The sequence below is a fragment of the Delftia sp. GW456-R20 genome, from assembly GCF_001622915.1.
GTDB lineage: Bacteria > Pseudomonadota > Gammaproteobacteria > Burkholderiales > Burkholderiaceae_C > Comamonas > Comamonas acidovorans.
This window is the reverse complement of the sequence record NZ_LWCN01000004.1, coordinates 3145604-3258592: the sequence shown is the minus strand read 5'-3', so window position 1 is coordinate 3258592 and position 112989 is coordinate 3145604. Positions and strand designations below refer to the sequence as shown.

The following is a 112989-nucleotide window of genomic DNA, read 5'->3' as shown; positions in this document are numbered from 1 at the left end:
TGATGTGGGTGAAGGCGGCGGGCACCAGCAGCAGGTCGGCGCCCTGCTCGGCAAGGCGGCGGTACAGCTCGGGAAAACGCAGGTCGTAGCACACGCTCAGACCCAGGCGCCAGGTCTCGCCCTCGCGCGAGGTGATGTCGCAGGTCACGGGCGTGTGGCCCGCCTGGACCACGGCGGCTTCCGTGTAGCGCTCGCGTCCGTTGTCGTAGTGGAACAGGTGGATCTTGTCGTAGCGCGCCACGCATTCGCCCTGGGGCGAGAACACCAGCGAGCTGTTGAGTACGTGGGCGTCGTCATCGGCCACCAGGGGCAGGGTGCCGCCGACGATCCACAGCTGCAGCTCGCGCGCGGCGCGGCGCAGGAAGTCCTGGATGGGGCCTACGCCCAAGCTCTCGCGGTAGGCCAGCTTGTCGGTGTCGCGCAGGCCCATGGCGCAGAAATACTCGGGCAGGGCCGCAAGCTCGGCCCCCTGGTCGCGCGCCTGGCGCAGCAGTGCCAGCGCCTGGTCGAGGTTGGCGCGCACATCGGGTTCCGACACCATTTGCAGGGCTGCGATTTTCATGGGTTCTCTCCTGAAGAAGCGGGCTCGGTGGCGCTGGAGGGCGTGCTGGCGGGGCTGTTGGCGGCAGGATCGGAGGGTGTCGTGGCCCGGCGCCGCGGCAGGGCCGTGACCTGGGGCTCGTCCCAGCTGCCGTCGATGCGGAATTCCTTGGTGGCCGCCGCGATCAGCGGGCCGCGCAGCAGCACCTGCGCCAGGAAGCTGCCCAGGCCGACCACGGGGTTGATGGCCGTGGCCACCAGGGAGGCCGTCATGGCATTGATCTCGGGCACCACCACCACATGCAGATTCTGCGTCTCCTGGACCAGGTCGGCCGTGCCCTCCATCAGCACGGCGGCGTTGACGCCTTTCATCTGCATGTTGTTGGTGCGCGCCACGCCGTCGGTGATCTGCACGTCGCCGCGCATGAAGTCGAAGGCGAAGCCGTTGCTGAATACATCGCGGAAATCCAGGGTCAGCCGGCGGGGCAGCGCCTGCAGGCTGAGCACGCTCAGCAGCTTGGCCAGGCCCGGTTCGGCCTTGAGGAACTGGCCGGTCTGCACATCCAGGTGCATGGAGCCAGAGAGGCTGCGGAAGTCGGGCGTGATGGGCGAGCCCGTCCAGCCCGCCGATCCCTGCAGCACGCCCTTGCCGTTGCCCACCACGCCGGGCATATCGAAGCGCGTGAGCAGCTTGCCCACGTCGCGCAGGTCCAGCTGGAACTGCAACTGGCTGCGCCCCGGGTGCTCGGACTGGCCCTGGGGCAGGCGCCACTGGCCGCTGGCCGTCAGCGTGGCCTCGGGCGTGGCGATGTTGAAGCGCGACAACTGCCATTCGCGCGCCGCCGCATCGCCGGGAACGGGGCGGTTGCGGGCCTCCACTTCCAGGCGGCCCAGGGCGTGGCCTGACAGGTGCATGTCGTCCACCACGATCTGCAGGGCCGGCAGCTGGCGCGGCCCCTCGCTGAACAGGGCGTCCACACGGTCGGATTTGGCCTCGGGCACCGTCAGGCGTGACAGCCGGGCCACCAGCTGCCCTTCGGGCTGGGCATCCGTGCCTTCGCGAAAGCCCACATAGCCGTCAAGCTCCTGGGAGGCGAGGTTGCTGTGCCACGAGCCGCCATCGCGCGATATCCCCGCCACCACGTCGTGCAGCTGCCGCCCCTTGGCCTGCAGCTGCTTGACGCGCAGGGTCAGCCGGTCGGGGAGGTATTCGCGCGCAGGGTCCGCGGCATCGGCGGGCTCCGGCTTGGCGCCGCTGGACTGCGGCGCCAGTGCCAGCCAGTCGTCGAGATTGAACAGCGGCAGCTGCACATGGGCCTGCACGCCCTGGCCCGAAGTGGAAGCCGTGCCCGCTTCCTGGCCGATAAGGATGCTGCCGTGCAGCACACGGCTGTGCTTGCCGCTGATGTCGCGCTCATAGAACACCGAGCCCGTATCGCCCAGTTGCACGCTGATCTGGTCGCGCAGCGGGGCATCGGGCGAGGTGAAGCTGGCGGGTGCGAGCTGGTGGCTCACGTTCAATGGCTGGATGGACTCCGACGCCTTGCCCAGCGGGGCGGGCAGGTTGATGCGCATGCCTTGCAGGCTGGACTGGACCTGGATTTCGGGTGTTCCGCGCCGCACCTTCAGCAGCAGGGAATAGGGCGACTGGCCTTCGGCATGGCGGGCCAGGTCGGCCACCCAGCCCAGCTCCCTGGCTTCGCGCAGCCCCTGTGCCGTTGCCGTGCCTTGCACGCGCACCTTGACGGAGGATTCGGTGGCCGGCGCATTGCGCGCCAGCGCCTGCATGCCGCCATCGGCGCGCAGCTCACCGCCCAGCGCGCGCGCCTGCAGGCCGGCCAGCGAGAAGCCGGTTTCGGAGAACTTGACGGCCCCGCGCAGCTGGCTCAGATGGGGCGTCTGATCATCGAGCTGCAGTGAGTTGCCCGCCAGCGTGACCTGTCCAGACACCTTGCTGCGGTCCAGATGGTCGATGGGCAATTGCAGCTGCAGGGCCAGTTGCGCGGCGCCCGTGGCCTCGCTGCCGTCCAGCACGTGCCCGGTCAGCGCCGACAGGGCCGAGGTCTTGACCACGCCCAGCATGTCGGCCAGCGGGCCCTGGCCCTTGGCGGTGACGGCCACCTCGGTGTGGCCCAGGTTGGGAATGCTGGCCTGGATGTCGCGCATCTGCAGCTGCGGGTAGCCCGCGAACTCGCCGCGTGCATTGCGCACGGCCATCGATGAACGGTCGAAGACCAGCTCACCCGACAGATCGACCAGGGCCGGCCAGGGCGCCTCGCCATGCGTGAGCAGATGGGGCGGCACATATTCATAGTGCACGTCATGCAGCTTGGCAGCGATATGGAACTCGCCCTGGCTGGGCTTTTCTGCCGGCACGTGGTCCAGGTGGCCGCGCACCTTGAAGTTCACCGTGCTTGCGCGCCCGGCGTGGATGGCCTCTCGCACGTAGTGGCGCGCATCGGCGGGGATTTCCAGCGGCAGGTAGCGGTGCACGCGCGTGCCGTCTGCGTTGCGCAACTGGCCCTGCAGGTCCAGCACGCCCGGAAAGCGCGGGTGCTTGTCGCTGCCGTCGCCGGTGTGCCATTGCGCACGGGCCTCGCCCTCGGTGTCATCGTTGGCAAAGCGCAGGTTGGGCACCTGCACGCTGATGGCCTGGCCGCGCAACTGCCAGCGCAGGCTGGCCTGCAGGCGGTGCAGCGGGATCTCGGGTTCCTCGAAGACGCCAGGAAAGGACAGCGCGGCCGGCTGCTGCCCCGTGCCCTCCATCTCCAGCTGCGCCTGTCCGCCGTCCTGGTCCAGCGAGAAGCGCGCGTTCAGGCCCTTGACGCCGGGCATGCCCGGCTTCGTGGGGCCTTCGGACGATGCCACTCCGTCGATCGACAGCTGCTGCAGTTCGCCGCTGGCCTTGTACTGCTGCACAGCCTGCAGCGGGCCGCGCCAGCTTCCCTGGAACTGGCGCAGCTGGCCGGCCGGGGCCATGTCGGCCAGATGGCGCTGCAGCTGTTCGGGCAGCGGCAGGCGCTGGCCCAACTGGGCGAGGATGGCCAGGTCAATGCCATCGGCCTGGAACTCGCCCTGCTCGCCCAGGGCCCCCTGCGTGCTGGCGCCCGCAGGGTTGTAGCGCGCGCGCAGGTTGCCGGCAGGCCAGTGCAGGCCGTCACCCGTGGAGAACTCCAGGTTCTGCGCAGCGAAGCGCCAGCCGTCCTGGTGTTGGACGCTCAGCCGGCCCGTCAGCGCCTGCAGTTGCAGCGGCTCCAGGTTTTCGCGCCACTGCAGTTGCAGGGCATTCACCGCCACATCGGCCATGGCACCCACGGGCTGGCCCTGGCGCAGGTCGATCCAGGCGCGCAGTGCGCCCCGGCCCTGCTGCAGGCGCAGGTCGGCCGTATCCATGTACTGCCCGAGCCGGGACAGGTCGATCTGCGTGAACATCGCATGGGCCTGTCCGCTCCAGCGCTGCCAGTTGCCCTCGTGCGTGGACAGCAGCGGCTCGCGGAACAGGCCGGCGAGCATGAAGCGCTCGCCCCAGCCTTCGGGCGGCGTGGCATCCAGGCGCATTCCGTGGCTCCAGCCCTTGTTGCGCAGCACCAGGTCCACATCGCGCAAGGCCAGCGGCGGTGCCTGGCGCAGTTCGTCCACCCACAGCAGGCTGCCGCCGCGCAGGGCCAGCTCGGTCTGGGAAAACAGCCAGTCGGCGGCGGCATTGTCCCCGCCCGATGAAGGGCTGATCTCGATGCCGGCCACGAAGACACGGCCATCGGCCGCGCGGCGGACCACGAGTTCGGGGCGGTCGATATAGATCTGCTCCACGCCCAGGCGCATCAGCGAGCGGGCCGAAACGGCTACCACCACGCTGGGCAGGCGCAGGGCGTCCGCGGTGTGTTCTGGGTCTTCGACCACCACGTCGCCCAGCTCGAACCGGGGGACCAGTCCCTCGCTGCGGGCCGTGATGCTGCCTATGCGCACGGGTAGGCCCAGCGTGCGTGAGGCCAGGGATTCCAGCTGAGGACGCCATTCGCCGATTCGCGGCACAATCCAGCCATGGAGCACCCCCCACACGGAGCCCAGGACCAGCCAGAAGGCCAGGACCAGCCCCAGTGACCACCGCGCAAGGCCGGCCATCCAACGGGTCAGGCGTGTGGGGTGCGGTTTCGGTTCGATCATCGGCGGCATCAGCTATGACGGGAATTATGACCGGCACCCTCAGGGGCCGGACGGTAACCAAGGGTTGCTGCGATCCCTCTGCGCGTGAGTGGCCGCTTCTTTCGCGTTCCGTATGCAATCCTCAGAGCACGCAATGGCAGACACGGCCTTGAATGTCCCCGCACAGGCCGCCTATTCCCGTTTCCACCAACGGCTGCATCGTCGCTATGGCGACGAGTTGAGCCTGTTGCCGCCGGGCCCGCCCGAGCGCGCCTCCATGGAGCAGGCCCTGGCGGCGCTGCTGGAGCGCGGGCTGGACCTGTCGGCCGCGCTGCGCGTGCTGCGCCAGCTGGTCATGGAGCGCACCATGGTGCTCGACTGCGAGCAGCAGGCGCCGCTGGCCGTGGTCACGCGGGCCGTGACCGAGCTGGCCGAGCTGGCGCTGGAGCGCGCCTGCATCCAGGTGCGCGCCGAACTCGATGCGCGCCATGGCGCACCGCAAGGCCCCGAGGGCCGGCCCGTGCAGCTGTGGATCATCGGCATGGGCAAGCTGGGCGCGCGCGAGCTCAATGTCTCCAGCGACATCGACCTGATCTACGTCTACGAGCAGGACGGCGACACGGCCGGCCTGCCTGACGGGCGCGGCGTTCTCTCCAACCATGAGTACTTCGCGCGCGTTGTCAAAGGCATCTATGGCCTGATCGGCGACACCACCGAGCACGGATTCGTGTTCCGCGTGGACCTGGCGCTGCGGCCCAACGGCAACTCGGGGCCGTCGGCTGTCTCGCTGGCCTCGCTGGAAGAGTATCTGCAGACCCATGGCCGCGAATGGGAGCGCTTCGCCTGGCTCAAGAGCCGGGTGGTGGCGCCCATGGACAGCGTGCGCTCCACGCAGGTGCAGGCGCTGCGCGCCGTGGTCCTGCCTTTCGTCTTTCGCCGCTATCTGGATTACGCGGTCTTCGATGCGCTGCGTTCGCTGCACCGCCAGATCCGCGAGCATGCGGCGCGGCGCAGCGCGGGCCATCCCGGCCGCTCCAATGACGTCAAGCTCTCGCGCGGCGGCATCCGCGAGATCGAATTCACCGTGCAATTGCTGCAGGTGGTGCGTGGCGGCCAGTTCCCCGAGCTGCGCTGCCGCCCCACGCTGGAGGCGCTGGGGCGCCTGGCGCGCGCCGGCCTCATGAGCCAGGAAGTGGCCGACGCTCTGGGCGCGGCCTATACCTTTTTGCGCCGTGTCGAGCACCGCATCCAGTACCTGGACGACCAGCAGACCCATGTGCTGCCCACACGCGATGACGACCTCGAATGGATTGCGCGCACCATGGGCTTTGCCGATACCTGCGCCTTCCTGCACCAGTTCGACGCCCACCGCGAAAAGGTTGCCGAGGAGTTCGACACCCTGCTCGGCGGCTCGGCCCCGCCGCAATGCAGCGCGGGCCGCTGCAACGGCGCCCGCAGCCCTGCCCAGGGAGGAACGCCGCGCGAGATCGATGGACTCATGGAGCAGTTGCCGCCCGCCCTGGCCGCCCACGTGGCCGACTGGCGCGGCAACGCCCGCATCGCCAACCTGCGCGACGAGGCGCGCAGCCGGCTGTTCCGCCTTGTGCAGCGCACGGCGCAATGGGTGGCCGAGCGCAGCGTGCCCGAAGACGCCGCAGTGCGCTTTCTGAACTGGCTGGAGCCGCTGCTGCGCCGCGAAAGCTATCTGGCCCTGCTGCTGGAGCGCCCTGCCGTGCACGAGCGGCTGCTGGACCTGCTGGGCGCGGCGCGCTGGCCCGCGCGCTACCTGCAGCAGCATCCGGGCGTGATCGACGAGCTGGCCAACGACGCCATGCTGGGCGAGCGCTTCTCTCCCATGGATTTCGAGCATGAGCTGGCCCTGCGCCTGGCCGCGCTGCAGACCACGGGCGAGGACGACGACGAAACCCTGCTGAACCTGCTGCGCCGCGCCCACCATGCCGAGGTCTTCCGCACGCTGGCGCGTGATATCGAGGGCCGCATCACGGTCGAGCAGGTGGCGGACGACCTCAGTGCGCTGGCCGACTGCGTGCTGCGCGTGACGGCCAGCTGGTGCTGGAGCCGGCTCAAGAACCGCCACCGCGAGTCGCCGCAGTTCGCCATCATTGGCTACGGCAAGCTCGGCGGCAAGGAACTGGGCTACGGCAGCGACCTGGACATCGTCTTCGTCTTCGATGACGACGACGAGCACGCCTCCGAGATCTATGCCGCCTTTGTGCGCAAGCTCATCAACTGGCTGGCCGTCAAGACGGGCGAGGGCGATCTGTTCGAGATCGACACCGCGCTGCGCCCCAACGGCAACTCCGGCCTGCTGGTAACCAGCTTTGCCTCCTATGCCAACTACCAGCAGCAGCGCGGCAGCAACACGGCATGGACCTGGGAGCACCAGGCCATGACGCGGGCGCGCTTCGTGCTGGGCAGCGACGATCTGCAGGCCCGCTTCGACGCCGTGCGCGAGGCCGTGATCACCGCGCCGCGCGACGCTGCGGCCCTGCGCGACGAGATCGTGGCCATGCGCGAACGCGTGCGCAGCGCGCATCCGGTGCGCGGCGGCCTCTTCGACGTCAAGCACAGCCCCGGCGGCATGGTCGATGTGGAGTTCGCCGTCCAGTACCTGGTTCTCTCGCAATCTGCCCTGCATCCGGGGCTGATGGCCAATCTGGGCAACATCGCGCTGCTGCAGCGTGCGGAAGAGGCGGGCCTGCTGCCTGCAGGCGTGGGCCAGCAGGCCGCCCGGGCCTACCGTGAACTGCGCCGCCTGCAGCACGTGGCGCGGCTGGACGAGCGGACGGCCCAATTGGTGCCGGGCCAGGCCGAACCGCTCAGTGCGCCGGTCAAGGCCCTGTGGGAAGCGGTTTTCACTGGGGCTGCTCTGGTGTGAGGATGCGGGGAGGGAAGGTGGTGGGCCCTGGCCGACGCCATCCCGTCAGCATCCATCGAACACGGCCTACAGCAGAATGACGCTCCTCGTCAAAATGTTACATTTTTCCCGCCCCCGACCCCTGGAACTTCTGCAAAAGTAGCTCATCTATTGGACAGGTTGACGAGAGAGGGTATCCAGACCGAATTTCACGTTGCGAAGCCTCTGGGGCCACAGTCCTGAACTGTTCCGCCCGAAGCGCTTCTCCTCCCTCCCTCTCTTTATTCGTTTCGGGATGCTTCGCAACTTTTTTATGCCAGCAAAAAGGCCACCCATCGGGTGGCCTTTTTTTGTTGCCGCGGCAGCTGCAGTTGTCGTTGCGGGGGTGACCCGTTTTCAGGGCTGGGGCGGGCGTGTGCCCGCAAAGCTGGCGCGTTCCGCCAGCTTGGCCTGCAAGGTGGCCAGATTGGGGTGGTCGGCGCGCCAGTCCAGTTCGGGAAAGCGAAAGTCCAACCAGCCCAGGGCACAGCCCACGCACACGTCGGCCAGGGTGAAGTGGATGCCGCAGCAATAGGGCTTGTCGCCCAGGCCCTGGGACATCACGTTCAGTGCGGCGCGCACCTTGGCCAGCTGGCGGTCTATCCAGGCCTGGCAACGCTGCTCTTCGCTGCGGCCATCCCAGGTGGCTTCGAGGCGGGCCAGGGCTCCGGCGTCCAGCACGCCATCGGCCAGGGCTTCCCAGGTCTTGATCTCGGCACGCTCGCGGCCTGTGCCGGGGATCAGCTTGCCTACCGGGGAAAGTGTGTCCAGATATTCGACGATCACGCGCGAGTCGAACATGGCATCGCTGCCGTCCATGACCAGGCGCGGCACCTTGCCCAGCGGGTTGCCGGTGCCCGGCGACAGCTCGCGGCTCCAGGGGTTTTCCTCGACGAACTGATAGTCGAGCCTTTTCTCGGCCAGTACGACGCGTACCTTGCGTACGTAGGCGCTGGTGGAGGAACCTATCAGTTTCATGGCTGTTTTCCGTGGCGAAGAGGCGGCCCATGGGCGGGCAGCCGATTCTATGCGCTGCCCGGCGATCTCCCCCTACAGCCCCCGTTTTTGCCGCGCGCACCTACAATCACGGCCCATGAATCTGCCGCACATCTCCGCCCTGTCCCCGCTCGACGGCCGCTACGCCGCCAAACTGTCTCCTCTGCGCCCGATCATGAGCGAGATGGGATACATGCACCGCCGCGTGCAGGTGGAGGTGACCTGGTTCATCGCCCTGTCGGACGCCGGCTTTGCCGAGTTCAAGCCCCTGACCGAAGGCGCCCGCGTCTATCTGCAGGATCTGGTGAAGAACTTCTCCGAGGCCGATGCCGTGGCCATCAAGGACATCGAAAAGACCACCAACCACGACGTCAAGGCCGTGGAGTACTGGATCAAGGGCAAGTTCGACGGCCGTCCCGAGCTGCTCAAGGCCGCTGAATTCGTGCATTTCGCCTGCACCAGCGAAGACATCAACAACACCAGCCATGCGCTGCAACTGCGCGCCGGTCGTGACAGCGTGCTGCTGCCGGCCTTGACGGGCATCACCGCCAAGCTGCGCGAGATGGCCCACGCCTACGCGGCCGTGCCCATGCTCAGCCGCACGCACGGCCAGACCGCCAGCCCCACCACCGTGGGCAAGGAAATCGCCAACGTGCTGGTGCGCCTGGAAAAGGCCTCTGCCCGCATCGCCGAGGTCAAGCTCCTGGCCAAGATGAATGGCGCCGTCGGCAACTACAACGCCCATCTGTCGGCCTGGCCCGAGTTCGACTGGGAAGCCTTCAGCAAGAAGGTGATCGAGTCGCCCGAGCCCCAGGGCCTGGGCCTGAGCTTCCAGCCCTACTCGATCCAGATCGAGCCGCATGACTACATGGCCGAGCTGTTCGACGCCATCGCGCGCGCCAACACCATCCTCATCGACTTCTCGCGCGATGTCTGGGGCTATGTATCCCTGGGCTACTTCAAGCAGCGCCTGAAGGCCGGCGAGATCGGCTCGTCCACCATGCCGCACAAGGTCAACCCCATCGACTTCGAGAATGCCGAAGGCAACCTGGGCCTGGCCAACGCCCTGCTCAAGCACCTGGCCGAAAAGCTGCCCATCTCGCGCTGGCAGCGCGACCTGACCGACTCCACCGTGCTGCGCAACATTGGCGTGGCCATGGGCTATGCCACGCTGGCCTACAGCTCGCTGATGACGGGACTGAACAAGCTCGAACTCAACGAAGAGCGCCTGCAGGAAGACCTGGACCACGCCTGGGAAGTCCTGGCCGAGCCCATCCAGACCGTCATGCGCCGCTACGGCGTGCAGGGCGCCTACGAAAAGCTCAAGGAAGTCACGCGCGGCAAGACCGTGCAGGCCGAAGACCTGCACCGCCTGATCAACGGCCTGGAAATCCCCCAGGCCGACAAGGACCGCCTGCTGGCCATGACGCCTGCCTCCTATGTGGGCAAGGCGGCCGAGCTGGCCCGCCGCGTCTGAGTTGATGCAGGTGATCCCAGGGTCCGAAACTGCCCTGCGCTCCAACAATTTCGATGCCTTCAGGCTGCTGGCAGCCCTGCTGGTCATTTGGAGCCACCAGTTCGCGGTCCTTGGGCGGCCTATACCGAAGCTGCTTTACGACGAGCCCGGAGCAGTCGGCGTTGTCGTTTTTTTTGCCATCAGCGGCTATCTGGTGATGCTGTCCTGGCTGGCAGATCCACACTTGGGCCGATTCGCGATGCGCAGGGTGCTGCGCATATGGCCGGGCTTGACTGCTGCCGTGGTCTTGTGTGCGCTGGCACTGGGGCCGCTGGTGAGTTCGCTGTCCTTGGATGCGTATTTCGCGCATCCGCTGACCTGGAGCTATTTCAGCAATCTCTGGCTGCAGACGCGATATGAGCTGCCTGGCGTATTTGAGACGAATGTGCTGCGCACAGCAGTCAACGGCCCGCTGTGGACCATTCCTCTGGAGGTCGGCTGCTATGTGGCGCTGGCCGCGGCGGGCGCTCTGGGCCTGCTGCGTTGGCGTCATACCGCACCCTTGATCTTTGTGGCATTGATGGTGGCACTATGGCGGCGCTACAGCATCGCTCCCGGTGAGCCCATGCCTGAATGGTCGTTCGCGCTGCAGTATGCGATGGTGTTCTCGCTCGGCGCCACGCTGGCATGCTGGCGCCATCTCTGGATCTCCCGGCGGATGCTGGCCCTTGCCTTATTGCTGGCCGGCTGCGTGCTGCTGCATGCCAAAGGACCTCTGATCCTGGTGCTGCAAGCGCCTTTGCTGGCAATGGCCGTGCTCGCGGTGATGCTGGGCTCCGCCAGCACACCCCTGCTGCGACAAGCTGGTCGCTTTGGTGATTTGTCTTACGGCCTGTACATTTACGCCTTTCCCGTTCAACAGACAGTGGTCTGGTACTTTTCAGGCCGGATCGGTTTTGGTGCGGCGCTGGCCTGCAGTCTTGTGGGGGCTGGCCTATTGGCGATGCTGTCCTGGCACCTTGTTGAAAAGAAGGCGCTGGCCTTCAAGCCACGCAAGCCGACTGTCTCCTCCTCCCTCGATACTCCTGCGCATCTGTCCTCCTGATGGCCATGCGCTGTCCCTGGTTTTCTCATGGCCCTCAAATCCACCATCTTCAAGGCGAACCTGTCCATCGCCGACATCGACCACGGCTACTACGCCGACCATGCGCTGACCCTGGCGCGCCATCCCAGCGAGACGGACGAACGCATGATGGTGCGCCTGGTGGCCCTGGCCCTCAATGCACACCAGCTCAATGACATGTGCAAGGGTGACGGCACGCTGGCGTTTGGCGCAGGCCTGTCCGATCCCGAAGACCCCGATGTCTCGCTGACCGACTTCACGGGCGCCAAGCGCCTGTGGATCGAGGTTGGCCAGCCCGAGGAAAAGCCCATCGCCAAGGCCTGCAACAAGTCCGATGCGGTGGTGCTCTACGCCTTCCACCATGCGGCCGAGGTCTGGTGGAAAGGCCTGGAGGGCAAGCTGGCGCGGCTGAACAAGCTGCAGGTCTGGCGCATTCCCTCCGAAACATCCCAATCCCTGGCGGAGCTGGCCGAGCGCAGCATGCAGCTTCAGGCTACCATCCAGGAAGGCGCGTTGACGCTCAGCAGCAACCTGGGCACGGTCTTCATCGAGCCGCTGCGCTGGAAGTAAACGGGCTCCCGCTCAAGGTCCCCGTTTCAACCCGGCAACTGCATCCGGACGGCCTGGGCGAAGGACTCCACCGTCCAGCCCGCGCCCAGCAGCATGCGGCGCGTGGACAGGCGGTCCATGACATCGTCCGGCACGTTGCGGCCCAGATGGATGAGCGACTTGCTGTCCGCAATGCCCACATATTGGCCGTCATAGCTTCGCGCCAGATGGTTCCACAGGCCGTGGGCGCCCGGCGACTGGCGTGCGCCGCTGACCAGGCAGGTGCCTTTGTCCAGCACGCTGCGATACACGGCGCTGGCAATGCCGCGCCGCTGGTAGTCCGGAGCAAAGCGCGAATGCGGCGAGCGCACGCGGCGGTCGGTGCGCTTGTCCACCTCGACCAGGCGATTGAACACCGTGTAGCCGGCCAGGCAGCGCCGCTCCATGTCTTCCACGTAGGCAAACCATTCGCCGTCGGCTTCACGCCAGTGCAGCTGGAACTGCGGGTCGTGCAACGGGCGGCGCTCCAGGCCATGGAGCTTGTTGCCGGGCTGGTACAGGCGCTCGTGAATGGCTTCGAGCTCGCCCTCCACCAGCGGCTGCATCACGTCGATGCGCAGCTCGGTGACGTGGCGTGGCGCGCAGCGGGGCAGGGCGCGATGCGCCACGGTATCGCTCAGATGGCGCAGATGGCGCAAGAGCGTGGAAAAAGAGGGGGCGGCAAAAGAGGGCCCGGCTGGGGCAAGGGCTAGACAGGTCACGGCAGGGCTCGCTTCGTCGGCTGGCCGTCGGCTGGCCTTGAGGCCGGGCAGACGCGTGAAAATCCAACCGCCTTCAGGCTTCAGGATGAAGGCGGCGCAAGAAGAGCGGATTCAGTGAAGCGACGCTGCCCGGTTCCGCGCAGGGCAGCGCATCAAGACCGTGCGGCCTGTCGGGGGCCGATGTTCAGCCGTGCCGCATCACGCTCGCGCAGGCGCGCGGCCGTGGCGGGCCAGGCCTTGCCGGCCGGCACGCGCGTCTCGCCCGCATCACGTGCCGTGAGGCGCAAGCAAAGGCGGAGGTGGCTGTGGCGGTAAGCGGCGGTCTGCAGCATGGCGGCCGATGTTAGGCCGTCTGCAACATCGCACTGGTCCGGTGCGGTATCCGGCAGATCAGCCGGCAATCAACCAGAGTCACGCGATGTGTCCGTGCGCTCGGCCGCACGTTCTGCATAGCGGGTGAAACGCCAGGAGTCGCCCTCTGCCGTGATCCTGCGCCAGACCATCCGCTTTTGTGCCGGCTCCATCGCGGTCCACAGCTGCACTTCGTCAAAGCTGCGGCCGCAGCCCTTGCATCTTTCGTCGCCCTGGCTGGTGGAGCAGATGGCGATGCAGGGCGTATCGGGCGTGGTGTCGTACCAGGCCAGCCAGGCCGCCATGGCGTGCGAGGGAAAGCCCTCAACCTGTACTTCGCTCTCATGCCAGAAGATCATCAGCGCGTACACCTCGGCCAGGGCCCGTACTTCGGGCTGCAGCAGCACGCCGTCCGGGGACGGATGGCGCTCACGCCAGTAGTTGATGGCGGCTTCGATATCGGTGATGTGCAGTGCGGTCATGGACGGTCAGGGGGAAGGGACAGCGATGATAAGACGCCTGCCCGCGCGTGGCCGGGCATGGCTGCAACACTCCGTTGGTTCAAGGGTTGCTATGGATAGTGAAGCATTTGAGGTAGGCAGATAAATGGTCTGGGGGATGCGCGACTTGTGCTTTCCGTGGAAATGAAGGGTTTTTTCACTTGCGTGCCGTGGCGGCTTTGTGTTGCAATCCACAGGTTCGAAGGGGAGTAGCTCTCTGCCGGCGGGGGTGGTTTTTGCAAAGCCACCGTGCCGGCATCGGAATGGTCGTCAATACGAAGCGCAAGCTTCCGGCCTTCCGGGTTGCGGTGCATACCGCAGCCGAGCAAGACCTTTGATGGACCTGATGACGGTCGATCAATGTGTTCTCCCCTGAGCCAGGCATGTCCTTGCCCGGGTAGGCGCTGCGGCGTTGCATCGGTCTTTCTGTGCCGGTGGGTGTTTCTCCAGGAGGGAGGAGTTCTCGCCGGCCTTACTCAACAGCGAGGACCTTATGGACTTGGACTTTCTGACTCACGCCCCGTTCTGGGTGGCCCTGGGCCAAATCATCATCATCGACATCCTGCTGGGCGGCGACAACGCGGTCGTGATCGCGCTGGCCTGCCGCAAGCTGCCGCCCGAGCAACGCAAGAAGGGCATCATCTGGGGCACGGCGGGTGCCATCATCCTGCGCGTCATCCTGATCGCCTTCGCGATGACATTGCTGGCGCTGCCCTTCCTGAAGTTCGTCGGCGCACTGCTGCTGGTGTGGATCGGCATCAAGCTGATTGCTCCTGATGAAGACGGCCACGACAACATCCAGGGCAGCGACAAGCTGCTGGCCGCCATCAAGACCATCATCGTTGCCGACCTGGTGATGAGCGTGGACAACGTGATCGCCATCGCCGGCGCTGCCCAGAGCTCGGGCGAGCACCAGATGCTGCTGGTCGTGCTGGGCCTGTTGATCTCCATCCCCATCATCGTCTGGGGCTCGCAGCTCGTGATCAAGCTGATGGAGCGCTTCCCCATCATCATCGTGGCCGGCGGCATGCTGCTGGGCTGGATTGCCGGCGGCATGCTGGTCACCGACCCCGTCTTCGCCAATACGGAGAAGTGGGACTGGATGGTCAAGCTGCCCCAGACCGACATGCTCAAGTACGGTGCCAGCGTGTTCGGAGCCCTGCTGGTGCTGGCCCTGGGCAAGTACATCGCTTCGCGCCGTCCTGCTCCCAAGGCCGGTGCCCACGGAGCCTGATCCGCTGAAAAGTTGAGGTGGGCGCCGGGTTGGCCCGATGGGCCGCCCGCGCCGATTCGCGACAATCCATGGCAAGGGCGGCCCCGGCCGCCTGCCTCTCCCACTCCCGCAAACCCAGTTCGACAAGGACTTGCTTTGAACCCCATCATCGTCTACGTGGATGACGCTTCCTACGCTCTGCCTCTGGTACAGGCCCTGGCCGCCTCGCCGCAGGCCCAGGCTTCGCACTGGCTGCTGGTGGCCTGCGCGCCGCGCATTACCCACCGGGTCAGCAAATGGGTGAGCCACAGCGCGCGCGAAAGCTGGCGCGGCAAGTGGGCGGACAAGCTGTTCGCCCAATTGCTGCCGGTGTTCGGTGACAGCGCTGGCAGGATCACGCCGGTGCTGGCCAAGGGCCCGCTGGCCGAACTGGTGGCCCAGCTACAGCAGGAGCACGGCACGGCCCAGATCGTCGATGCACGCCGCCCCAAGCAGGAAGCCACGGCTCCCGCCGTGGCGCCTGCCGCCCCGTTGGGCCGGCGCTGGAATCTTCCGGGAACGCTGGCGGCCATCGGCGCGCTGATGGGCCTGGTGTTCGAGGAAGCGATGATCTAGCGGCTGGCATCTGCCTGGCCGCTCTGGTCAGGCGATCGCTTTCAGGACGCGGCATCCCGGAAACCGGGATGCCGTTTTTCATGGGGTTCTCCGCTCCACGGTTTCCAGTGCGCCGCCTCAACCTGGATCTGCCGGCTGCTGCTATGCTGCCCGCATGAAAATCCTGATCAAATGGCTGCTCAGCGCCGGTGCCCTGCTGGTCGTGGCCTATCTTTACGGTGGCGTGCAGGTCAACAGCTTCAGCTCGGCCATGATCGCGGCGCTGGTCATCGGCCTGCTCAATGCGGTGCTGCGCCCCATCCTCGTGGTGCTGACGCTGCCCGTGACCATCGTGACGGTCGGGCTGTTTCTCTTCGTGGTCAACGGACTGATGTTCTGGGCAGCCTCGGGCCTGCTCAGCGGCTTTCACGTCGCGGGCTTCTGGGCGGCCATGCTGGGCGCGCTCATCTACTCGCTGCTGGGCCTGGCCATCGAATCACTTCTCGCGCGCCTGTTCCCTTAGCAGCTCCTCCACGGCACGCAGCCGCGTGTCCACGATGGAGGCTTCGATGAAATCCACCTTGGGCCCGCCCTTGCGGGCCAGGTCCTGCGCGGCCTTGAAACGGTCCACTGCCGCCGCGTAGTCGTAGTGCGCGACCTGGGCCTCGGCCTCGGCACGCAGCGCGCGCAACTCCTGGCCCTGGGCGCGCTGCACCTGGGCCAGCAACTGCCAGGCGCTGGCATCACGCGGGTGGTCCGTCACCCAGGTCTGCAGCGGGCCCGCCATGCTGGCGGCGCCTTGCTCGCGCAGCAGGATCTGTGTGCGCATCAGCAATTCCGGCCTGCGCACGGCGCGGTTTTCGACCACATTGACGGTGGCCAGGCTGGGGCCGCTCTCCGTTGTCTTGGCGGGGATGGATTCCGTGGGATTGGCCTGGGCAGGCGCAGCTGCCGGCAGGTAGAGCGGTGGCAACGCCTGCAACGCGGCGCCGGGCTTGCCGGCCGTCAGCTCCAGTTCGGCCTGCAGCAGCCTGGCCTGCCGCTGGGCGCCGGCATCTGCGGCGGTTGCCACTTGAAGCCGCCCGGACATTTCCCGCGCTTCGGCCCAATCACGCAATTGCACGGCGCTCAGCGTGGCGGCATATAGCTGCGCCACCTGCTGGGTTTGGGTTTGGCTGCCAAAGCTGGTGGAGCGCGGCTGCTCGGCCCACTGGCGCAGCACATCCACGCCGGGGCGCGACAGCACGCGGGCCCGTGCGGCCATCATCACGTGCTCCAGGGATGGCGCAGGCGCAGGCGCAACGCCACGCGGCAGGCGCGAATGCATGTCGGCCATGCGTTCCGTGGTCAGCGGATGGCTGCGCAGATAGGGCCAGCTGCCGTTGTCATTCAGGCGGTTCGCCTGCTGCAGCTTGTCGAACATGGTCACAAAGCCCTGCGGCGCGAACCCTGCAGGCGCCATCAGCCCGTAGCCCATGCGGTCGGCCTCGCGCTCCATGTCGCGCGAAAAATTCAACTGGTTCTGCACGGCCAGCGCCTGGCCGCCCATCATCATGGCCATGGCGGCATCGGGGCTGCGGCTGGCGGCCAGGGCGCCCAGAATCATCGAGCCGATCATCAACGGCGTCTGCTTGCCCTGCTGCGCAATGAGTCGCGCGATATGGCGCTGGGTGACGTGACTCAGCTCGTGTGCCAGCACCGATGCCAGCTCGTCGCGTGTGCTCACCACGCCGATCAGGCCAAGGTGCACCCCCAGATAGCCGCCGGGCAGCGCAAAAGCATTGACCGATCGGTCGCGCCCCAGCAGGATCTCCCAGGCAAAGCGCTCTTCCAGCTCATCCGAAAGCTCGCCGCGCGTGCGTGCCGCATCGACCAGATGCTGCCAGATGCCTTCCACATATTCCTGCAGCACCGCATCGTCGATGTAGTCCGGATCGCGGTACAGCGAGCGGATGATGCGGTCACCCAACCGCCGCTCGTCACTGGTCGTCGTGGCCGCGCCGTCGCCCAGCGTGGGCAGGCGCAACTGGGCCTGTGCGGGGGCATGCGTTGCGATGGTGAGAGAGGCCGCCAGCAACTGCAGGCCGACGGCGATACGTGTCTTCAGGCGTGATGGGCGCATGGGCAGGTAAGAACCAAGGGGCCGGGCCCGTGCATCGGCACGGGGCGGTGAAACACCCCACTATGATGCCTCGGTTCGCCGAACGTTCACGGCAGGACTGACCAGTGTGTCAGGACTGCCGTAGACCGGCCCGTGCATTTTTTGGAGTTGCCATGTCTTCCCTCACCCATTTCGACGCGCAGGGCCAGGCCCACATGGTCGACGTCGGCGCCAAGCCGGCAACCCACCGCATCGCGGTCGCCGAAGGCCGCATCACCATGCAGCCCGCCACCCTGGCCATCATCCAGAGCGGCACCGCCAAGAAGGGTGACGTACTGGGCATTGCGCGCATCGCCGGCATCATGGCTGCCAAGAAGACCAGTGACCTCATTCCTCTGTGCCATCCGCTGGCGTTGACGCGGGTGGCAGTGGATTTCGAACTGTTGCCCGAAACGTCGTCCGTCCGCTGCCTTGCCACCGTCGAGACCGTTGGTCCGACCGGGGTGGAGATGGAGGCGCTTACAGCCGTGCAGGTGGCCTTGCTCACGGTCTATGACATGTGCAAGGCGGTGGACAAGGGCATGGTGATGGAGGGAATCAGGGTGCTGGAGAAGCACGGAGGCAAGACGGGGAGCTTTATTGCATACGCCCCTGATCAGTGAACAGCTTTGAAACCTCAACCCAGCAATTTCTTTACAGCAATTGCAATGACTATCCCGACCAGGATGCCCGCTGAAATCTCTAGCCGCGTGTGACCCATACGCTCCCGCAGGGGCCTGTGGGAGGCATCTTTTGCAGCAAGTCTGTTGATAGTCTGCGCATGATTGCCAACCTGGCGGCGCAAACTGTTGGCATCCAGAACGACAATGCAAGCAAGCGTGAAGGCTACGCCGAAAGCTGGGTGATCAAGGCCTTCCTTCAGGGCGATCAGGGCCGCCATGCTGCTCACGATGGCGCTATGGTTGCTAGGAAGCCCACCGTAACCGATGAGACTGAACGCGAGTCGCCGAGCCTTGATGCTGTTGATCATGAACTTCATGGAACCGGCCACCAGCCAGGCGAGAAATGGGGTTAGCACGTAGGCGTAGTTCATGACAGGCCGGCCGTAGGCCAAAGGGCCCATCCACACGCAAAGACCCATACCAAGACAGTCAGCAGCAGTTGCCAGTCAACCAGCAGTGCATCGGTGGGAGACTCGCCCCCGTTCAGCGCCTCCACCACAAACCAGTAACGGAACAGTCCAAACAGCACGAGCGGGATGGTGATCACGAGCTCAGGTCTCTCTGACATGACAAACATGCTGTAGAACAGTAGTGCCCCAGTGGCTGACATCTCTGCGTAGCGGTCGACCAGGGCAACAGAGTACTTCTCCAGAACCTGCCGGCCCTTGCTGCCGCTGTGGCTCAATTCCTGCCGCCGTTTGACGGCAGCCAGGTAGAGGGCCAAGCACAGGGTCGTGATGAACATCCAGGAAGATACAGGTACGTCGAGTGCCATGGCTCCTGCATACACCCTTAGCACGAAACCGATGGCAATGGTGAAGATGTCTACTACCGGCTGATGCTTGAGAGCGAAGGTGTAGGCCAGATTGAGAATCAAGTACGAAGCGATGACCAAGCCAACTTTCGGTACAACGATCAGGCCATAGAGCAGCGCTGCATAAAGGGCGGCAAGCAACATCAGGGCCATGCGTACGGACACGATGCCAGCTGCCAAGGGGCGCGTTTTCGACTTCGAGGGGTGAAGGCGATCACGCTCGATGTCATGGATGTCGTTGATGATGTAGGTGGCGGAAGATGCCAGACAGAACAGTGCTGCCGCAAGCAGCGTACTGAGGAGGGCGTATGGTTCCAGAAATTTTCCAACGAAGACCAGCGGGGCCAGTACAAAACTGTTCTTGATCCACTGCTTGGGCCTCATCAGTCTCAACAGTCCGAGCAGTTGGGCCTGAGGCGAGCGGGATGCTACGGTATCATGGATCATTTCAAATGCCGGTAATATGTTCAATGCGTTCCTCAACCAAGCTGGCGCTTAGCTACGGCATTTTCGCACTAGTAGCCACTGTGGCGAACATTGGCGCCCAGGATATTATTATTCAAATCTATGATGGTGTATTCCATGTGTGGGTTTCCATCATCGGCGGAACAGGCGTTGGGCTTTTGGTCAAATATTTTCTTGACAAGCACTACATTTTCCGATTTCGACCGAAGGATGTGGTCCATGATGCCCAGGTATTTCTGCTCTACATCGGGATGGGATTGATTACCACCATCCTGTTTTGGGCATCCGAGCTGGGATTTCACGCAGTCTTCGAGACAAAGGAAATGCGCTATCTAGGTGGGTGTGTTGGATTGGCAATCGGCTATCTCGTCAAATACCATTTGGACAAGAGATTTGTTTTTCGTTCGGACGCTTTATGAAATCCGTATCTTCCTGGGGGCGTTTGAGTGCATCTCCACACCATGTGGTGGAGCTACACAATGCGGAACATGCGAGGGGCGCAGTGCTGAATAGCCCGTTTCCCGGTCTGGCTTATGGTATGGGGCGCAGTTATGGCGATGTTTGTCTGAATTCTGGAGGAACGCTTTGGAATACGGAAAAAATGGATCATTTCATCGCTTTTGATGAGGAACGCGGCCGTTTGATCTGTGAGGCCGGTGTTCTCTTGCGTGATATTCAAAGGCTGATGGTTCCACGCGGATGGATGCTGGCAGTCACACCGGGAACGCAGATGGTGACCGTAGGCGGTGCGGTAGCCAATGATGTCCATGGCAAGAATCATCATGTACATGGGAGTTTTGGTGATCATGTACTATCCATGACGCTGCTTCGCACCGATGGCGAAATCATCCACTGTGGACCATTCGAAAGAAAGGAGTGGTTTGCTGCAACGGTTGGTGGCATGGGTCTTACAGGACTGATCACTCAGGTGGAAATACAGCTGCATCGCATACCTGGTCCCTGGGTGGATGCTGAAACAATTCCATATTCTCATCTGGATGAATTTTTCTGTATCGCAGATGATTCTGAGGATCATTGGGAGCATACGGTTTCATGGATTGATTGTTTGTCTGGCGTGCAAGGAAGAGGCTTGTTCATGAGAGGTAACTTCCAGAATTCCCCGTTATCTCATCAGACACAGTACGCGGCCCGCAGCATAAAAATACCTGTTACGCCGCCAATTTCCCTGGTCAATCAATGCTCTTTAAGGTTGTTCAACAACCTTTACTACCATCTGAAGAAAATCCGTGCTGGTCGTAACGTAGTTCACTATGAGCCATTCCTCTATCCGCTGGATAACCTGCTGGAATGGAACAGAATATATGGACGGAGTGGATTTTTTCAGTACCAAAGCGTAGTGCCCAGAAGTGTCGCGCTTGATTCAGTCAAGGCTATGCTCAGGGAGGTCACGGCCTTTGGTGGAGGATCGTTTCTGGCGGTGCTGAAAACATTCACCAAGAGAGAGGCTGTAGGTATGATGAGTTTTCCGCGTGAGGGAGCAACTCTGGCATTGGACTTTCCAGATCAAGGAAAGCGTACTGCCGATCTTTTCACACGGCTTGATCACATTGTCAGAGAGGCTGGTGGCCGTATCTATATGGCAAAGGATTCACGTATGCCCCGTGAACTTTTCGAGGCTGGATACCCGCGTCTCCAGGAATTTTTGAAATATCGAGATCCAGGCATAAGTTCCGTTCTCTCGCGCAGACTGATGGGAGGTTGAATTGTCTAATAGAAAGAGAATCGTAATTGTCGGTGCTACCTCAGCCATTGCACAGCACTGTGCCAGATTATGGCTTCAGGGTTCTGAAGTTGATCTCGTACTGATTGGTCGGGAGCAGCAGCGTCTTGAGATTATTGCGGCCGATTTCAAAGTAAGGAACTCCGGCGCCCACATTGTGATTGAGCAGGCGAATTTCACCGATGTTGCGAGCATTGTTGAGGTTGCAAGAAAAGTAATGGATCAGGGTGATGTCGATATCTTGTTGATTGCGCATGGTGCATTGCCGTTGCAGCGCGATTGCCAAGAGGATCTGGTGCTTTGCGAGAGGACCCTGGAAATCAATGCGATATCTCCTGTGCTCTTTGCGGAGGCCTTTGCAAAGTACATGGAGAGGCAAGCTCATGGAGCTATTGCCCTGATCGGCTCTGTTGCAGGTGATAGAGGGCGCAGATCAAACTATGTTTATGGCGCAGCAAAGGGTCTGGTTGATCGATATGCCCAAGGGCTACGCCACCGATTTGTCGGGAAGGCGCTGAAAATCGTACTCATCAAGCCGGGCCCTACAGATACCCCCATGACGGAAAGCATGAAAGGTAAGGGCCCTCGGCTGGCACCTGTCGGGGATGTGGCCAAGGATATTGTAAATGGCATACACCATGGGCGCGCTGTGATCTATACGCCTCGCAAGTGGAGGTTGATCATGTGGGTGATTGAAAAGATGCCTGATTTTATTTTTAATAAAATAAATATTTGATGCTCAGTTTGTGTCGAGTGATTTTCTGTTTAGTTTGCCATCAACAAATTGCAAGCCATGGATGTAATTCGCGGTCCTTCGGAGTGGAATTTGCAAGATATAGTTTTGCCAGGAACTTGCTTTCTTGCGGATTTCTTCAAGTAGTCCGATTGGGTTGAAGCTTTGTCAATCGAAAACGGCCGAGTTATGTCTTTCGTGACTGGATGAGCCGATCAGCATGTGGTTGTAAATCACGTTCAAGTACACATGGCTAGGCTTGTAGCTCTGACAGCCTTGTTAGTAGATTTGTAGGGCTTGAGGTGTTCAGGTGTACTTCCTTCGTGGTGATTCAGGCAGCGATCCAAGCTCCAGCAGGAAATACTTCAGTACTGAGAGGACCTCGGGTGTTACAGCCGGCGGCAGGTCATCCTTCATCCAAAGGAAGAAGCAGGGGGCTCACCATGGCCTCTTGTACTTTCTTGAGTACGCTCTCCAGCCTATGGGAGCGGCCCCCCGAAGACCTCAAGCATTCTCCCAATTGTGTCCGTCTGCTCGGTGGGCGCGGTGCCCGTACGCTGATAGCGGTCTCTTTATTGTCGGCATCTTAGCGTGCACGGCCGCGGGGCGGGCGTTCTTTTGCAGGGCAATCAACATGGCTTGGCCCCGGGTTCTGTCGCAGGGAGTCATCAACTTTTGCAGAATGGCTCGAGCCAAAGATGGATGGCGCTTAGAGGCTATCCCATCATTCCACATGCGGCAATTGGCGGTAGTCATCACCTGTAGGCGTTTTTTGAATTGATGGAGTTGTCAACTCTAAATTGACTACAGACTCGTGGCGTAGAATTTTCATGATTCTTGCAGAGGTTGGATAAAAATATAGATCTAGATTTTGCTGCCTCCTCTACTCCCGCCGGTACAAAGTATCTGGTTGATTCTTTGTAAAGGTGCTCGCCTTCCGACCATTTGTCCATCCCATACTTAGCATAAGAGGAAAATAGTAGTGAAGAGGCGTTGTGCGGATCAGATAGGATCAACATATCACTCACCATTTCTGCTTTAGAAAATTCTTCTTGATAAATGTATCCTCTTGCCAATATTGCATAGAGTCCCTTCATTTTTGAAGAATCCTTGCTTTTTTCATCTATTGAGTAATCTGATGCAGATTTTATTCCTTGCTGCAGTAGATATTCCTCTAGTAATTTGGTTCCGATTTCTGCGTTGCCTTTTCTTATCTGGAGATCTGCCTTGGTTAAGAGTACAAATATGGCATCTTTGGGGCTGTATTGAATGCTTTCGTTTTTTGCCAGCATGTTTTCCGCCGACTCATAGTCGCCCTCTCGGATTGCAGCAATGCTGTAGTTTAGTGCTGCATATGGCAGTTCTGGATTAACTTTCAAAACCCATGACCACAAGCTTAGGTCGCTCTGCCATAGTGGTGTGGTTATTTTAATGACGGCAGATGAGTATATTGTCCAGCAGAAAATAAATGCGGCAAAAGTAAACGCTGTCACTTTTTTCGATTTTTTATTCCCCCAGAGGAATATTGAATAAATTAATTGAGCAAGAAATATGGAGAACCAAGCTAGTGGATATGCTAAAAACCTTTCATGACCAATATTGCCGCCAATGGTTAATGGTACGATGTGAGAGACTGGGAGTAAAGAGATGGCAAAGCATAAGAGAAGTATCAGACTTCTTGCTTTGAATCGAAGGCTGATGGTCGTAAGCAATATTAGCCCGACGCACGCCAAACATCCTAGAATGACATCCAGCTTTGTCATATCCAATGGATCCAGCGGATGTTGAGGGTTTAAGCTGGAGAATGGCCAGAACACCATTTTAAAATAGAAGATAAAAGCCCACCCCACGTAAGAAATGTGGTGTGGTATATCGTAAAATTTTCTGGCCAGATTTTCATCAGTATGCAATATCTCGGGCATGTAGTGCATACGAATCGCCATATATGCGGCCAGAGATATAGTCAGGCTGCCCCATAATGGGATTCCATCAGGCCTGAAAATCTTTTTAACTGAATAATAAAAAGAATCTCTATCCTGGGAAAATTTGAGCAGGAAAATGGCTATGGGTAATGTAATGGCCATTTCCTTGCAAAGTAGAGCAAAGAAGAAGAATAAAGAAGTAAGAAAAGCTTGAGTCCAACCTGTATACCTAAGGAAGCTGTACACTGCTGCCAGGCTAAATGTTGTTACAAGAAGGTCAAAGCGTCCTGCGGCCCATGCTACTGGCTCTACCAATACAGGGTGCAAGCTATATATAATGCTTCCTGTAATAATGATAATTAGCTTATTATTCGATTTTTTTGAATAAACGAACAGAATTGCACACAGCAAAGCTGTGTTAGCCAAATGGATTAATAAATTTACTAAATGTGATACTGTTGGATTTGCATTATTCTGAGTCAAGAATTCTATGCAGAAAGTGAGAAGAGGGAGAGGTCTGAAATAGGTTGTCCCTTCGAGTATTGGGCGGAATATTCCTTGCCAAATGAGCTCGGGATCTCTTAAATACGGATTAAATATGAATAACTGCAAATCATCCCAAACGTAATCAAGCTTGGTAATGCTAGGGTAATATGCATATATTAATAGAGTGCACAAAAGAATGGGATAAGCGACAAGGATTTTCTTTCTGAGATTTGTCTGCATATAGATCCAATAATAAAAATACCCGCCGTAAAGGCGGGTATTTTTTCTAGAGATTATTAGCGGCACTCAGACGGAGCATACTTCTCCGGCAAATCGCCAACAACTGCAGAACTCAGACCGCGATTTCCTGCGCTCACCTTGGTAGCAGAGGCGCACGCCCAGTCAATTGCACCCATGGAGGATGCCGTCGGGGCAGAGCTTTGGACATTGGGAGTAAAGGTGATGAACTTTCCATCCACTCCAGTAGGAATGCCGTTGCCAGCGCTAGCTGCCACGTACACCTTGATGTCCCAAGGGCTGGCGGTTGTTACGGTGATATTTTTGACATACTTGGAAGTTTTCTCGTTCTGCGGCTTGTTATTGAATGCCACAGCGGCGGCGGTCAGGCCGCCAGTACTATCAGTCTGAAAGGCCTCGCTCATCATGGATTTCACCGAAGAGCCGGCAATTACTGCTTCAGAAATCTTGGCGCGGACTGTGTAATCCTGATAAGCCGGCAGCGCAACGGCTGCCAAAATACCGATGATCGCCACAACGATCATCAATTCGATCAAGGTAAAACCTTGCTGGATGGAACGCTTCATGAACTTCTCCTCATAGGGGGGTTGATTGCATACTCTGTAGAGCAAGAGCCGTGCCAGTCGCGCCTTGAGGCCAAGGTTCGCGCATGTGTATTGTTTGGTTGCAAATTACACGGCTGGTCGACATTCTCTGACAAATCGATCCAATTTTGCGTGACATTTTTGTCAAGGATGGTGCGCTTGCCAACGAAGCAACAGCGAACCTTGTCAGTGGATCAAGAGGGTCCCTCACGCCACCAGGAACTGCATCTGCGTACCTGCCAGCTCCACCGTGTCGCCGTGCTGCAGCGGCATGGCACGGCGGCCGATTTCCTGGCCGTTGAGCTTGAGGCTGGGGGAGTCGCCTTCCAGCTGGGCCAGCACGAAGCCGTGGTGCTTCTGGGTGATGGAGGCGACGGCTACACCGGGCTTGCCCAGCGTGGTGACGACTTTGACCAGTGGTACTTCGCGGCCGGCGGCGTTGCCGTTGAGCATGCGGATGGCAGCCTGGCGTGTGGCCAGGCCGGCCATCGAAGGCGGCAGGGTGTGGTCGAAGCCTGAGGGGGTCTGGGTGCTGAACTGCGATGGCAGGTCTTCCGCCAAGGGGGCTGGGCGGGTTGCCTCCACTGCTGCGGCAATGGCCGCCAGTGCCGAGCGCGAGGAGGCGCTGACCTGCTGTTGCACGAAGCGGATCTTGTACTTGCCGATGTCCAGCAGGTCGCCGTGGTTCAGGGTCTGGCGCAGTATGGGCTGGCCGTTGACATAGGTGCCGTTGGTGCTGCGCAGGTCTTCGATGATGACGGTGCCGTCGACGATGCTGAGAACGGCGTGCTCGCCGCTGACGGCGAGGTTGTCGATCACGATATCGTTGTAGGGGCGGCGTCCCAGCGTGGTGCGCTCCTTGGCCAGCTGCACTTCCTTGATGACGGCGCCGTCGATGGAGATGACCAGGGTCGGCATGCTCAAAGTTCCTTTGTTATGCCCGGCTTGCACCATCCACTGGGCGATCCGGAGCTGGGGTGTATCTAAATATTATGTCTGCGGCCTGCGTGCGCCGAGGTCTGCCATGGTATTTGATACAGACTATGGATCGTCTTTTCCTGATTGTTGAATTTGCAATCATTTTTAACAATTGGAACCTGCGAGTGCGGTGCAGGCAAGCGCGTCCATCGGTTGGGATCTGCCGTCGATCGCTGTGAGAGGCTCAATCGAGGGAAGTGCTGGCTGTCGGGGACGGGCTGGCCTGTATCTCGATCAGCGCCGCGCTGATGTTGTCGTTTCCGCCGGCTTCATTGGCGGCGGCGAGCAGCGAGGTCAGCAAGACGGGCAGCGGGCTGGATTGGGTGAACAGGGCGGCGATGGCTTGGTCATCGAGCATGTCGGTGAGGCCGTCGGAGCACAGCAGGATGCGGTCGCCGGGTTGCAGCGGCCATTCATTGAAATCGGGCGTGACGTCCGGCGTGACGCCCAGGGCCTGGGTGAGCAGGTGGCCCAGGCCGGATTGCCGGGCTTCGTGGTCCTGGATGCGGCCTGCGTCGATTTCTTCCTGTAGCCAGGTGTGGTCCCGGGTCAGGCGCAGCAGTTGACCCTCGCGCCAGCCGTAGGCCCGCGAGTCGCCAAGGTGGGCGAGCATCAGCAGACCTGGCAGCAGGGCTGCGGCAATGATGGTGGTGCCCATGCCGCGGCAGCCCGGTGTTTCCCGGGCAGCCGTAAGAATGGCGGCGTTGGCCAGGTTCAAGGCATTGGCCAGTGACTGCTGCAATTCCTTGCGGGCTTGTGGAGTGTTGGCTGCAGGCGCCTCGGTGGCTACGCTTTGCAGAGCCACGGAGACCAGGCTGATGGCCATGGCGCTGGCGACTTCGCCGGCGTTGTAGCCGCCCATGCCATCGGCCAGCACCGCAATGGGCCAGGGCTGGGCGCTGGGGTGGATGGTGACCGCATCCTCGTTGTTGTCACGGCGCCGGCCCACATCGGTGCGCGCAACCATGGCGCAGTGTTGCGCAGGGACTGCCTGTCGGCAGGGCTGGTCCGGGGTCTTGGGTGCGCTGGGCATGGTGGCGAAGGGCGGGCGCGGCGGTGTTGCCATCAGTCCCTGTGTGCAGATGCAATGGTGAAGCCGGTGCACAGCGTAATTGAAAACAGTGCCCCCAAGTGCCAAGAATGGGCCGGCGCAGCGGCTCGTCAGCTTGACGCCACATCAAGAATGGACCCTCACAAAGCAAAAACGCACTGCCGAGGCAGTGCGTTGTGGAGGTGGCGAGGGGCCGCCTGCGGCGGTATCAGGCCTGTGCCGCGTGCTTGGCGCCGGAGCGCGACTGCAGGAGCTTGCCAATGCCGACGACCAGCACGGCACCGGCGGCAGCCGCCACGTAGTGCAGCCAGGGATGGCTGATGGCGTAGTCGTGCAGCAGGCGGTCGTTGACGATGGTTTCTCCGCCGACCCAGCCGATCAGGGCAGCGCCCAGCGTGATGATGACGGGGAAGCGCTCCATGAGCTTGATCATCAGCGTGGAGCCGAAGATCACCAGCGGGATGCTGATGGCCAGGCCCAGGATCAGCAGGACCATGTTGCCTTGCGCCGTGGCGGCCACGGCGATCACGTTGTCCAGGCTCATCACCAGGTCGGCGATCAGGATGGTGCGGATGGCGACCATCATGCTGCCGTGTCCTTTGGATTCGCCTTCATCATCTTCTTCGCCGGTCAGCAGTTGCAAGCCGATCCACAGCAGCAGGCAGCCGCCCACGATCTGCAGGAACGACAGCTCCAGCAGCTTGGCCGCGACCACGGTCAGGATGATCCGCAGCACCACGGCGGCGCCGGAGCCGAACATGACGGCTTTCTTTTGCTGTGCGGGGGGCAGCGAGCGTGCTGCGAGGGCGATGACGACTGCGTTGTCGCCAGACAGAATGATGTTGATCCAGACGATCTTCAACAGGCCGATCCAGAAATCGGCGCTTTGCAGGTATTCCATGGTTTCTCCACTGTTATGAGTTGAAAAGCGCCAGGGCGGTGGCCTCTGGCGCTTTTTCTTTTTTGGAGTTGTCAGTGTAGGGCGGACTTGCCGCCTTACCGATTCGTAATTCTGCGTAATTTTCTCCTGGGGCGAACCCCAGGATGTCGCGCAGAACCGGTGCCGCTTAGATCAGGCCCTTGAGCAGGCGACCCATTTCGGAAGGATTGCGGGTGATGACGAAACCGCACTCTTCCATGATGGCCAGCTTGGCGTCGGCCGTGTCGGCACCGCCGGAGATCAGCGCGCCGGCGTGGCCCATGCGCTTGCCGGGAGGGGCGGTGACACCAGCGATGAAGCCGACGATCGGCTTCTTCATGTTGTCCTTGCACCAGCGGGCAGCTTCGGCTTCGTCGGGACCGCCGATTTCGCCGATCATGATGACGGCGTCGGTGTCGGGATCGTCGTTGAAGGCCTTCATCACGTCGATGTGCTTGAGACCGTTGATCGGGTCACCGCCGATGCCCACGGCCGACGACTGGCCAATGCCCAGTTCGGTCAGCTGTGCCACGGCTTCATAGGTCAGCGTGCCGGAGCGGCTGACCACGCCGATGCGGCCCTTCTTGTGGATGTGGCCGGGCATGATGCCGATCTTGATCTCGTCGGGCGTGATCAGGCCGGGGCAGTTGGGGCCCAGCAGCAGGGTGCGCTTGCCGCCTGCGGCTTCCTTGGCGCGCATCTTGTTGCGCACTTCCAGCATGTCACGGACGGGGATGCCTTCGGTGATGCAGATGGCCAGGTCCAGGTCGGCTTCCACGGCTTCCCAGATCGCGGCGGCAGCGCCTGCGGGGGGAACGTAGATCACGGAGACCGTGGCGCCCGTGCCTTGCGCGGCTTCCTTGACGGAGGCGTAGATTGGCACGTCGAAGATCTTTTCGCCGGCCTTCTTGGGGTTCACACCGGCCACGAAGCAGTTCTTGCCGTTCGCGTATTCAATGCACTTTTCAGTGTGGAACTGGCCCGTCTTGCCCGTGATGCCTTGGGTGATGACCTTGGTGTCTTTGTTGATGTAGATCGACATGGTGTTTTCTCCGGGCCTGCTTACTTGACGGCTTCGACGATCTTGGTGGCCGCTTCGGCCATCGTGTCGGCGCTGATGATGGGCAGGCCGGACTCGGCCAGCATCTTCTTGCCCAGTTCTTCGTTCGTGCCCTTCATGCGCACGACCAGGGGCACTTGCAGGTTCACGGCCTTGCAGGCAGTGATCACGCCGGTGGCGATGGTGTCGCACTTCATGATGCCGCCGAAAATGTTGACCAGAATGCCTTCGACCTTGGGGTTCTTGAGCATGATCTTGAAGGCTTCGGTGACCTTCTCGGGGGTGGCGCCGCCGCCCACGTCCAGGAAGTTGGCCGGCTCGCCGCCGAACAGCTTGATGGTGTCCATGGTGGCCATGGCCAGACCTGCACCGTTGACCAGGCAGCCGATGTTGCCGTCCAGCGAGATGTAGGCCAGATCGAACTTGGAGGCTTCGACTTCAGCGGGATCTTCTTCGTCCAGGTCGCGCAGGGCCACGATTTCGGGCAGGCGGAACAGGGCGTTGGCGTCGAAGTTGAACTTCGCGTCCAGGGCAACCACATTGCCCTTGCTGTCACGGTTCAGCGGGTTGATCTCGACCAGCGAGGCATCCGTGTCCATGTAGCACTTGTAGAGCTTCTGGCAGATGTCGATGAACTGGGCGGTGGAGTCGGCAGGCATGCCGATGCCCTTGGCCAGTTCTTCGCCCTGGGCCTGGGTCAGGCCGACCAGGGGGTCAACGAAGATGGTGATGATCTTCTCGGGAGTGGAGTGGGCCACTTCCTCGATGTCCATGCCGCCTTCGCTGGAAGCGATGAAGGCCACCTTCTGCGTGCCGCGATCGGTCACGCACGACAGGTAGTATTCCTTCTGGATGTCGGCGCCGTCTTCGATGTACAGGCGGCGGACCTTCTGGCCTTCGGGGCCGGTCTGGTGCGTGACCAGCTGCATGCCCAGGATCTGGCCAGCCAGTGCCTTGACGTCGTCAATGCTCTTGGCGACCTTCACGCCGCCGCCCTTGCCGCGACCACCAGCGTGGATCTGGGCCTTCACGACCCACACGGGGCCGCCGAGCTTCTGGGCGGCCTCGACGGCCTCTTGCACTGTGAACGCAGGGATACCGCGAGGTACAGGCACACCAAACTGACGCAAGATGTCCTTGCCTTGGTATTCATGAATCTTCATGATGTCTCTCTCAAACAAATAGGGGGGGATTGACCCGGTAGCCCTGGGGTGCTGCCTCAAGGCGGAGTGACCTGGCAATCGCCGAATGTACCATGCTGCACTGCGCCATCCGACACGCCCCCATGCGCAGAATCCACAATTTCCTGCGGGCCAAGCAGCATGTCAGGAACTGTGCAATGCATTGATATGTCAGGGAAAAGACGGTTTCCCGACATTTCTTTCAGGCGCCACAGCTCTTTTGTCTTATAGAGGATCTGCAGATGGCGCTGCCCGCTGTTTGTAACAGGTGCATGTCAGCGCGCCCTTGATCGCCACCGCCAACCGTTTTGCGACAACGGGCGCAGGGGGACCCGGTTTCGGTGAGAATCCGCAGCTGGAACGCGGCAATGGTGCCGCAGCGGCTCCAGGAGGGCCGCGCAGCAGGAGAAATACAGCGATGGCAAAAGTCTTTATCGATGGCGAAGCAGGCACGACAGGGCTGCAGATCCGTGAGCGTCTGGTCGATCTGTCCGGCGTGGAGCTGGTCAGCATTGCCCCCGAGCTGCGAAAGGATCCTGCCGCCAAGCGTGCGCTGATCGCCGGCGTGGACTTGGTCATCCTGTGCCTGCATGACGATGCCGCGCGCGAGACCGTGGCCATGGTCGATTCCATCGAGGCCGAGACCGGCCGCACCATCAAGATCATCGATGCATCCACGGCCCACCGTGTGGCGCCCGACTGGGTGTATGGCTTCCCGGAGCTGCGTGCCGGCCAGCTTGAGGCGGTCAAGACTGCCAAGCGCGTGTCCAACCCCGGCTGCTATGCGACGGGAGCCATCGCGCTGCTGCACCCGCTGGTTGCCGCGGGCCTCATCCCTGCCGACCACGGCCTGAGCCTGCCCTCGGTGTCCGGCTATTCGGGCGGCGGCCGCAGCATGATCGAAGCCTATGAGGCCGGCACGGCCGCGCCTTACGAGGCCTACGCGCTGGGCCTGACGCACAAGCACATTCCCGAGATCCTGCAATACACCGGCCTGACGCGCCGCCCGGTGTTCATTCCCGCCGTGGGCAATTTCCGCCAGGGCATGCTGGTGCAGCTGCCGCTGCATCTGGACCTGCTGCCGGGCGCGCCCAAGGCGGCCGACCTGCACGATGCGCTGGCCTCCCACTACGCGGCCACCAACACGCCGGAGCAATGGGTGTCGGTGCTGCCGCCCACCGAGGACATGAAGCTGGCCGCCGACACGCTGACGGACACCAACAAGCTGGAGCTGCGCGTGTTCGCCAATGAGCAGTACCGCCAGGCCGTGCTGATCGCCCGCCTGGACAACCTGGGCAAGGGCGCCAGCGGCGCCGCCGTGCAGAACCTGCAGATCATGCTGGGCCTGTGAGGCCCCCCGCGCCCCCGTCCTTGCCGGGCCGGCGCGGTCCGGTCTGGGGCCATGTCCTGGCCCTGGCCGTGCTGTGCCTGCTGGTCGTTGTGTTTGCCTGGAAGCTGCGGCCGGCATTGCCGTCTTCATCGCGCCTGCTGCTCAGTCCGCTGCTGGGCAATATGGAGGCCTGTCTGGTGCAGGACGGGCTGCGCGAGGATTTTCCCAAGGAATTTCAGCAGATACCCGCCAGCTGCCTGGGTCCGCAGGGCTCGGCCGCAGAAATGGTGAAAGCCACGCTGCAGCGCCTGGGCCGGCCCCAGGGTGAACTGGACCTGGGCTATACGCTCAGCGTGCCGCTGCTGCGCTATGTGCAGTGGAATGGCCAGGCCTGGGAAGTCCGGGGCGAGGCGCTGGACCGCGTGGTGCGCACGGTGGCGCAGGCGCACCGGCCCGTGGTGCTGTATCTGTTCGCCACGCATTTCGAGGTGCACTCCAAGGCCGAGGAGCGCCTGGCCGCCGATCCCGCCAATCTTGCGTGGACCCCCAAGGGGCCGCTGCCGCTGGACAGCTATCTGGGCGCGCGCATCTTCCCGTGGTCGGTCGCGCGGCAGGACAACGAAGTCACGCGCGTGCGCAAACTGGTCGTCGATGCCCTGGCCGAGCGCATATGCGCCGCAGGCGATGCCGCCATGCACCAGCTGCGCGCCCTCACCGTGCTGGGCGAGACGCACCAGCTGTTCCCGGGATTCGAGGCCGGCATGGGGTTCGCGGCCGAAGGCTATGCGGTCACCGACTACAGCCCGGCCTCCGTGGCGGGCTTCCATGCATTCCTGCGCCAGCGCTATGGCGACATCGCACGGCTCAATGCCCACCTGAAGTCCGGCTTTGACAGCTTCGAAGCGGTCGAGCCGCCGTCGCGCAACATCCGCAGCGAGCCGCTGCAGAACTTCTTCCAGCACATCGACAGCTATGCAGCCGGCACCGTGCCCGTGTCCGGCTGGGTCCACTCGCCCGATGCGAAGCTGCAAAAGCAGCTGGCCGTGGCCGTCTTCGTGGACGGGCATCCTTACTCGCACGCCCCCGTGCACATGCACCGCCAGGACGTGGCTCAGGCCAAGCCCGGGTTCCTCACGCCCGATGTGGGCTGGCGTGCCGACATCCGCTATCCGGCGCTGGGGGAGGGCCTGCACCGCATCGACGTGGTGCTGCAGGCCGGTGGACGCAGCCTGGGCCTGCTGGCCACGCGCCAGATCGCCGTGATGGACCGCAACCAGGGCGAGCCCAGGCCCCATGCCGCCGAGGCCTTGCCCGACTTCGGCAAGCTGCCGGACGGCGTGGAATTCTGGGTGGACAGCCCGCAGGACCGGCTGGCGCTGTTCTACAACCCGCTGGTCACGGACTGGAACGATTTCCGCGAGCAGCAGGTGGCCGACTACATCCAGGGCTTTTCCGAGCACATCGGCCACGGCTGCCTGGGCCGGGTTCCTCGCTTTGCCCACCAGCTCAACCCCCATGCGAATCCGAGCTGGGATGCCAACCGCTATGCCGTGGAGCGCAGCCTGCAGCGCATGCCGGGACTGTCCCTGGGCGTCAGCCTGTACGGCGAAGATACCTACGGCCCGCTGGTCGGCCAGATGCTGCGCCGCTATGGCCACACGGCCTATGGCGTGACGGAGTTCCATCCGCTGGTGGCACTGTCGCCGCAGCGGCTGGAGAAAGTGCTGACCATGCACCGCCGCCAGGGTGCGCGCTTCCTGTCCTTCTTCATGGAAGCCCGGCCCGAGGATGCGACGGGCACGCAGTCCAGCAACGAGTTCTCGTTCGATGCGGACAACACCGCGCATGGCTCGGATGCGCTGTACCACTCGCTGCGCCAGCTGCTGCAGCCGCACTGATCTGCCGCGCGCAGCCATCGACGTGTCTTCCGTGCAGAACAACTCGCCCGTGGCCGCTGGCCGGGCCACCGCCATCGGACTGCTGGCCGTGGTGTGCTGGAGCTGCACCGTGGGCCTGATGCGCTCGGTGGCCGAGCCGCTGGGCGCCGTGGGCGGTGCCGCCATGCTCTACACGGTCAGCGCACTGTGCGTGGCCGCCGTGCGCGGCTTGCCCAGGCCCTCGCAGTGGCGGGCCATGCATCCGGCCTATTTCTGGGGCTGCGGCCTGCTGTTTGCGGTCTACGAGATCTGCCTGTCGCTGGCGATTGGCCTGGCGCAGGACCGCGCCCAGGCACTGGAGCTGGGGCTGATCAATTACCTGTGGCCCAGCCTGACCATCGTTTTGGCCGTGCTGCTGCGCCAGCAGCATGCGCGCTGGTGGCTGTGGCCCGGCGTGCTGCTGTGCCTGTGGGGGCTGACGCGCGTACTGGGCGGCGACTCGCTGCAACTGCGGGGCATGGCGGACCACATGCTGTCCAACCCGCTGGCGTATGGACTCGCTTTTGGCGCCGCCCTGCTGTGGCCCTGCTATTCGCTGGCTGCGCGGCGCTGGGGCGGTGGCCACAATGCCGTGGGCCTTTTCCTGATATGGACCGCGCTGGCGTTGTGGATCAAATGGCTGTGGCTGGGCGGTGAAGGCGGCATGCAATGGTCGGGCACCGTGGTGCTTCAATTGCTGGCCGTGGGCGGGCTCACCGCCCTGGGCTACAGCTGCTGGGAGCACGGCATACAGCACGGGCATCTGGCCGTGATGGCTGCCGCCTCGTACTTCACGCCCGTGTTCTCTGCCTTGCTGGCCAGTGCCTGGCTGCAGGTGCAGCCGGGCTGGGGCTTCTGGCAGGGCGTGGTGCTGGTGACCGTGGGGTCGCTGGTGTGCTGGGGTGCGACCCGGCGCGCAGACTAGCCTTCGTCCTCTGCTCCTGCATCCCAGTCTTCGCTGCGGCCCCGCAGCACCTTGCTCGCAATTTCTCCACCAAAACCGCGGGCGGCCAGAAAGCGCATCTGCTTGAGTCGTTCCTGCGGTGTGGCCGGTGGTGCGCCGAAGCGCTGGCGCCATACGGCAAGGGCGCGCTGCAGTTCGGTGGCGCGCAGTTGCTCTGCGGCGGCGCGCACCAGTCCGTCGTCCAGCCCCTTGTTGCGCAACTCCTGCACCACGCGTGCCGTGCCAAAGCGCGCGGCCTTGCGGTGCAGCACGGACTCGGCCACGCGCTGGGCACTGATGAAGCCGCGCTGCTCCAGCGCGTCGAGCATGGCGCCCAGGTCTTCGCCTTCCTCCACATGGGGGGCGAGCTTGCGTTCCAGCTCCAGCCGTGAATGTTCGCGCTGGCCCAGCAGCTTGAGCGCCCGACCCTTGAGCGACAACTTGGCGAATCCCATGCGGCAATGTCTCCTGAATCGTCCCGAATAAAAAAGGCCCCCACGCTCCCCTTGCTGCGCAAGGTCCGCTGCCCCCCAAGGGGGCCGCTTTTTTGCCTTGGGGCGTCCCGGCGATAAAAAAGGCGCAGACGTGAGCCTGCGCCAAGATGGCAAACACAGTGTGTGCAGGCGCGGCGGCGCCTGCAGTGAGGGGTCAGGCCGCTCAGGCTTCGATCACGCCGTCCTTGTCGGCCTTGGCCTTGCCCGCCTTGGCGGCCTTGGCTTCGGGAGCATCGCCACCGGCCGTGGGCAGCAGGGCGATGCCCAGGCTGTCGCGCACCTTGTTCTCGATCTCCACGGCCAGGCCGCTGTTCTCGCGCAGGAATTCGCGGGCGTTGTCGCGGCCCTGGCCGATCTTCTCGCCGTTGTAGGCATACCAGGCGCCCGACTTGTCGAGGATCTTGGCGTTGACGCCCATGTCCAGGATTTCACCTTCGCGCGAGATGCCCTCGCCGAAGAGGATGTCGAACTCGGCGGTCTTGAACGGAGGCGAGACCTTGTTCTTGACGACCTTGACCTTGGTCTCGTTGCCGATGGCCTCGTCGCCCTTCTTGATGGTGCCGGTGCGGCGGATGTCCAGGCGGACCGAGGCGTAGAACTTCAGCGCATTGCCGCCCGTGGTGGTTTCGGGGCTGCCGAACATCACGCCGATCTTCATGCGGATCTGGTTGATGAAGATGACCATGCAGTTGGTCTTCTTGATGGTGGCTGTCAGCTTGCGCAGCGCCTGGCTCATCAGGCGGGCCTGCAGGCCGGGCAGCTGGTCACCCATCTCGCCTTCGATTTCGGCCCGGGGTGTGAGGGCGGCCACCGAGTCCACGACGATCATGTCCACGGCGCCCGAACGCACCAGGCTGTCCACGATTTCCAGGGCCTGCTCGCCGGTATCGGGCTGGCTGATCAGCACTTCGTTGAGGTTCACGCCCAGCTTCTGGGCGTAGCTGGTGTCCAGTGCGTGCTCGGCGTCGATGAAGGCGCAGGTGCCGCCCTGCTTTTGCATTTCGGCGATGACCTGCAGCGTCAGCGTGGTCTTGCCCGAGGATTCAGGGCCGTAGATCTCGATCACGCGGCCACGGGGCAGGCCGCCAACGCCCAGGGCGATGTCCAGGCCCAGCGAGCCGGTGGAGACGACCTGGATGTCCTGGATGGCTTCGCCTTCACCCAGGCGCATGATCGTGCCCTTGCCGAACTGCTTTTCGATCTGGGCGAGTGCGGCCTGCAGGGCCTTGGCTTTTTCACTGTTGGCGGTGGTGACGGCGGTGTTCATGCGGACTCCTGGGTTGGCTGGGGTTTCAGCTCTGTATTTGCATTCAGGCTGGATGCTTGAACAGTAGTTTATGGGCTTGTTGGTTTGTTTTGTTGGTGTTTTTAGTCAGTTTTCCTGACTTGTTGGATTTGCCTCCACAATGCATCCATGAGTGAGTTTTCCCCCGTCACGCCGCCCGCCGACGCCTGGCGCCAGACCCACTTGGGCCGCCTGCTCGGCCATGCCATGCGGCGGTTCGACGCGCGTGTGCTGCAGCTCATGGCGCGCGATGTGGAGGTGCCGCTGGCGCTGTCCAATCTTGCGGCGCGCGACAAGGTGGGTGCGGCCCACATCCACATCACGCGGCATCTGTCGCTGGCTGGCGACAGGCTCACCGACCTGGCCGAGCGCGCTGGCATGACCAAGCAGTCCATGGGCGACCTGGTGGCCCAGTGCGAGGCCTGGGGCCTGGTCACGCGCGAAAGCGACGAGCGCGATGCGCGCGCACGCCGCATCCGCTTCACGCCTGCGGGCCTGGCATGGCTGCAGGCCTTCCATGACGCCGTGTCCCAGGCCGAGGCCGAGTTCCGCGAGGAAGTCGGCGACGACATCGCCACCGTGGTGGCGCTGGGGCTGGAGGCCTATGCGGGCGGCGGCTCACTCGGGTAAGGTCCCTGCCCGTGGGGCGGGGCGCATCCTAGAATCCTAGGAATCAAAGGCGCGCATTTCCAACATTCAGAGCGCGTCTGTATTTCAGGAGACAACCCCATGCGCATTCTGATTGCCGAAGACGACCAGGTCCTAGCCGATGGTCTGCTGCGCAGCCTGCGCGGCTCGGGCGCCGTGGTCAGCCATGTGGCCAACGGCAGCGAGGCCGATACCGCGCTGATGACCAGCAGCGAGTTCGACCTGCTCATCCTGGACCTGGGCCTGCCCAAGATGCACGGGCTGGAAGTGCTCAAGAAGCTGCGCGGCCGGGGCGATGCGCTGCCGGTGCTCATCCTCACGGCGGCCGACAGCGTGGAAGAGCGCGTGCAGGGGCTGGACTACGGCGCCGACGACTACATGGCCAAGCCGTTTGCGCTGTCCGAGCTGGAGGCGCGTGTGCGCGCTCTCACGCGGCGCGGCATGGGTGGCGCCAGCAGCACCATCAAGCATGGCCCCCTTGTCTACGACCAGGCCGGCCGCGTGGCCACCATCGACGGCAAGATGGTCGAGCTGTCGGCGCGCGAGCTGGGCCTGCTGGAAGTGCTGCTGCAGCGGGCCGGGCGGCTGGTCAGCAAGGACCAGTTGGTCGAGCGTCTGTGCGAATGGGGCGACGAGGTCAGCAACAACGCCATCGAGGTCTATATCCACCGCCTGCGCAAGAAGATAGAGCGCGGCCCCATCCGCATCGCCACCGTGCGCGGCCTGGGCTACTGCCTTGAGAAGATCGCTTCCTGAGGCAGCTGCCCCGGCTGTCAGGCCCGGGTTGGCTTGCCTGCGCATAGTGGCGGATGCCACGGGGCCGTGAACCCGTCGTGAGGGCTGCCCGCCGATGAAAATCTTCCAGCGTGAACAGCGCTCACTGTTCGGCGAGATCCTTGACTGGATGCTCACGCCGCTGCTGCTGCTGTGGCCCGTGAGCCTGGCGCTGACCTGGCTGGTGGCCCAGGGCCTGGCCAACAAGCCGTTCGATCGCGCGCTGGAGTACAACGCCCAGGCGCTGGCGCAGCTGGTGATGGTGCAGCAGGGCAAGGTGCTGTTCAACCTGCCGCAATCGGCCAGCGAGATCCTGCGCGCCGACGAGTCGGACACCGTGTATTTCCAGGTGTTGGGCGTGAAGGGCGAGTACCTGGCCGGCGAGCGCGATCTGCCGCTGCCGCCCGAGTCCCACGATCCGCCATCCGGCGATCTATCGCCCGGCGCTGCACCGACCGGCGGGGCCGTGCAACTGCGCGATGCGGAGTTTCGCGGCATTGACCTGCGCGTGGCCCATGTCTGGGTACGCATGCCCCTGCCCGACGAGCCCCAGGCCCTGGTCCAGGTGGCCGAGACGCGCGAAAAGCGCAGCGTGCTGGCCACGGAAATCATCAAGGGCGTGATGCTGCCCCAGTTCGTCATCCTGCCGCTGGCCGCCTTGCTGGTGTGGCTGGCGCTGGCGCGCGGCATCAAGCCGCTGCACCGGCTGGAGGAGCGCATCCGCGCGCGCCGGCCCGAGGACCTCTCGCCCATCAACCACAAGGACGTGCCGCTGGAAGTCGTGCCGCTGGTGGACTCGGTCAACGACCTGCTGGGTCGGCTCGGTGATTCGCTGGCCACGCAAAAGCGCTTCCTGGCCGACGCGGCCCACCAGCTCAAGACACCGCTGGCCGGGCTGCGCATGCAGGCCGAACTGGCCCAGCGCGAGGGCGTGAGCACGGAGGAGTTGCGGCAGTCCCTGGCACAGATTGCACGCTCCAGCATCCGCGCCACGCACACGGTGAACCAGTTGCTGGCGCTGGCGCGCGCCGAGAGCGCCGGCGTGGGCCGCGGCCTGGCCATGCAGCCCTGCAACCTGGTGCGCATCGTCACCGACGTGGTGCGCGACTGCCTGCCGCGCGCCATGGACAAGCATGTGGACCTGGGATACGACGGCGCCGAGTCATCGGCCACGGGCGTCTGGCTGCAAGGCAACGCCACGCTGCTGACGGAGCTGGTGCGCAATCTCGTGGACAACGCCATCAACTACACCCCTTCCAGCAGCAGCCGGCCCGGCATGGTCACGGTGCGCGTGCTGGCCGATCCCTTCGGTCAGGTCCTGTTGCTGCAGGTGGAGGATTCGGGGCCCGGCGTGCCCGAGGCCGAGCGCGAGCTGGTGTTCCAGCCGTTCTACCGGGTCCTGGGCTCGGAGGCCGATGGCTCGGGCCTGGGCCTGCCCATCGTGCTGGAGATCGCGCGCCAGCATGGCGCCCAGGTGGTGCTGGAAGATGCGCATCCTGGCCAGCAGCCGCCGGGTGCGCGTTTCAGCGTGCGCTTCAAGGCGCTGCGCTCGCCGCCGTCGCCCAAGCCTGCGGTATAGGTGGCGGGGCATCCCCGGCTGCCGCAGATTCCCCGGGAGCCACAGGTGCCACCGCGATCCGTCCCGGCGTCTGCGCGGCATGGTCCACCAGCCAGTTGCGGAAGATGCCCAGGGTGCCGTGGTTGGCGCGGTCGGCCGGATAGCACAGCCAGTAGCCCAGGGCGCTCTGGTAGCCGTGCTGGGGCAGGGGCTCGTTCACCAGGCCGGCCGCGATCTCGTCCTGCACCAGGCAGCGCGGCACCAGGGCGATGCCCATGCCGGCCATGACGGCGCGGATGATGGTCTGGAACTGGTCGAACTGCGGGCCCGCCAGGGGGCTGATGCCGTTGACGCCATGGGCCTCGCTCCAGCGCGCCCAGGCATCGGGAATGGTCACATGGCGCAGCCGGGTGCAGCGCGCCACGTCCTGGGGGGTGGTGATGCGTGCCTCGGGGCCCGCGCCGCGCGGCGGTGCGATCAGCGCCACCTGGCGGCCCACCAGATAGTGGGCATGCGCGCCATTCCAGTGCCCGTCGCCAAACAAAATTGCGCAGTCCAGCCCCGGACTGTCAAATTGGTAGCTGTGTACGTAGGGTACAAAGTGCAGCGTGATCTGTGGATAGCGCTGCTGAAATTGGGGCAGCCTGGGGATCAGCCACTTGGCCGCGAAAGTCGGCAGCGATGACAGGTGCAGCGCGCCTCGGCTGTCATCGCTGGTGATGAGTTCGAGGGTGGCTGCCTCCAGCTGGCCCAGCAGGGCGCGCACTGCGCGCTCATAGCGCTCGCCCGCGGGCGTCAGCCTCAAGCGCTTGCGCTCGCGTTCGAACAGCGGCACGCCCACCCATTTCTCCAGTTCCTGGATCTGCTTGCTGACTGCGCTTTGCGTCAGGTGCAAGGCTTCGGCCGCGCGCGAGACGCCCCCGAAGCGCACCACGGTGGAGAAAGCGCGCAGCAGATGCGTGGGCGGGTTGAGGCGGCGCAAACTCATGACAGGGATATGATGAAAGTATTCCTGTTTGGAATATTAACAGGCACAGTATTTGCTTTTTTTGTGAGTAGATTTCTTTTAATCTGAACTTGTTTGTAAGAAAGATCCTATGCAACGACGTCATTTCCTTGCTTCCATCGCCGCTTCTTCTGTCGTTCCTGGAATGTCCTTCGCCCAGGACACCTCCCGTCCCCTGCGCATCGTCGTTCCGTTCCCTGCTGGTGGCTCCACCGACATGGTCCCGCGCAACATGCAGGACGTGCTGCCCAAGCTGCTGGGCGGCCAGGCCGTGGTGATTGAGAACAAGGCCGGCGCTGGCGGCTCCATCGGCATGGCCGAAGTGGCGCGTGCCACCGACGGCGTGACCTTCGGCATCGCCACGCTGTCCACGCACGGCGTGAACCCTGCCGTGTTCAAGAAGCTGCCCTACGACGCCATCAACGATTTCGTCGGCGTGACCGAGATCGTCAAGGCGCCTGGCGTGATCGTGATCAACCCCAAGCTGGTGCCCGCCAACAACTTCGCCGAGTTCGTGAAGTACCTGAAGGCCAACCCCGGCAAGGTCAGCTTCGCAACACCCGGCAACGGCACCATCGGCCACATGTGGGGCGCCCAGTTCATGAAGAGCACGGGCACCGAGATGCAGCACATTCCCTACCGCGGTGCAGGCCCGGCCATCAACGACGTGCTCGGTGGCCAGGTTCCCGTCTACTTCGACCAGGTGGCTTCCTCGCTGCCCCACATCAAGGGCGGCAAGGTCAAGGCCCTGGCCGTGTCCTGGCATGAGCGCCTGGACGTGCTGCCCGACGTGCAGACCTACGCCGAAGCCGGCCATGCCGACCTGAATGATCCTTCGTGGTTCGGCCTGGTGGCCCCCAAGAGCACGCCGCCCGAGCAGATCGCCCGCGTGCAAAAGGCCATCGCGGCCGCGCTCAAGGACCCGGCCGTGCAAAAGCGCATGGCGGCCCAGGGCCTGTACATCTCCGGCACCAGCAGCGACGCTTTCACCAAGCAGATCGCCAGCGAAGTCGCCAAGATGAAGAAGATTGCCGCCACGGCCCAGATCCAGCTGGATTAAAGGCTCCCCCTGAGGCGCTTCGCGCCTTCCCCCTCTCTCGCTTCGCGGGAGGGGGACGACGCCCTCGCTGCGGGGCGGCCCTTGCTCGGCGTCCCTGGCCTGGGACGCGCCAGTTTCATGGCGGGCTGGCCGCAGCGCAGCGGTGCAATGCGTAACCGAGATAGACCACTTCCTCATGCATCCCGTCCTGCGACTGATCAGTCAGAACTTCCTGCAATCCCTGCCCGGCGCGGCAGGCTCCGGCGCGGCCGATGCCGCGCCGCCCATGGTCACCAGCGTTGCCGGCGCCAGTGCCGTGGTGCTGGACTCGCCGCACAGCGGCACGGTCTACCCGGCGGACTTCGGCTCCTGCCTGCCGCTGGCCACGCTGCGCCAGGCCGAGGACACGCATGTGGAGAAGATCTACGCCTTTGCGCCGGGCCTGGGCGTGAGCTGGGTGGAGGCGCATTTCCCGCGCATCTACCTGGATGCCAACCGCGACACCACCGAGATCGACACCACCATGATCGAGGGCGAGTGGCCGCTGCCCGTCACCACCGACCAGGTCGTGCTGCAGAAGGTGCGCCTGGGCAAGGGTCTGATCTGGAAGTTCACCGATGAGGGCGTGCCCATCTATGACCGCCAGCTGCCCGCCGCTGAACTGCTGCAGCGCATCGAGCGTTGCTGGAAGCCCTACCACGCCGCCGTGGAGCGCGCCATCGACGGCGCCCATGCGCGCCATGGCTACAGCATCCATATCAACTGCCACTCCATGCCTTCCGTCGCAGCCAGCCACGCCACGCTGCACCCGGGCCTGGTCCATGCCGACTTCGTGATCGGCGACCGCGACGGCAGCACGGCCAGCCCGGCGCTGTCCGAGCGCATCTGCGCCTTCCTGCGCGAGCGCGGCTACAGCGTGGACTACAACCATCCCTACAAGGGCGTGGAGCTGGTGCGCCGCTACGGCAAGCCCGCCGAGCACCGCCACAGCATCCAGATCGAGATCAACCGCAAGCTCTACATGAACGAGCAGACCCTGGCTCTCGACCAGGCCGGCTACCTGCGCCTGACCACCGACCTGAAGGTGCTGGTGGAGCAGCTGGTGGCCACCGATCCGCGTACGCTCTGAAGCCCCTGCGAGTGAAATGCAAAAGGCCCGCGATCACAGGATCGCGGGCCTTTTTTCATCGTGCCCTCGCGGGGCTCAACAGGGCCTGAACGGCTTGCCCTCGAAGGCCTTGCCGCCCATGGACTCGACCTGGCTGCGCAGCGCGGGCGTGGCCTGGGGCAGGCGCAGCGTGTAGAGGGTGATGTCGGGGCGCTCCTGCACCACGCGGGCCGTGCGCACGCCCTGGCGCGCAACGTTGGTCAGCTCGCGCGTGGCCGCTTCCTCGGAGGAGAAGCGGCCCAGCGACAGGCCGGGCTCCAGCGCGCCGCCTGCGCGGTCAAAGTCGATCTTGCGTGCACGCAGTTCCGCGCGCTTGCGCTCCAGGAACTCGGCATCGGGGAATTTGCCCATGTAGACCATCCAGCGGCCCGGCTGGTGCGTGCTGCTCAGGTCCCACTGGTCGCTGGCGACCTGGGCGATGAGGCCGCGGCGCAGCGCCTCGGCATGGCGGTCTTCGATGCCCGTGGCCACCAGGCAGCTGGTGGGCTGGCCCGCGGCTTTCTCGGGGCGAGCCGGTGCGGCGGGTTCCTCGCCACCTGCAGGAGCCGCAGGTGCTGCGGGTGCCGCAGGTGCGGCAGGGGATGCAGGAGCCGTGCCCGGGGTGGCCGAGGAGGGGGCCGGCGCGTTGTCCACACTCAGCAGGCTCAGCGCCTCCGGGCGCACCTGCTGGCCCAGGCGCTCGGGCTCGGTCTGGGATGGCGGTGCCAGGCCCAGGGCCTGGAGCTGGCCGTGGTTCCAGAGGTAGTAGCCGGCATTGGCCAGCACCAGCAGCAGGAAGGCGATTCGCAGCATGTCGTTTCTTGGGCCCTAGTGATGAGTCACCCGCCCTAGCCTACAGCAGCCGGGCGCACGCTGATTTCCGAGCTGGTGATGGCCTGCAGGCCGCGCGCCGTGCGCACCAGCAGCGCGCCATCGGGGCCCACGCCCTCGGCCGTGCCGCTTTCGCCATCGCTGAGATTGACGGCGCGGCCACGCAGCAGGTCGCGCTGGGCAAAGCGCTCCACCAGCGGCGCAAAGCCCTGGGCGGCAAAGGTCTGGATGTCTGAGACCAGGCCCGGCAGCACGCAGGCCAGGGCGGTGGGTGCGTCCAGGCGCTCGTCCAGCTCCAGCAGGCTGGCCGGGGGCGTGCGCATGCCGTCGCCGGGGCGCGGGCGCACATTCAGGCCGATGCCCACGACCACGTAGCGCGGTGTGCCGGGCTCATGCGCGGCGCTGCCGACAAAGCTGGCCGTCTCGATCAGGATGCCGCCGAGCTTGCGGTCGCCGTCGATCCACAGGTCGTTGGGCCATTTGAGGCCGATGCGCGGGCGCTGCGAGCCCGGGGCGGGCAATTGCGGCTGCAGGCTTTGCGCCACGCTCAGGCCCACGGCCAGCGACAGGCCGGACCAGTCGGCAGGCGCCAGCGGCATGCCCAGCGAGAAGGTCAGCGAATCGCCCACGCCGCTGGTCCACTGGCGGCCCAGCCGGCCCCGGCCGGCGGTCTGCACTTCGGTCACCAGCAGCACGGGTTCGTTGCGGCCATCGCGGGCACGCGCCATCAGCTCGGTATTGGTCGAGCCGATGCTGGGCACGATTTCCACGGAAAAGCCCGGCAGTTGCGGCTCGATGGCCTGCCACAGCGATTCCGCAGGCCAGTGAATGGGGGACGATGCCATCATGCGCCGGCCTTTGTGGAGGATTTGCGGGATTTTTTCCTTGGCTTTTGGGGGGCCTTTTCCAAGGGCTTTTCCAAAGACTTTTCCGCTTTGACCTGCTGCTTTTTGGCCCGCTTTGTCTTTTCAGATTGTTCCGATGCCGGCTTTGCGCTGGCCGGCAATGCATCGCCGGGCATGGGCGGGCGCCAGCCGCGCTTGGGCGCCAGCAGCGTGCCGCGGCAGGTGGCCGCGCCGCACCAGCATGGATACTCGGCCTTCAGCTTCCTGGTGTAGGGTTCGTCGATGATCAGGCCGTAGTCGTAGCTCAGCTCCTCGCCGGCGGCGATGTTGCGCAGCGCGACGATGAAAATCCGGCCATCGCGCTCATCGGTGTAGCAATTGGGAGCGCAGCTGTGGTTGATCCAGCGCGAGGAGTTGCCCCCGTAGTTGGCGTCGATCACGCGGTCTTCGTCCACGTGGAAGTAGAAGGTATGGTTGGGCTGGCTGGGGTCGTGCGGATGCCGGTCCTGGGCTTCCTGCCAGCTGACGATTTCCCCTACGTACTCGACAAGGACCTCGCCTTCGGCAAGATCCTGCGCGGCGAAGACGCCCTTGCCATGGACACCCGAGCGGCGGGTCTGGATACGGCGGCCGCCGGAAGGGGCCAAAGCTGTGCGGGGCATGTTTTCTCTGATAACTTGAATAGGCACACATGCGCGTGCGCGTACACGTACGTACACGCGTGAGCCATGGATTGTAGAAGCGCAGGCTGCGACATGCAGGTCCTGCGGGGAATGACGAGTACACACAATGACAAAGACCCTGGTGATTGCTGAGAAGCCTTCGGTCGCGCAGGACATCGTCCGCGCGTTGACTCCGGTGGCGGGCAAATTCGACAAGCACGATGAATACTTCGAGAGCGAGCACTACGTCGTGACCAGCGCCGTGGGCCACCTGGTGGAAATCCAGGCGCCCGAGGAGTTCGACGTCAAGCGCGGCAAATGGAGTTTTGCCAACCTGCCGGTGATTCCGCCGTATTTCGACCTCAAGCCCGTGGACAAGACCAAGAGCCGGCTCAATGCCGTGGTCAAGCTGGCCAAGCGCAAGGATGTCACCGAACTCGTCAACGCCTGCGACGCGGGCCGCGAGGGTGAGCTGATCTTCCGCCTGATCGAGCAGTACGCCGCAGGCGCCAAGCCCGACGGCAAGGGCCTGGGCAAGCCGGTCAAGCGCCTGTGGCTGCAGTCCATGACGCCGCAGGCCATCCGCGACGGTTTCCAGAACCTGCGCAGTGACGCGCAGATGCTGGGCCTGGCCAGCGCCGCGCGCAGCCGCTCCGAGGCCGACTGGCTGGTGGGCATCAACGGCACGCGCGCCATGACGGCCTTCAATTCTCGCGATGGCGGCTTCTTCCTGACCACCGTGGGCCGCGTGCAGACGCCCACGCTGTCCCTGGTGGTGGAGCGCGAGGAAAAGATCCGCAAGTTCGTGAGCCGCGACTACTGGGAAGTGCATGCCGCCTTCGACGCCCAGGCCGGCCAGTACCTGGGCAAGTGGTTCGATCCCCAATGGAAGAAGAGCGAGGATGCGGAAGCCCGCGCCGACCGCATCTGGAACCAGCGCGACGCCCAGGCCATTGCCGACGCCGTGCGCGGCAAGCCAGCCCAGGTCACCGAGGAGTCCAAGCCCACGTCCCAGGCCAGCCCGCTGCTGTTCGACCTGACCAGCCTGCAGCGCGAGGCCAACGGCAAGTTCGGCTTCTCGGCCAAGACCACGCTGTCGCTGGCGCAAAGCCTGTACGAGCGCCACAAGGCCCTGACCTACCCGCGTACCGACTCGCGTGCCCTGCCCGAGGACTACGTGCCCGTGGCGCACCAGACCTTCGCCATGCTGGCCGGCAGCGGCATGCGCCACCTGGCGCCCTTTGCCCAGCAGGCGCTGGACGAGAACTACGTGCGCCCGACCAAGCGCATCTTCGACAACAGCAAGGTGTCGGATCACTTTGCCATCATCCCGACCACGCAGGCGCCCAGCGGCCTGTCCGAGGCCGAGCAAAAGCTCTATGACCTCGTCGTGCGCCGCTTCATGGCCGTGTTCTTCCCCAGCGCCGAGCACCAGGTGACCACGCGCATCAGCAAGGTCGAGCAGCACAGCTTCAAGACCGAAGGCAAGATCCTGGTCAAGCCGGGTTGGCTGGCCATCTACGGCAAGGAGGCCGCCAACGAGGTCGAAGGCGGCAAGGACGGCGACAAGGGCCAGCCCCTGGTCGCGGTGCAGCCCGGCGAGCAGCCGCGCGCCGGCCAGGTCGATCCCAAGGGCCTCAAGACCAAGCCGCCCGCGCGCTACTCCGAAGCCACGCTGCTGGGCGCCATGGAAAGCGCCGGCAAGCAGGTCGAGGACGACGAGCTGCGCGAGGCCATGCAGGAAAAGGGCCTGGGCACGCCTGCCACGCGCGCGGCCATCATCGAAGGCCTGCTGACCGAAAAGTACATGCTGCGCGAAGGCCGCGAGCTGATTCCCACGGCCAAGGCCTTCCAGCTCATGACCCTGCTGCGCGGCCTGGGCGTGGAAGAACTCTCGCGCGCCGACCTCACCGGCGAATGGGAGTACAAGCTGGCGCAGATGGAAAAGGGCCAGCTCTCGCGCGATGCCTTCATGCAGCAGATCCAGTCCATGACGGAAAAGCTGGTCAAGAAGGCCAAGGAATACGACCGAGACACCGTGCCCGGCGACTACGCCACCCTGTCCACCCCCTGCCCCAACTGCGGCGGCGTGGTCAAGGAGAACTACCGCCGCTACGGCTGCACGGGCAGTGACGGACAGGGCGCGGGCTGCGGCTTCTCGTTCACCAAGTCGCCGGCCGGCCGCACCTTCGAGACGGCCGAGGCCGAGCAACTGCTGCGCGACCGCCGCCTGGGCCCGCTGGACGGCTTTCGCTCCAAGGCAGGCTGGCCCTTCGTGGCCGAGGTCACCATCGTGCACGATGAGGAAGGCGGCAACTACAAGCTCGAGTTCGACTTCGGCGACGACGCCGCCTCCGAAGACACGGGCGAGCTGGTGGACTTTGCCAGCCAGCAATCGCTGGGCCCCTGCCCCAAGTGCGGCGCGCCGGTCTTCGAACACGGCAGCAACTACGTCTGCGCCAAGGCCGTGCCCACGCTGGCCCAGGCCACGCCCAGCTGCGACTTCAAGAGCGGCCAGATCATCCTGCAGCAGCCCATAGAGCGCGAGCAGATGCAAAAGCTGCTGCAGACCGGCAAGACCGACCTGCTGGACAAGTTCGTCTCCAACCGCACGCGCCGCAGCTTCAAGGCCTTCCTGGTCTGGGATGGCGCGGCCGGCAAGGTCAACTTCGAGTTCGAGCAGCGCGACAGCAAATACCCGCCGCGCAAGACGGCGGCCGCCAAGAGCGCGCCGGCCAAGAAGGCGCCTGCCAAGAAAGCCGCAGCCAAGACCACGGCAAAGACGGCCACCAAGACGGCCACCAAGATGGCCACCAAGACCGCGCGCAAGCCGGCTGCCGGCACTTTGCAGCCCAGCGCGGCCCTGGCCGCCGTCATCGGCGAAGGCACGGTGGCGCGTACCGAGGTGGTCAAGAAGCTGTGGGAATACGTCAAGGCCCAGAACCTGCAGGACCCCAAGGACAAGCGCGTCATCCGCGCCGACGACAAGCTGCGGCCCGTCTTCGGCAAGGACAGCGTGAACATGTTCGAGCTGGCTGGCATCGTGGGCAAGCATCTGGCGTAAGGCGCCTGCCTGACCTGATCCTGCGACCCGCTTCTGCACCTTGCCGCAGCGGGTCGCCGGCCTGACACGGGGGCAACACATGCTTGGGCTAATCTAGCGGGCATGGATACCGAAATGCTCACTCCGGCAGCGGCTGCCGCCGCTGCTTCCTCCCCGGCGCCCTCGCGCTCCATCCGCCTGGACGGCGCCTCCAACTTCCGAGACCTCGGTGGCTACGCGGGCCTGGATGGCCGGCGCGTGCGCTGGCGCACGCTGTTCCGTGCAGACCATCTGGCCGGCCTCAGCGCAGCGGACCTGGACGTGCTGCAGGGCCTGAAGCTCGCGCGCAGCGCGGACTTCCGGGGCAAGATGGAAAGCGCCCACCTGGCCTACGAATGGCCGGGCATTGCCCGCCATGCGCTCATCGTCGAGCCCACCGTGGTGCAGCGCGCCAGCGCCCTGATTGCCGCAGGCAACGACCTCACGGCCGCCCATGCCGAGGAGCTGATGCAGGACACCTACCGCAGCTTCGTGCACGACTACGCGCCACGCTTTGCACAGCTGTTCCAACTGCTGCTGGACAGCCAGGACCCGCTGGTCTTCCACTGCACGGCCGGCAAGGACCGCACGGGCTGGGCCGCCGCCCTGCTTCTCACCGCGCTGGGCGTGGACGAGGACACCGTGATGCAGGACTACCTGCTGACCAACCAGCTCTACCAGCGCCCCGCCACCACCTTCGCCCCCATGCCTGCCGAGGTGATGGATGTGCTGTGGCGCGTGCAGGCCTCCTACCTGGCGGCGGCCACCGACATGGTGCGGGCCGACTTCGGTGGAATGCAGGGGTATCTGCGGGATGCGCTGGGCATCGACAGCGCTGCACGCGAGCGGCTGGCTGCGCTTTACCTGGAAGGTTGATTACCTTCGCTCACGGGGCGGCGGGTTGGCGCGGCTAACATGGGCTGTGCCGGTCGGTTGCGCCGGAGATGAAGGAGATTGCGATGAAGTACGGCATGCGTGGGCTGGCCGCGATGGTGCTGGTGGCCTTGAGTGTGGGGCTGGCTGGTTGCGCGGGCGGGGTGGCTGGGGATGTTTCGGGGAGCCAGGCGTCCAGTGGCAGTGGGGTGACGGTGTTTGGGACTGTGGATGCCAATGTGAGTCATACGCGGACTTCGCGGTGACTCGGTTTGTGCTTTGATTCTTTCGCTGGATTTGTCCCTGCCGGGTGGTTGTTTTTCGAGGCCGGGTTTCGGCCCGGCGGCCGACCGACTTTCTTGCCGCGCGGCAAGAAAGTAGGCAAAGAAGCGCGCCCCACTGCCCACGACCCTTCGCTTCGCTACGGGCGACCTGCGTTGGGCGGGATGCGGGGTGCGCCGTGAAACTCGTTGCGCGCTGCGCGCTTCACTCAAACATCACGGCGAGCTAGACAACGAAGCAGCCCTGTCCTTCGGCAGGGCTGCCACCCCGCATCCCGCCCAACGCAGGCGTGGGCAGAAGGGGGAGGCTGGGGAACAGCCAACAGCCAACAGCCAACAGCCAACAGCCAACAGCCAACAGCCAACAGCCAACAGCCAACAGCCAACAGCCAACAGCCAACAGCCAACAGCCAACAGCCAACAGCCAACAGCCAACAGCCAACAGCCAACAGCCAACAGCCAACAGCCAACAGCCAACAGCCAACGGCCAACAGCCAGCCGGGTCAGGGCTGGATCGGCGTGATCACCACGCCGGTGCCTGCGGGGGCGTCTTCGCCGCCGGGCAGGGTGGGCGTGGCGGGGGTGGCTTCCTGCACTGCGCGCTGGTCCGTGGGGCCCAGCGTGCCCTGGGTGAGGGGGATGCTGGGAGCGGGCAGGGCGGGGGTGCTTTCTATGATTTCCTCGCCGGGCGACAGGCCCGGGCCGGGTGGCTCCGTGGGCTCGGGTGCGGGTTCAGGGGCCGGAGTCGGCTCCGGGATGGTGGGTTGGCCGGGCTGGGCGGGCGGCGGCTGGTCAGGCCACCAGTCCTGCATGCGTTCGCGCAGGCGGCCGACCATGTCGGACCACCAGTGGCTTTGTTCGGGCGGCTCGAAGCGGGCCTTGGCGTCAATGACGGGGCTGCGCAGGGCGCGGGACATGAAGTCTCCCACCATGGGCAGGGCGCTGCGCGAGCCCTGGCCCCAGCGGTCGCTGCGCAGGGTGATGCGCGGGTCGTTGAAGCCGGCCCAGGCGCCGGTGACGATTTCCGGGTGCATGAGGATGAACCAGCCGTCGGCATTGCCCTGGGTGGTGCCGGTCTTGCCGGCCACGTCGGCGTGGATGCCGTAGCGCTGGCGCACGGCCACGGCCGTGCCTTTGTCCACCACGGAGCGCAGCATGTCCACCAGGGCGTAGGCGTGGTCTTCGTCCAGCGCGCGCTCAGGCTTGGGCGGACTGAATTCGGCAATGACCTTGCCGTCGGCGTCCTCGATGCGCGTGACCATCATGGGCGGCAGCCAGCGGCCACCGTGGGCCAGGCTGGCATAGGCGTTGACCATTTCCAGCAGTGACACGGGGCTGCTGCCCAGGGCCAGGGCGGGCACTTCGTCCAGCGGGCTCTGGCGCACGCCCAGGGCGCGCGCCAGGCGCGCCACGCGGGCGGGGCCCACGGATTGCATGACTTCGGCGGTGATGGTGTTCTTGGAATAGGCCAGGGCGTCGCGCAGCGTCATCTCGCGGCCCGTGGGTGGCGTGGCGTCGGTGGGGCGCCAGACTTCGCCGCCGGGCAGCTTGATTTCCACTGGGCCGTCCACGCGCCTGTCGTCGGGGGTGGCGCCCTGCTGCAGCGCGGCGCCATAGACAAAGGGCTTGAAGGTGGATCCGGGCTGTCGCCGTGCCTGCTGCACATGGTCGTAGGCGTCCTGCGTGAAGTCGCGGCTGCCCACCCAGGCCAGCACTTCGGAGGTGGCCGGGTTCAGCGCCACAAAGCCTGCCTGCACTCGGGTCTTGTCCTCGCGCAGCTGCTTCATGAAGGCCTTGTCGGCCAGCAGGGCCTTGAGGGTGTCTTCCTCGCTGTCCTTGTCCGATGCCTTGTCCTTGCCTTGGCCGTCCGCGCGTTTGCGCGCCGCGCGCCAGGCGGGGGTCTCCCGCACCAGCTGTTGCACCAGCGGGTTGGCGGCATTCCAGCCGTCGCGCTGGCTCCAGGCGCCGTTGGCCACGCCCTGCAGCGTGCGCGTCTGGCGCGCCACGGCCTGGTTGGCCCAGCTCTGCAGGCGCGAGTCGATGGTGGTGTGCACCACCAGGCCGTCGGTGTAGATGTTGTAGTCGTTGCGGTCGGCCCAGTCGATCAGCCATTTGCGCAGCTGCTGCGCGAAGTGGGGCGCCATGCCCAGGGGCTCTTCCTGGCGCTCGAAGTTGATGCGCATGGGGCGCTTCTTGAGCTGGGCGAACTCGGCCTCCTGCAGCACGCCGCGCTTGACCATTTGCGACAGCACCGTGTTGCGGCGGTACAGCGCGCGGTCGGGGTTGAGCACGGGGTTGTAGTAGCTCGTGCCCTTGAGCATGCCCACCAGCGTGGCGCTTTCCAGCACCGTCAGCCGCGCGGCGGGCTTGTCGAAATAGGTGCGCGCCGCCATCTCTATGCCGAAGGCGTTGTAGAGGAAGGGGACGGTATTCAGATAGGTTTCGAGGATCTCGTCCTTGGTGTAGAGCGCCTCGATCTTGAAGGCCGTGATCGCCTCCTTGAGCTTGCGGTTGAGCGTGGGCGCGCGGCCGATTTCGGTCGGGTACAGGTTGCGTGCGAGCTGCTGGGTGAGGGTGGAGCCGCCCTGCGGATCGCCACGCAGCGTGTGCACCACCGAGCCCAGCGTGCGCCGCCAGTCCATGCCGTGGTGCTCGTAGAAGCGGTGGTCCTCCGTGGCGATCAGCGCCTTGATCACCGAGGGCGACATCTCGTCGAGCTTCACCCACTGCCGGTTGCTGCGCTTGAACTGCGCGAGTTGCTTGCCATCCGCGCTCATGATCTGGGCGGGCTGCTCCAGCTTGGCCTTGCGTATGTCGCGGATGCCGGGCGTGAACGGGATCAGGGCCAGCACATACAGCGCGAACAGCAGCGGCAACGCAGCGGCGAAGAGCAGCCATTCGCGTCGCGTGGGCCAGCGGTGCCACCAGGGCAGGGCCGCCACGCGCTGGCCGATGCGGCTGGCCAGCAGCCTTTGCCAGGCTGTGAGCACAGCTTCGGGCAGCTTCAAGTCATTGAAAGAAAAGCGCATATTGCAAGACGGCCCTGATGACAGGACATCAGGGCCGATAGGGCGGGACCATTCCGCGAAGCCGAGAGAATGCCCAAAAAAACGGCACCCCGCTCGCGCGGGGTGCCTTGCCTATGGGCCAAGCCCCGATATTGTCGGGCTGGCGGGTACTGGCGGGAAGTGCTTATTTCTCCAGCCAGTCGGACAGCTCGTCCGCATGCTCCTGCTCCTGCTCCAGAATGGATTCGATCAGCCGGCGCGTGGTCGGGTCCTTGTCACCGATCAGGTCGATCATCTGGCTGTAGGCCTCGATGGCCACGCGCTCGGCGATGAGGTTGGTGCGGATCATGGCCTTCAGGTCCATCTCGCCGTTGTAGTCGGCGTGGCTGCGCTGGGTCAGCGTCTGGGGATTGAAGTCGGGCTCGCCGCCCAGCTGCACGATGCGCTGGGCCAGCTTGTCGGCGTGGGCCATTTCCTCGTTGGCATGGACGAGGAACTCGTCGGCAATGGCGGGCGAAGCCAGGCCCACGGCCGTGAAGTGGTGGCGCTTGTAGCGCATCACGCACACCAGCTCGGTGGCCAGCGAGTCATTGAGCAGCTTGATGATGTCCTCGCGCCAGGGCCCGAAGTGCGGGGTCACGGCGCCATCGTCCAGGCTGTGCTTGGCGGCCTCCAGGGCCTTGGGGTCCAGCGCCAGGTGGCCGTTGCCGGCGTTGGATTTGGTTTGCTTCGTGGGGGTGCTGTTGGGGTTCATACGTGGTCTCTTCATCGTGGGACGGAAACTACGGCAGGCATGCGCCTATGCGGCTTGTAAACACCTGCCAGCGAAACGGGACCAGGCGGACCGATGTGCCCGCCTGTTGTCTTCCAAGGTAAGTTTTCGGTCGCCTGCTGTCTGTGAGACAAGTCCGCGTCCCCATGCCCGGCCAGCGCGCCCCTGGGTGTCCCTGGCTATCCCGGCGCTACCATGGGCGCTCCACTCCAGGAGCACCCGCATGAACGACACCGCCGCCGCGCCCCGCTCGGCCTATGACTTCGAGGCCACCTCCATCACGGGCCAGGCCGTCCCCCTGTCGGACTACCGCGGCAAGGTGCTGCTCATCGTCAACACCGCCAGCGCCTGCGGCTTCACGCCGCAGTACGCGGGCCTGCAGGCGCTGCATGAGCAGTACGGCGGGCGCGGCCTGGTGGTGCTGGGCTTTCCGTGCAACCAGTTCGGTTCCCAGGAAAAGGGCAGCGAATCGGAAATCGCCAGCTTCTGCGACCTGAACTTTGGCGTGCGCTTTCCGCTCATGGGCAAGATCGACGTCAACGGCGCCAACGCCCACCCGCTGTACCGCTGGCTCACGGCCGAGGCGCCGGGCGTGCTGGGCACCAAGGCCATCAAGTGGAACTTCACCAAATTCCTCGTTGGCCGCGACGGCCAGGTCATCCGCCGCTATGCGCCGCAGGATGCGCCGGCCAAGCTGTCCACGGACATCGAGGCCGCGCTGGCGCCTTGACGCGTTGAGGCGCGTTGATGCGCGCTGATCGCGCCTGTCCATCAGGGTTTCACGCAGGGCCGGCAGCGCGGGCCGGCCGCACGCCATGGTTAGCATGCTCCTTGACATCACAACAAGGAGACAACACCCGTGAAAGCCTTCCGCCGCACCGCCCTCGCCCTGCTCACTGCCTGCACCTTGCCCATGATTGCTACCAGCGCCGCCGCCCAGGAAAAGCCCGTGGTCCAGTTCATCGCCACGGGCGGCACCATCGCCATGAAGATCGACCCGGTCAAGAACGCGCCCGTGCCCGCGATCTCGGGCGACGACCTGCTGGCCACCGTGCCCGACGTGGGCAAGTACGCGCGCATCCAGGTCAACAACCTGTCCAACGTGCCCTCCGACTACATGGACCCGGCCCGCTGGGTGCAGCTCACCCAGGCCGTACAGGCCGCGCTGGCCCGACCTGAGGTGGCTGGCGCCATCGTCTCGCACGGCACGGACACGCTGGAGGAAACCGCCTTCTGGCTGGACCTGACCGTGCAGTCGTCCAAGCCCGTCGTGCTCATCGGCGCGCAGCGCAATGCCTCGGTGTCCGACTTCGACGGCCCGCGCAACCTGCTCAACGCCGTGCGCATCGCCGTGGACCCCAAGGCGCGCGACAAGGGCGCCATGCTGGCCATGAACAACCAGATCAATGCCGCGCGCTACGTCACCAAGACACACACGGCCAACGTGGAGACCTTCCGCTCGGGTGAATTCGGCTTTCTGGGCGAGGTCTACCCGGACCGCGTGAACTTCGCCTCCGCCCCCGCGCGCCGCCAGCACCTGCCCATCCAGGCGCAGACCATGCCCGAGGTGGAAATCTTCCCCATGTACGGCGGCGCCAACGGCCAGGCCGTGCGCCAGGCGGTGGACCGTGGCGTCAAGGGCATCGTCATCGACGCCCTGGGCATGGGCAACATGAACGTCGCCATGCTCGATGCCGCCAAGTACGCCATCGGCAAGAACGTGCCCGTGGTCGTCAGCACGCGCGTGCACAACGGCCGCGTCATGCCCAGCTACGGCTTCGAGGGCGGCGGCAAGACCTCGTTCGAGGCCGGCGCCGTCATGGCCGACGATCTGCGCGCGCCCAAGGCGCGGATCCTGCTGATGCTGGCGCTGCAGTCCGGCGTGACGGGGCAGAAGGACCTGCAGGCGGTATTTGATCGATAGTTCGACCGATAGGCCGCCGCAGCCCGCCGCGCAGGCCCTGGCCTTGCGCGGCATTTCTGGCGGGGCACCGAGGTGGCACACTGGCAGCCTCATATGCCAACCAGGGCGCACCATGCAGGATGACGATCTCGAATACGTGGGCTTCTGGGCCCGCACCGGCGCCGCGCTGATCGACACCGTGATCCTGCTCGTGCTCATGCTTCCGGCCCTGATCTCCATCTATGGCTGGGAATACCTGGAATCCGAAAAACTGCTGCACGGCCCGGCCGATTTCGTCATCTCCTGGGTGCTGCCTGCCATTGCCGTCGTCATCTTCTGGATCAAGAAACAGGCCACGCCGGGCAAGATGCTCATCGCCGCCAGGATCGTGGACGCGCAGACCGGCGCGGACATGAGCACACGGCAGGCCATCATTCGCTACCTGGCCTACTTCGTGTCCATCATCCCGCTGTGCCTGGGGCTGATCTGGGTGGCCTTTGACCCGCGCAAGCAGGGCTGGCACGACAAGATTGCGGGCACCGTGGTGGTCAGGCCCAAGCACCGGGGGGTGCAGCCGGTGAAGTTCCGCTGACACGCACCTCAGGCGCGCCCGCATCGGGCGCTCCGTGCTATTTCAACGGCAGCTCGGATATGGCATCGCGCAGCTGCGCGGCCCGCCCGAAGTTCAGTGCTGCAGCACAGGACAGGCGCCTGATCTCCGTCGCGTTGCCGGCTGCGCCGCCAGCCAGAGAAGCAAGCCAGCTGCATTGGGCATCGCGGTACTGCGTGAATTCCTTGCCGGAGGCGGACAGCCTGGCCTTGGCCTGGGCGGCATATTTGGCATCCTCATCCCATTGTCCCAGTGCGCTGGCTGCCTGTTCCTCGGCCTGCTTCAATGCCTTGTGGCTGTCTGCGAGCCTGCGCGCCAGACAGTCTCGCATTCCGGCCTGGGAGTGGGCACTGCATTCCTCGCGCAAGGCGCGTTCATCGGGTTGAGGAATGATTTCCGTGGCGAGGCTCCACAGAGGAATGCAGGCTGCCAGTGCCAGGGTTGTCAGCTTTATTGTGCGCATGCGACCGCCTTTGCGCTGCGAACCAGCGATAGGGTGTGGTTGAGTTTACGGGCGTAGTTGGGATCGCCGCCGCCGTTGTAGCGTTGCGCCACCATGTTGGTGGAAATGGAGCGCCAGCCTGTAATGACGCGCTGGACGGACGCCTTCTGGTACCTCAAAACCTGCCCCGGCTGTAGCGTGGCCGCTTTGGGGTTGAGTCTCTTGAGTGTCTCTGGGGTGCTGCCCTGCGCCTTTGCAATCTTTTCCAGGCTGTCACCGCGTTTGACTGTGACTTCGTACATCTTCGGATCTGAAGCAGGCACAGTCTGGAACTCGAAATTGGCCATGCGCATGAGCAGATAGCCAATGCCTGCATGAATATTGTGCGTGGGTATGGAGCGAACAGATCCCGTGGTCAGACGGCCCTTCCAGGCGGGCGGCAGAATCAGGTCGCTGCCTTCGTCGTTCGACAGAAATGATGACAGCCCAGGATCTCCGGTGACACCGATTTGCATGGGCTTGGAGTTCCATTGTGAGTTATTGGCGCCAGTTTCAACCCATAGCATAGCCTTGATGAGTTGCCAGTCGAGGGACACGTATCCTGCTGTACTGGAAAGATGGCGGTTGTACTCGTTGACTGCCATTTGAATGTCACAGTCCCAGGCGTTCCACTTTGGGTCACCGACAGCTTTCGTAATGCCTTCTTTCCATTGCTCAAAATCCATTTTTTGAGGTGCTTGAGTCGCCATATAAGTCCTGCCTAAGAGTTTCCCGGTTGGTGTCCGGCATTCTGGCATACAGGAGTTGAGGCCCTTCATTGCAATCCGCGGCGATATGCTGCGGGTGGAGCTATAGCTGCTCATGATCTGGTTGTTGTTTCAATTAAATACATATTGATCTGCTGGTTTTATTGATCCTTTGAGTCCGGCGGCAAGCAAAGGTCTTTCGCGTAAAGATGAACTTCCACCGTTGCATCGGTTGGTATACGAAGCGCAGGCCGTGGCTGTCAACTGTGCTGTTGCTGCGGTCCTGCCAAGAGACCCGCATTCCAGCGTCCATGCCTTGTTCTGCGGCTCGGTCGATGGGGGTTCTTTGGTGATGCCTGAAGACAGGCGCGGCACGAAGTGAGAGTCTGCGTGCAGACCTTGGACCAGGAGTACGGCCGCCCAGCAGAGTTCAGTTGGGTCAAGACCAAGTCGCAGCGATGCTGATGACTTTGGTGGAAGGCGCCGGGTGCTATTGAGGCTCAGATCAGCGAAATGCTACTCAATCAGTTGACCATCGATGTGTGCATGCTGGCTGCCGCGCTATTTCGAGTTGGTAGCGCCGGGCAGCACCCGTCCGCTCCCCGTGGCTCAATCCTCTTCCAACCCCGGCTCGTCCACCACGAAGCCCGAGCCGTCCTCGTCGCAGAACACGCATTGCTGCAAAAAGCTGTCCATGCTGCTGGCGTGGAACCAGATCAGGCCCTGGTCTTCGTCGCAAAGCATGTCGGTCTGGTCGTCCACGCTGGCGGCGGCAAAGCCGCTCAGTTCCATTTCTTCGAGGAACTGCTCCAGGTCCTCGCAGCCTGCAAACAGCTCATGGTCCAGGCTGCCGATGCGGCCCTTGAAGGCGCCGTGCAGCACTTCCACGAAGGGGTTGCCGCCAGGGTCATGGCCAATGACCATGAAGTGCGCGGCAAACAGGTTCTCGCGCTGGTGGTCCTCCACGTCGCAGTGCTCCGAGCCTGCGCGGAAGTGGTGCAGGGTGCGCAGCCAGGCGTGGTTGTCGCCGGTCTCGTCGTCGGCCTGCAGATAGTCCTCGCGGTCGGGCGCCGCTTCGAGCCGGTCGAAGTCCAGGCCGTTCTGCGTGATCAGGAACTGCGCGTAGGCGTCGGAGAAGCCTTGCGCGGCCTGGTACTCGCGCACCGCCTGGGCGTCGGGCAGGGCCAGGCCGAAGGGATTGGGAAAGCGCACTTGCATGGAACGGTCCTTGAAAAGGAGTGAACGGCGGCCACGCAGGCCGTGCCCGCAGGATGGTGCAGGCGTTGGGAGGCAGTTTGGTGACAGTTCCGTATTGAGCTGCAGAGCAGAGCAAAGCAGTGGCACGCAATGACTTCCCATATGTGCGTTGAGCCCAGGCCTGCCTGCTCACACATTGCACAGGTCTCAGACGTATCCGAAAGCACTCATGGAGGCAAGTACCCGTCCACCAGCGCTTGCACCACGTCCGCTTGCAGTACATCCCGCCTGCGCTTGATGGCCTCTCGCTCGCGCAGGCCGGCCATCCATCGCTTGAACGCGACGAAGGTTGCCGGGTGGACGGTATGCATGCGCGCCATGGCTCCATTGCTGGCGACGATGACGGCTGAAAACGGTGGCGCATCCAGCAGCACGTTGGCACGCCTGGCCTGGGCCACCCAGAAGTCTTCCTCGGCGTCGCTGAGTTTGATGGGGTGGGGATCGTCTGCCACACGTTCGCGACGGATGATGTCCACTTCAAAACCGTCTTTGTTGACGGCCGTGTAGAGCTGGCTTTTGCGCAGGCGGAACGTGCTGTCCACCTTCTTCAGTACGCCGAGCATGGAGCTGTCTACGCGGGCGAGTTGCGTGGCAAATTGCAGCCGCTTGCGGGTATCCCACAACAGGTCCATGTCGCGCGTGGCCAGGGCATCTGCCTGTAGCCGCAAGCCGGCTGCTGCCTCGTACGCGTAAAGCGCATGCGTTCCTACCACGCGAAAGTGCGGACTCAGCCCGGTGATCGACAGACGGTTGAGCAGCTCCACCACCAGCGGGTCCACCCTGCCTACGCGCAGCGCGCGATTCAGTCGCTGGTGCTGGGCCAATGCGGCCTTGAGCCCGGCCAAACGCTCGGCGCTTTCCTGTTTGCGCTGCATGAAGCGTTCATAGATGGCTTCGGTTTCCGGCGTGCGAAGACCGAGGCTGGTTTCGGCGCCCGCAGGCGTGGTGCGGATCAGGTAGCTGGATTGAGGAGACGACGCCGGACCCGCATGCCAATACATGCCACCGCGTACTTGAGCCCCTTCATCCCGGGCTTCTTCCAGAGCTTCGAAGGTGGATACGGCGTCTATGTACTGGCGGGCCGCTGATGGCTGGAGGTCTTGCATTTCGGTATTTTTTTGAGAATTTCTCTTTTATACCGAAATTCTTTTAAAAACAACTGCCTAAGAGATTTTGAAACGCTTCGGATCACGAAGAAACCACCAGCCTCGAATGCCCCACGCCACCGCCTTTCTCCACCCGCACCTGCACGGCGATGCGCTCCTTGAGCGCCTCCACGTGGCTGATGATGCCGATCATCTTGCCGCTGTCGTTGAGCCGGTCGAGTGCGTCGAGGGCGATCTCCAGCGTGTCGGCATCGAGCGTGCCGAAGCCTTCGTCGAGGAACAGGGAGTCGATGGAGGTCTTGTGGCTGACCAGGTCCGACAGGGCCAGTGCCAAGGCCAGGCTGACGAGGAAGGCCTCGCCGCCCGATAGCGTGCGCGTGTCGCGCGGGGTGTCGCCCTGCCAGCTGTCGACGATGTCCAGTTCCAGCTCGCCCTCGGGCTTGCGGCGCAGCAGGTAGCGGCCATGCAGGCGCGCCAGGTGGAGGTTGGCCAGGTGCAGCAGGTGGTCCAGGGTGAGGCCCTGGGCGAAGCGCCGGTATTTGTCGCCCTTGGCCGAGCCGATGAGGCCATCCAGGTGCTGCCACAGGTCGCTGTCGCTGGCCTGGGCGGCGATGTGCTCGAACAGGGCCTGCTGGCCCTGGCGGCGGCGCTGGTCATCGGCCAGCTGGGCGCGGGTGCCGCCCAGTTGTTCGCTGAGTGCCGTATGGCGCTCCTGCAGTGTTTGCAGCAGCGCCTGGATGGCTTCGGGTGCCAGGTCGGTCAGGGCCTGGGCCTGCAGATCCGCGTGCTCGCGCTGTGCGGCTTCCAGCAGGGTGGCCGCGCGCTGTTGTGCCGCCTGCAGTTGCTGGCGCAGCGTGGCCAGGCGCTGGCGTTCGGGTGCGGGCAGCAGGGCCTGCAGGTAGGTGGATTCGTCAGCAAAGGGGCTGGCGGCCAGGGCGGCCTGCCATGCGGATTCGGCCTGGGCCGCTTCCTCGCGCTGGCGGGCCAGCGTGGCCTGGGCCTGTTGCTGCTGGCCTTGCAGGGCATCCTGCTGGCGCGTGAGAGCGGCGATGTCGTTGGCGCATTCGGCCAGGGCCTGCGGCAGCTGTTCCACGGGCGGCAAGGGCAGTGAAGGCGGCTCTGCCACAGCCGTATCGGCGGGATGGGGCTGCGCCGTTCTCTGCCCCTCCCACTGTGCCTCCCACTGTGTTTCCGACTGTTTTTTCCAGCGCTGCGCATCGGCCTCGGCCGCCTCGCATTCCTTGCGCTGCAAGGCCATGGATTGGGCCAGTTGCTGCAGGTCGTGCCGGGCCTGTTGCCAGTGCTGCCATTCGGCTTCGCGCGCTTCAAGCCAGGGCTGGGCGTCGTCGGGCAGGGTGTGGCCGGCCTCGCCGAGTGAGGCCTGCAACTGCGCGTTCAGCGCCTGGGCTTCGGCCTGCAGGCCGGCGATGGATTGCTGCAGTTCTTCGCGGCGTGCGCTGTGGTCGGCCAGGGCCTGCTGCTGCAGCGCAAGCTGGCCTTGCGCGGTCTGCAGTGACTGGCGGCTGTGCTGGGCAGCGTCCTTGGCCTGTTGCACGGCCTGCTCGCCTTGCTCGGCGGCCTGCACGGCGCGCTTGAGCGTGTCCAGCTGGCGGGCGCAGGCCTGGGCCGATGCGGCGAGGGTGTCGGCCTGTTGCCAACTGTCTGGCGCGAGCTGCAGGGGTTGCGTGAGGCCCTGCCATGTGTCGTTCCATGTGTCGTGCCAGCGTGCGATGTCCTGTTCCAGTCCGTCGGCCTGGCGCTGGCGTGCAGCCTGCGCGGCCGTGGTGGCGGCCAGCGTGGCGCGGGCGGTTTCGCCCTGGGTTTGCAGGGCGTCGAGTTCATCCTGCTTGCGGCGCAGCGCGGCTTCGGTGGCCGAGGCGTCCAGCGCTTCGTAGGCGGCCACGGCCGGGTGCTCGTGCGCGCCGCACAGCGGGCAGGGCTGGCCGGGCTGCAGGGCGTGGCGGTGCTCGGACAGGCTTTGGATGCGCTGCTCCTGGGCCAGCAGTTTTTGCTTGTCGCGGACCTGTTCTCGCACGTCTATGTAGCGCGTGCGCAGGGCTTGCCAGGTGTCCGTCTGCTGCTGCGCCAGTGCTGTTCCTTCGCGCAATTCCCGGGCCAGTGTCTGTCGCTGGCGCGCAAGTTCGCGGCGCTGCGCGGCCTGGGTTTCTGCCTGGCGCCACAGGTGCAGGCGGTCCTGCTCTGCCTGCTCGCGAGCGCGCAGCTCGGCCATGCCGCCGCTGCCTTGAAGGCGCTGCGCCTGTTCGTCCTGCGCGTGCTGGAGTGCGGCGCTGGCGCAGGCCTGGGCGTCGGTGGCGGCCTGGACCTGGGCCGCGCCGGCTTCGGCGCTTTGCGCCATGCGGGCCTGTTCGGCATCCAGCTTGCGCAGGGCCTGCTGCTGGCTGGCCGCTTGCTGTTGCTGGCTGGCGCGCAGCTTGAACTGCTGGCGCCAGCTGCCCAGGCGCTCGCCCAGCAGGGCATGGGCGGCATGGTGGGTGCAGAACTGTTCCAGCGTTTGGTGCTCGGCCTGCTGGCGGGCCAGGGTGTCTTGCGCGGCCTGGGCCAGGCGGGCGGACAGGGCCTGGGCATGGCGGTGCTGCAGCAGCAGCCGGGCCTGGGTCTGCTGTTCGTGCTCGCGCAGTTGCTGCAGTTGCTGGCGGCTGTCATCGCAGGCGGCGGTGCTGCGCTGCCAGGCCTGGTGCAGCGGCTGCAGCGCCTGCGCGGGCTCGTCATGGGCCAGGCTTTCCAGTTCGGGCGCGGCCTGCTCCAGTGCCTGGGCGGCGTCTGCGCAGCCGGTGCGGGCGGCCTGCAGTGTCTGGGTGGCCTGGGCCAGTTGCTGCTGCCATTGGTGCTGGGCCTGGGTGCGCAGGTAGTCGGTCTGCAATGTAGCCTGCTCCGTCACCAGGCTGTCGGCCTGGGCCTGCAGGGCATCTCGCGCCTCGGGCGTCAGCAACTCCACGCCATCGGCCTGGGCCTTGAGCTGGTCCAGGCGCTGGCGGGCGTCGCGGGCGCGTTCGAAGACTTTCTGCGAGATGAGGCCGTAGATCTCGGTGCCTGTCAGCTCTTCCAGCAGGCCGGCGCGCTCATTGGCATTGGCTTGCAGAAAAGCCGCAAAGCCGCCCTGTGCCAGCAGCATGGACTTGGTGAAGCGCTCGAAGTCCAGCCCGGTGATGGCGGCGGTCTGCTCCAGCTTGTCGCGCGTCTGGCTGCTGAGGATGCTGCCGTCGCCCCGGGCCAGTTCCACCTTGGGCGCCTGCAGTGCGCCATCAAGCCTGTCGCGTGCGCGGCGCTGGCTCCAGAAGGCGCGGTAGACCTGCCCCTTGACCTCGAATTCGACCTCGGCCAGGCAGTCGGCCGTGTGGCGCGTCATGAGGTCGTTGGCCGATGCCGAGATGTTGTTCAGCCTGGGTGTCTTGTGGTAGAGCGCCAGGCAGATGGCATCGAGCAGGGTGGACTTGCCCGCGCCCGTGGCCCCGGTGATGGCGAACAGGCCGTTGCCCGCGAACGGTGCCTGCGTGAAATCGATGCGCCATTCGCCCTTGAGCGAGTTGAGGTTCTTGAGCCGCAGCGTAAGGATCTTCATGCGCGGGCCTCCTTGCCGTGTTCGCCGGCGCCTGGCTGGGGCGCATCGAGCCCGGCCACCACTTCCTGGTAGCGCCGGGTGAGGGCCTGGGCCAGGCCGGGCTCCAGTGTTTCCAGCGCCAGGCGGCGCTCGAAGACGTCGGCGGGGCTGATCTCGTGCAGCGACTCGCCGGCGGCGGCGGCCATGCCGGCCACCGCCCGGCCGCGCTGGCGCCGCACGCGCAGCAGCTCCACGGGCAGCTCATCGGCCAGGGCCTGCACGCGGTCGGTGAGCTGGGGCAGGTAGTCGTCCTGCTCCACCACCACCTCCAGCCACACGGGCCGTGCAGGGCTGCCGGCCTGGGCGGCGGTGCGCATCAGATCCGGCAAGGCGGTCAGGCTGCCTGCCACCGAGGCCATGGGCTGAAAGCAGGGAACGGGCAGCGGCGTGACGGACTGCAGCCCTTCGGGGCCCAGGTCCACCAGCAGCATCTGCTTGGACTGGCGGGCCTCGTCAAAGCTCAGCGCAATGGGCGAGCCGCTGTAGCGGATGTGCTCCAGGCCGCCCACTTTCTGCGGCTGGTGGATGTGGCCCAGGGCCACGTAGTCGGCGGGCGGAAAGGCCGAGGTGGGGAAGGCGTCCAGCGATCCCACGTAGATCTCGCGCACGGACTCGCTGCTGCTGGCGCCCACGGTGGTGAGATGGCCCGTGGCGATGATGGGCAGGCGCTGGCCGGATGCGGCGGCCAGCGCGTCACGGCGTGCCATGGCGGCGTCGTGCACGCTGCGGTAGCAGGACTCGATGGCGGCCTGCAGCGCCTGCTGCTTTTGCTCGGCGCTTTGGCCGGGCTGGCTCAGCACCAGGTCGCGCGGGCGCATGAAGGGCAGGGCGCAGACGATGCAGCCGGGCGCGGCCGGCTGCCCCGGCCGGCGCCGCAGCGGCAACTCGACCACGTGGCTGGCCGTCTCGCCCACGGCGGCAACCACGGTGGTGTCCAGGCAGGCCAGCAGCTCGCGGTTCTCTGCCAGCGTGGCCACGGAGTCGTGGTTGCCGCCCAGCAGCAGCAGGGCCACGCCCGCCGCATGCAGGCGAACCACCAGCTGGCTGTACAGCTCGCGCGCATAGCTGGGCGGCGCGCCGGTGTCGAAGATATCGCCCGCGATGAGCACGGCATCCACCGCCTGGGCATCGACCTGCTCCAGCAGCCAGTCGATGAGCGCAGCGTGCTCGGCCTGGCGGCTCTTGCCCATGAAGTGCTGGCCCAGGTGCCAGTCGGAAGTGTGAAGAAGGCGCATGGTTTCGGTATCGCGGTATCGGTGCAATGTCCGCCGGCTGTGGCGGGGGCGACAGTATGGTCGCTGGCGCGCATGGGTGACAGCAGGACGGCGTGCCGCAGCTAACATCCCGGTTCGCATCAACCAAGGAGACACAGGCATGTTCAGCCACGTCATGGTCGGGGTCAACGACCTCGAAAAATCCAAGCAGTTCTACGACGCATTCCTGGGAGCGCTCGGCATTGCGCCGGGCATGGCCAACAAGAACCGCTATTTCTACCGCAGCGCGGGCGGCACGTTTGCCATTTCCACACCGATCAACGGCGAGTCTGCCTGCCACGGCAATGGCGCGACCATCGGCTTTGCGACGCAGTCGCCCGAGCAGGCCGACGCGGCCCATGCCGCCGCCGTGGCAGCCGGGGGCGTGACCTGCGAGGATCCGCCCGGCTGGCGCGAGGCTTCGCCCGGTGGCCGGCTGTACTTGGCCTATGTGCGGGATCTGGATGGCAACAAGCTGTGCCTGTTGCATCGGCCGCCGAAGGCCTGAGCGAATACCGCATCCCGGCATATACAAACCCCTCTGCGCCATACTCCCGCCCGAACGCGCCCGCCGGGCGCTCACCCCCAAGGAGAATGCGTGCAATCAGCAAGTGACCAGTGGTTCGACGAGGCGTACTACCAGCGCTACTACTTCGACAAGAAGACCAGCGTGGTCGATACCGAGCATGTGAACCGTCTGGGCGCTTTCGTCTGTTCCTACCTGAGTTATGTGCGCGTGCCCGTGCGCCGCGTGCTGGATGTGGGCTGCGGCATCGGTCTGTGGCGCGAGGCGGTGCAGCGCCACTTCCCCGGTGCCAGCTACCACGGCGTGGAGTTCAGCGAGTACCTGTGCGGGCGCTTCGGTTGGGAGCGCGGCTCGGTGGTGGACTATGCGGCGCATGATCCTGCAGAGCCCTTCGATCTGGTGATCTGCCAGGGCGTGCTGCCCTATCTGAGCCCGCCGGATCTCAAGCGCGCGCTGGCCAATCTGGGGCGGTTGAGCCGAGGCGGTCTGTATGTGGAGGCGGTGGCGCGCGAGGATTACGAACGCGGCGTGATCGATGAGGATCTGACCGATCCGCGCCTGTTCCGCCACCGGGCCGATCTGTACCGGCGCGGGCTGGCCGAGCATTTCAAGGAACTGGGCGGCGGCGTGTGGCTGAGCCGCCGCGCCGAGCTGCCGCTGTTCGAGCTGGAAAGCGTGGGATGAGCCTGGAAATGTCAGCTGTGCCTGCTTCGGCGCAGGATGCCTGCGTGCCTCTGTCCTATCTGCGCGGCGTGGACTCCGGCGTGGCGCCGCATGCGGTCTCGCGGCTGCGCACGCAGCGGCTGGCGCGCAGCACGCGGCCGTTTCTGTCGCGCGGCGGGCCGCGCGGCGAGCGCTGCGAGGGTTGCCGGCTGCGGCCTTCGCACTGCCTTTGCGCGCTGCGTCCCATGCTGCCGACGCGGGCGGGCTTTTGCCTGCTGATGCACGATGCCGAGCCGCTCAAGCCCAGCAACACGGGCTGGCTGATCGCCGATGTGGTGGAGCAGACGCACGCCTTCGGCTGGGCGCGAACCGAGGCCGATGCGGGCCTGCTGGCCTTGCTCGATGACCCGCAGTGGCAGCCCTATGTGGTGTTTCCCGGCGAGTTCGTGGAGCCGCCGCAGCGCGTGGTGCATGCGCTGCCGGCGCCCCGGGCCGGAGCCCAGGCCGGGACTGAACCGCACCCAGGCCGGCGCCCGCTGTTCATCCTGCTGGACGCGACCTGGCCCGAGGCGCGCAAGATGTTCCGCAAGAGCCCTTACCTGGACCGCTTTCCGGTGCTGAGCCTGCACCCGGACCAGGTGTCGCAGTACCGTCTGCGCCGCTCCCAGCGCGAAGACCATTTCTGCACCAGCGAGGTGGCGGCCCTGTGCCTGGAGCTGACGGGCGACGGCGGCGACCGGCGCGCAGGCCGCGCGCTGGAGAGCTACCTGGCGCTGTTCACCGAGCACTATCTGCGCGCCAAGAACCAGCAGCCAGTGCAGGCAGACAGTGACGCGCGCCGTGGTCTGCAGGACGCGATCTCTTCCGTTTGTCCGCCTGCTTGTTAAAAACGATAGCGGAAGATGCTGGTGTTCATTGGGATTGGTGGCGTTTTGTTCCAAATTGTTGACGGCGCATCCAACTCCCCTTGCCCTGTGTTCGCCATTGGCTCAACAGGGCGGCGCAGGGCGGCGTGAGGCCGGGCGCAGCAGCGGCGGCGACAACTTCCTGTTACGTTCCGGCCGCGGTGCGCTGCCCATACTCGCGGCGTGCGATGAGAGGTGGACAGGCGGCGGGGCGGGGTGACCCAGGATTCCAGGCCGAATGTCCATCGAACCTGGCCCGCAGGCGGTGATGGCTAAAATCGGATTTCGCTGAAATTCATCAGCCATTGCCCTGTACTGCAGGGCATGTTCGTGCACGCAGGGCCGCCCGTAGAGGCGGCCCGCATCCTCCAGGTGCGCCGCAGCCGCGGCTCGCGGATTGCTGGTCACAGCATCTGCCGGGAACCTTGGGGCGTGCCGTCTCTCTTATCGCGCTGGACCATGCGTTGCGACCCTCCCGGGGACGGCTGCGCCATGTCCGCGTGCTCCATTTTTCATGGGGTTTGTTCATGGCCCGGGGCGTATGCCCCGGCGTTGGAAAGGTGTCCGGTTTTGGTGGTCAAGGATTTCAAACTGCACTACAACCCCGCCCTTGACGGGCTGCGGGGCGTGGCGATCCTGTTGGTGATCTTGTCGCACTCCCATGCGCCTTTGTTCGATGGCGCATTCTTCGGGGTGGACCTGTTCTTCGTGCTCAGCGGCTATCTGATCACCTCGCTGCTGCTGATGGAGAACGAATCCGAAGGCCGCATCGGCTTCTGGCGCTTTTACCGCCGCCGCTTCTATCGCCTGATGCCGGCGCTGGCCCTGTTCCTGGGCGCGTACTGCATCTTCGCGCCCTTGCTGTGGCCGGACCTGAACGACATCTACACCGATGCGCTGGTCTCCATCCTCTATCTGGCCGACTACGGCATCGCCTTCTTCGACAGCCCGGACACGCTGCTGCACATGTGGTCGCTGTCGGTGGAGGAGCATTTCTACCTGATCTGGCCGCCGCTGCTGGTGCTGCTGCTGCGCTTTTCCAAGCCGGGCCGTCTGTGGCGCCCGATTGCCCTGCTGTGGGCGCTGAGCTGGCTGTGGCGCGTGTACTGGGTGGACCAGGGCCAGCACTTCTATGAGATCTTCTTTCGCTTCGACACCCGTGCCTCGGGCCTGTTCGCCGGTGCGCTGCTGGCGGCGGTGATGATCGAGCGGCCCGACTTCATCGCTGCACTGAAGGCGCGCATGCACCACGCCATGTGGGTGCCGCTGGCCGTGCCGCTGTTGATGGCGCTGCAATGGGACAACCAGGACGCCATGGTCTGGGGCATCACCGTGGTGGAATGCGCCGCTGTGGTGCTGCTGGTGGCGGCAAGCCAGGGCTCGGGCCTGGTCTTCGACATGCTGTCGTCGCCCACGCTGGTGAAGCTGGGCCGCCTGTCCTATGGCGTCTACCTCTGGCACTACCCGGTGGTGCGCTATCTGCGCGCCGACTTCTCGTGGCCCGTGGTGGTGGCGCTGGGCCTGGCGATCTCGGTGGCGCTGTCGGCGCTGTCGTTCTACACGATCGAGCGCTGGGCGCTGCGCATGCGCGATGGCGAGCGCAAGGGCGGCGAGCGCCAGCCGCAGGCGCAGCCGGCCTGAATGCGGGCAGCGCGCCGAAAGCAAAAAAGGGAACGTTGGCACGTTCCCTTTTTTGTGGGTGAAGGAGATCCGCTGCGCTCTCAGAACCCTGAGCCGGGCTGGGACAGGTACTGCAGTTCCTCGGCCGTGCTGGTGCGGCCCAGGATGGCATTGCGGTGCGGAAAGCGGCCGTAGCGCACGATGACGTCGCGGTGCCGGTGGGCGTAGTCAAGCGTGCCGCCGAGGAACTCGCGCACGCCCTCGCCGCCAGCGTCACCGGCCTGGTCGGCCAGGGCCTGGAAGGCGGCCACGCTGCGGTCCTGCAGGGCCAGGTCTTCGGCATGCTCCAGCGGCAGGTAGCAGAAGATGCGCGCCACGGCTGGCAGGTCGGCATGGCGGTCATGGCCCAGGGCGATGCCGTCCAGCGCCAGTTGCAGCGCCTGCGGGTCGCCTGCAAAGCTGCGTGCCGTGCCCCGGAACAGGTTGCGCGTGAACTGGTCCAGCAACACGATCAGCGCCAGCCGCCCCAGCGCCGTGCCGGCCCAGCCGTCCAGTTGGCCGGCCAGCGCATCTTCGACCAGGGCGCCGAAGCGCTCGCGGATCTGGTCGTCAGTGGCATCGGACTTGATGAACCACAGGTTCTTGCAGGCCAGGGCGCCCGCGTTGTCGGGATGCGCGGAGCCCAGCCAGTAGCTGAGCACGTCGGCGATGCGCGGGTCTGCGGCGTGAGAAGGGGCAATGCTTGTCATCGGTGGCCAGGCTCTTGTCGGATGAGGAAGCCTTCGATTGTGCAGGCGGTGGCGTACTGCCCTTGTGGATGGCAGTTTTTGCGCTGTCAAAGCACAGCTTGTGCAAATGTTTTTCAAGAGAATGTGCACAGGTTTTTCAAGAGAAATTACCGGCGTTATCCACAGATTGGTATTCAGATTTCATTGCTGGTGCCTGTCAATCAGGCACTCATGAATTCAAGATTTCGCGTGGAAATACTGCGAAAGTCCCCGGAGATGCGCGCATCCTGCGCCACGGTCTGCCAGAAGCGGCGTGCCAGCGCCTGGGCATGCGGCCATTCGGCCAGCGTGGCGGCCGTGGGTCGCTGGGGCTGGGCGCCGAAGTCGCGCTCCACGATCTCGCCGTTGATGGGCATGTAGAGCATGGGCAGCATGTCGTAGGTGGGCGACAGCGCCCAGTCGCCATGGGGCTGCGGCAGCACGAAGGAGATGTTGCCGTAGTGCCGGTCGGTGTTGGCGATGAGCTGGCCGTAGGCTTCGAGCAGGCGCAGGCTGCGCGCGTCGGCCTCGGTGATGAGGCCGCGTGCGGCCAGGCGGTTGGCCGTGGCTGCCCAGTTGTCCACCTCGCCCACGTACTGGGCATTGAGCACCTGCAGGGACACCATGCCGATGCGTCCCGGGTTGCTGCCCGGGTGGGCCTGTGAGACGGGCACATCGCCATCGCCCGGCGCCGGCTGGCTGCGGTCGAAGCGCTCCGATTCGAGGAAGGCGCGGCCGCCATCGAGGAACAGCCGCGTGCGCGCTGCGGGCAGGCCGTCTTCGGCCAGGGTCTGCAGCGCCAGGTGCTCGCAGACCAGCAGGTCGCGGATGCGCTGCTCGGCCGGCGCGTTGCCTGCCGGGGAGAACTTGACGATGACGCTGCGCCCGGCCGTGATGCAGCAGAACTTGGGCTGCTCGCCGCCCGCCGACGAGCCCGGATGCGTGCCCTGCATGGCCTGCATGGCCAGGCGCGGATAGTCGGCCGCAGAGGCGGCGCGCAGCGTGCGCGCGGGCAGGGAGTGGAAGCGCTCGAAGGCGGCTTCGCCCACGATGAGGTTGCCCGGCAGGTCTTCGCCAAAGCGGGCCAGGGCGCGCAGCACATCGTCCTCGCCCCACTGGCGCGGGTCGCCGCCCAGCTGCAGTTCGGGGTGGCTGTGCGCAAAGCTGCGGCCGATGAAGCCCTGGGGCCGCATGTCGTCCAGGAACCAGGGCAGGCCGTCGTGCTGCTCGCTGAGGCCGTCGGCCTCATCCACCCAGAAGCCGCCGCCGTGCAGGGCGATCATGCGGCCGAAGGGCGATGCATGGCCTTCGGTGTCCACGCGCATGATGGCCACCTCGGCGCCCACGCCCGCCACCTGGCGCGGCAGCACATAGCGCTGTGTGCGCGCCGCCCCCACCTTGCGCACCTGGCCTGACTGGATCAGCGGTGCCAGCGCGCGCGACACCGTGGGCTGGCTCACGCCCAGCATTTGCTGCAACTCGCGCGCCGCCAGCGCACCGCCCTGGCGGCGCAGTGCTGCCAGCACCTGCAGGGAAAGGTCTTCAGTGGCCATGGGGAATCAATTCATGAATGGATGAAACAAGGGGTTAATTTATTGAAAATCAAGGATTTATGCAAATCCATGAATGGATATATGAATAGATAAAAAAACCGCGCCCAAGGGCGCGGCAAAGCTGGATTTCGCGGCGGCTTGCAGGTCTGCGAATCACGATCACAGCCTGTGAAACTGGCGTGCTCCAACTCAGAGACGCCGAGCAAGAGCCGCCTCGCGGCGGGGGCGCCTAGCCGAGGGCATCGTCCCCTGGGGGAAGCGGCGCCAGCCGCTCAGGGGGTCAGAAATTGTGCGTGATACCCAGGCTGATGCCGCTGGCGCGTGTCTTGTTGCCTGCGCCCTGGTAACCGTTCTTCCACTTGGTCGTGTCCAGCTCCAGGAACAGGCTGGTGCGCTTGGACAGCTGGTAGTCCACGAAGCCGATCAGGCGCTGGAAGCCGTCGTCGCCCTGGCCCGTGCGCTCGCGGTCCACCTTGTAGTAGCCGCCGTTCAGGCCGATGACGGGCGTGACGGCATAGCGTGCGCCCAGGGCCAGGATCTTGTTCGTGGTTTTCGCGGTGTCGCTGGTCTCGGCCTTGTTGCGGCCGTAGTTGAGCATCAGGCGCAGGTCGCCACGGCTCCAGGCGCCACCGATGTTGGCGGCGTCCAGCGTGCGGCCGCTGGTGTCGTGGAACTGGGTGTAGGCGCTGGTCAGCACCAGGTCGTCCTGGCGCCAGTCCAGGCCCAGGCCGCGCGTGTCCAGGCGCGAGGCCGACACGCCGGTCTCCCCGAAGCTGTACATGGCGCGCGCCGTGAGGCCTCCAAAGCTGCCCGAGTACTTGATGGAGTTGTTGACGCGGTTGGAGCCCACCTTGGTGTTGGTGGCGCCCCATTCGTTGTTGAGGCCGTGGCCCGTGAGGCTGGTGACCTGGATGTTGGGGTTCAGGCCCGCAAAGCGCAGGGCGATGGGATCGACCAGGCCCACGGAGTCGGAGATCAGCGTGTTCTGCCGGCCAGCCGTGACCGCGCCCCAGTGGCCTGCCAGGCCCACGATGGCCGCCCGGTCGAAGGTGCCGGCCACGCCGCCGATGCCGCCCACGTCGGCGCCCAGCGTGGATTCGAGGTTGAAGATGGCGCGCAGGCCGCCGCCCAGGTCCTCGCTGCCGCGTATGCCCCAGCGGCTGGTGGGACCCACGCCGCTGTTGACCGAGCCCATGCTGCCCGCAGCCGGCGCATTGGCGCCCGACAGGCCGCTTTGCGCGCGCACCGACACGTCGATGATGCCGTACAGGCTCACGCTGCTGGTGGACTGCGCCAGGGCGGGGCCGGCCGCGCAGCCTGTGGCCAGCAGGGCGAGGGCGATGTTCTTCTTCATGGTGTCTCCTTGATTTCTTCTGGAAGGCGGGAACTTTGCGAGCGGCCGAGTTTCCGTATGGGAGCCGGTACTGCCTATGTCCGGCGGGCACTAGCTGCTATGTCGTTTCGTTCTCGAAGTGGCTTCGCGCAGGTGCCGGGCAACACCCACTGCCGGGACAGGGAATAGCCCCTGGCGGGACAATGTCGCTCTCAAAAAACATAGCGCCATGCGTATGGCATGCATGGCGCTTCAGGGTTTCGTGTCGGGCTTTCTGAGGCTTGTGCTGTCGTGATGAATCGCCGCTTTTTGTTGATGGTCGTGGCAGCGGGCTGGAGCCTGGCCGCGACCGGATGTTCGGGAAAGTCCGGACCTGGGAATGTCTCGGTTTCGCGGCAAAGGCTGCAGGAGGTGGTGGCCCAGCGCTTTCCCCGGCAGTTCCCCGTGGCCGGCATGCTGCAGCTCAAGCTGCATTCGCCGGTGCTGGGATTGCTGCCCGAGCGCAACGCGCTCAATGCGGTGCTGCAGGCCGATCTGTCGGGGCCCGTGCTCAAGCAGGGCTATGGCGGCCATCTGAACCTGGACTTCGCGCTGCGCTACGAGCCCACGGACCGCACGCTGCGCGCCCATCAGATCAAGGTCAACAGCCTGGTCATCAACGACCTGGCGCCCGCCATGAGCGACATGCTCACCACCTATGCCAGCGCGCTGGCCGAGCAGGCGCTGGGCCAGCTCGTGCTCTACCAGCTGCAGGACAAGGAACTGGCCCTGATGGACTCGCTGAACATGGAGCCCGGCGCCATCACGGTGACGCCGGACGGTCTGAGCGTGGCCCTGGTCCAGAAGCCCGTCGCGCCGCGCTGAGCGCAGCGGCGCGCCTTCGTCCTTCCCTTCGCCCGCGTCTCAGTCCGCGCGGATATTGGCCGCGCGAATCACCTCGCCCAGCTCGGCGCTCTCGGCCTGAATGAAGGCGCCGAACTCGGCCGGCGTGCCGCCCATGGGCGATGCGCCGATGTCGGCCAGCTTCTGCAGCACGGCGGGCTGGGCCAGGCTCTTGTTCAAAGCCTGGTTCAGCGCCTGCACCACGGCCGGCGGCGTGCCGGCCGGCGCCACCAGGCCCCACCACACGGTGGCCTGCACATTCACTCCCAGCGAGCGCGCCGTGGGCACGCCCGGCAACAGGCGCGAACCATTGTGGTTGAGCACCGCCAGGGCGCGCAGCGCACCGCTGCCCACATGGCCGGCCACCTCCAGCGGGTTAATGGCCATGAAGTCCAGCCGCCCGCCCAGCAGGTCGGTCACGGCGGCCGAGCCGCCCTTGTAGGGGATGTGCACGGCCTGGAAGCCGCCTGCGCGCTCCAGCAGGGCACTGGCCATGTGGCCCGAACTGCCCACGCCAGCCGTGCCATAGGACAGGGCGCCAGCCTTGGCCTTGCCGGCGGCGATCAGCTCGGCCAGGTTCTTGTGGGGCGACTTGGCGTTGACCACCACGACCAGCGGCGCCTCGCCGATGCGGCCCACCGGGATGAGGTCCTTGAGCGGATCGAAATTGAGCTTGGCGTACAGCGCCTTGTTGGTGGTCAGCGTGTTGGATGCCGTCAGCAGCAGGTAGCCGTCGGCCGCGCCGCGTGCCACCGCGCCCATGCCGATGTTGGTGCCGCCGCCGGGCTTGTTGTCCACCACCAGGGACTGGCCCAGCAGCTCCGCCATGGGCGGCGTGACCAGGCGCGTGATGATGTCCACGCCGCCGCCGGGCGAGTAGGGCACGACCACGGTCACGGGGCGCTCGGGGTAGCCGGCCGCTGTGGCGACCAGGGGCAGGGCCGCCCAGGCGGCGGCGGTGGTGCCGAGCAGGGCCAGTGCGTGGCGGCGGGTGGAATGTCTTGTCATGCATGTCTCCGTTGATTGTTATGACCCGGCGGCAGGGCCGGGTCTGCCATTATTTAGCGTGCCAAGCATGGCTGGGCGCCGAACGTTACGATGCAGCGGCCATCGATTTCTTGGCGAACCCGTCCAGCCTTCAAGGTGCCCCATGACTTCACAGAATCCGCTTTCCGCCTTTTCCGTCACGCGCAAGTGGCCGGCCACGCAGCCGGACCGCATCCAGCTGTATTCCCTGCCCACGCCCAACGGCGTCAAGGTGTCGATCGCTCTGGAGGAGATGGGCCTGCCGTATGAGGCGCACCGCGTGGGCTTCGAGAGCAATGACCAGCTCTCGCCCGAGTTCGTGGACACCTTCCCCAACAACAAGATCCCGGCCATCCTGGACCCGCAAGGCCCGGGCGGGAAGCCGCTGGCGCTGTTCGAATCGGGCGCCATCCTGGTCTACCTGGCCGAGAAGTCCGGCAGCCCGCTGCTGCCCGCCGACCCGGCCGCGCGCTATGAAACGCTGCAGTGGCTGATGTTCCAGATGGGGGGCGTGGGCCCCATGTTCGGCCAACTGGGGTTCTTCCACAAATTCGCGGGCAAGGACTTCGAGGACAAGCGCCCGCGCGACCGCTACGTGAACGAGTCCGTGCGCCTGCTGGGTGTGCTGGAGCGCCGCCTCACAGGCCGCGCCTGGGTGATGGGCGAGCAGTTCACCATTGCCGACATCGCCCTGTGGCCCTGGGTGCGCAACATGGTGGTGGAGCAGGGCTACAACGCGGCCGAACTGCTGGGCTGGGAGCGCTTTCCCGAGCTGCAGCGCGTGCTGGCCGCCTTCGTGGCGCGCCCGGCCGTGCAAAAGGGCCTGGTGACGCCGCCGCGCAACTGACCCGGCGGGCGTTGCATTCCTGGGCCGCACTGTCCCAGCCATGGTGGCTTTCAAAACGGGCGCGGGGGCCGCATCTGTCCGAGAATGCAGCGCCCCCTTTTTTCTTGCGGGCGCAGCCTCACAGGAGCCACGATGACCGCAGCCACCACCCCCGTCCTCCAGAGCCAGCCGCTGGGCCCGCTGTGGCCCACCATGGACCCCTTCCTGTTCTGTGCCCACCATGACGATGCCTATCCGCCCAGCGATGGCCGCCTGGGCGTGCAGGCCGTGGACCTGGAAGGCCGCCAGATGGGCAGCGACTTCAGCCGCAAGGACGGCTTTTCCATGTACCACGGCGATGGCGTGCCGGGCTTTCCCGGTCACCCGCACCGCGGCTTCGAGACCGTGACCCTGGTGCGCAAGGGCCTGATCGACCATTCCGATTCGCTGGGCGCGGCCGCGCGCTTTGGCGGCGGCGACGTGCAGTGGCTCACGGCCGGCAAGGGAATCCAGCACTCGGAGATGTTCCCGCTGCTCAACAGCGACGCGCCCAATCCGCTGGAGCTGTTCCAGATCTGGCTGAACCTGCCTGCGCGCTCCAAGATGGTGGAGCCGCACTTCACCATGTTCTGGAACGAGCGCATCCCGCGCCTGGAGCACGCAGACGCCGCAGGCCGCAGGACCATGGTCACCGTGGTGGCAGGCAGCCTGCCCGGCACGGCGGCCGCCCTGCCGCCGCCGCCCGAATCCTGGGCCTCGCAACCCGAGGGCGACGTGGCCATCTGGACGCTGCGCCTGGAGCCCGGCGCACGCTGGACGCTGCCGCGCGCAGCCGGTGAGGACACGCAGCGCATGCTGTATTTCTTTGCGGGCCAGGCATTGCAGGTCGGGCCCACGGCGCTGGCACAGCATGCGGCCCTGCATGTGGATGCCACGCAGGACTGGGAGCTGCACAACAGCGGCGCCGACGCCGTGGAATGCCTGGTGCTGCAGGGCCGCCTTATTGGCGAGAGCGTGGCGCAGTACGGCCCCTTCGTGATGAACACGCAGCAGGAAATCATGCAGGCCATGCAGGACTACCGGCGCACCCAGTTCGGCGGGTGGCCCTGGGCCGAGCAGGACCCGGTGCATGGCGCAGAGAACCGGCGCTTTGCGCGCTACCCGGGCGCTGCGGCCGAGGAGCAGCCTCCGGCCGCCTGAGTCCGGTCAGGCCGCGTCAGGTCGCGTCTGCGGGTGGATGAAAGCTGGCCGGCGCGGGCGTGCGCCCCAGCTCCTTGAGGATCTTCAGCGTGATGGCTATGCCGGTGTTGCCTGCGGGCACGCCGGCATAGACGGCGGTCTGCAGCAGCACTTCGCGGATGGTGTCCAGATCCAGCGGCGCGGCCTCGGCATCGGCCGGGTCGGCCAGCAGGCCCGTGCGGATGTGCAGCTCGAACTCTTCCCAGCGGCCCATGGAGGCCGTGATGGCCAGCACCATGATGCGGCGCGTGCGGCGCTCCAGGCCGGGGCGGCTCCAGATGCCGTCCCAGGCATAGGCCGTGATCATGCGCTGGAACTCCACATTCAGTTCGTTGGCGCGCGCCACGGATTGGTCCACCCATTCATCGCCCAGCACGCGGCGGCGGTTGGCAAGGCCGCGCTGCAGGGCGTCGGCGGAAGATTCGGTCATGGCGGGGGGTCCTGTGTCAAGCATGGGAATGGGCATGGGCATTGGCGTGGGTCTGCGGCGCTGCCAGCAGCGCCAGGCATGCATCATGCGATGCCTGCACGGCGCGGGCCGGGTCGCAGGCCCGGGCCAGCGCATCTTGCAGCGCCTGCAGGGCCGCTGCGTCCAGCCGGGGCTCAGCCCATTCGGCCAGCAGCAGGCGCAGCTCGCGCCCCTGCTCCAGCGCCTGCGGGGCCAGCAGCTCCACGGCGGCCAGGGCCTCGGGCTTGCCTGTCCAGGGCGCCATGGCGTGCACGCAGGCCTCTGAAAACACCAGTCCGTGCAGGCCCCGCACATGGCCCAGCATGCGCTGCGGATGCACCTGCAGCGACTGCGCGGCCTGGCGCAATGCGGCGGCGGCGCCATGCACATGGCGCCACAGGTCGGGCCAGTGCGCGACCTCGGCCTGCCACTCGCCCAGCGCGCGCTCATGGGCCTGGGCCATGCAGCCCAGCAGCAGGGCCGCGAGCGGGGGAACGGCCTGGGCCTGTGCCACGGCCTGCATCAGGTGCACGGGATTGCGCTTGTGCGGCATGGCGCTGGAGGTGCTGCCGCGCGGCGCCTCGCTGACCTCGCCCACCTCGTACTGCGACATCAGCGACCAGTCCTTGGCCAGCTTGGCCAGGCTGCCGCCGCATACGGCGGCCTCCATGGCCAGGCGCATCCAGTCGTCGCGCTGGGTATGCCAGCTGCGGCCGCAGGCCGACAGGCCCAGGCGCCGGGCCAGTGCCTGCTCCACCTCGGCACGGTGGCTTCCCAGCACGGCGCCATTGCCCACGGCGCCGCCCAATTGCACGCACAGCGCAGCGGCGGCAAGCCTTTCAAACTGTTCGATGCTGCGGCCCACGGCGGCTGCCGACTGCGCGCACTTGAATCCGAAGCTGGTGATCTGCGCGGGCTGCAGCAGGCTGCGCGCCAGCATGGGCGTGGCCGCGTGCGTGCGGGCCAGGGCCTGCAGCGCGGACTGCAGCCCGCCCAGCTCGGCCAGCAGCGCCTGCAGGGCCTGCTGCGTGAGCAGGGCCTGCGCCGTGTCCACGGCGTCCTGCGTGGTCGCACCCCAGTGCAGCCAGGGCAGGCCTTCCGGGGCGTGGGCCTGCAGCCACTGCTGCAGCGGCCGCACCACGGCCAGGCCCAGCGCGCCGCTGGCGCGTGCCTGCTCCACCACGCCTTCGCACGTGAGCGGCGCCTGCGCGCAGGCGCGCGCAATGGCCTCGGCGGCCGGGCGCGGCACCAGGCCGCAGTCGGCCTGGGCCTGGGCCAGCGCGCTCTCGAAGCGCAGCAGCGCGTCCAGCCAGCGCGCGTCTGCAAACCAGTGGCCGCTGTCGGCGGGGCCCAGATAGTCCTTCACCAATGACATGCTGTCCTTGCCGGTCTCAGGCCGTGGCGCCTGAGGCCTTGATCACGGCCGCCCACTTGGCGCTCTCCACCTGGATGCGGGCCGCGTACTGCGCGCCATCGCCCAGCAGCGGCACGGCGCCCTCGATGCCCAGGCGCGACTGGAAGGACTCGGCAGACGCCACCTTGAGGATGTCGCGCCCCAGCGCGCGCACCGTCTCGGCAGGCGTGCCCTTGGGCGCGAGGATGCCGTAGGTCAGCGAGCTCTCGAAGTCGGCCAGCGCACGCACGCCGGACTCGGCCACCGTGGGCACGTCGGGCAGCTGGGGCTGGCGTTTGGCTCCGGTCACGGCCAGGGCGCGCAGCTTGCCGGCCTTCACCAGGGCCATGGCCGCGGGAATCACGCCAAAGCTGAAGTCCACATTGCCGCCCACCAGGTCGGTCAGCGACGGGGCCGTGCCCTTGTACGGCACGTGGATGGCCTTGGCGCCCAGCGCGTGGGCGAACATCTCGCCCGTCAGGTGGCCGCCCGTGCCCGAGCCGCTGGAGGCGTAGTTCATCTCGCCGCTGCGCTTGCGCATCTGCTCGGCCAGATCGGCCACGCTGCGCGCGGGCGAGGAAGCCGGCACCACCAGCAGCAGGGCCGACGAGGCGAACATGGCCACCGGCTGCAGGTCGGTGGCCGCATTGAACTTGAGGCCCGGATACAGCGAGGGATTGATGGACACCGTGCCCGTGTGGCCTAGCAGCCAGGTGCTGCCGTCGCCGGCCGCACGCACCACGGCTTCCGTGCCCAGGTTGCCCCCCGCGCCGGCCTTGTTCTCCACGATCATCCCGTAGCCGAAGGACTCGTTGAGACCATGCGCCATCTGCCGCGCAAACACATCGTTGCCGCCGCCTGGCGCAAACGGCACCACCAGGCGGCTGCCGCGCTTTTGGGCCCAGGCCGGCAGCGCACAGGCGGCCAGCGCGGCGGCGGCGGTGGACAGCCACATCCGGCGCGGCAAAGAGGTCTGAGAGGCTTGAGCGGTTTGAGAGGTGGGCCGGGAATCCATGCGTCTGTCTCCTGAAATAGTCGTTGTCACGCAGTGTGGTGCAGCGCAGCCTGGGAAAACAGCAGTTGCATCTGCGTTGTGATTCAAGAAAATGTGTGAAATGGACGTGAGATACATACACAATTTCTTGAGAGTGGTGGACACCGGCTCCATGTCCGAAGCCGCTCGCCAGCTGGACCTGAGCCCCTCGGCCATTGCCCAGCAAATGCGCGTGCTGGAAGGCGAGCTGGGTGCGCCGCTGCTGGTGCGCCATGGCCGCAGCGTGCGCGCCACCGAGGCGGGCGAGCGGCTGTTCGAGCGCGGCCGCCAATTGCTGCAGGACTTCGAGGGCCTGCGCGAATGGGTGGCCTCGGACGCGGACGGCGGCGAGCTGCGGCTGGGCACCGTGAACACGGCGCTGCACGGCTTTGTGCCCGCCGTAATGCGGGCCTTCGTGGCGCGCCACGCCGAGGTGCGCATCAGCGTGCGCGCCGGCCTCACGCCTGAGCTGTACACGGCCCTGGTCCAGTCCGAGCTGGACGTGCTGATCTGCCTGCAACCCTCGTTCGACCTGCCCAAGACCGTGTGCTGGGCCGAGCTGCGCCAGGAGCCTTTGGTCGTGCTGTGCCGCGCCCGCGATGCGCAGCAGGACCCGCTGGCCCTGCTGCGCACCCGGCCCCTGGTGCGCTACGACCGATCCCTGGCCGGTGGCCGGCTGGCCGACCGCTACCTGCGCGCCCAGGGCATTGCGCCGCTGGAGCGCATGGAACTGAACTCGGTGCTGGCCGTGGCCATGATGGTGGACCAGGGCCTGGGCGTGGGCCTGGTGCCCGACATAGGCCCCGTGCTCTCCCAGGGCCGCGACGTGCGCGTGCTGGCGCTGCCAGAGCAGGGCGCTGCTGCGGACGGCGCCGGCTCCCGCCCCGCCGATGCGCGCAAGGTCGGCCTGCTGTGGCTCAACACCTCGGCCCGCGCGCGCTGGGCGCGCAGCCTGCTCGAATGCGCGCGCGAGTGCCTGGCTTGAGGTTGGGCGGCCGGTGAACCCACGGCCGCGACGCTGGAATGCCCCAGGTCGCCGACAATGGCAGCTTTGCGCGGCGCGCCTTCTGCGCTGCGGTTTTCCAAGGCCTTTGCCATGAACATCACCAAAGACACCGCCGTCACCATCAACTACAAGATCACCGACAAGCTGGGCAAGCTGCTCGACAAGGGCGATGTGGCCTATCTGCACGGCGGCTACGACAACATCTTCGCCAAGGTGGAAGCCGCCCTGGATGGCAAGGCCGTGGGCGACACGCTGACCGTGGACCTGGCCGTGGAAGACGCCTTCGGCGCGCGCGACGAGAGCCTGACCCGCACCATCCCCAAGGGCGAGTTCCCGCCCGGCGTGAAGGTCGGCGGCCAGCTGCGTGGCACGGATGACCAGGGCCAGCCCCAGATCTACCACGTGGTCAAGATCAAGGGCCCCGTGGTGCTGCTGGACGGCAACCACCCGCTGGCCGGCATGGCGCTGCACTTTGCCTGCAAGGTGACGGAAGTGCGCGCGGCCAAGCCCGAGGAAATCGAGCACCGCCACGTGCACGGCGGCCACGGCCACCACCATTGAGAGGCAGGGCCGGGATACACCCGGTCCGCACGGCCCCGCAAAGCACAAAGGCCGCCTGGCATGCCCGGCGGCCTTTGTGCTTTGCGACTAGACCGCCTCCAGCGCCAGCAGCGCCGTGGCGGTGTTGGATATCGGTATGTGGTAGTTGCCGTGCACGCGGCGCACGCCGGGCGCAGCCGCGGACAGGGCGCCGCGCATGGCCAGCCACATCAGCAGTTCCACGCCCTGGGTGCCGGTCTTTTCCACGAGTTCATGCACGCTGAACTGCGTGGCCCATTCGGGATTGGTGGCCATGCTTTCAAGGAACTGCAGGTCGAAGGCCTTGTTGATGAAGCCCGCGCGCTCCCCATCGAGCTGGTGCGACAGGCCTCCTGAGGCAATGACAGCCACGCGCTGGTCGCTGTTCCAGCGCGCGATGGCCCGGCCCACGGCCTGGCCCAGCGCATAGCAGCGGCGCGCCGAGGGCAGCGGGAACTGCACGGTGTTGATGCACACCGGCACGACGGCCACAGGGCAGTCGCCCTCGGGCCAGAACAGCTTGAGCGGCAGCGTGCAGGCGTGGTCCACCAGCATCTCCTGGCAGCTGACCACGTCGAAGTCCTCGCCCACCAGGGACTCGATCAGGTGCCATGACAGCTCCGTGTGGCCGCGCAGCGGTGCCAGCGTGGGAATGCCCCAGCCTTCGTCGGCGTTGCAGTAGCGCTCGGCCGCGCCCACGGCGAAGGTGGGCATCTTGTCGAGGAAGAAGTTCAGGCCGTGGTCGTTGTAGAACATCACCACCACGTCGGGGCGCTGGGCGGCCAGCCATTCGCGGATGGGCGGGAAGCCGTCGAAGAAGGGCTTCCAGTAGGGCTCGTTCTGCAGGCCCTTGTGGATGGCGTTGCCGATGGCGGGAATGTGCGAGGTGCCGAGGCCGCCGATGAGATGTGCCATGGTGGGTGTCTCCTGTGCTGTGTCTTGCGTGTGGTCTGCGGCGGGGCTCAGGCGTGCGAGCGCAGCAGGGCCTGGAATTCGGCCTTGGTCATGCCGGTCTGCTGGGCGCCTATGTCCTGCATGTCCAGGTGGAAGATGCCGGCCAGCTTGGCCAGGTAGTAGGCGTTGCCGCCGGCCGCGATCATCTGCAGCACGTTGCGCGCGCGCACGGCATCGGCCTGCTCCTGGTTCAGCCCGTAGCTGCGCATATAGGCCTCCTCGTCGGCCAGGAAGGCCTGGCGGTTGGCCAGCTCGTTGAAGGAAAAGCACATGCTGTTGAGCGCATAGCCCTTGCGGGCCTGCCTGCCATCGAACAGGGTGGTGCCGGGAATCTGCGGCTGATCGGCCATGTTTTGTCTCCGGTATTTGCGTTGGATCAGCGGCAGTGTCCGGCGCGCGTTGCCAAAGATAAAGCGGCGGCCAATCATGGAATGCATGAGACAAATCGATGGATCGCAGCTGGACGGCCGGCTGCTGCAACTGCTGCTGGCCGTGCTGGAGACCGGCAGCGTCACGGCGGCGGCGCAGCGCCTGGGCGTGACGCAATCTGCCGTCAGCCATCTGCTGGACAAGCTGCGCGCCATCACGGGCGACCGATTGTTCGTGCGGCAGGGGCGGGGCATTGCGCCCACGGCCCATGCGCTGGCGCTGCAGGCCCCGGCGCGCGAGCTGCTGCGGCAGATGCAGCAGTTCGGCCGGGGGCCCAGCTTTGACCCCGCGCACTGGCGTGCCGAGATCACCATTGCCGCCAACGACCTGCAGCGCGAACTGCTGCTGCCCGCGCTGGCCCGGCGCCTGCGCTCAGCCGCGCCCGGGACGGTGCTGCGCGTGATCGACAGCGGCGCGCCGGATGCCGAACTGCTGCGCTCGGATGCCTGCCTGCTGGCCATCAGCCCGCGCCCGCCCGATGCCACGGACATCGTGCAAAAGCGCCTGTTCAGCGATGAGTACGCAGTCTTCTATGACAGCGCCGTGCGACAGCCGCCGGCCAGCCTGGCCGACTATCTGCACGCCGACCACGCCACCGTGGCCTATGCCGACCGCCAGGCGCTGGACCTGGACCTGCAACTGCAGGCGCGCGGGCTGGAGCGCCGCTTTGCCGTGCGCGTGCCGGGCTTTGCGGCGCTGGCCGCCTTTGTGCGCGGCACGCCGCTGCTGGCGACGGCGCCGTCGCTGCTGGGCCGCACGGCCCTGTCATCGCTGGCCAGCTTTGCCGTGCCCGTGGACTGCCCGCCGCTGCCCATGTTCATGATCTGGCACACGCGCCACCAGGCCGATCCCGCCCATGCGTGGCTGCGTGGGCAGTTGCAGCAGGTGGTGGCGCAGGCGCTTGGCGGCGCGGGGCCGTCAATGCCTGCGAAGCAAGGCGCGGCGCAGCAGGCGTGCTGCGCGGTTGCGGATCTGGAACGGGCTGTGGCTCACGGCCGGGCTCACGCGGGCGCGTGAGCAGGCGGCCAGGAAGTCGCGCAGCAGCACGCTGTCATCCAGCGTGCTGGTGTCCGGGTTGCGGAACTGGAATTCGGGGTGCCACTGCGTGGCCGCGATATAGCTCTTGAGCGTGCCGGGCTTGCGGAAGATGGCCTCGGGAATGCGGTCGGGCAGGCTCCAGGCCTCCACATCGAACTCGGGCGCCACGTCCTTGATGCCCTGGTGGTGGATGCTGTTCACGCGTGCGCGGTCCAGCGTGGGGTACAGCGCCTCCAGCCGGCTGCCGGGCACGATGGCGATGTCGTGGTAGTGGCGGTCGTACTCGGTGGGATTGCGGTGCAGCTGCGAGCCGGGCACCTGGGTCTCTATGTCCTGGTAGAGCGTTCCGCCGAAGGCCACGTTGATCAGCTGCAGACCGCGGCAGACACCGAAGATGGGCTTGCCGGCCTGGGAAAACGCCTCGACCACGGCCAGGTCGTAGAGGTCGCGCACGCGGTCGCCCAGCCATTCGGGGCGCATGGGCTCCTCGCCATAGCTGCCGGGCCAGACATCGGCGCCGCCGTGCATGACCACGCCGTCCAGCCACTCGGCATAGTGCTCCAGCGTCACGTCGCCGCGCGCGGTCTCGCCTGTGGGGCAGGGCACCATCACCACCATGGCGCCGGCCGACATGATCCAGTGCGCTATCGATTGCTCCACGTACTGCAGCGTCTTGCCCGTGAAAAGCGGACGCTGCGGGTCCGCATGGGAGAAACAGGCCGAAAGGCCGATCTTGAGGCGGCGTGAGGCAAGTGGGCTCATGGGGTGGTGGGCAAGGGGGAAGTCCTGATGGTCACGTTGTAAGCCCAATCGTGCCTGCGACCTGTAGGAAGGGGTTGAACGCCCGCGACCGGCGCAGGGCCATCACTGCAAATAGGTGTAGGTGAATGCAAGAGTTGTCTTGAGGCATCTCAAGCTTTTTCGGTCCATTCGTGCAGGCGCCCCGCCTGCGGGTGTAGCCTGTAGCCAGGGGTTGGGGCTGCGGATGCTGCAGCGCGAAAAACCTGACGACGCAGGGTGCGACTTGCTGTGCAGGCAGCCCGCATGGCGTTACGATGGATTCGCCAGTTCATCAATGGCCCCGACAACCCCGCCGCGCCGGTGGTGCGGCTTTTGGCGACTAGGAGGATATGCATGCAAGTTCAGGTTCATGCCGACGATTCGATCCAGGGTGGCGAGTCCTTGGCGCAATGGGCGCAGGAAGAGATCAACGCCAAGCTGGCGAGATTCAAGGACTACGTGGTACGCGTGGAGGTTTTCCTCACCGGCGTCGATGCGCTCAAGACCTCCGGCGCTCCCGGCAAGCGCTGCGTTCTGGAGACCCGGGCCAATGGCCGCCCGCCGATCGCCGTGAACGCCGAGGCTGAAAAGGTCAAGGATGCCTTCAATGCGGCCATTGAAAAGCTGAAGCGGGCCGTGGAGACCGACCTGGGCAAGCTCAAGGACAAGAACGGCCGCGAGAGCGTTCGCGGCGTGGAAGACGGCACCGAGGTGGATGCGGCCAGCCCGGCCTGACCCTCGAAATCCCCGCAACACAAACGGCAAGGCGCCCCATTCGGGGCGCCTTTTGGTTGGGCAGGGCCATGGCTGCAGGTCGATCGCCGCAGCAAGCGCGTTCAGCGCGAGGCGCGCAGCACCACGCCGTCCAGCGAAGGCGCATGCAGCGGCTTCAGGGGCGATGCCAGCGGCGGCCCGAAGCGGCGCGCCGCACCTGCGGGCAGGGCCTGCGCATCCTGAGCGGCCTCCGCTTCCCATTGCGCGCGGGCCTCGGCGATCTCCTCGCTGGTGCGGGCCACGAAGTTCCACCACAGCAAGATGGCTTCATCCATGGGCTCGCCGCCAATGACCAGCAGGCGGCTGCCGGGCGTGGTCTCGATGGCGACCGAGGCCGTGCCCAGGGGCAGGTAGAGCAGTTCCTCCACCGGCAGGGCCTGGCCGTTCACGCTCACGCTGCCTTCCAGGCTGAGCACGGCATGCTCGAAATCGGCGCGCAGCGGCAGCGTGGCGACGGCATTGCCATTGCCCGCGCTGTCCGCATGCAGGTCCACGCTCATCAGGGGCGTGTGCACCTCGGCCGGCGACGTCAGGCCCAGCGCTTCGCCGGCCAGCACCGTGGCCGTGAAGTCGCCCACCGTGGTTGTGGGCAGCTCGGGGTAGTGCTGGAAGCGCGGCGGACCGTTGCGGTGCGACTCGGGCAGCGCAATCCACAGCTGCGCGGCGTGGATGTGCGAGGGCGTCTGGCTTTCCTCGGAGTGGGCGATGCCGTGGCCGGCCGTCATCAGGTTGACCTGGCCGGGGCGGATGATCTGGGTGTGGCCCAGGCTGTCGCGGTGCAGCACTTCGCCGCGGATCATCCAGGTGAAGGTCTGCAGGCCGATGTGCGGATGCGGGCCGACCTGCATGCCCGGTGGCGCGGGGTCGGCAGGTCCGGCGTGGTCGAGAAAGCACCAGGCGCCGACCTTGCGCAGGGCGCGCTGGGGAATGGCGCGCTGGATGGGAATGCCGCCCACATCGGCGGTGCGGGTGGGCAGGTGCTGGGGTTGGGTCTGGGGCTGGGACGTGTCGGACATGGTCGGATCGGCCTGTTTCGTGGGGGAAGCCCCCAGTGTCGTGCAGCGCGGCGCAGCAGGCAAACGCGGCTCGCATCGATTGGGCCTGTTCGCTGACAGCGCGTTCTCAGGAACATTGTTTACATTCGAAGAACGGACCGGCGCCCGCCATTTTGGCGGGCGCCGGCCTCACTCTTACAGGAGAAAACGCCATGAATACATCCGTACAGACGCAAGCCGAAGCCGCTGAAGAGGCGGTCCAGAGCGCCGTGGAAGTCCAGCGATTCCCCGAGAAGTTCGAAGCCACGGTCACCGGCAATGTGCAGCACCGGGTAGGCGACGGCCCCCTGGAAGACATTCCGCGCGGCACCCGTGTGCAGGTGGCCACGGCCATCGGAAGCTATGTGCTGTCCTGGACCCAGGACGAGCAGCCGATCACCGTGTCGCTGGCCAAGCGCGAGTTCGAGCTCTATGTCGATACCGGGGAGATCGAGGTCAGCCAAGCCTGACTCCGGCCATGTCCCCATCCACTCCAAAAGCCCTGCGGCCTGACAGCTGCAGGGTTTTTTGCATGGTGGCCCGGCCCGCGCTCAGGCCGGCAGCTGCAGCGCGGTCTGGATGTGCACCTCGCCGGCCAGCAGCTTGTGCACGGGGCAGGCCTCGGCCACCTGCAGCAGGCGCTGGCGCTGCTCGTCGTCCAGCGCGCCTTGCAGCGTGATCTGGCGCTCGATCAGGTTGCCGCTGGCGGGCGTGCCTTCGGGGTTCAGGCGCAGTTGCACGTCCACCTGCTCCAGCTTCCACTGCTTGCGCGCCGCGTACATCTGCAGCGTGACCGTGGTGCAGGCGCCCAGGGCCGACAGCAGCAGCTGCAGCGGGTTGGGCGCCGTGTCGCCGCCGCCCTTGTCCGCAGGTTCGTCCACATGCCAGCTGTGGCCTTGGGGGTCGCCGAGCATGACGCGATAGGGGGTGTCCGTGCTGGTGGCGTGGGCGCTGTGGATCATGGAAGGTCCTTTGTCCTGGGGTGTCGCAAGAGGGGTGGGAGAGGCAACGGACGACTCTACGCCTGCTTCGCGTCCGCTGCCTGGGGCCGGTGCTTCATGCGCAGCGGGATTTTGAGGTAGTGCACGCCATTGGCCTCGGCCGCAGGCCAATGGCCTGCGTGCATGTTGACCTGGATGGCCGGCAGCAGCAGGGCGGGCGCGGACAGCGTGGCGTCTCGCTGGCTGCGCATGGCCACGAAGCTGGCCTCGTCCACGCCCCTGTGCACATGCACATTGCCGGCGCGTTGCGCGTCCACCGTGGTTTCCCAGGCATGGCGGTCGCGGCCCGGCGCCTTGTAGTCATGGCACATGAACAAGCGCGTTGCAGGCGGCAGGGCCAGCAGGCACTGGATGGAGCGGAACAGCGTGCGCGCGTCGCCGCCGGGGAAGTCGGCGCGCGCCGTGCCGTAGTCGGGCATGAACAGCGTATCGCCCACGAAGACCGCGTCCGCGATGCGGTAGGACACGCACGCCGGCGTATGGCCGGGCGTGTGCATCACCTCGATGCGCAACCCGCCCAGCGGCAGGCTGTCGCCGTCGGCCAGCAGCCGGTCGAAGGGCTGGTCGCCGCCGGACGCGGGCAGGTTGAAGACGGGGCGGAAGATGCGCTGCACCTCTCGGATGTGCTCGCCCACGGCAATCGGGGCGCCCGTGCGCTCGCGCAGGTACGGGGCTGCGCTGAGGTGATCGGCATGGGCATGGGTTTCCAGAATCCAGCGCACTCGCAGGCCCTGGGCCTGCGCGGCGTCCAGCACGGCATCGGCCGAGCCGGTGTGGGCCTGGCCGCTGGCGTGGTCGTAGTCGAGCACGGGGTCGATGACGGCGGCCTCGGCCGTGTCCGCATCCCAGGCCAGGTATGTCACGGTGTGGGTGTTGGCGTCGAAGAACGGTGCAATGCGCAGCGGTGATGTCATGAAGGCACTCCTGGTTCGATGGCTGTGCAGCCTGTCGGTAATTATATTAGAATTTGCTAAATTAGATTGTTCTTGATCAACCATGACCGAACCGACGCTCTCTCCCGAACAGGCCTTTTTGCAGCAGGGCGCTGCACGTGCCGCCGCGCTGCTGCGCGCCGTGGGCAACGAGAGGCGCCTGCTGGTGCTGTGCCTGCTGATCGAGCATGGCGAGCTGTCCGTGGGCGAATTGCTGCAGCAGATCCCGCTGAGCCAGTCGGCCCTGTCCCAGCACCTGGCCCGCATGCGCGAAGAGGGTCTGGTCGCCTACCGCCGCGAGTCGCAGACGCTGTACTACCGCATCGCCAATCCCGATGTGCAAAAGCTGGTGGCCACGCTCAAGAGCATCTTCTGCGCCTGAAATCCTCTGTTCCCAAGGAGCTGATCCATGTCTCTTTCCTCCGTCTCCTCCCAAGCCGCCCGCCAGATGCAGGAGCAGGGCGCCTGGCTCATCGACATCCGCGCGCCGGACGAACATGCGCGCGAACGCATAGGCGGCGCCCGCAGCATGCCCATGGACCGCCTGGCGGCGGGAGCCCTTGCCGGCGCGCCCGCCGCCGTGGTGTTTCACTGCCGCTCCGGCCACCGCACGCGCCTCAACGCCCAGGCCCTGGCGGCAGCCTTGCCGCCCGGCTGTGCCGGCCATGTGCTCGACGGCGGCCTGGACGCCTGGAAGGCACAAGGCCTGCCCGTGCTGCGCGACAGCCGCCAGCCGCTGGAGCTGCAGCGCCAGGTGCAACTGGGCGCGGGCGGGCTGGCGCTGCTGGGCGCCGTGCTCGGCGCCACGGTGTCCCCGTGGTGGCACCTGCTGTCGGCCTTCGTGGGCTGCGGCCTGATCGTGGCCGGTGCCACGGGCTTTTGCGGATTGGCGCGCGTTCTGATGAAGGCGCCCTGGAACCGGCGCGCCCTGGGGCAGTGACGGCGCCTGCACTGAATCCAGCCTGACGTCTGCTGTCCGACCCCCAAGTTCCCCTGTTCAGGGGACTGTGGAGAACCCCGGACGGCAGTACGATAGCTGTATGACATCTGTTTACGCTCAACGCCGCGCACGCTTGGCCGCCCAGTTGGGCGCTGGCGGCATCGCCATCATTCCCACCGCTCCCGAGCGCCAGCGCAACCGGGACACCGGCTACCTGTACCGCCACGACAGCTACTTCTACTACCTGACCGGCTTTGCCGAGCCCAATGCCTGCCTGGTGCTGGCCGCCGACGGCACCAGCGTGCTGTTCTGCCAGCCCAAGGACCTGGAGCGCGAAATCTGGGACGGCATCCGCCTGGGCCCCGAGGCCGCCGTGGCCACGCTGGGCGTGAGCCAGGCGTTCTCCAGCGCCGAGATCGATACGCGCCTGCCCCGCCTGCTGGAGAACCGGGGCCGCCTCTGGTATCCGTTCGCCACGCATGAAGGCCTGGCCGTGCGCGTGGAAGGCTGGCTGGGCCAGGTGCGCGCGCGCGTGCGCTTCGGCGCGCTGTGCCCGGCCGAGCAGGGCGACCTGTGCACGCTGCTGGACGAGATGCGCCTGGTCAAGGACGCGCATGAACAGGACATCATGCGCCGCGCCGCCGCCATCAGCGCCCAGGCCCATATCCGCGCCATGCAGTGCTCGGCACGCATGCTGCGCGCAGGCCAGGAGGTGCGCGAATACCACCTCGACGCCGAACTGCTGCATGAATTCCGCCAGCAGGGCTCGCAGTACGTGGCCTACGGCTCCATCGTGGCGGCCGGCGCCAACGCCTGCGTGCTGCACTACCAGGCCGACAAGGCGCCCGTGCATGCGGGCGAGCTGGTGCTGATCGACGCGGGCTGCGAGCTCGACGGCTACGCCAGCGACATCACGCGCACCTTCCCCGCCGATGGCCGCTTCACCGGCCCGCAGCGCGCGCTCTACGAGCTGGTGCTGGAAAGCCAGAAGGCCGCCGTGGCGGCCACGCGCGCCGGTGCGCGTTTCAACGATCCGCACGACGCCACCGTGGCCGTGCTGGCGCAGGGCATGCTGGACCTGGGCCTGCTGGACAGAAAGGTCTATGGCAACGCCCAGGACGTGATCGAGCAGCGCGCCTTCTTCCAGTTCTACATGCACCGCACGGGCCACTGGCTGGGCATGGACGTGCACGACTGCGGCAGCTATGTGGAGCCCTCGGAGCTGGGCCAGTCGCACGAGCGCAAGGACCCGCTGTCGGGCGAGACCATCACCAACCGCCCCAGCCGCATCCTGCGCCCGGGAATGTGCACCACCATCGAGCCGGGCATCTACGTGCGCCCTGCGGCCGGCGTGCCCGAGCAGTTCCACAACATCGGCATCCGCATCGAGGACGATGCCATCGTCACCGAGACGGGCTGCGAGCTGATCACGCGCGGCGTGCCCGTGGAGCCCGACGAGATAGAAGCCTTGATGCGTGACTGACAACGCCAGCCTGCCCACCACCGGCCCCGTGTCCACCCTCATGCCCGCCCCATCGGCCTATGTCCCGCCCGCGCTGCCACGGCTGAGCTGGCGCATCTTCACGGTGCTCTGGCTGCTGGGCCTGCCCGGCGTGGCGGCCATGGCCTGGTTCGTGCTGCCCGACTGGATGCGCCTGCTGGGCCTGCCCGTGGAGCCGCTGGCCACGCCGCTGGCCGGCATTGGCGTGATGGCCGCGCTGCTGGCCCTGCCCGTGGGCGTCGGGGTGTGGCTGGGGCCAAGGCTGGGCCTGTCCGCACCGCTGTTGACCACCTGGGTGGCCGGGCGTTCGCCCCAGCGCGCCGTGCGCTACCTCACGCTGCCGGGGCTGGCCGGCGGCGTGGTCGGCGCGGCCTGGCTGGTGACCCTGGCCCTGGCCTGGCCCGACGACCTGACCCTGATCGACCCCGTCTACGCCATGCCGCTGGGCGCCAAGATCCTGTACGCGGGCATCACGGCCGAGCTGGTGATGCGCCTGGGCGGCATGACGCTGGTGATGTGGCTGCTGTGGCGGCTGAGCGGGCGCACCGACCGCCGCCCGGGCTGGATGCTGGGCTGGTGGTCGGTGATGCTGTCGGCCCTGCTCTGGGGCTTGCTGCAGCTGGCGCTGGCCTGGGGGACCTGGGGCGGCCTGTCGGACGGGCTGGTGCTGCAGCTGCTGCTGTTCGAAATCGTCCACGGCGCCGTGGGCGGCTTCCTGTTCTGGCGCTATGGCCTGGAGGCGGCCATGGTGGCCCATGCGATCACCTATCTGCTCTCGCACGGGCTGGTGTGACTCTAGCCAAACCTCAGCGAGCCGAACAAGCCTTCGGTCTCATCCTTGGGGCCGGCCGCGAAGTACAGGGCATTGCTGTCGCCCAGGGCCACACCGTTGCCGAACTGCAGCGCCCAGAGGCCCGGTATGGCGACCGGGCGATCCTGGCCATCGCGCAGCTCGTCCACGTAGCTGCCGCTGTCCAGGTCGAAGGCGCAGATGCGGCCCGCGCCGCCAAAGTTGCCCACCAGCAACCGGCCCGATAGCGGCCCGAAGTCGGGCGGTGCGATGGCCACGCCCCAGGGCGCGTTGAGCCTGCCATCGTCTGAATAGATCCGCTGCAGGCGGCCGTCCAGATCGAACTCGGCCAGCTTGCCGCGCGCGGGGCGGTTGCCGGTGGCGGCCTCGCGCTCTGCATCCATGGCATCTTCCTCACCCGCGAAGAAGGCGTTGGCGTCCTCGGGGTCGGGCTGGCTCATGGCGTAGAGCACGAAGACGCGGTCTCTTGAGCCGTCGTTGACAACCTGGATGTTGAACGGCACGGGATCGCCAGGTCTGGCAACGCCGGCAGGGCCGCTGGCGAAGGGGTTGACGAAGCCCTGGGTGGGGGTGAGCTGCCACTGCGCGTCCAGTGTGCGGATCTGAGGCTGGTCGCCGAAATCGGCCAGCCACAGACGGTCCCAGCGGCCCGTATGCAGGGCCGCGCCGAAGAAGGCCATGCCCCGGCCCGTGCCATCGAAGACCTCGACGGCTGGGCCGTCCACGCGCACGATGGCGCCCGTCTCTGCGTCGCGCTCGGTCCAGGCGCTGACGCTGCCGCTGTCGGTCACGAAGACAAAGCGCGCCGCGCCGTCGAGCAGGCGCCCGCCTGCGGGCTGGCTGCGCACGCGGAACAGGTGGGATTCCAGGGGCGCGCCGTGGTAGACCACGCCAGTGACCTTGCCTGCGCTGCCGTCGTCGATCCGGGAGTCCGACTGGGGCACGGCCACCTTGCGAAGGCCGTCCTGGCGCAGTGTGCGCAGGCTTGGCTCGGACGAGCGCGAGACGTCACCCAGGAATTGCCAGGAAGTGCCACCGCCGCCAATCCAGAAATGGCCGCCTGCGCCGGCCGGGCGGATGGCAATGCCCCAGCCGTTGACGAAGTCGGGTTCCGTGAAGCGCGCGCCGTAGCCAGCATGGCTGGCGAGCAGGGGTGTCTGGAGGTAGCGGTTGGCGGGTGCGCCGCCGCCGCAGGCGGTCAGCGCCGAGGAGGCGAGGGCGCTCAGAACAAAATGTCGCCGGTCGAGCATGTTGGATTTTCTGGTGGCATGGCAAAGCGGTGGACGGGTTGGCTGAGCATGCGAAACCAAGGGGCACCGGATGTTCTGGCTGCTGGCTGCGAACCCGGGGGGCCGCAGATATGAACAGGCGATGCTAGAGAGGGGCCGCCTGCCGGGTCAATGCGGCCCCGTCTGATTCTGCAGAGCGATGCAGGAGGACTCAGCGCAGCTGCCTGCGCAGAATCTTTCCGGTCACGGTCTTGGGCAGTTCCTCGCGCAGCTCGACGATGCGCGGCACCTTGTAGGCGGCCATGTGTGCCTTGCAATGGGCGATGAGTTCCTCGGGCGCGGCCTGCCGGCCCGCTTTCAGCGAGACCACGGCCTTGACGGTCTCGCCCCGGTAGTCGTCTGGCACGCCGATGACGGCGGCCTCGCGCACGGCGGGATGGGTGTAGAGCACGTCCTCGACCTCGCGCGGCCAGACCTTGTAGCCGGCTGCGTTGATCATGTCCTTCTTGCGGTCCACCAGGTAGAACCAGCCGCGCTCGTCCATGAAGCCCACGTCGCCCGTGCGCAGCCCGCCCTCGAACATGGCGTCGGCCGTGGCTTCGGGCAGGTTCCAGTAGCCGGACATGATCTGCGGGCCGGCCGAGACGATCTCGCCGATCTCGCCCGGCGCGGCCTCGCGGTGCTGGTCGTCGATGATGCGCACCACCGTGCCATAGACCGGCACGCCGATGGACAGCGCACCCGATGCCGGGTCCACCGGCGCCCGCGCGCCCAGCGGAACGAAGTGCGTGGGCGAGCAGGTCTCGGTCATGCCGAAGGCGTTGTGGATGACCAGGCCCGACAGCTGCTCGAAGGCCTGGATCACGGCCGGCGCAATGGGCGCGCCGCCCGAGTACAAGGCCTTGAAGCTGCGGAAATCCTCGCGCGAGACGCCCGGGTGGTTCATCAGCGCCACGAAGGCGGTGATGGCGCCGATGGTGAAGCTGGGCCGGTGCTCGCGCATGGATTCGAGCATGGTCTCGGGATGGAAGCGGTGGCTGAGCACCAGCGGGCAGGGCACCAGCAGGGCCAGGGCCACATGGCCGACCAGGCCGGTGATGTGGAACAGCGGCGCCAGGCCCAGCACGCTGTCGTCCGCCGTGATGCCTATCCAGTCGCGGTAGGTCTGGGCGTTGAAGGCCAGGTTGCCATGCGTGTTCATGGCGCCCTTGGGCTGGCCCGTGGTGCCCGATGTGTAGGTGATCACGGCCGTATCGTCCGCCGTGGGCCGGCGCGCCAGCGGCGCGGGCTGGCCGCCGGCCTGCACCAGCGCAAGCAGGTCCAGCGTGCCATCGGCCACGGGCAGGCGCGGACCGTCGCCGAGCACACGCGCATCGCCGCGCGTCTGCCAGTCCAGCGCCGATGTGGTGACCACGGTGGCCAGCGGCAGGCCGCCGGCCGCATGCACTTCGCGGGCCACGTCCAGGTACAGCTGGTCCAGGCACAGCAGGGCCTGGGCGCCCGCGTTGTGCAGGATGTAGTGCAGCTCGCGCTGCCGGTTCATGGGATTGACCGGCACGGCGATACCGCCCAGCTTCCAGGCCGCCACCAGGCCGATGACGAAGGCCGGATTGTTCTGCGTATAGAGGGCCAGCCGGTCGCCGGCCGCAAAGCCCCGCGCCTGCAGCGCATGGGCCAGCGCGCTGGCGGCCTGGTCGAGTTCGCGCAGGTTCAGCCCGCCGTCGAAGTAGCGCACGATGGCGCAGCCGGGTGCCGCAGCCAGCGAGGCTTCGAACAGGTCGAGCATGCTGCTGAACTGCGGCCGCATCTCGGCCGGCTGGCCCGGCGCGTAAAGGCCCAGCCAGGGCCTGTCGTGCGATGGGGCCGCGCTCATTTGATCACCACGGGATTGACGGGCGAGCCCGTGGCGCGGTGGATCTTCAGCGGCGCGGCCACGTACAGAAAGGTGTAGCGGCCGTCGCGCGCGCAGCTGTCGGCCAGGGCCTCCAGGTCGCAGATCTCGGTCAGCGTCACGCCCAGGTTGCGCATCAGCGCGCAGTGCAGCGGCAGGGCCACGCCGTGCACGGGGTCCATGGTGACTTCGTTGGCGATGGTGTCGGTGACCAGGTTGGGGATCTCCATCGCATGGAACCAGTCCACGAGTTCGGGCGAGTAGGTCAGGCCGGGCTCGCAGAAGTCGTTGTAGAAGCTCGCCTGGTCTTCGTAGAAGCCCGACAGGAAATTGGTGCGCACGATCAGGATGTCGTGCTTTTCTATGGTGTGCCCCTGGGCCTTGGCGCAGGCCATCAGGTCTTCGTGCGTGAAGGTCTCGGCACGCTCCAGCGCTGCCTTGCCGCGGTGGCGTGCCATGTCCAGCAGCACGCCGCGCCCCACGATGCCGCGCGCGCCCAGCGCCTCCACGCTGGCCTTGTCCAGCCCGCCGATGGTGGTGCGTGCGTCATAGCCATTCCAGATGCGCCCGCCGTACCAGACATGGCCCAGCGCGTCGTACTGGGTCGATCCCTGCAGGAAGGCGTCCAGCTTGTCATCGGCATAGTGCAGGCCGCCGGGGAACCGGGGTGCATCGGGGCCGTCCCAGCTGGACTCGTCAAACACCATGGTGCGCTCGGCCGGTGTGCGGCCGGGCCAGACCGGATCGCCGCGCGGGTCGCCGATCAGGCGCTGCAGCGTGAAGGTCTCGCCCGAGCGGATGTGGGACACGCCGCGCAGCACCTCGGCGGGCGTGAGGAAGTTCAGCGCCCCGACCTCGTCGTCGGGTCCCCAGCGGCCCCAGTTGCTGGGGGCCTTCCTGAGCAGATCCTCCATCAGCGGGGCGTCGTCGTGCGTATGTCCATGGTCGTGAGCATGTCCCATGTCTGTCTCCTGTCGTTGGTTTGTCGAACAAGGCGCGCAGGGCATTCAAACGCCAGGAGGGGCGCGAGGCTGTCGCGGGTTCGACACGCGGGCGGCAGGCATTGCGAACGTCCCGGGCAAAACTGCTTTCACAGGCGGCAGGCATGGCGGCGTGCCTGCGCCGGTGATGCTGCGCTGCAGCATCAAAACCCATAGCGGCAAAGGCCAGGCGCCACGGTGCTTTGCGATGCGCTGCGTGCCGCGCCTGCGCGATCTGCGGGGTGCCTGGGGCCTGGCTTTCAGCCCCTGGCCACATGCCGGAATGTTGCCTTCATGTAACCGCATTCGTGTGAGAATTGAAACCCGATTACAAACCCTGAGCGAGAGACATTCCATGCAAGTCCGCCGTGCCACCAAGATCGTCGCCACCCTGGGCCCCGCTTCCAGCGACCCGCAACTGCTGGAACAGATGGTGCGTGAAGGCGTCAACGTGGTGCGCCTGAATTTCAGCCACGGCAAGGCGCAGGACCACATCGACCGCGCCACCATGGTGCGCGAGGCGGCCCAGCGCGCAGGCCGCGAGGTGGCCATCATGGCCGACCTGCAGGGCCCCAAGATCCGCGTCGGCAAGTTCGCCGAAGGCAAGGTCATGCTGGAGCCTGGCGCGCGCTTCGTGCTCGACGCATCGCGCACAGCGCCTGGCGACCTGGGCGGCGTGGGCCTGGACTACAAGGAGCTGCCGCGCGACGTGAAGCCCGGCGATGTGCTGCTGCTCAACGACGGCCTGATCGTGCTCACCGTGGACCATGTGCGCGGAGACGAGGTGCACACCACCGTGAAGCTGGGTGGCGAGCTGTCCAACAACAAGGGCATCAACAAGCAGGGCGGCGGCCTGACGGCCCCGGCGCTGACGGCCAAGGACATGGAGGACATCAAGACCGCCATGAGCTTCCAGGCCGACTACGTGGCCGTGAGCTTTCCCAAGAACGCCACCGACATGGAGATGGCGCGCCAGCTGTGCAACGTGGCTGCTGCCCAGTACGGCCACAAGCCCGGCCTGATCGCCAAGATCGAGCGTGCCGAGGCCATTCCGCGCCTGGAAGAGATCCTGCATGTCTCCGACGGCATCATGGTCGCCCGTGGCGACCTGGCCGTGGAAGTGGGCAACGCGGCCGTGCCCGCGCTGCAAAAGAAGATGATCCGCATGGCGCGCGACATGGACAAGTTCGTGATCACCGCCACGCAGATGATGGAGAGCATGATCACCAACCCCGTGCCCACGCGCGCCGAGGTCAGCGACGTGGCCAACGCCGTGCTGGACGGCACGGACGCCGTCATGCTCAGCGCCGAGACCGCCGCCGGCAAGTACCCGCTGGAGACCGTGCAGGAAATGGCCAAGATCTGCGCCGCCGCAGAAGCCGCCGAAGACCCGGACAGCGATGCCGAGTTCACCGGCCGCCAGTTCTCGCGCATCGACCAGTCGATCGCCATCGGCGCGCTGTTCACGGCCCACCACCTGGGCGCCAAGGCCATCGTCGCCATGACGGACAGCGGCTCCACCGCGCTGTGGATGAGCCGCCACCGCATCCACATCCCCATCTACGCGCTCACGCCCAAGATCTCCACGCAGCGCAAGATGGCCATGTACCGCAACGTGCGCCCCCTGCTCATGGACACCAGCGCCGACCGCGACACCGCGCTGGACCAGGCCGAAGGCCATCTGCGCGCGCGCAACATCGTGCAAAGCGGCGATGTCTATGCCATCACCTGCGGCGAGCCCATGGGCCAGCCCGGTGGCACCAACATGCTCAAGATATGTCGTGTGAACTGATGCGCACGCATCCGCTGCGCGTCAGTAATTGAACCCACCCGGGACAGGCCCACAGGTCTTCCCGGGTTCTTTGTTTCAGAGCGTGCCTGAGCCCAGGCGTGCCAGCAGCGGCCCGCCTGCACGGCGGCGCCACAGCGCGGCATGCCAGACCAGGGTGGCGCTGCAGATGCCCACGATGGCGCCGCCGACCACATCGGACGGGAAGTGCACGCCCAGGTGCACGCGGCTCCAGGCCATGCCCAGGGCCAGCGACCAGGCTGACACCATGACCCAGCGACGGTGGCGCGTGCAGCCCAGGGTTAGCGCCTGGGCCAGGGCAAAGGCGCCCGTGGCGTGCATGCTCGGGAAGCTGGACCGCAGCGCGTGATCCACCCATTGCACGCCCATGCCCAGCTGGGCAGGACGCGGCGCCGGAAAGCCCCAGCGGATCAGCCGCGCCACGGCCCAGGCGGCCAGCATGGACAGCAGGGCCAGCACCAGGGTGCGGCGCAGGGCGGGCGAGCCGCGCAGCAGCCCGGCCATCACAGGAAGGGCGCACAGCGAGGGAAGCCAGGACGAGATGGCGCGCGCCGCCTCGATCGAGATGGCGGGCGTTTGCGCGTTGGCGTTCAGCAGCGTGAACAGGGCGGGGTCCAGGGGCAGCATTGCAATGCTCGATCAGGGTGCGGAAGGCGGAAGGCTGGCGGCGGGCCACAGGGAGTCGGGCGCGCCGTCCCGGGTGCGCAGCGCACGCGTGACCGCCAGGTCGAAGAGCCAGCCCGCCGTCCAGCACAGCCAGCCGGTCCACAGCGTGTGGCTCATGAAATGGGCGCCGCGCATCTGCTGGGCCAGGCCCATCGACAGGCCTGCGGCCAGCGAGACGGCCAGCCAGATCCAGGCTGCGCGCGGTGCATGGCGGCGCAGCGCGAAATAGCCGGCCAAAAAGGCGAAGCCCGCCGAGGCATGGCCTGCGGGAAAGCAGCGGCCCGGCCCGCCATCGGCCAGGCCCAGCGACCAGTGCGAGACATGGCGCGCCACACCGCCGAACTCGGCCAGGTCCCAGGGGCAGCTGGTCGCGCTGGTGTACTTGAGCAGCGATATCAGGGCCAGCGACAGCAAGATGCCCGCCACCAGCTGCACGCGCCGCCCATGGGGCAGCAGGCGCAGCGGGCCCACGGGCCGCCAGACGCACAGCGTCAGGCCCAGCACCACCAGCCAGGCCAAGCGGCGTGCGCCTTCGTGGGCGATGTTCACGAAGAACCAGTCCGAACGCAGCGCAAAGCCATCGGCTTCGCCAAACCAGCGGGCCATGGCCAGGTCCAGGGCGCTGGCATCCCAGGCCAGGACCACGGCCAGCGCCGCCAGGGTCCACAGCAGGGTGCTTTTGAAGGAGGGGCCCTGCGCGGGGGCTGCGGAGAAATCTCGGGGTTCAGGTGTCGGCATGGCCGGCAGCATGAGAAGCGCGGCTTAAACCCGTCTTAACGCATGCCTCGGCGTGCGGCCATCGTCTGGCACCGCAGCCGGCAGCGGTCATTGCACAATGCGCGCATGCGAATACTGGTCGTCGAAGACAACGCGGGCATTGCCGCAGGCCTGCAGGCCAATCTGCAACAGCGCCGCTACGCGGTCGATGTCTGCACCACCGTGGCCGAGGCCTGGCATGCGCTGGAGATGGAGCGCTTCGATGCCGTGCTGCTGGACCTGGGCCTGCCCGATGGCGACGGCAGCGAAATCCTGCGCCGCCTGCGGGGCCCGCGCCGCCCGGGTGGCGACAGCCAGGCCCTGCCGGACCCCAACACGCCCGTGCTCATCCTGACCGCGCGCGACCAGGTGCGCGAGCGCATCGCCGGGCTGGACCTGGGTGCCGACGACTACCTGGTCAAGCCCTTCGACATCGACGAGCTGGAGGCGCGGCTGCGCGCCATGCTGCGCCGCGCAGGCGGCCAGGCGGCACCCGTGATCCGCCATGGCGAGCTGGAGGTCGACCCGGCCGCGCGCACCGTGCGCCGCGACGGAAAGCTGGTGGAGATGTCGCCGCGCGAGTTCTCGGTGCTCTGGGTGCTGCTGCAGGCGCGCGGGCGCGTGCTCTCGCGCCAGCAGATCGAAGAGCACCTCTACAGCTGGGGCACGGCCGTGGAAAGCAATGCCGTCGAAGTCCACATCCACCACCTGCGCAAGAAGCTGGGCAATGCCAGCATCGTCACCATGCGTGGCGTGGGCTATTTCCTGCCCGTGGAGAACACATGAGCACCGCGCCGGACCGCCGCCCCTCGCTGATCTGGCATCTGATGGCCTGGATGCTGGGCGCGCTGGTCGTGGTCTGGGCCAGCTTCGTGGCGCTGGGCTACCAGACCGGCGTGCACGAGGCAGACGAGCTCACCGACGGCCACCTGGCCGGCGTCGCTGCGCTGGTGCTCAACCTGGAAGTCGCAGGCGCCGTAGGCCAGGGAGCAGCCACGCCCGTGCATGAGCCCCCCGGCCTCATGGCCCACGACTACCAGCAGTCGCTGAGCGTGGCCCTGTGGGATGGCTCGGGCCGGCTCATCTCGCGCACGGGCGATGCGCCGGAGCCCTCCTTCGACACCGAGCAGGGCTTTGCCACGCTGCGCCTGGGCCCGGAGCGCCGCGCCTGGCGCAGCTTCACGCAGTGGAGCCGCGACCATGCGCGCAAGGTCAGCGTGATGATCGAGCTGCAGGAGCGCGACGAACTGGCCGACGACATTGCGGGCCAGATGGTCGAGCCCGGCCTGTGGCTGCTGCCCGTGGTGGCGCTGGCGCTGGGGCTGGCCATTCGCCGGGGCATGCGGCCGCTCAACGAACTCTCGCGCGAGGTGGAGCGCCTGGACCTGGCCCAGGCCGAGCGCGTCTCGCACCGCCACGCGCTGCGGGAATTCATGCCCGTGGTGAACTCCATCAACACCTTGCTGGACCGCCAGCAGGAGGCGCTGGAGCGAGAGCGCAGCCTGGCCAACGAAGTGGCCCATGAACTGCGTACGCCGCTGGCCTCCATCGCCTTGCAGGCGCGGGCCCTGGGCGATGCGCCGGCTGGTGCCATGGACGCCCCGGCCCAACGCCAGGCGCTGGCGCAGATAGGCCAGGACGCGTTGCATGCCGGCCATGTGCTCAGCCAGCTGCTGGCACTGGCGCGCGCCGGCCGCGCCATGCTGGCCGAGCCGCCCGTGCCCGTGGACCTGGCCGCGCTGGCCCGGCAGGTGGTGGCCGCCCATGCGCAGGCGGCATGGCAGCGCGACTGCAGCCTGTCCGTGCAGGCGCCTGAGGCACTGGGCGTGATGGGCAATGCCGTGCTGCTGGAGCTGGCGCTGCGCAATCTGGTGGAAAACGCCCTCAAGCACACGCCGCACGGCACGCAGATCGAAGTCCAGGCCGGGCAGGGGCCCGACGGCGAGGTCTGGCTGCAGGTCTGCGACGACGGCCGCCGTGATGGCGCAGAGCGCGCGGCGGCGCCCGTGGACAGCCTGCACCTGGGCCACGAGATCGTGGCGCGCGTGCTGCGCGCCCACCAGGGAAGCTTTGGCGAGGCCGCGCCGCCCGAAGGCTTCACGACCTGCTACCGCATGGGAATGCCCGGGACAGGGTTGGCGGCAGCTGGTTAAAATCGCCAGTTACCAAGCGGTTACTGCCGCGATCCCCCGGCCGTGGCCCCGCAGCGCACCCATGACGCAGCGGCGGCTGCCATGCGGCAGGGGCATCCCCCTCTCAACAACTTGATACGGACCCTACACATGCCTCTCGTTTCGATGCGCGAACTGCTGGACCACGCTGCCGAAAACGGCTACGGTCTTCCCGCCTTCAACGTCAACAACCTGGAGCAGGTGCAAGCCGTGATGTCGGCCGCTGACGAAGTGGGCGCGCCCGTCATCCTGCAGGCCAGCGCAGGCGCCCGCAAGTACGCCGGCGAGCCCTTCATCAAGCACCTGATCCAGGCCGCTGCCGAGCAGTATCCCCACATCCCCCTGGTCATGCACCAGGACCACGGCACCTCGCCCGCCATCTGCCAGGGCGCGCTGAACCTGGGCTTCGGCTCGGTGATGATGGACGGCTCGCTGATGGAAGACGGCAAGACGCCTTCCTCCTTCGAATACAACGTGGACGTGACCCGCAAGGTCGTGGAAATGGCCCACAAGCTGGGCGCCACCGTCGAAGGTGAGCTCGGCTGCCTGGGCTCGCTGGAAACCGGCATGGCCGGCGAGGAAGACGGCGTGGGCGCCGAAGGCGTGCTCGACCACTCGGCCCTGCTGACCGACCCCGAGGAAGCGGCCCAGTTCGTCAAGGCCACGCAGCTGGACGCGCTGGCCATTGCCATCGGCACCAGCCACGGCGCCTACAAGTTCACGCGCAAGCCCACGGGCGACATCCTGTCCATCCAGCGCGTCAAGGAAATCCACGCCCGCCTGCCCAACACCCACCTGGTCATGCACGGCTCCTCCTCCGTGCCCCAGGAACTGCTGGAAATCATCCGCCAGTACGGCGGCGCCATGAAGGAAACCTACGGCGTGCCCGTCGAGGAAATCCAGGAAGCCATCAAGCACGGCGTGCGCAAGATCAACATCGACACCGACATCCGCCTGGCGATGACCGGCGCCGTGCGCAAGTTCCTGGCCGAGAACCCCGAGAAGTTCGACGCCCGCGAATGGCTCAAGCCCGCCCGCGAAGCCGCCAAGCAGATCTGCAAGGCCCGCTACATCGAGTTCGGCTGCGAAGGCCAGGGCGCCAAGATCAAGGGCTACACGCTGGAGCAGATGGCCGCCAAGTACGCTGCCGGTTCGCTGCAGCAGGTCGTGAACTGATCGGTTCCTTCCCCTTCAAAAAAAGCCCGCCGGTCCGCCCGGCGGGCTTTTTTGTTGTCAGCGCGGCGCGGGGGCCGCAGCCTGGGACCGCTGGGGCACGGCCATGGCCATCTCGTCATCGGGCACCACGGGCTGGGGGTGGCTGGCGTTCCAGCCCGATACCAGCAGGCTGGTGCCCGACAGCACCAGCAGCAGGCAGACCATCCATTCGACCAGCCGCTTGGGCAGGGCGGGCGGATGGCGCATGTGCAGCCAGGTCACCACCGTCACCACGGGAAAGGCCAGGGCCGCCGCCAGCAGCACGCTGGCGGTGATCTCGCCCTCCCAGGCCACCATCACCAGGCGCAGCAGCGCGCAGGTGAGGAACATGGCAAACAGGCACTGGCGCACCACCAGGCGGTCCAGCGGCTGGCGGTACAGGTGGTAGACCATGGGCGGGCCCGGCGTGGCAAACAGCCCGCCCAGCACCCCCGATGCCACACCGGCCACCCACAGCGACACCGGCCCCGACACCTGCGCGTTGACCTGCTTTTGCAGCAACAGCAACAGCGCGCAGGCCACGATGGCCAGGCCCAGCAGCATGCGCAGCCCGCTCAGCGCATTGCCGCTGAGCCACTGCAGCAGCAGCACGCCGCCGATCACGCCGATGACGCTGCTGATCAGCATGGGCTTGAGCAGCGTCCACTGCGGCACCTGGCGGTGGGCGCGCAGGTAGGCCACGCCGTTGACCACGGACAGCAGGCAGGCCACGTTGGCCGCATCGCCAATGCCCATCAGATGCGTGGCACCGGCCACGCCCACGAAGATCAGCCCGAAGGCAAAGCCCGTCAGGTTCTGGCAAAACGTCGCCAGGCCCACCAGGGCCAGGAACATCACATACTGGATCACGCTCATCGAAAGGCTTTCTGGCGCGCCGCTGCGCCGAACCGGCGACGCTATCACGAAGCGCGCGCCGCTGCCTGCAGGCGCAGCGGGCAGGGCGCCAAGCCGCCGATCGCCAGGCCGCACTCACCGACGCACGGTGTATCAGCCCGGCGCGTTGAGGCGTTCCAGCCGCTCGGGCGTGCCCACGTCGGTCCAGCGGCCCGTGTACAGGCTGGCCCCCACCTGGCCGGCCGCCATGGCGCGGCGCAGCAGCAGTACCAGCGGCACGCGCCATCCCTCGGGGTTGCCGGGCGGGATGTCGCACCAGGGCGCGGCAAACAGCTCGGCGCGCAGCAGCGCAATGGTGCCGTAGGTCTGGCGCGGGCGGGCATCGCCCTCGGGCCAGTCGCAGGCCAAGCCCAGTTCGTCCACGCCGAAGTCGCCGCGCGGGTGGTGCTCGGGGTTGGGCACCAGCCACAGATGGGCCAAGCGGCCGCTGGCGGCAAATTCGCGGGCCGCCTCGAACGGAAAATCGAAGTCCGGCGCGTAGACGTCGCCGGCCGCCAGCCAGAACACCTCGCCCAGCAGCGGCAGCGCGCGCGCAATGCCGCCGGCGGTCTCCAGCGCCTGCTCGGGCTCGGGGGAATAGGCCAGTTGCAGCGGCTCGCCCCCGTTGTCAGGCACGAATTGGGGGCCGAATCGCGCCGGAATCTGCGCGCCCAGCCAGCCCGTGTTGACCACCGCGCGGCGCACGCCCGCCCGGGCCAGCGCCTGCATGTGGTGCTGCAGCAGCGGCTGGCCCTGCACCTGCAGCAGGGGCTTGGGTGTGGTGTCGGTCAGCGGCCGCATGCGCTCGCCACGGCCTGCGGCCAGCAGCATGGCAGGCGGCTGTTCGGTGAGGGAAAGCGCCTTGGCGGCGGGGAACGGCGGGATGGGCTGGGCGGTCATGGAGGGCAACTGTAGACCATTGCCAGCGGCCATTGCCCCGCGCCCCGGAGCCGAAAACCCCAGTCCTTTAAAATGGCCGGCTTATTCTGATTACCCCCTCCTTCACGGAGCGCCCTGATGGCCAACACTCAACAAATGGCGAATGCGATCCGCGCACTCGCAATGGATGCCGTTCAACAAGCCAACTCCGGCCACCCCGGCGCCCCCATGGGCATGGCCGACATGGCCGTGGCACTGTGGAGCCGTCACCTCAAGCACAACCCCGTCAACCCGCAATGGGCTGACCGTGACCGCTTCATCCTGTCCAACGGCCACGGCTCCATGCTGATCTACGCGCTGCTGCACCTCACGGGCTACGCGCTGCCGATCGACGAGCTCAAGAACTTCCGCCAGCTGCATAGCAAGACGGCCGGCCACCCCGAAGTGGGCATCACCCCCGGCGTGGAAACCACCACCGGCCCGCTGGGCCAGGGCATCACCAATGCCGTGGGCTTCGCGCTGGCCGAAAAGCTGCTGGCTGCCGAATTCAACCGTCCCGGCCACGCCATCGTCGACCACCACACCTACGTGTTCCTGGGTGACGGCTGCCTGATGGAAGGCATCAGCCACGAGGCCGCGGCCCTGGCCGGCGCCTGGAAGCTGGGCAAGCTGGTGGCGCTGTACGACGACAACGGCATCTCCATCGACGGCAAGGTCGCTCCCTGGTTCATCGACAACACGCCCGCCCGCTTCGAAGCCTATGGCTGGAACGTGATCCGCGACGTGGACGGCCACAACGTCCAGGCCCTCGATGCCGCTATCGCCGCTGCCAAGAAGAACAGCTCCAAGCCCACCCTGATCTGCTGCAAGACCAGCATCGGCAAGGGCTCGCCCAACCGCCAGGACACGGCCAAGGCCCACGGCGAGCCCCTGGGCGCCGAGGAAATCGCGCTGACCCGCGCGGCCCTGGGCTGGGAGCACGGCCCCTTCGACATCCCCGCCAGCGTCTACGGCGACTGGGATGCCAAGGCCGCCGGCGCCAAGGCCGAAGCGGCCTGGAACAAGAAGTTCGCCGCCTACGCCAAGGCCTTCCCCGAACTGGCTGCCGACTTCACGCGCCGCATGGCCGGCGACCTGCCTGGCAACTTCGGCGAGATCGCCGCGCAGATCGCCTCCGACGCGCATGACGCAGGCGCCACCGTGGCCAGCCGCAAGGCCAGCCAGCTGGCCCTGGAAGGCCTGACCGCAGCCCTGCCTGAACTGCTGGGCGGCTCGGCCGACCTGACCGGCTCCAACCTGACCAACACCAAGAGCACGCCTTCGCTGCGCGTGGACGACAAGGGTGCCGTGGTCCTGACCGAAGACGGCAAGATCGGCCGCCACATCAACTACGGTGTGCGCGAGTTCGGCATGGCCGCCATCATGAACGGCATCGCCCTGCATGGCGGCTACATCCCCTACGCAGGCACCTTCCTGACCTTCAGCGACTACAGCCGCAACGCCATCCGCATGGCCGCGCTGATGAAGCAGCGCGTGGTCCACGTCTTCACGCACGACTCCATCGGCCTGGGCGAAGACGGCCCCACCCACCAGTCCATCGAGCACGCCGCCTCGCTGCGCCTGATCCCGGGCCTGGATGTCTGGCGCCCTGCAGACACCACGGAAACCGCCGTCGCCTGGACCGTGGCCCTGAGCCAGAAGAACAAGCCCACGGCCCTGCTGCTGTCGCGCCAGAACCTGGCCTACGCAGCCAAGACCGAAGACGCGCTGGACGACATCGCCTGCGGCGCCTACGTGCTGTCCGAGCCCAAGGCCGTCGGCCTGAACAAGAAGGCCCAGGCCGTCATCATCGCCACCGGCTCCGAAGTGCAGCTGGCCCTGGCAGCCCAGAAGCTGCTGGCCGAGCGCAAGGTCGCCGTGCGCGTGGTCTCCATGCCCAGCACCACCACCTTCGACAAGCAGGACGCCAAGTACAAGAGCCAGGTGCTGCCGGCCAACCTGCCGCGCATCGCCGTGGAAATGGGCGTGACCGACTTCTGGTGGAAGTACGGCTGCGCCGCCGTCGTCGGCATCGACACCTACGGTGAATCGGCCCCAGCGCCCGTGCTGTTCAAGCACTTCGGCTTCACGGCCGAGAACGTGGCCGACACCGTGCAGGCTGCGCTGCAGCGCGCCGGCAAGTAAAGCTGCGAGAAGGGGCCTGTGGCCCCTTTTTGCCGCCCGCTAGGCCCTGCCTGGCCCTCACCGTTTCAGTTTTTCCGTTTTTCGCAATCCGTCAATCCAAGAGGCAAATATGACGATCAAGATCGGTATCAACGGCTTCGGCCGCATCGGCCGCATGGTGTTCCGCGCTGCCGTGCAGAACTTCAGCGACATCGAAGTCGTGGGCATCAACGACCTGCTCGAGCCCGACTACCTGGCCTACATGCTCAAGTACGACAGCGTGCACGGCCGTTTCAAGGGCGAGGTCTCGGTGGAGGGCTCCAACCTGATCGTCAACGGCAAGACCATCCGCCTGACGCAGGAGCGCGACCCCGCCAACCTGAAGTGGAACGAAGTCGGCGCCGACATCGTGATCGAGGCCACCGGCCTGTTCCTGACGGACGAGACCGCACGCAAGCACCTGGCTGCCGGCGCCAAGAAGGTCATCATGTCCGCGCCTTCCAAGGACAGCACCCCCATGTTCGTCTTCGGCGTGAACTGCAAGACCTACGCCGGCCAGGACGTGATCTCCAACGCCTCCTGCACCACCAACTGCCTGGCTCCCGTGGCCAAGGTGCTCAACGACAAGTGGGGCATCAAGCGCGGCCTGATGACCACCGTGCACGCTGCCACCGCCACGCAAAAGACCGTGGACGGCCCCAGCAACAAGGACTGGCGCGGCGGCCGCGGCATCCTGGAAAACATCATTCCCTCCAGCACGGGCGCAGCCAAGGCCGTGGGCGTGGTGATTCCCGAGCTCAACAAGAAGCTGACCGGCATGTCCTTCCGCGTGCCCACCTCCGACGTGTCGGTGGTGGACCTGACGGTGGAGCTGAACAGCGAAGCCAGCTACGAAGAGATCTGCGCCGAAATGAAGGCCCAGTCGCAAGGCGCGCTCAAGGGCGTGCTGGGCTACACCGAAGACAAGGTCGTGGCCACGGACTTCCGCGGCGAGTCCTGCACCTCGGTGTTCGATGCCGAAGCCGGCATCGCCCTGGACAAGACCTTCGTGAAGGTCGTGTCCTGGTACGACAACGAGTGGGGCTACTCGAACAAGTGCCTGGAAATGGTGCGCGTGGTCGCCGCCAAGTAATCCTGGCGCGAACCGCTGCGGGGCCTGTCGAGGGCCCCGCACCAGGCCGGCATCGGACGCGATGCCGGCCTTTTTCATGGAGACTGCGACACTGGCGGCCTGTTCATCTCCCGTGATTCGACTGCCATGCAACCCGCCCTTTGCAGCGTCTGCAACAAGGATCCGACGCAGGAACCCGGCCCGCTGCACGGAGACTGGCTGTGCTTTGCCGACCATTGCGCCGAGCAGGCCGGCATGCTGTCCCATCCGCAGGGACTGGCCTATTTCTGCTCTGTGCATCTGCCGGCGGCGAAGGCCCTCGCGCATTTGCCGCAGCAGGAAGCGATGGCACGGCTGGCGCATGCCTGCGCGCGTTCGTGAGCCCGCCACTGTTCCGCACTGCAAGCGTTGCTCGACAAAGCCGGCCCCGGCGGCGCGGCATCATGGCCGCATGACTACTTCATCCGCATTGCACGAGACCATTGGCTTTGACGACTTCCTCAAGGTGGAGCTGCGCGTGGGCCGCATCGTGGACGCCCAGGTGTTCAAGGAGGCGCGCCGCCCCGCCTATGTGCTGCAGGTCGATTTCGGCCCGGAGCTGGGCGTGCGCAAGTCCAGCGCCCAGATCACGGCGCTGTACCGGCCCGAGGAACTGATAGGCCGCCAGGTGGTGGCCGTGCTGAACTTTCCCAGCAAGCAGATCGGTCCCATGCGCTCGGAATGCCTGGTCACGGGATTCCACAACGAGAACGGCGAGGTGGCGCTGTGCGTGCCCGACCGCGAGGTGCCGCTGGGCACCAAGCTGCTGTGACGGCCTGGGTGACTATTGGCCTGGGTGACTATTCGATGCGCACGTCGGCCGCCTTGACGATGCGCCCGGACGCTTCCCAGTCGTCCTTGAGCAGGCGCTGGAATTCGGCGGCCGGCAGGGTGGCGGCTTCCACGCCCACGCGGGCCAGGCGCTCTTGGACCACGGGCTCGGCCAGCACCTTGCGCACGGCGGTGTTGATGCGCTCCACTTCGGCGGGCGGCGTGCCGGCCGGTGCCAGCAGGCCCAGCCAGGAGTCGAAGGCATAGCCGGGCACGCCGGACTCGGCCACCGTGGGCAGGTCAGGCAGGAAGCGCGACCGTTGCTGGCCCGAGTAGGCCAGCAGCTTCACGCGCGGGTCCTTCTGGAAGGCCAGCATGCCGATGGTGGCGCCCGTGACCAGCTGCACGCGGCCAGCCAGCAGTTCGGTCGTGGCGTCGCCCGTGGATTTCATGGGGATGTGCTGCAGCTTGATGCCCGCCTGCGCGGCCAGCGAGGCCGAGGCCAGGTGCGAGGCGCTGCCATTGCCGGCCGACGCATAGTTGAGCTGGCCAGGCTGGGCCCTGGCGCGCTGCAGCAGCTCGCCCAGGGTCTGCACGCCCGAGGCGGCCGGCACGCCCACCACATAGCCCGTGCGGCCCAGGAAGGACACGCCCACGAAGTCCTTGAGCGGGTCATAGGGCAGCTTCGCGTACAGATGGCCGGCCAGGTTGTGGCTGGCCGCAGCCAGCACCAGGGTGTTGCCGTCCGGCGCGGACTTGGCCACCTGGGCCGTGCCCACGCTGCCACCCGCGCCCGCCCGGTTTTCCACCACCACGGTGGCGCCCAGGGCCTGGCCCAGTTCATTGCTGAAGGTGCGTGCCACCGTGTCCTGCGTGGCGCCTGCGCCGAAGGGCACGACGATGCGGATCACGCGTTCGGCATGCACGGCCGGTGCCAGTCCCAGGGCCAGGGCTGCTGCCAGCAGAACGCGGCGGGTGACGGGAGAAGGATGAGAGGTTTTCATGGGGAAGTTTCCTGGGGGACGGCAAGCCACCGCTCCACCAGCCGCACGAAGTAGCTGGCGCCGATGGCAAGGATGTCGTCGTTGAAGTCGTAGGAGCGGTTGTGGATCAGGCAGGGGCCGTCGCCATGGCCGGGCAGTCGGTGATCGCCCTGGCCGTTGCCGATGAAGGCGTAGCAGCCGGGCCGCGCCTGCAGCATGTGGGCGAAGTCCTCGGCCGCCAGCACGCCGGGGAACTTCGTGTCCACGGCGTCGTCGCCCGCGATCTCGCGCATCACGGCGGCGGCGAAGGCTGTCTCGGCCGCGTGGTTGACCAGGGGCGGCGAGGCGCGCCGGAAATGGATCTCGGCCCTGCAGCCATGGGCCAGGGCCGTGTGCTCGGCCTGGCGGCGCAGGGCGGATTCGAGGATGTCCAGCGCCGCCACGGAGAAGGTGCGCACCGTGCCGCCCACCCAGGCGCTGTCGGGAATCACGTTGGGCGCGTCCGAGCCCTGGATCTGCGTGACCGCCAGCAGTGCGCGTTCGCGCGAATCCACATGGCGCGCGACCAGGGTCTGCAGCTGCTGGGCCAGGTCAATGGTGGCGGCCACCGGGTCGATGCCCGTGTGCGGCAGCGAGGCATGCGTGCCCTGCCCATGCAGCACGATGCGGAAGGTGTTGCTGGAGGCCATGAGCGCGCCCGGGTTGAGCGCGAAGCTGCCCACGCGGTCCAGCGCGAAGTTGTGCAGGGCGAAGACCGCATCGCAGGGGAAGCGCTCGAACAGGCCTTCGTCGATCATCCTGCGTGCGCCGGCCTTGCCCATCTCTTCGGCGGGCTGAAAGATCAGGTGCACCGTGCCCGCGAAGTCGCGCGTTCGCGCCAGATGCCAGGCCGCGGCCAGCAGCATGGTGGTGTGGCCGTCATGGCCGCAGGCATGCATGCGGCCTGCGTGCTGCGAGCGGTGGGCAAACCGGTTTTCTTCCTGCAGCGGCAGCGCATCCAGGTCGGCGCGCAGGCCGATGGTGCGCGTGCCATGGCGTGCGTCCGTATGCCTGCCGTGCACCACGCCCACCACGCCCGTGCCGGCCAGGCCGGTATGCACCTCCACGCCCCAGGAGGCCAGGCGTTCGGCCACGATGGCCGAGGTGCGGTGTTCCTCGAAGCCCAGCTCGGGGTGGGCATGCAGGTCGCGCCGCAGGGCCACGAAGGGCGCCATGTCGGCAAAGCTTTCGATCAGGTGGGGCAAGGCGGTCTCCGGCCGCAGCCGGCCCATGCCTGCTGCGACGAATCCCGGATTCTGTAAAACCGCCAGCCCTGCGGCAACGAAGCAAAACGCATATGCATGCGCCCTGCATGCACAAGCCGAACGGGCCGATCAAGCCGTTCAGGCGGACGTCACAGGGCCCTCAGGACTGCGCCATGCGCTGCGCGAGAAAGTCCAGGAAGGCCGTGATGCGCGCGGCCAGCGCCGTGTTGCGGTAGTAGACGGCGTGGATGGGCTGGCGCTGCTGCACGGTCTCGCGCGCCAGCACCTGCACCAGTTCGCCCTGGGCGCGATCGCGCACGGTCATGAAGTCGGCCAGGCAGACCACGCCCTGGCCTGCCAGGGCCAGCTGGCGCATGGTCTCGCCGCTGGAGGCCGTGAGCTGGGGCGCGGCATCCCAGCGGTCACCGCCCTCGGGCGTGCGCAGCGGCCAGTGGTTCAGGCCCGGCACCTGGCTGTTGCCGATGCGCTGGTGGCGCGCCAGCGCAGCCACGCTCGCCACTGGGCCATGGGCCTGCAGGTAGGCGGGGCTGGCCAGCACGCGCAGCACGCTGTGGCACAGCAGCCGCGCATGCAGCGTGGAGTCGCGCAGCTCGCCGATGCGGATGGCGATGTCGGTGCGCTGGGCCAGCAGGTCGATGTGCAGGTCATCGGTGTTCAGCTCCAGCGTGATCAGCGGATAGAGCGCGCGGAACTCGCCGACCAGCGGCACGATGGCATGCAGCATGAAGGGCGAGGCCGCGTTGACGCGCAGCAGCCCGGCCGGCGCCTGGCGCCGCGCGGCCAGTTCCTCCTCGGCCGCGTCCAGGGCCTGCAGCACCTCGCGCGCGCGGGCCAGGAAGCGCTCGCCTTCCTCGGTCAGCTCCAGGCTGCGCGTGGTGCGCCGCACCAAGGTGGTGGCCAGCTTTTTCTCCAGGCGCGACAGGCTGCGGCTGATGCCCGAGGTGGTCTGTCCCAACTGCTCGGCCGCCGCCGTGATGCTGCCGCAGTCGATCACGGCGCGAAAGGCCTGCAGTTCGTCCAGCGTGGTTTTCATGGGGTGCCAGCTTGGCGCAATTGTTGCTGCAGCGTCAAATATTTTCTGCTGATACCAGGCTTTATCTGCAAGCGTGAACGCGCCAGACTGCAGTCTTCGGGGCGTTGTTCCGCGCCTTTTTTGCTTTTTGAAAGACCTGCATGACATCGACTGCCTCTCTCGCTTCCGTGGTGCCCGCGTTCGGCCTGGGCACCTTCCGCCTCAAGGATGAGGTGGTGCGCCACTCCGTGGGCCAGGCCCTGGAGGTGGGCTACCGCGCCATCGACACCGCCCAGATCTACGGCAACGAGGCCGATGTGGGTGCCGCCATCGCCGCCAGCGCCGTGCCGCGCGATCAGCTCTTTCTCACCACCAAGATCTGGACCGAGAACCTGTCTGCCGACGCGCTGATCCCCAGCCTGGAGCGCAGCCTTGAAGCCCTGCGCACCGACCATGTGGAGCTGACGCTGATCCACTGGCCCTCGCGCAGCGTGCCGCTGGAGGACAGCCTGGGCGCGCTCATGCGCGCCAGGGAGCAGGGGCTGACGCGCCACATCGGCGTGTCCAACTTCAACATCGCGCTGCTGCAGCAATCCATCGCCGCCGTGGGCGCCGCGAACATCGCCACCAACCAGATCGAACTGAGCCCCTATCTGCAAAACCGTGCCGTCACCGACTTCGCACGCCAGCAGGGCATTCACACCACCTCGTACATGACGCTGGGCTACGGCAAGCTGCTGGCCGATCCCGTGCTGGCCGACATCGCCGCCGCCCACGGCGCCACGCCCGCCCAGGTGGCGCTGGCCTGGGCCATGGCCATGGGCTATGCCGTCATTCCCTCGTCCACCCAGCGCGCCCACCTGCAGGCCAACCTGGACAGCTGCCAGCTGGTGCTGGGCGCCGAAGACATGCAGCGCATCGCCGCGCTGGAACGCGGCGACCGCCAGATCAGCCCTGACGGCCTGGCTCCCGCCTGGGATTGAACGGGGGGCTGTGATCGGGGGCCTGCGCGGCCCGGCGGGCTTTGACCTGGAGCAACGCAATGGTGACCCTAGGGGTAGTACTAGGGTTATCACAGTATCGAACGACCGTGCTTTTTATGAGAATGCACGTTCAATCGAGAAACCAGGAGACGAGCAGCATGAGTGACCGCCCATGGCTGGGTGCCTATCCGGCAGGTGTGCCCGCCGACATCGATCCCTCCCAATACCCCTCGCTGGTGGCCCTGATGGAGGAGGCCTTCAGCCGTTACGCGGACCGCGTGGCCTATTCCTTCATGGGCAAGGAGCTGACCTACTCGCAGGTCGATGCGCAAAGCCGCGCCTTCGCCGCCTATCTGCAGAGCCTGGGCCTGGCCCGCGGCGACCGCGTGGCGCTGATGATGCCCAACATTCCCCAGTACCCCGTGGCCGTGGCCGCCGTGCTGCGTGCGGGCTTCGTCGTGGTCAACGTCAACCCGCTGTACACGGCGCGCGAGCTGGAGCATCAGCTCAAGGATTCGGGTGCCAAGGCCATCGTCATCATCGAGAACTTCGCCCACACGCTGCAGGCCTGCAAGGCCGCCACGCCCGTGCAGCACATGGTGCTGTGCACCATGGGCGACCAGCTGGGCATGCTCAAGGGCGCCATCGTCAATTACGTGGTGCGCAAGGTCAAGAAGCTGGTGCCGCCGTTCTCGCTGCCGGGGGCCGTGCGCTTCAACGACGCGCTGTCCAAGGGCATGCGCTCGCCCTTCCAGGCGCCGCAACTGCAGGCCTCCGACATGGCCCTGCTGCAGTACACGGGCGGCACCACGGGCGTGAGCAAGGGCGCCGTGCTGCTGCACAGCAACATCATCGCCAACGTGCTGCAGTCCGAGGCCTGGAACCTGCCTGCCATGGGCAAGGTGCCGGCCGGCGAGCAGCCCACCAGCATCTGCGCGCTGCCGCTGTACCACATCTTCGCCTTCACGGTGAACATGATGCTGTCCATGCGCACGGGCGGAAAGACCATCCTGATCCCCAATCCGCGCGACCTCAAGGCCACGCTCAAGCAGCTGTCCACGCAGCGCTTTCACAGCTTTCCCGCCGTGAGCACGCTGTTCAACGGCCTGGCCAACCACCCGGACTTCAACACCGTGGACTGGTCTCACCTGAAGGTCTCGGTCGGCGGCGGCATGGCCGTGCAAAGCGCCGTGGCCCAGCTGTGGCTGCAAAAGACCGGCTGCCCGATCTGCGAGGGCTATGGCCTGTCGGAGACCAGTCCCTCGGTCAGCTGCAACCCCGTCAACTCCACCGAGTTCTCGGGCACCATCGGCGTGCCCCTGCCCAGCACCTGGATGAAGCTCGTCGATGACGAAGGAAACGACGTGACCACCATCGGCGAGCGCGGCGAGGTCGCCATCAAGGGCCCGCAGGTCATGGCCGCCTACTGGCAGCGCCCCGACGAAACCGCCAAGGTCTTCACCGCCGACGGATATTTCCGCACCGGCGACATCGGCACCATGGACGAGCGCGGCTACTTCAAGATCGTGGACCGCAAGAAGGACATGGTCCTGGTCAGCGGCTTCAACGTCTATCCCAACGAAGTGGAGGACGTGGTCTCCAACTGCCCCGGCGTGCTCGAATGCGCCGTGGTCGGCGTGCCCGACGAGAAGACCGGCGAGGCCGTCAAGCTGGTCATCGTGCGCAAGGACGACAGCCTCACCGAACAGGCCGTGCGCGACTTCTGCCACGACAACCTCACGGGCTACAAGCGGCCTCGCGTGATCGAGTTCCGCACCGAGCTGCCCAAGACCCCGGTGGGCAAGATCCTGCGCCGGGAGCTGCGCGACAGCAAGTAACGCAGGCGGCTTGCCGTGTTTGCAAAGAGGCGCTGCGGCGCCTCTTTTCATTGGAAAGGAGCACGTCTTCAGAACACGCCCAGACCCGCCATGACCAGCGCCGCCAGCGCCACGGCCGCCGCATTGAGGCAGGCCAGCGCAAAGCCGAAGCGCACCAGCTCGCCTTCTTCCTGGGCATTGGTCCGTGCCAGGCCCAGCACCAGCATCACGATGGACAGGGAGCCCAGCGCCGCATGCCCGGCGGCGCTGTTGTGCACGGCGGCCAGCAGCAGGCGCGAGGACTCGGGCAGCAGGGCGATGGCGGGCATGAAGATCGCGTTGCCGCCCACGTTGGAGCCCGTCATGTAGCCGGCCAGCGCACCGAAGGCCGCCACGATGGGCGCCAGGGCAGCGGGCGCCAGCTCGGCCAGCAACTGCACCAGGCCGGCCAGGAATCCGGCCTTGACCATCATCTGGGACATGGCCAGGAAGAAGAAGATGGTCAGCAGCGGGCGCTTGGCGCGGGCGGCCAGAGCACCAGCCAGGGCAAAGCCACGGCCGGCGCCGCGCACCAGCAGCAGGCCAAGCACCAGGGTCAGCGCCACGCCGGGCGAGGCCAGCGGCTTCCAGGCCACCTGGGCGCCCTGCACGATCCAGCGCTGGTCCCACTGCGTGGCCAGGGTCAGCAGCTTGAGCAGCACGATGGCAAGGGCGAGCGCCAGATACGGCCAGGCCTGTCGCGGCCAGCCGGGTGCCGCCTGGGCACGGCCGCGCAGCAGCAGCGCGCGCACCAG

General features: G+C 66.1%; 104 protein-coding genes (2 of these 104 only partly in view). 50 read left to right on the top strand and 54 right to left on the bottom strand.

Annotated features, from left to right (window positions below; all coding sequences use genetic code 11):
• Together A4F85_RS19890 and A4F85_RS19885 are read right to left on the bottom strand one after the other, a co-directional pair.
• Positions 1-562, bottom strand: the 5' portion of a protein-coding gene (locus tag A4F85_RS19890; RefSeq protein WP_063327524.1) for a carbon-nitrogen hydrolase family protein. The gene continues 254 nt to the left of window position 1, outside the view; 562 of the gene's 816 nt are visible here — the first part of the coding sequence; its start codon is at positions 560-562; its stop codon lies off the left edge, out of view.
• Positions 559-4704, bottom strand: a complete 4146-nt coding sequence (locus A4F85_RS19885) for a YhdP family protein (RefSeq protein ID WP_063327523.1) — start codon at positions 4702-4704, stop codon at positions 559-561. Before A4F85_RS19885 ends, A4F85_RS19890 begins: the two co-directional genes overlap by 4 nt.
• A gap of 133 nt (positions 4705-4837) precedes the next feature.
• On the opposite strand from A4F85_RS19885, the gene glnE reads away from it, so the two are divergent.
• Positions 4838-7582: a bifunctional [glutamate--ammonia ligase]-adenylyl-L-tyrosine phosphorylase/[glutamate--ammonia-ligase] adenylyltransferase gene (gene glnE, locus A4F85_RS19880; protein WP_013804600.1), complete on the top strand. Its 2745-nt coding sequence runs from the start codon at positions 4838-4840 to the stop codon at positions 7580-7582.
• Between the two features lie 375 nt (positions 7583-7957).
• Here glnE and A4F85_RS19875 read toward each other — a convergent pair whose 3' ends face one another.
• Positions 7958-8578 (bottom strand): glutathione S-transferase family protein, encoded by a 621-nt coding sequence (locus A4F85_RS19875; RefSeq protein ID WP_063327522.1) that lies wholly within the window; start codon positions 8576-8578, stop codon positions 7958-7960.
• 115 nt (positions 8579-8693) lie between these two features.
• Here A4F85_RS19875 and purB point away from each other — a divergent pair, with 115 nt between their 5' ends.
• Genes purB through A4F85_RS19860 form a run of 3 tightly spaced genes read left to right on the top strand, consistent with a single transcriptional unit; the run spans position 8694 to position 11745 of the window.
• Complete coding sequence (purB, locus tag A4F85_RS19870; protein WP_034389767.1) at positions 8694-10073, top strand: adenylosuccinate lyase; 1380 nt, start codon at positions 8694-8696, stop codon at positions 10071-10073.
• Positions 10074-10077: 4 nt separating this feature from the next.
• Positions 10078-11157 (top strand): acyltransferase family protein, encoded by a 1080-nt coding sequence (locus A4F85_RS19865; RefSeq protein WP_063328041.1) that lies wholly within the window; start codon positions 10078-10080, stop codon positions 11155-11157.
• Between the two features lie 27 nt (positions 11158-11184).
• The gene (locus tag A4F85_RS19860; protein WP_012202786.1) at positions 11185-11745 is read left to right on the top strand and encodes a YaeQ family protein; all 561 of its coding nucleotides are present in this window, start codon (positions 11185-11187) and stop codon (positions 11743-11745) included.
• 26 nt (positions 11746-11771) lie between these two features.
• On the opposite strand, the gene A4F85_RS19855 is transcribed toward A4F85_RS19860, so the two are convergent.
• The 3 genes from A4F85_RS19855 to A4F85_RS19845 all read right to left on the bottom strand — a co-directional run bounded on the left by A4F85_RS19855 (position 11772) and on the right by A4F85_RS19845 (position 13318).
• Positions 11772-12485, bottom strand: a complete 714-nt coding sequence (locus A4F85_RS19855) for a hypothetical protein (RefSeq protein ID WP_013804596.1) — start codon at positions 12483-12485, stop codon at positions 11772-11774.
• A 152-nt stretch (positions 12486-12637) separates the two neighbouring features.
• Positions 12638-12772, bottom strand: coding sequence for a hypothetical protein (locus tag A4F85_RS31270; RefSeq protein WP_260263915.1), 135 nt, complete (start codon positions 12770-12772; stop codon positions 12638-12640).
• A 114-nt stretch (positions 12773-12886) separates the two neighbouring features.
• Positions 12887-13318, bottom strand: a complete 432-nt coding sequence (locus A4F85_RS19845) for a DUF3717 domain-containing protein (protein ID WP_012202788.1) — start codon at positions 13316-13318, stop codon at positions 12887-12889.
• Positions 13319-13829: 511 nt separating this feature from the next.
• Between A4F85_RS19845 and A4F85_RS19840 the strand changes: the two genes are divergently transcribed.
• The 3 genes from A4F85_RS19840 (at position 13830) to A4F85_RS19830 (ending at position 15666) form a co-directional block, all read left to right on the top strand.
• Positions 13830-14570: a TerC family protein gene (locus tag A4F85_RS19840; protein WP_012202789.1), complete on the top strand. Its 741-nt coding sequence runs from the start codon at positions 13830-13832 to the stop codon at positions 14568-14570.
• Between the two features lie 135 nt (positions 14571-14705).
• The gene (locus A4F85_RS19835) at positions 14706-15164 is read left to right on the top strand and encodes a hypothetical protein (RefSeq protein WP_013804594.1); all 459 of its coding nucleotides are present in this window, start codon (positions 14706-14708) and stop codon (positions 15162-15164) included.
• Positions 15165-15318: 154 nt separating this feature from the next.
• On the top strand, positions 15319-15666 hold the full coding sequence (locus A4F85_RS19830; protein ID WP_012202791.1) for a phage holin family protein: 348 nt from the start codon (positions 15319-15321) through the stop codon (positions 15664-15666).
• Here the strand turns inward: A4F85_RS19830 and A4F85_RS19825 are convergent.
• A complete protein-coding gene (locus A4F85_RS19825; RefSeq protein ID WP_063327520.1) occupies positions 15640-17265 on the bottom strand; it encodes a M48 family metalloprotease in 1626 nt (541 codons plus the stop codon). The genes A4F85_RS19830 and A4F85_RS19825 overlap by 27 nt on opposite strands.
• A 152-nt stretch (positions 17266-17417) precedes the next feature.
• On the opposite strand from A4F85_RS19825, the gene moaC reads away from it, so the two are divergent.
• A complete protein-coding gene (gene moaC / locus A4F85_RS19820) occupies positions 17418-17906 on the top strand; it encodes a cyclic pyranopterin monophosphate synthase MoaC (protein WP_063327519.1) in 489 nt (162 codons plus the stop codon).
• Positions 17907-17920: 14 nt separating this feature from the next.
• Here the strand turns inward: moaC and A4F85_RS19815 are convergent, their stop codons facing one another.
• Positions 17921-18337 (bottom strand): divergent PAP2 family protein, encoded by a 417-nt coding sequence (locus A4F85_RS19815; protein ID WP_013804591.1) that lies wholly within the window; start codon positions 18335-18337, stop codon positions 17921-17923.
• Entirely contained in the window at positions 18334-19227 is an 894-nt protein-coding gene (locus A4F85_RS19810) for a decaprenyl-phosphate phosphoribosyltransferase (protein WP_013804590.1), read from the bottom strand. The genes A4F85_RS19815 and A4F85_RS19810 overlap by 4 nt, the downstream gene beginning before the upstream one ends.
• 23 nt (positions 19228-19250) lie before the next feature.
• Between A4F85_RS19810 and A4F85_RS19805 the strand changes: the two genes are divergently transcribed.
• The 3 genes from A4F85_RS19805 to A4F85_RS29810 are packed head-to-tail and all read left to right on the top strand — an operon-like array spanning position 19251 to position 21722.
• Complete coding sequence (locus tag A4F85_RS19805; protein ID WP_063327518.1) at positions 19251-19664, top strand: GtrA family protein; 414 nt, start codon at positions 19251-19253, stop codon at positions 19662-19664.
• Positions 19661-20968 (top strand): FAD-binding oxidoreductase, encoded by a 1308-nt coding sequence (locus tag A4F85_RS29815; RefSeq protein WP_082848239.1) that lies wholly within the window; start codon positions 19661-19663, stop codon positions 20966-20968. Before A4F85_RS19805 ends, A4F85_RS29815 begins: the two co-directional genes overlap by 4 nt.
• A 1-nt stretch (position 20969) precedes the next feature.
• Positions 20970-21722: an SDR family NAD(P)-dependent oxidoreductase gene (locus A4F85_RS29810; protein WP_082848238.1), complete on the top strand. Its 753-nt coding sequence runs from the start codon at positions 20970-20972 to the stop codon at positions 21720-21722.
• A 752-nt stretch (positions 21723-22474) separates the two neighbouring features.
• Here the strand turns inward: A4F85_RS29810 and A4F85_RS30695 are convergent.
• The 7 genes from A4F85_RS30695 to sucC all read right to left on the bottom strand — a co-directional run bounded on the left by A4F85_RS30695 (position 22475) and on the right by sucC (position 30140).
• The gene (locus A4F85_RS30695) at positions 22475-24367 is read right to left on the bottom strand and encodes a tetratricopeptide repeat protein (protein ID WP_156517038.1); all 1893 of its coding nucleotides are present in this window, start codon (positions 24365-24367) and stop codon (positions 22475-22477) included.
• A 56-nt stretch (positions 24368-24423) separates the two neighbouring features.
• Positions 24424-24951, bottom strand: a complete 528-nt coding sequence (locus tag A4F85_RS19790) for a pilin (protein WP_063327515.1) — start codon at positions 24949-24951, stop codon at positions 24424-24426.
• A gap of 225 nt (positions 24952-25176) precedes the next feature.
• Positions 25177-25887 carry an FHA domain-containing protein gene (locus A4F85_RS19785; RefSeq protein ID WP_013804584.1) on the bottom strand — a complete coding sequence of 237 codons (711 nt, stop codon included), beginning with the start codon at positions 25885-25887 and terminating at the stop codon, positions 25177-25179.
• 244 nt (positions 25888-26131) lie between these two features.
• Positions 26132-26914: a PP2C family protein-serine/threonine phosphatase gene (locus tag A4F85_RS19780; protein WP_063327514.1), complete on the bottom strand. Its 783-nt coding sequence runs from the start codon at positions 26912-26914 to the stop codon at positions 26132-26134.
• 292 nt (positions 26915-27206) lie between these two features.
• A complete protein-coding gene (locus tag A4F85_RS19775; RefSeq protein WP_013804582.1) occupies positions 27207-27899 on the bottom strand; it encodes a TerC family protein in 693 nt (230 codons plus the stop codon).
• Between the two features lie 166 nt (positions 27900-28065).
• Positions 28066-28959: a succinate--CoA ligase subunit alpha gene (gene sucD / locus A4F85_RS19770; RefSeq protein WP_012202800.1), complete on the bottom strand. Its 894-nt coding sequence runs from the start codon at positions 28957-28959 to the stop codon at positions 28066-28068.
• A gap of 20 nt (positions 28960-28979) precedes the next feature.
• On the bottom strand, positions 28980-30140 hold the full coding sequence (sucC, locus tag A4F85_RS19765) for an ADP-forming succinate--CoA ligase subunit beta (RefSeq protein ID WP_012202801.1): 1161 nt from the start codon (positions 30138-30140) through the stop codon (positions 28980-28982).
• Positions 30141-30576: 436 nt separating this feature from the next.
• Between sucC and argC the strand changes: the two genes are divergently transcribed.
• From argC to yddG, 3 genes are read left to right on the top strand one after another with little or no spacing between them, the layout of a single operon-like run.
• Complete coding sequence (gene argC / locus A4F85_RS19760) at positions 30577-31509, top strand: N-acetyl-gamma-glutamyl-phosphate reductase (protein ID WP_034389794.1); 933 nt, start codon at positions 30577-30579, stop codon at positions 31507-31509.
• Positions 31506-33386: a hypothetical protein gene (locus tag A4F85_RS19755; RefSeq protein WP_063327513.1), complete on the top strand. Its 1881-nt coding sequence runs from the start codon at positions 31506-31508 to the stop codon at positions 33384-33386. The genes argC and A4F85_RS19755 overlap by 4 nt, the downstream gene beginning before the upstream one ends.
• A 22-nt stretch (positions 33387-33408) precedes the next feature.
• Complete coding sequence (yddG, locus tag A4F85_RS19750; protein ID WP_063328040.1) at positions 33409-34329, top strand: aromatic amino acid DMT transporter YddG; 921 nt, start codon at positions 33409-33411, stop codon at positions 34327-34329.
• On the opposite strand, the gene recX is transcribed toward yddG, so the two are convergent.
• Positions 34326-34802 (bottom strand): recombination regulator RecX, encoded by a 477-nt coding sequence (recX, locus tag A4F85_RS19745; protein WP_063327512.1) that lies wholly within the window; start codon positions 34800-34802, stop codon positions 34326-34328. The two genes, yddG and recX, sit on opposite strands and share 4 nt — an antisense overlap.
• 202 nt (positions 34803-35004) lie before the next feature.
• Positions 35005-36108 (bottom strand): recombinase RecA, encoded by a 1104-nt coding sequence (gene recA / locus A4F85_RS19740; RefSeq protein WP_012202806.1) that lies wholly within the window; start codon positions 36106-36108, stop codon positions 35005-35007.
• 147 nt (positions 36109-36255) lie between these two features.
• Between recA and A4F85_RS19735 the strand changes: the two genes are divergently transcribed.
• The 3 genes from A4F85_RS19735 to A4F85_RS19725 all read left to right on the top strand — a co-directional run bounded on the left by A4F85_RS19735 (position 36256) and on the right by A4F85_RS19725 (position 39127).
• On the top strand, positions 36256-36756 hold the full coding sequence (locus tag A4F85_RS19735; RefSeq protein WP_012202807.1) for a MarR family winged helix-turn-helix transcriptional regulator: 501 nt from the start codon (positions 36256-36258) through the stop codon (positions 36754-36756).
• A 99-nt stretch (positions 36757-36855) separates the two neighbouring features.
• Positions 36856-37530: a response regulator gene (locus A4F85_RS19730; RefSeq protein ID WP_012202808.1), complete on the top strand. Its 675-nt coding sequence runs from the start codon at positions 36856-36858 to the stop codon at positions 37528-37530.
• 94 nt (positions 37531-37624) lie between these two features.
• A complete protein-coding gene (locus A4F85_RS19725; protein WP_063327511.1) occupies positions 37625-39127 on the top strand; it encodes a sensor histidine kinase in 1503 nt (500 codons plus the stop codon).
• On the opposite strand, the gene A4F85_RS19720 is transcribed toward A4F85_RS19725, so the two are convergent.
• On the bottom strand, positions 39084-40094 hold the full coding sequence (locus A4F85_RS19720; protein WP_063327510.1) for a LysR substrate-binding domain-containing protein: 1011 nt from the start codon (positions 40092-40094) through the stop codon (positions 39084-39086). The two genes, A4F85_RS19725 and A4F85_RS19720, sit on opposite strands and share 44 nt — an antisense overlap.
• Positions 40095-40203: 109 nt before the next feature.
• Here A4F85_RS19720 and A4F85_RS19715 point away from each other — a divergent pair, with 109 nt between their 5' ends.
• Positions 40204-41172, top strand: coding sequence for a Bug family tripartite tricarboxylate transporter substrate binding protein (locus A4F85_RS19715; protein ID WP_012202811.1), 969 nt, complete (start codon positions 40204-40206; stop codon positions 41170-41172).
• A 175-nt stretch (positions 41173-41347) separates the two neighbouring features.
• Positions 41348-42280, top strand: coding sequence for an N-formylglutamate amidohydrolase (locus tag A4F85_RS19710; RefSeq protein WP_063327509.1), 933 nt, complete (start codon positions 41348-41350; stop codon positions 42278-42280).
• A gap of 75 nt (positions 42281-42355) precedes the next feature.
• Here the strand turns inward: A4F85_RS19710 and A4F85_RS19705 are convergent, their stop codons facing one another.
• From A4F85_RS19705 to A4F85_RS19695, 3 genes are read right to left on the bottom strand one after another with little or no spacing between them, the layout of a single operon-like run.
• A complete protein-coding gene (locus tag A4F85_RS19705) occupies positions 42356-43111 on the bottom strand; it encodes a hypothetical protein (protein ID WP_063327508.1) in 756 nt (251 codons plus the stop codon).
• A 35-nt stretch (positions 43112-43146) separates the two neighbouring features.
• Positions 43147-43977, bottom strand: coding sequence for a biotin--[acetyl-CoA-carboxylase] ligase (locus A4F85_RS19700; RefSeq protein ID WP_012202814.1), 831 nt, complete (start codon positions 43975-43977; stop codon positions 43147-43149).
• A complete protein-coding gene (locus tag A4F85_RS19695) occupies positions 43974-44636 on the bottom strand; it encodes an SET domain-containing protein (RefSeq protein WP_063327507.1) in 663 nt (220 codons plus the stop codon). The genes A4F85_RS19700 and A4F85_RS19695 overlap by 4 nt, the downstream gene beginning before the upstream one ends.
• A 127-nt stretch (positions 44637-44763) precedes the next feature.
• Between A4F85_RS19695 and A4F85_RS19690 the strand changes: the two genes are divergently transcribed.
• Entirely contained in the window at positions 44764-47700 is a 2937-nt protein-coding gene (locus A4F85_RS19690) for a DNA topoisomerase III (protein ID WP_063327506.1), read from the top strand.
• 114 nt (positions 47701-47814) lie between these two features.
• Positions 47815-48594, top strand: coding sequence for a tyrosine-protein phosphatase (locus tag A4F85_RS19685; RefSeq protein WP_034398074.1), 780 nt, complete (start codon positions 47815-47817; stop codon positions 48592-48594).
• A 781-nt stretch (positions 48595-49375) separates the two neighbouring features.
• Here A4F85_RS19685 and A4F85_RS19675 read toward each other — a convergent pair.
• Together A4F85_RS19675 and A4F85_RS19670 are read right to left on the bottom strand one after the other, a co-directional pair.
• Positions 49376-51901 carry a penicillin-binding protein 1A gene (locus A4F85_RS19675; RefSeq protein WP_063327505.1) on the bottom strand — a complete coding sequence of 842 codons (2526 nt, stop codon included), beginning with the start codon at positions 51899-51901 and terminating at the stop codon, positions 49376-49378.
• 163 nt (positions 51902-52064) lie between these two features.
• Positions 52065-52634 (bottom strand): ferritin-like domain-containing protein, encoded by a 570-nt coding sequence (locus A4F85_RS19670; RefSeq protein ID WP_063327504.1) that lies wholly within the window; start codon positions 52632-52634, stop codon positions 52065-52067.
• Between the two features lie 241 nt (positions 52635-52875).
• Here A4F85_RS19670 and A4F85_RS19665 point away from each other — a divergent pair, with 241 nt between their 5' ends.
• From A4F85_RS19665 to A4F85_RS19655, 3 genes are all read left to right on the top strand, one after another.
• Positions 52876-53382, top strand: coding sequence for a glutathione peroxidase (locus A4F85_RS19665; RefSeq protein ID WP_063327503.1), 507 nt, complete (start codon positions 52876-52878; stop codon positions 53380-53382).
• A 129-nt stretch (positions 53383-53511) separates the two neighbouring features.
• Positions 53512-54576 (top strand): asparaginase, encoded by a 1065-nt coding sequence (locus A4F85_RS19660; RefSeq protein ID WP_013804565.1) that lies wholly within the window; start codon positions 53512-53514, stop codon positions 54574-54576.
• A gap of 112 nt (positions 54577-54688) precedes the next feature.
• A complete protein-coding gene (locus tag A4F85_RS19655) occupies positions 54689-55147 on the top strand; it encodes an RDD family protein (RefSeq protein WP_012202823.1) in 459 nt (152 codons plus the stop codon).
• A gap of 37 nt (positions 55148-55184) precedes the next feature.
• Here A4F85_RS19655 and A4F85_RS19650 read toward each other — a convergent pair whose 3' ends face one another.
• The 6 genes from A4F85_RS19650 to sbcD all read right to left on the bottom strand — a co-directional run bounded on the left by A4F85_RS19650 (position 55185) and on the right by sbcD (position 63570).
• Positions 55185-55628 (bottom strand): lysozyme inhibitor LprI family protein, encoded by a 444-nt coding sequence (locus tag A4F85_RS19650; protein WP_063327502.1) that lies wholly within the window; start codon positions 55626-55628, stop codon positions 55185-55187.
• Positions 55616-56356 (bottom strand): LysM peptidoglycan-binding domain-containing protein, encoded by a 741-nt coding sequence (locus A4F85_RS19645; RefSeq protein WP_063328038.1) that lies wholly within the window; start codon positions 56354-56356, stop codon positions 55616-55618. Before A4F85_RS19645 ends, A4F85_RS19650 begins: the two co-directional genes overlap by 13 nt.
• Positions 56357-56962: 606 nt before the next feature.
• Positions 56963-57571 (bottom strand): hypothetical protein, encoded by a 609-nt coding sequence (locus A4F85_RS19640; protein WP_063327501.1) that lies wholly within the window; start codon positions 57569-57571, stop codon positions 56963-56965.
• 206 nt (positions 57572-57777) lie between these two features.
• Positions 57778-58716: a GSU2403 family nucleotidyltransferase fold protein gene (locus A4F85_RS19635; RefSeq protein ID WP_034366888.1), complete on the bottom strand. Its 939-nt coding sequence runs from the start codon at positions 58714-58716 to the stop codon at positions 57778-57780.
• 82 nt (positions 58717-58798) lie between these two features.
• Entirely contained in the window at positions 58799-62296 is a 3498-nt protein-coding gene (locus A4F85_RS31265) for an AAA family ATPase (RefSeq protein ID WP_063327500.1), read from the bottom strand.
• Positions 62293-63570, bottom strand: a complete 1278-nt coding sequence (gene sbcD, locus A4F85_RS19625; protein ID WP_063327499.1) for an exonuclease subunit SbcD — start codon at positions 63568-63570, stop codon at positions 62293-62295. The genes A4F85_RS31265 and sbcD overlap by 4 nt, the downstream gene beginning before the upstream one ends.
• Before the next feature lie 139 nt (positions 63571-63709).
• Here sbcD and A4F85_RS19620 point away from each other — a divergent pair, with 139 nt between their 5' ends.
• From A4F85_RS19620 to A4F85_RS19605, 4 genes are all read left to right on the top strand, one after another.
• Positions 63710-64096 (top strand): VOC family protein, encoded by a 387-nt coding sequence (locus A4F85_RS19620; RefSeq protein ID WP_047326371.1) that lies wholly within the window; start codon positions 63710-63712, stop codon positions 64094-64096.
• Positions 64097-64186: 90 nt separating this feature from the next.
• Entirely contained in the window at positions 64187-64798 is a 612-nt protein-coding gene (locus A4F85_RS19615; protein ID WP_013804555.1) for a class I SAM-dependent DNA methyltransferase, read from the top strand.
• Between the two features lie 8 nt (positions 64799-64806).
• Positions 64807-65664, top strand: coding sequence for a tRNA-uridine aminocarboxypropyltransferase (locus A4F85_RS19610; protein WP_197485501.1), 858 nt, complete (start codon positions 64807-64809; stop codon positions 65662-65664).
• A 510-nt stretch (positions 65665-66174) separates the two neighbouring features.
• Positions 66175-67323 (top strand): acyltransferase family protein, encoded by a 1149-nt coding sequence (locus A4F85_RS19605; RefSeq protein WP_013804553.1) that lies wholly within the window; start codon positions 66175-66177, stop codon positions 67321-67323.
• Positions 67324-67403: 80 nt separating this feature from the next.
• Here A4F85_RS19605 and A4F85_RS19600 read toward each other — a convergent pair whose 3' ends face one another.
• From A4F85_RS19600 to A4F85_RS19590, 3 genes are all read right to left on the bottom strand, one after another.
• Positions 67404-68051, bottom strand: coding sequence for a DUF924 family protein (locus A4F85_RS19600; protein WP_063327498.1), 648 nt, complete (start codon positions 68049-68051; stop codon positions 67404-67406).
• A gap of 200 nt (positions 68052-68251) precedes the next feature.
• On the bottom strand, positions 68252-69622 hold the full coding sequence (gene yjjJ / locus A4F85_RS19595) for a type II toxin-antitoxin system HipA family toxin YjjJ (RefSeq protein ID WP_063327497.1): 1371 nt from the start codon (positions 69620-69622) through the stop codon (positions 68252-68254).
• 280 nt (positions 69623-69902) lie between these two features.
• Positions 69903-70976 (bottom strand): porin, encoded by a 1074-nt coding sequence (locus A4F85_RS19590; RefSeq protein ID WP_063327496.1) that lies wholly within the window; start codon positions 70974-70976, stop codon positions 69903-69905.
• A gap of 273 nt (positions 70977-71249) precedes the next feature.
• On the opposite strand from A4F85_RS19590, the gene A4F85_RS19585 reads away from it, so the two are divergent.
• Positions 71250-71819: a DUF1439 domain-containing protein gene (locus A4F85_RS19585; RefSeq protein WP_065346849.1), complete on the top strand. Its 570-nt coding sequence runs from the start codon at positions 71250-71252 to the stop codon at positions 71817-71819.
• A gap of 39 nt (positions 71820-71858) precedes the next feature.
• Here A4F85_RS19585 and A4F85_RS19580 read toward each other — a convergent pair whose 3' ends face one another.
• Positions 71859-72845 carry a Bug family tripartite tricarboxylate transporter substrate binding protein gene (locus A4F85_RS19580; RefSeq protein WP_013804548.1) on the bottom strand — a complete coding sequence of 329 codons (987 nt, stop codon included), beginning with the start codon at positions 72843-72845 and terminating at the stop codon, positions 71859-71861.
• 142 nt (positions 72846-72987) lie between these two features.
• Between A4F85_RS19580 and A4F85_RS19575 the strand changes: the two genes are divergently transcribed.
• Positions 72988-73710: a glutathione S-transferase C-terminal domain-containing protein gene (locus A4F85_RS19575; RefSeq protein WP_043825393.1), complete on the top strand. Its 723-nt coding sequence runs from the start codon at positions 72988-72990 to the stop codon at positions 73708-73710.
• A gap of 132 nt (positions 73711-73842) precedes the next feature.
• A complete protein-coding gene (locus tag A4F85_RS19570) occupies positions 73843-74889 on the top strand; it encodes a pirin family protein (protein ID WP_063327495.1) in 1047 nt (348 codons plus the stop codon).
• Positions 74890-74905: 16 nt separating this feature from the next.
• Here A4F85_RS19570 and A4F85_RS19565 read toward each other — a convergent pair whose 3' ends face one another.
• From A4F85_RS19565 to A4F85_RS19555, 3 genes are read right to left on the bottom strand one after another with little or no spacing between them, the layout of a single operon-like run.
• A complete protein-coding gene (locus A4F85_RS19565) occupies positions 74906-75358 on the bottom strand; it encodes a carboxymuconolactone decarboxylase family protein (RefSeq protein ID WP_063327494.1) in 453 nt (150 codons plus the stop codon).
• A gap of 16 nt (positions 75359-75374) precedes the next feature.
• Positions 75375-76751, bottom strand: coding sequence for a lyase family protein (locus A4F85_RS19560; RefSeq protein ID WP_063327493.1), 1377 nt, complete (start codon positions 76749-76751; stop codon positions 75375-75377).
• A gap of 16 nt (positions 76752-76767) precedes the next feature.
• Positions 76768-77784, bottom strand: a complete 1017-nt coding sequence (locus A4F85_RS19555) for a Bug family tripartite tricarboxylate transporter substrate binding protein (RefSeq protein WP_063327492.1) — start codon at positions 77782-77784, stop codon at positions 76768-76770.
• A gap of 100 nt (positions 77785-77884) precedes the next feature.
• On the opposite strand from A4F85_RS19555, the gene A4F85_RS19550 reads away from it, so the two are divergent.
• Both A4F85_RS19550 and A4F85_RS19545 read left to right on the top strand, forming a co-directional pair.
• Positions 77885-78787 (top strand): LysR family transcriptional regulator, encoded by a 903-nt coding sequence (locus tag A4F85_RS19550; RefSeq protein ID WP_043825400.1) that lies wholly within the window; start codon positions 77885-77887, stop codon positions 78785-78787.
• 111 nt (positions 78788-78898) lie between these two features.
• Entirely contained in the window at positions 78899-79369 is a 471-nt protein-coding gene (locus A4F85_RS19545; RefSeq protein ID WP_034399899.1) for an FKBP-type peptidyl-prolyl cis-trans isomerase, read from the top strand.
• 87 nt (positions 79370-79456) lie between these two features.
• Here the strand turns inward: A4F85_RS19545 and A4F85_RS19540 are convergent, their stop codons facing one another.
• Positions 79457-80302, bottom strand: coding sequence for a class III extradiol dioxygenase family protein (locus tag A4F85_RS19540; RefSeq protein ID WP_047326366.1), 846 nt, complete (start codon positions 80300-80302; stop codon positions 79457-79459).
• A gap of 47 nt (positions 80303-80349) precedes the next feature.
• Positions 80350-80691 carry a protocatechuate 4,5-dioxygenase subunit alpha gene (locus A4F85_RS19535; RefSeq protein ID WP_012202847.1) on the bottom strand — a complete coding sequence of 114 codons (342 nt, stop codon included), beginning with the start codon at positions 80689-80691 and terminating at the stop codon, positions 80350-80352.
• 76 nt (positions 80692-80767) lie between these two features.
• On the opposite strand from A4F85_RS19535, the gene A4F85_RS19530 reads away from it, so the two are divergent.
• Positions 80768-81787, top strand: coding sequence for a LysR family transcriptional regulator (locus tag A4F85_RS19530; protein ID WP_063327491.1), 1020 nt, complete (start codon positions 80768-80770; stop codon positions 81785-81787).
• Here the strand turns inward: A4F85_RS19530 and A4F85_RS19525 are convergent.
• A complete protein-coding gene (locus A4F85_RS19525) occupies positions 81689-82570 on the bottom strand; it encodes a gamma-glutamyl-gamma-aminobutyrate hydrolase family protein (protein ID WP_012202849.1) in 882 nt (293 codons plus the stop codon). The genes A4F85_RS19530 and A4F85_RS19525 overlap by 99 nt on opposite strands.
• Positions 82571-82942: 372 nt before the next feature.
• Here A4F85_RS19525 and A4F85_RS19520 point away from each other — a divergent pair, with 372 nt between their 5' ends.
• Positions 82943-83323, top strand: a complete 381-nt coding sequence (locus tag A4F85_RS19520) for an HPF/RaiA family ribosome-associated protein (protein WP_012202850.1) — start codon at positions 82943-82945, stop codon at positions 83321-83323.
• A gap of 101 nt (positions 83324-83424) precedes the next feature.
• Here A4F85_RS19520 and A4F85_RS19515 read toward each other — a convergent pair whose 3' ends face one another.
• A complete protein-coding gene (locus A4F85_RS19515; protein WP_063327490.1) occupies positions 83425-84378 on the bottom strand; it encodes a pirin family protein in 954 nt (317 codons plus the stop codon).
• A 191-nt stretch (positions 84379-84569) separates the two neighbouring features.
• Between A4F85_RS19515 and A4F85_RS19510 the strand changes: the two genes are divergently transcribed.
• A complete protein-coding gene (locus A4F85_RS19510) occupies positions 84570-84866 on the top strand; it encodes a hypothetical protein (protein ID WP_012202852.1) in 297 nt (98 codons plus the stop codon).
• 81 nt (positions 84867-84947) lie between these two features.
• On the opposite strand, the gene A4F85_RS19505 is transcribed toward A4F85_RS19510, so the two are convergent.
• Positions 84948-85358 (bottom strand): OsmC family protein, encoded by a 411-nt coding sequence (locus tag A4F85_RS19505; protein WP_063327489.1) that lies wholly within the window; start codon positions 85356-85358, stop codon positions 84948-84950.
• A 56-nt stretch (positions 85359-85414) separates the two neighbouring features.
• A complete protein-coding gene (locus A4F85_RS19500) occupies positions 85415-86311 on the bottom strand; it encodes an MBL fold metallo-hydrolase (protein WP_063327488.1) in 897 nt (298 codons plus the stop codon).
• 82 nt (positions 86312-86393) lie between these two features.
• Between A4F85_RS19500 and A4F85_RS19495 the strand changes: the two genes are divergently transcribed.
• The 4 genes from A4F85_RS19495 (at position 86394) to A4F85_RS19480 (ending at position 89563) form a co-directional block, all read left to right on the top strand.
• Entirely contained in the window at positions 86394-86711 is a 318-nt protein-coding gene (locus tag A4F85_RS19495) for an ArsR/SmtB family transcription factor (protein WP_012202855.1), read from the top strand.
• A gap of 27 nt (positions 86712-86738) precedes the next feature.
• Positions 86739-87269 carry a rhodanese family protein gene (locus A4F85_RS19490; RefSeq protein WP_043825412.1) on the top strand — a complete coding sequence of 177 codons (531 nt, stop codon included), beginning with the start codon at positions 86739-86741 and terminating at the stop codon, positions 87267-87269.
• A 100-nt stretch (positions 87270-87369) separates the two neighbouring features.
• Complete coding sequence (locus A4F85_RS19485) at positions 87370-88752, top strand: aminopeptidase P N-terminal domain-containing protein (RefSeq protein WP_063327487.1); 1383 nt, start codon at positions 87370-87372, stop codon at positions 88750-88752.
• Positions 88745-89563, top strand: coding sequence for a hypothetical protein (locus A4F85_RS19480; RefSeq protein ID WP_012202858.1), 819 nt, complete (start codon positions 88745-88747; stop codon positions 89561-89563). Before A4F85_RS19485 ends, A4F85_RS19480 begins: the two co-directional genes overlap by 8 nt.
• A gap of 2 nt (positions 89564-89565) precedes the next feature.
• Here A4F85_RS19480 and A4F85_RS19475 read toward each other — a convergent pair whose 3' ends face one another.
• The 3 genes from A4F85_RS19475 to A4F85_RS19465 form a co-directional block, all read right to left on the bottom strand.
• Positions 89566-90831 (bottom strand): TIGR03118 family protein, encoded by a 1266-nt coding sequence (locus A4F85_RS19475; protein WP_063327486.1) that lies wholly within the window; start codon positions 90829-90831, stop codon positions 89566-89568.
• A 190-nt stretch (positions 90832-91021) separates the two neighbouring features.
• Positions 91022-92683, bottom strand: a complete 1662-nt coding sequence (locus A4F85_RS19470) for an AMP-binding protein (RefSeq protein WP_063327485.1) — start codon at positions 92681-92683, stop codon at positions 91022-91024.
• Entirely contained in the window at positions 92680-93663 is a 984-nt protein-coding gene (locus A4F85_RS19465) for a cyclase family protein (RefSeq protein ID WP_063327484.1), read from the bottom strand. The genes A4F85_RS19470 and A4F85_RS19465 overlap by 4 nt, the downstream gene beginning before the upstream one ends.
• A gap of 373 nt (positions 93664-94036) precedes the next feature.
• Here A4F85_RS19465 and pyk point away from each other — a divergent pair, with 373 nt between their 5' ends.
• Positions 94037-95473, top strand: coding sequence for a pyruvate kinase (gene pyk / locus A4F85_RS19460; RefSeq protein WP_012202862.1), 1437 nt, complete (start codon positions 94037-94039; stop codon positions 95471-95473).
• 75 nt (positions 95474-95548) lie between these two features.
• Here the strand turns inward: pyk and A4F85_RS19455 are convergent, their stop codons facing one another.
• Together A4F85_RS19455 and A4F85_RS19450 are read right to left on the bottom strand one after the other, a co-directional pair.
• Complete coding sequence (locus A4F85_RS19455; protein ID WP_063327483.1) at positions 95549-96118, bottom strand: phosphatase PAP2 family protein; 570 nt, start codon at positions 96116-96118, stop codon at positions 95549-95551.
• A 12-nt stretch (positions 96119-96130) separates the two neighbouring features.
• The gene (locus A4F85_RS19450) at positions 96131-96907 is read right to left on the bottom strand and encodes a phosphatase PAP2 family protein (RefSeq protein ID WP_063327482.1); all 777 of its coding nucleotides are present in this window, start codon (positions 96905-96907) and stop codon (positions 96131-96133) included.
• 93 nt (positions 96908-97000) lie between these two features.
• Here A4F85_RS19450 and A4F85_RS19445 point away from each other — a divergent pair, with 93 nt between their 5' ends.
• The 3 genes from A4F85_RS19445 (at position 97001) to fba (ending at position 100260) form a co-directional block, all read left to right on the top strand.
• Positions 97001-97699: a response regulator transcription factor gene (locus A4F85_RS19445; protein ID WP_013804530.1), complete on the top strand. Its 699-nt coding sequence runs from the start codon at positions 97001-97003 to the stop codon at positions 97697-97699.
• Positions 97696-99066 carry a sensor histidine kinase gene (locus A4F85_RS19440; protein ID WP_063327481.1) on the top strand — a complete coding sequence of 457 codons (1371 nt, stop codon included), beginning with the start codon at positions 97696-97698 and terminating at the stop codon, positions 99064-99066. Before A4F85_RS19445 ends, A4F85_RS19440 begins: the two co-directional genes overlap by 4 nt.
• A 129-nt stretch (positions 99067-99195) precedes the next feature.
• Positions 99196-100260, top strand: coding sequence for a class II fructose-bisphosphate aldolase (fba, locus tag A4F85_RS19435; RefSeq protein ID WP_013804528.1), 1065 nt, complete (start codon positions 99196-99198; stop codon positions 100258-100260).
• A gap of 57 nt (positions 100261-100317) precedes the next feature.
• On the opposite strand, the gene A4F85_RS19430 is transcribed toward fba, so the two are convergent.
• Both A4F85_RS19430 and A4F85_RS19425 read right to left on the bottom strand, forming a co-directional pair.
• On the bottom strand, positions 100318-101154 hold the full coding sequence (locus A4F85_RS19430; protein ID WP_063327480.1) for a sulfite exporter TauE/SafE family protein: 837 nt from the start codon (positions 101152-101154) through the stop codon (positions 100318-100320).
• 132 nt (positions 101155-101286) lie between these two features.
• A complete protein-coding gene (locus A4F85_RS19425; protein WP_063327479.1) occupies positions 101287-102072 on the bottom strand; it encodes a nucleotidyltransferase family protein in 786 nt (261 codons plus the stop codon).
• Positions 102073-102189: 117 nt separating this feature from the next.
• Between A4F85_RS19425 and tkt the strand changes: the two genes are divergently transcribed.
• The 4 genes from tkt to A4F85_RS19405 all read left to right on the top strand — a co-directional run bounded on the left by tkt (position 102190) and on the right by A4F85_RS19405 (position 106136).
• On the top strand, positions 102190-104235 hold the full coding sequence (tkt, locus tag A4F85_RS19420) for a transketolase (protein ID WP_063327478.1): 2046 nt from the start codon (positions 102190-102192) through the stop codon (positions 104233-104235).
• Positions 104236-104344: 109 nt separating this feature from the next.
• Complete coding sequence (gene gap, locus A4F85_RS19415) at positions 104345-105346, top strand: type I glyceraldehyde-3-phosphate dehydrogenase (protein WP_012202871.1); 1002 nt, start codon at positions 104345-104347, stop codon at positions 105344-105346.
• Between the two features lie 126 nt (positions 105347-105472).
• Complete coding sequence (locus A4F85_RS19410; protein WP_063327477.1) at positions 105473-105706, top strand: hypothetical protein; 234 nt, start codon at positions 105473-105475, stop codon at positions 105704-105706.
• Positions 105707-105776: 70 nt separating this feature from the next.
• Positions 105777-106136, top strand: a complete 360-nt coding sequence (locus tag A4F85_RS19405; RefSeq protein WP_034398084.1) for a tRNA-binding protein — start codon at positions 105777-105779, stop codon at positions 106134-106136.
• A gap of 28 nt (positions 106137-106164) precedes the next feature.
• On the opposite strand, the gene A4F85_RS19400 is transcribed toward A4F85_RS19405, so the two are convergent.
• The 3 genes from A4F85_RS19400 to A4F85_RS19390 form a co-directional block, all read right to left on the bottom strand.
• The gene (locus A4F85_RS19400; RefSeq protein ID WP_063327476.1) at positions 106165-107139 is read right to left on the bottom strand and encodes a tripartite tricarboxylate transporter substrate binding protein; all 975 of its coding nucleotides are present in this window, start codon (positions 107137-107139) and stop codon (positions 106165-106167) included.
• Complete coding sequence (locus A4F85_RS19395) at positions 107136-108389, bottom strand: M20 aminoacylase family protein (RefSeq protein WP_082848236.1); 1254 nt, start codon at positions 108387-108389, stop codon at positions 107136-107138. The genes A4F85_RS19400 and A4F85_RS19395 overlap by 4 nt, the downstream gene beginning before the upstream one ends.
• A gap of 133 nt (positions 108390-108522) precedes the next feature.
• The gene (locus A4F85_RS19390; protein ID WP_034389866.1) at positions 108523-109416 is read right to left on the bottom strand and encodes a LysR family transcriptional regulator; all 894 of its coding nucleotides are present in this window, start codon (positions 109414-109416) and stop codon (positions 108523-108525) included.
• 140 nt (positions 109417-109556) lie between these two features.
• Here A4F85_RS19390 and dkgB point away from each other — a divergent pair, with 140 nt between their 5' ends.
• The gene (gene dkgB, locus A4F85_RS19385) at positions 109557-110378 is read left to right on the top strand and encodes a 2,5-didehydrogluconate reductase DkgB (protein ID WP_063327475.1); all 822 of its coding nucleotides are present in this window, start codon (positions 109557-109559) and stop codon (positions 110376-110378) included.
• Between the two features lie 158 nt (positions 110379-110536).
• Positions 110537-112216, top strand: a complete 1680-nt coding sequence (locus tag A4F85_RS19380) for a long-chain-fatty-acid--CoA ligase (RefSeq protein WP_063327474.1) — start codon at positions 110537-110539, stop codon at positions 112214-112216.
• A 68-nt stretch (positions 112217-112284) separates the two neighbouring features.
• On the opposite strand, the gene A4F85_RS19375 is transcribed toward A4F85_RS19380, so the two are convergent.
• Positions 112285-112989, bottom strand: partial view of a hypothetical protein gene (locus A4F85_RS19375; RefSeq protein ID WP_063327473.1) — the final stretch only. The gene runs 741 nt beyond the window's last position; only the last 705 of its 1446 coding nucleotides appear in the window; its start codon lies off the right edge, out of view; it ends in the stop codon at positions 112285-112287.

Coding starts and splice junctions, on each gene's coding strand:
- A4F85_RS19885 (WP_063327523.1), bottom strand. CDS start 4,704: ATGATCGAACCGAAACCGCACCCCACACGCCTGACCCGTTGGATGGCC.
- glnE (WP_013804600.1), top strand. CDS start 4,838: ATGGCAGACACGGCCTTGAATGTCCCCGCACAGGCCGCCTATTCCCGT.
- A4F85_RS19875 (WP_063327522.1), bottom strand. CDS start 8,578: ATGAAACTGATAGGTTCCTCCACCAGCGCCTACGTACGCAAGGTACGC.
- purB (WP_034389767.1), top strand. CDS start 8,694: ATGAATCTGCCGCACATCTCCGCCCTGTCCCCGCTCGACGGCCGCTAC.
- A4F85_RS19865 (WP_063328041.1), top strand. CDS start 10,078: ATGCAGGTGATCCCAGGGTCCGAAACTGCCCTGCGCTCCAACAATTTC.
- A4F85_RS19860 (WP_012202786.1), top strand. CDS start 11,185: ATGGCCCTCAAATCCACCATCTTCAAGGCGAACCTGTCCATCGCCGAC.
- A4F85_RS19845 (WP_012202788.1), bottom strand. CDS start 13,318: ATGACCGCACTGCACATCACCGATATCGAAGCCGCCATCAACTACTGG.
- A4F85_RS19840 (WP_012202789.1), top strand. CDS start 13,830: ATGGACTTGGACTTTCTGACTCACGCCCCGTTCTGGGTGGCCCTGGGC.
- A4F85_RS19830 (WP_012202791.1), top strand. CDS start 15,319: ATGAAAATCCTGATCAAATGGCTGCTCAGCGCCGGTGCCCTGCTGGTC.
- A4F85_RS19825 (WP_063327520.1), bottom strand. CDS start 17,265: ATGCGCCCATCACGCCTGAAGACACGTATCGCCGTCGGCCTGCAGTTG.
- moaC (WP_063327519.1), top strand. CDS start 17,418: ATGTCTTCCCTCACCCATTTCGACGCGCAGGGCCAGGCCCACATGGTC.
- A4F85_RS19815 (WP_013804591.1), bottom strand. CDS start 18,337: ATGAACTACGCCTACGTGCTAACCCCATTTCTCGCCTGGCTGGTGGCC.
- A4F85_RS19810 (WP_013804590.1), bottom strand. CDS start 19,227: ATGATCCATGATACCGTAGCATCCCGCTCGCCTCAGGCCCAACTGCTC.
- A4F85_RS19805 (WP_063327518.1), top strand. CDS start 19,251: ATGCGTTCCTCAACCAAGCTGGCGCTTAGCTACGGCATTTTCGCACTA.
- A4F85_RS29815 (WP_082848239.1), top strand. CDS start 19,661: ATGAAATCCGTATCTTCCTGGGGGCGTTTGAGTGCATCTCCACACCAT.
- A4F85_RS30695 (WP_156517038.1), bottom strand. CDS start 24,367: ATGCAGACAAATCTCAGAAAGAAAATCCTTGTCGCTTATCCCATTCTT.
- A4F85_RS19790 (WP_063327515.1), bottom strand. CDS start 24,951: ATGAAGCGTTCCATCCAGCAAGGTTTTACCTTGATCGAATTGATGATC.
- A4F85_RS19785 (WP_013804584.1), bottom strand. CDS start 25,887: ATGCCGACCCTGGTCATCTCCATCGACGGCGCCGTCATCAAGGAAGTG.
- A4F85_RS19780 (WP_063327514.1), bottom strand. CDS start 26,914: ATGGTTGCGCGCACCGATGTGGGCCGGCGCCGTGACAACAACGAGGAT.
- A4F85_RS19775 (WP_013804582.1), bottom strand. CDS start 27,899: ATGGAATACCTGCAAAGCGCCGATTTCTGGATCGGCCTGTTGAAGATC.
- sucD (WP_012202800.1), bottom strand. CDS start 28,959: ATGTCGATCTACATCAACAAAGACACCAAGGTCATCACCCAAGGCATC.
- sucC (WP_012202801.1), bottom strand. CDS start 30,140: ATGAAGATTCATGAATACCAAGGCAAGGACATCTTGCGTCAGTTTGGT.
- argC (WP_034389794.1), top strand. CDS start 30,577: ATGGCAAAAGTCTTTATCGATGGCGAAGCAGGCACGACAGGGCTGCAG.
- recX (WP_063327512.1), bottom strand. CDS start 34,802: ATGGGATTCGCCAAGTTGTCGCTCAAGGGTCGGGCGCTCAAGCTGCTG.
- recA (WP_012202806.1), bottom strand. CDS start 36,108: ATGAACACCGCCGTCACCACCGCCAACAGTGAAAAAGCCAAGGCCCTG.
- A4F85_RS19735 (WP_012202807.1), top strand. CDS start 36,256: ATGAGTGAGTTTTCCCCCGTCACGCCGCCCGCCGACGCCTGGCGCCAG.
- A4F85_RS19730 (WP_012202808.1), top strand. CDS start 36,856: ATGCGCATTCTGATTGCCGAAGACGACCAGGTCCTAGCCGATGGTCTG.
- A4F85_RS19725 (WP_063327511.1), top strand. CDS start 37,625: ATGAAAATCTTCCAGCGTGAACAGCGCTCACTGTTCGGCGAGATCCTT.
- A4F85_RS19720 (WP_063327510.1), bottom strand. CDS start 40,094: ATGAGTTTGCGCCGCCTCAACCCGCCCACGCATCTGCTGCGCGCTTTC.
- A4F85_RS19715 (WP_012202811.1), top strand. CDS start 40,204: ATGCAACGACGTCATTTCCTTGCTTCCATCGCCGCTTCTTCTGTCGTT.
- A4F85_RS19710 (WP_063327509.1), top strand. CDS start 41,348: ATGCATCCCGTCCTGCGACTGATCAGTCAGAACTTCCTGCAATCCCTG.
- A4F85_RS19705 (WP_063327508.1), bottom strand. CDS start 43,111: ATGCTGCGAATCGCCTTCCTGCTGCTGGTGCTGGCCAATGCCGGCTAC.
- A4F85_RS19700 (WP_012202814.1), bottom strand. CDS start 43,977: ATGATGGCATCGTCCCCCATTCACTGGCCTGCGGAATCGCTGTGGCAG.
- A4F85_RS19695 (WP_063327507.1), bottom strand. CDS start 44,636: ATGCCCCGCACAGCTTTGGCCCCTTCCGGCGGCCGCCGTATCCAGACC.
- A4F85_RS19690 (WP_063327506.1), top strand. CDS start 44,764: ATGACAAAGACCCTGGTGATTGCTGAGAAGCCTTCGGTCGCGCAGGAC.
- A4F85_RS19685 (WP_034398074.1), top strand. CDS start 47,815: ATGCTCACTCCGGCAGCGGCTGCCGCCGCTGCTTCCTCCCCGGCGCCC.
- A4F85_RS19675 (WP_063327505.1), bottom strand. CDS start 51,901: ATGCGCTTTTCTTTCAATGACTTGAAGCTGCCCGAAGCTGTGCTCACA.
- A4F85_RS19670 (WP_063327504.1), bottom strand. CDS start 52,634: ATGAACCCCAACAGCACCCCCACGAAGCAAACCAAATCCAACGCCGGC.
- A4F85_RS19665 (WP_063327503.1), top strand. CDS start 52,876: ATGAACGACACCGCCGCCGCGCCCCGCTCGGCCTATGACTTCGAGGCC.
- A4F85_RS19655 (WP_012202823.1), top strand. CDS start 54,689: ATGCAGGATGACGATCTCGAATACGTGGGCTTCTGGGCCCGCACCGGC.
- A4F85_RS19650 (WP_063327502.1), bottom strand. CDS start 55,628: ATGCGCACAATAAAGCTGACAACCCTGGCACTGGCAGCCTGCATTCCT.
- A4F85_RS19645 (WP_063328038.1), bottom strand. CDS start 56,356: ATGGCGACTCAAGCACCTCAAAAAATGGATTTTGAGCAATGGAAAGAA.
- A4F85_RS19640 (WP_063327501.1), bottom strand. CDS start 57,571: ATGCAAGTGCGCTTTCCCAATCCCTTCGGCCTGGCCCTGCCCGACGCC.
- A4F85_RS19635 (WP_034366888.1), bottom strand. CDS start 58,716: ATGCAAGACCTCCAGCCATCAGCGGCCCGCCAGTACATAGACGCCGTA.
- A4F85_RS31265 (WP_063327500.1), bottom strand. CDS start 62,296: ATGAAGATCCTTACGCTGCGGCTCAAGAACCTCAACTCGCTCAAGGGC.
- sbcD (WP_063327499.1), bottom strand. CDS start 63,570: ATGCGCCTTCTTCACACTTCCGACTGGCACCTGGGCCAGCACTTCATG.
- A4F85_RS19620 (WP_047326371.1), top strand. CDS start 63,710: ATGTTCAGCCACGTCATGGTCGGGGTCAACGACCTCGAAAAATCCAAG.
- A4F85_RS19610 (WP_197485501.1), top strand. CDS start 64,807: ATGTCAGCTGTGCCTGCTTCGGCGCAGGATGCCTGCGTGCCTCTGTCC.
- A4F85_RS19605 (WP_013804553.1), top strand. CDS start 66,175: ATGTCCGCGTGCTCCATTTTTCATGGGGTTTGTTCATGGCCCGGGGCG.
- A4F85_RS19600 (WP_063327498.1), bottom strand. CDS start 68,051: ATGACAAGCATTGCCCCTTCTCACGCCGCAGACCCGCGCATCGCCGAC.
- yjjJ (WP_063327497.1), bottom strand. CDS start 69,622: ATGGCCACTGAAGACCTTTCCCTGCAGGTGCTGGCAGCACTGCGCCGC.
- A4F85_RS19590 (WP_063327496.1), bottom strand. CDS start 70,976: ATGAAGAAGAACATCGCCCTCGCCCTGCTGGCCACAGGCTGCGCGGCC.
- A4F85_RS19585 (WP_065346849.1), top strand. CDS start 71,250: ATGAATCGCCGCTTTTTGTTGATGGTCGTGGCAGCGGGCTGGAGCCTG.
- A4F85_RS19580 (WP_013804548.1), bottom strand. CDS start 72,845: ATGACAAGACATTCCACCCGCCGCCACGCACTGGCCCTGCTCGGCACC.
- A4F85_RS19575 (WP_043825393.1), top strand. CDS start 72,988: ATGACTTCACAGAATCCGCTTTCCGCCTTTTCCGTCACGCGCAAGTGG.
- A4F85_RS19570 (WP_063327495.1), top strand. CDS start 73,843: ATGACCGCAGCCACCACCCCCGTCCTCCAGAGCCAGCCGCTGGGCCCG.
- A4F85_RS19565 (WP_063327494.1), bottom strand. CDS start 75,358: ATGACCGAATCTTCCGCCGACGCCCTGCAGCGCGGCCTTGCCAACCGC.
- A4F85_RS19560 (WP_063327493.1), bottom strand. CDS start 76,751: ATGTCATTGGTGAAGGACTATCTGGGCCCCGCCGACAGCGGCCACTGG.
- A4F85_RS19555 (WP_063327492.1), bottom strand. CDS start 77,784: ATGGATTCCCGGCCCACCTCTCAAACCGCTCAAGCCTCTCAGACCTCT.
- A4F85_RS19550 (WP_043825400.1), top strand. CDS start 77,885: ATGGACGTGAGATACATACACAATTTCTTGAGAGTGGTGGACACCGGC.
- A4F85_RS19545 (WP_034399899.1), top strand. CDS start 78,899: ATGAACATCACCAAAGACACCGCCGTCACCATCAACTACAAGATCACC.
- A4F85_RS19540 (WP_047326366.1), bottom strand. CDS start 80,302: ATGGCACATCTCATCGGCGGCCTCGGCACCTCGCACATTCCCGCCATC.
- A4F85_RS19535 (WP_012202847.1), bottom strand. CDS start 80,691: ATGGCCGATCAGCCGCAGATTCCCGGCACCACCCTGTTCGATGGCAGG.
- A4F85_RS19530 (WP_063327491.1), top strand. CDS start 80,768: ATGGAATGCATGAGACAAATCGATGGATCGCAGCTGGACGGCCGGCTG.
- A4F85_RS19525 (WP_012202849.1), bottom strand. CDS start 82,570: ATGAGCCCACTTGCCTCACGCCGCCTCAAGATCGGCCTTTCGGCCTGT.
- A4F85_RS19520 (WP_012202850.1), top strand. CDS start 82,943: ATGCAAGTTCAGGTTCATGCCGACGATTCGATCCAGGGTGGCGAGTCC.
- A4F85_RS19515 (WP_063327490.1), bottom strand. CDS start 84,378: ATGTCCGACACGTCCCAGCCCCAGACCCAACCCCAGCACCTGCCCACC.
- A4F85_RS19510 (WP_012202852.1), top strand. CDS start 84,570: ATGAATACATCCGTACAGACGCAAGCCGAAGCCGCTGAAGAGGCGGTC.
- A4F85_RS19505 (WP_063327489.1), bottom strand. CDS start 85,358: ATGATCCACAGCGCCCACGCCACCAGCACGGACACCCCCTATCGCGTC.
- A4F85_RS19500 (WP_063327488.1), bottom strand. CDS start 86,311: ATGACATCACCGCTGCGCATTGCACCGTTCTTCGACGCCAACACCCAC.
- A4F85_RS19495 (WP_012202855.1), top strand. CDS start 86,394: ATGACCGAACCGACGCTCTCTCCCGAACAGGCCTTTTTGCAGCAGGGC.
- A4F85_RS19490 (WP_043825412.1), top strand. CDS start 86,739: ATGTCTCTTTCCTCCGTCTCCTCCCAAGCCGCCCGCCAGATGCAGGAG.
- A4F85_RS19485 (WP_063327487.1), top strand. CDS start 87,370: ATGACATCTGTTTACGCTCAACGCCGCGCACGCTTGGCCGCCCAGTTG.
- A4F85_RS19475 (WP_063327486.1), bottom strand. CDS start 90,831: ATGCTCGACCGGCGACATTTTGTTCTGAGCGCCCTCGCCTCCTCGGCG.
- A4F85_RS19470 (WP_063327485.1), bottom strand. CDS start 92,683: ATGAGCGCGGCCCCATCGCACGACAGGCCCTGGCTGGGCCTTTACGCG.
- A4F85_RS19465 (WP_063327484.1), bottom strand. CDS start 93,663: ATGGGACATGCTCACGACCATGGACATACGCACGACGACGCCCCGCTG.
- pyk (WP_012202862.1), top strand. CDS start 94,037: ATGCAAGTCCGCCGTGCCACCAAGATCGTCGCCACCCTGGGCCCCGCT.
- A4F85_RS19455 (WP_063327483.1), bottom strand. CDS start 96,118: ATGCTGCCCCTGGACCCCGCCCTGTTCACGCTGCTGAACGCCAACGCG.
- A4F85_RS19450 (WP_063327482.1), bottom strand. CDS start 96,907: ATGCTGCCGGCCATGCCGACACCTGAACCCCGAGATTTCTCCGCAGCC.
- A4F85_RS19445 (WP_013804530.1), top strand. CDS start 97,001: ATGCGAATACTGGTCGTCGAAGACAACGCGGGCATTGCCGCAGGCCTG.
- A4F85_RS19440 (WP_063327481.1), top strand. CDS start 97,696: ATGAGCACCGCGCCGGACCGCCGCCCCTCGCTGATCTGGCATCTGATG.
- fba (WP_013804528.1), top strand. CDS start 99,196: ATGCCTCTCGTTTCGATGCGCGAACTGCTGGACCACGCTGCCGAAAAC.
- A4F85_RS19430 (WP_063327480.1), bottom strand. CDS start 101,154: ATGAGCGTGATCCAGTATGTGATGTTCCTGGCCCTGGTGGGCCTGGCG.
- A4F85_RS19425 (WP_063327479.1), bottom strand. CDS start 102,072: ATGACCGCCCAGCCCATCCCGCCGTTCCCCGCCGCCAAGGCGCTTTCC.
- tkt (WP_063327478.1), top strand. CDS start 102,190: ATGGCCAACACTCAACAAATGGCGAATGCGATCCGCGCACTCGCAATG.
- gap (WP_012202871.1), top strand. CDS start 104,345: ATGACGATCAAGATCGGTATCAACGGCTTCGGCCGCATCGGCCGCATG.
- A4F85_RS19410 (WP_063327477.1), top strand. CDS start 105,473: ATGCAACCCGCCCTTTGCAGCGTCTGCAACAAGGATCCGACGCAGGAA.
- A4F85_RS19405 (WP_034398084.1), top strand. CDS start 105,777: ATGACTACTTCATCCGCATTGCACGAGACCATTGGCTTTGACGACTTC.
- A4F85_RS19400 (WP_063327476.1), bottom strand. CDS start 107,139: ATGAAAACCTCTCATCCTTCTCCCGTCACCCGCCGCGTTCTGCTGGCA.
- A4F85_RS19395 (WP_082848236.1), bottom strand. CDS start 108,389: ATGGGCCGGCTGCGGCCGGAGACCGCCTTGCCCCACCTGATCGAAAGC.
- A4F85_RS19390 (WP_034389866.1), bottom strand. CDS start 109,416: ATGAAAACCACGCTGGACGAACTGCAGGCCTTTCGCGCCGTGATCGAC.
- dkgB (WP_063327475.1), top strand. CDS start 109,557: ATGACATCGACTGCCTCTCTCGCTTCCGTGGTGCCCGCGTTCGGCCTG.
- A4F85_RS19380 (WP_063327474.1), top strand. CDS start 110,537: ATGAGTGACCGCCCATGGCTGGGTGCCTATCCGGCAGGTGTGCCCGCC.